Source organism: uncultured Aquimarina sp., from assembly GCF_947492405.1.
Lineage (GTDB): Bacteria > Bacteroidota > Bacteroidia > Flavobacteriales > Flavobacteriaceae > Aquimarina.
Genome location: NZ_CANLMP010000011.1, coordinates 1 through 115,343, shown reverse-complemented (window position 1 = coordinate 115,343; position 115,343 = coordinate 1). Strand labels below are relative to the sequence as shown.

Sequence of the window (115,343 nt, the reverse complement as noted above, 5' to 3'; positions counted from 1 at the left end):
GGTGATTCCCCCAAATAGTTCGCGCCATCGAAGGCCAAGGAAATTTAACACATAATCGTCCCTCTACTTGATTTCCTTCAATCTCGTTACCATTTTCATCCATTAAAGCTGGTTGTACTCCAGGCATTGGCAAGGTAGCATATGTTGGTTTAGTAGGTGTAGCAAAAGGGATAGGTGAAATCAAAATCCCTCCAGTTTCCGTTTGCCACCAAGTATCTACTATAGGGCATTTCTTTTCTCCAACATGGTCATTATACCAATGCCAGGCTTCTTCATTAATTGGTTCCCCTACAGTGCCTAATACCTTAAGACTTGATAAATCGTATTTTGTCACATAATCAAGATTTTCTTTTGCCAATGCTCTGATAGCAGTTGGCGCCGTATAGAATTGTGTTATTTTATGTTTTTGCACTATATCCCAGAAACGTCCAAAATCTGGATAGGATGGCACTCCTTCGAACATTACCGTAGTTGCTCCATTGGCCAAGGGTCCATATACAATATAAGAATGACCTGTAATCCAACCAATATCTGCGGTACACCAATAAACATCATCTTCTTTATATTGAAAAACATTCTTAAAACTATAGGCTGTATATACCATATATCCCGCTGTGGTATGCATCATACCTTTTGGTTTTCCTGTAGAACCAGAAGTATAAAGAATAAATAGTGGGTCTTCTGCGTCCATAATTTCTGGTATACATTCCTTACTTGCATTATCTAATAAAGGTTGTAACCATTCATCCCGTCCAGCCTTCATCTCTATGTTAGCATTAATTCGTTTTGCGACCAACACAGATTTAATTCCTGGACATTGCTCCAGAGCATCATCTACAATACCTTTTAGATCTATCGTTTTAGATCCACGATAAGATCCATCTGAAGTAATCACCATTTTAGCTTCGCAATCATTAATTCTTGTGGCTAATGCAGTAGCAGAAAATCCAGCAAAAATCACTGAATGTATTGCTCCAATTCTAGCGCAAGCTAGCACCGCAATTGCCAGTTCTGGAATCATAGGAAGATAAATACACACTCGATCCCCTTTCTCTATTCCTTTACTCTTAAGAACATTTGCAAATTTACAGACCCTTTCGTGTAACTGATTATAAGTAATATGTTCTGCAGTGGCTTCTGGGTCGTTGGGCTCAAACAAAATTGCAGTTTTTTCTCCGCGAACATATAAATGCCTATCTATACAATTTTCTGTAATATTCAATTTTGCTCCTTCGAACCATTTTACCTCTGGTTTTGTAAAATCCCAATCCAGAACCTTATCCCACTTTTTTCTCCATAAAAAATGTTCTTCTGCTATTTCGCTCCAAAAAAGTTCTGGATTTCTAACAGATTTCCTATATACCTGAAAATATTCTTCAAGATGTTTTATGTGATAGTTACTCATTATTTATTGTTTTGTTCTTTTACTTTAAAAGTATTCATATAATAATATCTTTTTAAATTTAATCGACAAGCAACGTGCTGTTTTTGCTAAACGACAAATTTTCATATCTGATTAAGATAATTTTTCTTAATGTGTTGCTTCACTTGCGCCACTAGGAATTCTTATATTTTCTACAATTTCCTGAACATCTTTGGGAGGTGCTGCAGTAAATTTGCATACCACCAGAGATACTGTAAAGTTAATCACCATGGCTACAGCACCAAATCCTTCTGGCGAAATGCCAAACCACCATTGATCAGAAGGTGGTAATACCTCATCAAACCAGCCTAATTTATACTTTATCATATATAACAACATACATATTATCCCGATAACCATACCTGCTATAGCACCTTCTTTATTCATGCGCTTGTAGAAAATTCCTAATACAATAGCAGGAAAGAAGGACGCTGCAGCCAATCCAAACGCCAAAGCAACCACAGCAGCTACAAATCCAGGTGGATTAATCCCGAAATACCCAGCTACACAAACTGCTGCAATGGCAGAGATTCTGGCAGCTATTAATTCTCCTTTTTCAGAAATTGTAGGTTTTATTATTTTTTTTATAAGGTCATGAGATACAGATGATGAGATAACTAATAATAATCCCGCTGCAGTAGATAAAGCTGCTGCAAGACCTCCCGCAGCAACCAGCGCAATTACCCAATTAGGTAAGTTAGCAATCTCTGGATTCGCCAAAACCATAATATCTCTATCTACAAATAATTCATTTTCATTAGCATTATTCATGTTAATAATCATACGTTCTCCGTATGTTCCTCGTTGATCTACTTCAAAAATGGGTTTATTCTTATTTCCAACTACTGCGTGTCCTTTGGTATACTGTACCCTTCCATCCCCATTTTTATCCACCCAACCTAAAAGCTCTGTATCCTCCCAGTTCTTGAACCATTTTGGTAAATCTTTATATTCCTTATTCTGAACAGATTCGATCAAGTTAGTCTTTGCAAAAACTGCTACCGCTGGAGCTGTTGTATATAATATTGCAATAAGTAATAATGCGTATCCTGCAGATTTTCGGGCATCCTTTACTCTTTTTACTGTAAAAAAACGAACAATTACATGTGGTAATCCTGCAGTACCAACCATTAGAGCTAGTGTAATTGTAAACACATCCAGTTTAGATTTAGAGCCATCTGTATATGAAGAAAATCCTAACTCCGTACTTAATCCATCTAGTTTATCTAATAAGTATATTCCAGAACCGTCTGCTACGGTATCACCAAATCCAAGTTGTGGAATCGGATTACCAGTCATCTGGATTGAAATAAATATTGCAGGAACCATAAATGCAAAAATCAAAACACAATACTGCGCCACCTGCGTATAAGTGATACCTTTCATTCCTCCTAACACTGCATAAAAAAGAACGATAATCATACCGATGAGCACTCCAGTATTAATATCTACTTCCAGAAATCTGGAAAAGACAATCCCTACTCCTCGCATCTGACCCGCCACATAGGTAAAGGATACTAATAAAGCACAAAACACAGCGACTGATCTTGCTGTTTTAGAATAATAACGATCTCCAATAAAATCAGGAACTGTAAACTTTCCGAACTTACGAAGGTATGGAGCTAATAGTAATGCCAACAAAACATAACCTCCGGTCCAGCCCATTAAATATACCGCACCATCATAACCATCAAATGCAATAATCCCTGCCATAGAAATAAAAGAAGCGGCACTCATCCAATCTGCAGCTGTAGCCATTCCGTTTGCTAACGGTGATACTCCTCCACCAGCTACATAAAACTCTTTTGTAGAATTTGCTCTAGACCATATTGCTATACCAATGTATAAGGCAAACGTAATTCCTACTAAAATATAGGTCCAAATCTGTACGCTCATTATCTATTTGTTTTTGAAGACATTTTAATTTTTATCGTACCCATATTTTTTATCTAACTTATTCATTAATCGAACATATACAAAAATTAAGATAACAAATACATAAATCGAGCCTTGTTGCGCAAACCAAAACCCAAGTTTAAAGCCTCCCAATCGGATTCCATCTAGCAAGTCTTTAAAAAGAATGCCTGCTCCGTATGACACAGCAAACCATATGATAAGTAAAATTGAAAGGTATTTTACATTTTCCTTCCAATATGCTTTGGCTTTTTTTCTTTGTTCTGACATCATTTCTGATCAAAATAAAATTAAATAGACGTACAACTATTCTTAATATGCTTTGATAAATATATTACTTTAAGAATAAAATAAATTAATCCTCAATGATTAATTATCAAGTATTGTATAATTCTAAATTTTAGTAGTATTTTTAAAAAACATCCATTAGTAATAGACATATGGCAGATGAACTTATAGATATATTAGACAGAGACGGAAAACAAACCGGTGAAGTTAGATTAAAATCTGAAGCACATCGACTGGGAATGTATCATGCTAGTGTTCATATTTGGTTTTATACCATGAATGGAAAAGTACTATTACAGAAACGAGCTAAAGATAAAGATACGTTTCCAGATCTGTGGGATATATCGGTTGCAGGTCATATTGGAACAGGAGAAACTATAGAAAACTCGGCGTTACGTGAAATTGACGAAGAAATTGGCTTATCTATAAATGAAAAACAATTAGATTTTATTGGAACATATTTATCAGAAAAACAACCATCACCAAATATGTTTGACAATGAATTCAATTACATTTTTCTTTCAGAATTAAAAGTATCAATAGAAGAACTGACACTGCAAAAAGAAGAAGTATCAGAAATCAAACTAATGCCCATAAAACTTTTAACAAATCATATTCAGGACATAAACATGCATAAAAACTATGTACCACATGATCCTCAATATTATGATTTTATTCTTAAAGAAATCACAAATAGATTGATATAATAACCAGATTGCTACTAACTATGGTAACTTTAATATAACATGTTTAATTATAGTAATTTTGTATTGAAATACAAAAAATAATAAACAAAAACTATGATTTATTCAAATAAAGGAACTGTACAAGCACTTAATGTATTATTAGCAGATTATCATATGTATTATCAAAAGCTTAGAAATTTTCACTGGAACATTACTGGTCGTAATTTCTTTGAATTGCATTTAAAATTTGAAGAGCTATATGAAGATGCTAAATTAAAAATTGACGAAATTGCGGAAAGGATATTAACACTAAGAGCTAAACCAATTAGTAATTATAGTTCGTATCTTACGACTTCTTCTATAAAAGAGGCAGATACTAAATTAGTGGATCACGAAATGGTCTCTGCAATTCTTGAAGATCACGACGCTATTTTGAAACAACTAAAACTTGTAACAGAAGAAGCTGAAGAAGCTGGTGATGATGGGACATTAGATATTACGGGCACATATATTGGAGAATTAGAAAAAACAAGCTGGATGCTAAACGCTTGGAATCAAAAAAATTAAAACTATAAATTTTGAAACTGACAACTTTCTTTCTTTTATTAATTATATCGCTATCAGTAAGTTGTCAGAAAAAAGATAGCACAGACCTAATTATAATTAATGGGTTATCTAAGAATGTTAAAGAAATATCGGGTATCACTAAATTTACTTCGGATACGCTTCTCTATGCTATAAATGATTCTGGCAATGATAATATTCTATTTTGCTTGAATCAGAAGGGGGAAATTATAAAAAAAATTAAAATCCCAAATAGTAAAAACGTAGATTGGGAAGATCTCACCTATGATCATCAAAACAATATATATATAGGTGATTTTGGAAATAATTATAATAACAGAAAAGATCTGGCCATATATAAAGTATCCGATATTTCTAAGAATGATATAGAAGTTCGTAAAATAGAATTTAGTTTAGAGGATCAAAAGAAGTTTCCTCCAGGAAAGAAGAATAAAAATTTTGACATTGAGGCTTTCGTTTATAGAAATGGAAGCTTTTATTTATTTACAAAAAATAGAAGTTCTAAGTTTAACGGAGAGACAAAACTGTATAAAGTTTCTGATACTCCAAGAAAACAAATTGCTAAACTAATTGGAAGTTATAAAACTTGCGATGATGCTAATGACTGTTTTATTAGTGGTGCTGCTATTAATGCTACCGGAGATAAAATAGCACTTCTTACTTATAATAAAATATTTATGTTATCTGACTTTAAAGGTGATGATCTATTTAATGGTACAATTAAAAAGATAAAACTTGATCATTTTTCTCAAAAAGAAGGCATTTGTTTTAAAAATGATACCACACTTTTAATTGTTGACGAAAAAAGAAAAAACAAGAAAGGACGGTTGTATGAATATCATATCAAGTAAACAGCAGTTTTAAGGCCTCCAATCTTCTTCCAGCATCGCGAATTCATAATTATCAGACCATCCAGTTTTAAGAGGTAATACCTTACGTTTATGACCTTCTCTAATCATTCCTGCTTTTTCTAATACTCTAATCGAACCTATATTGTCTATAGCGCACCCAGCTTCAATTCTATGTAATCCAACTTCTTTAAAACCAAACTGTAAAATCGCTTTTGCAGCTTCTGTAGCATATCCTCTACCCCAAAAATCCGGATGTAACTTATACCAGATGGAAGCAATGTTATATTTTGGGTTTCCTATACGTAGAGAAATTAAACCAAGAAATTCATTGTCGGACTGTAAATTGACCGTAAAAACAAATTCTTTTCTCATTCTATAATTCTCAATCCATTCATCAAGGTATACAGTGGTAACTTCTTTATTAGTTGGTATACCTAACGCATTATATTTATCTACTTCAGGAATCGAAAGTAATTCATGAGTTTTAGACAAATCTGATAACGTTACAATTCTAAGTTGTAATCGATTTGTAAGTAGTACGGAAGTTTTCAATATGATTTTTATTAATAATTGATTTTACTAGTAGTACTTTACTAGTCATTATTCATCTCAAAAATATTTTTTAAAAGTTATCAACATTTAAGCACTTAAACCAAAGGTTTAACCTTTTATCGACAAAAACAGTGATATCAATTCATTCTGCGTTAAAAAAAGTAGTACTAAACCTACTTTTAAACAATTGATAGTAAACACAACACTGTTTCTAACTGATTAATAGTAATTTACAGATTAATTTATTCTTAATTTAGACTTGAAATTTGTAGAAAATCGAATACATTTTTCTGTTTACTAACCCCAAAATACATAATTTATATATGAGAGCCGCCCCAGCTTGTCTAATGTTGATTACTTTTTTATCCTGCAATTTACTTTTTTGTCAAAAAAATGTTTCGATCGATAAAACTAGTATTACTAAAAGCACTATACAGGAATCTATAACCCATAGTCCAAAGATTCTAGAAAAAGATAAGATTGATCATTTAAATATTGTAAAGTCCTCGACTAACAAAGCTAAAACAGCCGAAGCTAGATCAAAAGTTACATTAGAAATTTCTGAAACAGTAACTACCTCTGTGCCACGAACTACTTTAGACTTTTTTTAAATAATATTTTTGTTTTGTGAACAAATTGATTGTTCCTTAACCGAGAAGCTCCTGATATTTTCGCATCTTATATTGGGAGCTTCTTTTTTTTAAAAACTCAATCCTAATCCAAAGGTAAATCTTAGACCATCATCACTACTAAACAAATTGAATTGTCCTGCTATAGTATCTACAGCATTGATCCAAAATCCTCCTCCTATAGAATCGTGCCAAATATTAGCATCTTCTCCATCAAACCATACTCTACCGACATCATAACCTCCATAAATCCCTAATTGCAACGGCAGTAAACCTGTTTTGAATTTATTAAAACTATATCTAAGATCTCCACTAAAAGCTAGTGCCTTATCACCAGTAAAACGTTCTTCTCTAAACCCTCTTAAGCTGTTAATCCCACCTAGTGTAGCTGCCTGGTAAAATTCAAAACTATCTCCTATTATAAATTCTGCTTGCACATCCGTTTTCAAAACTAATTTTCGGTTTTTTGTAATTGCATTATAGAATCCTAGTTTTGGATTTATGTAACCAAACGTTCTGTCTGTATCATCCAGATTCATTTTAGAACCTCCTTGCAGTTTAAATAACATGCCTCTGGTAGGATTTGCACTTACATCGAAACTCTTATATTCATAATCCAAGTCTATTCCGGCAAAGAATTTTCTTTCAAAAAAATCAGGATCAGAAGTAACCAAACCAAGTCCGGAAGTAATAAATCTGCCTTGTGAGTCCTGAACTTCTACCCCTTCATAAGATCCCGTAATAGAAAATCCATTTCCATACCTCCCCTTTTTAGCTACTCCAATATCTACTGACCAAATACCTGTTTTAACTCTATTATAATCTAATCCCAGAGCGTCATCAAGATTAATCGTATTGTTTCCAAAACCAAAAAAGTTCTGCGCAAAATTCTCACTTGTATATTTTCCACCTACTTGTAGATTCCAATTACCTACAGCATTGACAAATTCTCCTTTATAGGATATATCATAACCTTCTGTCGCAAAGTAGTACGCTGCTTTTATAGTATGCCTACTTTGGTATGGACTATTATTAAATCCTCTTACCGTATATACATCTGTAATATTAATATTAACCCCATCATCTGGATTAAATCCAACCAATGGTGTTAGCGTATTTGTTTTATCTATATACTTATTATAGTCATAGGTATTGTGATTATAGTTATTACTAAAGATAAACTTGGCTCCACCCTTTTTCTTAATAGTATTCGGTTTTGATTTATGGTCATACACTCTTATTTGTCTTCCATTTTCTATCGTGTATATGTCGTTATTCTGTCCACCGACAATTCTTGTACAGATTGGATTTTTTCCTTCTCCTGTAACTATAAATTGATCATCATCATCTAATCCATAAATCCATATTTCTTTAGTTTCTTTAGAAGACATAGTTCTTTCATAAAATGGTTTTTGAGGAGTACCATCTTTTATTCTTGAAATTTTTACCGTTGTTTGATTATCATCCCTTATGATTTCAAAAAGATCATCTTTATCTGTTCCTTTAATAATAACTTGTTTAGAAAGGTATTTATAGTATCGTTCTGCGATATCCTCTACATCATCTCTTCTTTTTCTAAGATATTTTTTGATTCTTTCTGCTGTCCCATCTTGTAATTCTGATGGCAAATTCCTGAATGCTTTGTCAATAGATTCATCACTAAGATTTTCTTTAATATACTTAGCTTGCTCTAACCAGATCTGTTTGCCGGAACTTTGTGCAAATGTTCTGTCTAATCGTATTCCAGCTTCATTAATCCATCGAATATTTTTTAATTTCTCATCATACACCTGAAACTTTCTTGTTATCGGAACGATAAACTTTATAACATCAAGTAGTCCTCCATCATAATTAGAAAACACCTGATCACGATCCTTAGGTATTGGCCTATACATTTTGCCTTGATCCGTATCAAAACGGGACCACCTCCATTGATCAGAATGTCTGTCCCAATCTCCTAAAATCATATCAAATAATCTGGTTCTAATATAATGAGGTTCATCCATCTGATACTCTTCATCTTTTCTTAGGTTTTTAAGCAAATCATCTGTCCCTTCAATATCATCAGATTTCCCAAAAGAAGCAACATCTTTATGTTCTTTACCTGGACGCTCTTCTAGAAAATACATTTCATCACCAAAGTCTTTATTATACATCCCTAGAGCTGGATGCTTAGGTATATAGTACACTTTTGAGTTAGCATGATATACATCAATCGCATCTGCTAAACCACCTACAACTAAAAAAGCATATGGATAACTAGAAGTGTAGAAATCTGCAAGAAATTCTTCTGTAAATGTATCGTCAAAACCATTTTCTAAATAAGTATCTACAAATACACCCTTTTGTAAAAACTGTGTAACACTCTTTCTCATAGCCCTCAAGCTATAACGTTTCCCATCTTTATCTATCAACCGTAAAGACCTAGTTACCTGCCCCCCTCCTCTTCTATCAATAGTGAATCCACCCATTAAAGTATCTAATGTAGCGACCGGGATTTTAATATCCGTACTATATACATCTCTATAGTGATCTCCCCATAATGATTGGTAAAAATTAGATTTTGTAGTTTCTTCTCTACTATATATAGATGCCGAAACTTTAGTATCAAAAGAATTATCTAATTTACCACTATCATATGCTTCTGGTTGTTTATGAACACCTTTTTGATACACTAGTTTTGCTTGTCCTTCTTCATTACCATAGAAACGCACGTTAGATGATCCGTCTTTATATACATCCAATATCGCAAAACCTTGATTGGGATATGAGAACAATCCATCTTTCCCTAAGGAAGCTGCGGAAACTTTGGAACCAGATCCAGATACTATTTGTTTTAAACCATCACTATCTATATATTGTAATGAATGTTCATGTCCAGAAGCAAAGATCACTCTTTCGCTATCTCTTGCATACGTTGACAATCTTCTCATCAACTGATTATAACTTTCATTATATCGATCTTGTGGAGATACTCCTCCTTGTGATCGAATTTGTGTGACTAGAGATCCTAAGACTGGTAAGGGTATGTTCTTTTTAGAAGGAAATATATGACTCTTAAAATTATACTTCCCACCATGAGGTCCATTAGTAAACATCGGATGATGCATTACGACGAGAACGGTCTTACTATTATGTTTTTTAAGTTCTCCGGCTACTTCATTTAGAAACTTATCTCTCGTTTTAATTTCGCAATTATCATTCATTGTTGGATTCTTGTTCCAATCTGCCAGATACCATTGCGTATCAAGAATAATCAATTGAATTTGATCACTTACTTCTATACTCTCAATAGGACAACCTTTTGACGGTAAAAAGGCTTTTTTACTATCTATCTTTTTTCTTACATATTTTTCTTGCCTTTTTACACCTTTTACTCCATCATTATACCAATCATGATTTCCAGGTATAAACACTACGTCTCCTTCAAACGAATCTGCTGCATTAACCTGAGCATCTATTCGATGCTCTGACAAGGTTCTTTCCTTGGATTCTTTATCAGGCATTCCTTTTTGATAAATATTATCTCCTAAATAGATCAGGTAATCTTCCTTTGTATCTTCTTTTTCTATAATCTGCTTTAAAGCTTCGAGTCCTAATGTACTCTCATTCAAATTAGCATTACCCGCATCACCAACTAAGTAGAAACTTTTCTCTATCTCCTTATCCGGTAATGTTTGTGAAAAATTTTCGTCTAAATACTGAGGTGTGTAAGTTGCACAAGAGTTTAATAATAAAATGAAGATTATTAAGAAGGTCTGTATATTTTTATTCATAAAAGGGTGCATTCATTTTTTTTTAATTATTTTGGTTACTGAAAAATTATAATATGGAAACCCTAGTTGAAAAAACTGATAATTTCGTTTCTAATCTTTTTGCAAAAAAGCTTCCTGAAACTTGTATCTATCATAATTATACTCATACCAAAAGAGTATTTAAAAGTACAAAAGAAATTATTGACAACACTACTATTTCTGAAGAAGATGCACAAGCATTATTATTAACAGCTTTGCTTCATGATACGGGTTACTCGGAAAGTATTGATAATCACGAGGAACATAGTGTTCGCATTTCTACAGTTTTTCTAAAAGAGCAAAATGTTTCTGAAGAAATTATTGATAAAATTTCTTCACTAATAATGGCTACCAAAATGGAACATCAGCCAACTAATTTATTAGAAGAAGTTATTAGAGATGCCGATGCTTCACATTTAGCAAAAGAATATTTCGAAGAAACCAGTGAATTCTTACGACAGGAATTTGAACTAAATTGTAATGAAAGCTACAGTAATACGGACTGGTTAAAAATTAATATCGATTTTCTACAGAATAAGCATAAGTTCTATACCGAATATGCCATTAAAAATTGGCAACCAAAAAAAGAAAAACATCTTTTGAAAATTTTAAATGAACAAGCAGCTTTAAAGAAAAAAAAGAAAAAAGAAAAACTTAAAAAATTAGTAAAAGAGGAAAGCCCTGAAAAAGGAATTCAAACTTTGTTTAGAGTTACTTTACGAAATCATTTAAAATTAAGTGACATTGCCGATACAAAAGCCAATATTCTTTTATCTGTAAATGCTATTATCATATCACTAGCGTTATCTAATTTAATTCCTAAATTAGATAATCCTTCTAACCAATATCTTATTTATCCTACTCTAATATTTATTATTTTTAGTATTGCTTCTATGCTACTATCTGTATTGGCGACAAGGCCAAATGTAACAGGTGGTGAATTTACTCGTAAGGAAATCGAAGAGAAAAAAGTTAACTTATTATTCTTTGGTAATTTTCATAAAATGCCCTTAAATGAGTATAAATGGGCTATGCATGAGCTTATGGATGATAAAGAGTATATTTATGATACTATGATAAAAGATTTGTATTTTTTAGGTAAAGTACTTCATAGAAAATATAAAATACTTCGTATTACGTACACTGTTTTTATGATTGGTTTTATTACCTCTTCTATTTCTTTTGTAATAGCCTTCAATACCTTGCAGTAAGATAAATTATTTATTTATCTCTTTCATTAGGTCATCATAGGTATAATATTCTTGGTCTTCTTTATTTTTGTTATAGAGAATATTTACTCTTAAAGCTTTAAGACCTGTAACGCCTTGTAGATCATCTAGCTCTACTATCTCTATTTCATCTTCAAGATAATTCTTAGACTGCAAGAAGTTGATATACTTTATATATTCTATTTCATCCGAACGTTGAGAATATACAACTACTAACTTTCCTTTCTCTGTAATACGCTGATCAGTTCCTTTAATTTTTGCTTTATCTACTCTTTTCTTTACTACCTCATATCGTGCATTATATGTACCATCTACATCAAATCGTTTTTCATCCATCCTAAATCTCACCGACAAGGAAGCATTAAATACTAAAACCATAGAAGCTACATCAAGTGCTACAGGAAGATCTTTTTTAAGTTGATAATACTCATTCTCCATTTCGCACATCACCTGCAATTGCCACAACCTTAGATTATATAAGTATATTTTATTAAAACTATTCTGCTTAGTAATGGATTCACCTATATATAAGTTATGTTCTACACCATCAGTCTTGAATCTTTCGAAATAGTGAGGATACATTTTTTGAGCCTCCTCTTGTTTTTTATCCAATAAAGCTGCCATCTTCTTATTAATCAACATCACTGACTCATCATAAGCTTTACGATGTTTATATAATGTTTTACTACTTTTATCTAGTGAGTTATTATATTGATTAATTAAACCTTCTAATGATACATTAGTACCTTTAAGGTGTTTAAACAATGGTTTGATTTCATTCTTAATAAAATCCAAAATCTTTTGCTCACTATCTACCTGAAGACGATCAGTAACTAAATTTATATAATTATTAATTCTAAATTTAATTTCTTCATATATAGGTAAAGGATCTAATTCTATTACCTTATTAATGACTTTCGCAATTGATTTAAGTTGTAATACTAAGTCTTTTTGCACAGAACTATTTCTCGCATCAGACGAACCTTTAATATCTATCTGTCCAAACAATGGATATACATCTTCGAATACTACTTCTCTAAAAGAAACTGGATTTTCTTCGACTTTAGCCCGCATGAAACGTTTTGCTTCCTGTCTAAATTTCCAATATACACTAGGGTGTATGGACGTACATTCTTGCTGAATTACCAATTCTAATTCATCTTCAGCTTTCGCCTTAGATCTTAATACAGAATCTACCAAATATGGCATGATATCCTGAAGCTTATTCGCATTAATACTATTTAGCTCCTGAATATTTGGTGAAACAATTTCTAAAACTCCTAACAACTTTCCATCATTCTCTATGGGAGCAATAATTGCGCTTTTTATATTTTGTTTAACCAAATTAGTATACATAAGCTCTTCGGGATAGGCTTTATGCATTTTATCTATATTCGAAATTGCAAAAGGTTCAGATTTTTCGAACATAGAGTAATAAGTACCTTTACACAAAGCTGTTTCACAACAATCTGAATACTCATCATATAAAATGTAACTATCAATAGTCTTAAACGGAACTCTTTCTAAAACACGTTCTTCTTCGTTGTAATTAGAAAAACCAACTTTGATTTCTGGAAGATTAAATACACCTCTAAATATATCCTGAAAACTACCTATAAAGTCTCCTTGCTTTTTATCATACTTTAATAAACTCGTTTTAAACTCGGATAAAGCAAAGTCTGTTGTAACATCAAAAAGATTGGCAATAACAATTCCTTTGAACATCCAACTATTGGGTGGAAACTTTTCTTTCCAAATTTCTACATTATCAAAATTATCAATCAATACTGCAACATCTTCCTCTGTAATATCTGTTGCCTTATCAGTTTTGATCACCTCAATAAAATCTCCATTGTATAAAATTCTATAATGTCGTATGATTCCAGCCGCATCAGGAATGTCATAAAAAAACGGTCTTCTGAAATCAATTTTATATCCATAATATTGACTCAAAATAATACTGCATCCCATTATAAAATAATGATCCTCATCTAAATTTTTAATCTGAGGCTCAAAATCATAACCAGCTGCTTTTATAATGTTTTTATATCGCTGAGTAGATTTTACAACTGTATTATTAAAGGGTATTGTAGCTATTTTTATTTCATTCTTCTGTAAAATCTGAGCAAAAGAATCTTCTAAAACTAATTCTATCTGAGGTAATAACTCCTGGACTCTTTCTTCTGTAGTAATTCCTTCTTCTAATTCAGGATACTCTGCCGCTATCTGTAAAATACTTTCAGCACGATCACGCAGCAATTTATTATCGCTATTCAAAAACTCTCTATATTGATCAAAGAATAAAGAGAAGCTTATCCTAATATCTAACGGAAAATCATGCTCCAATACCTTCATAACGGTTTATTTATGGTAGTTAAACAAAAATAATACAAAACTTTGACACCTAATTATAGTATTAACAATTAATTAATCTATTACGTTATAGTAATCTTTTTAGGTTGCTTATTATTAAGTCGAATATTCTAAAGGAACTAGGACAGAAAAAATCAAAAATATTGTTCTATTCTTAATAAATTCAGACAAAACCCCCATTTTGTATTCATAACACTACTAATTAGACTTAGATAGTATGGATTTCGTTACACTATAGACCATGTTAAATTCATTGTTTTTCTGTAAACAATAAAAAATTAACATTTACCTATATTTAAAAGTTAATTTTTAGTGTTTAAGGTTCTTATTATATATTTTTACGGATCAAAAAAATACAAGAATGAAAAAAATAGTACTGCTCGCACTTATATTGTTATCAGTAGCATGTGAAAAAGAAGAGAAAGGTTATTCAATTTCTGCGGAAACAAAAGGGTTTGAAGATGGAATGACGGTATATGTCAATGCTATAAATCAGTCTAACCGACCTACTATTATTGATTCTGCCACAATTAAAAACGGTAAATTTAAAATTTCATTACCTGTTGTAGAAAGTAATGACTTTAATTATCTAACCTTTAATGGAGTTCCTCAAAATGTTTTGTTTTTAGCAGAAAACAACCCTATCCAAATGACTATTTACAAAGATAGTTTGCGATCTTCTATTATTAAAGGTGGTTCAGAAAACCAATTGTTCTTTTCCTATTTAAAGAAAATGAATGCTTTTGGAAAGGAAAAACAAGAACTTAGCAATCAATTTCAAATAGCTTCTAAATTAAAGGAAACAGATAAAGCTGCGCAAATATCTGCTCAATTACAGGAGACATTAAAAAAGGAAAACAATTTCCGAAAAGAGATTGCTGAAAATAATCCTAATTCTTTAGTGGCCGTTATGGCACTTACAGATCTTTTAAATCTTAAAGCAACTCCTGCTAAACAAATAAAGAAAATATACGCAACTGTAGAAGATAGTCTTAAAACATCTCGTTTAGGTAAAAATCTTGATCGATTGATTACCGCATCGATTGGTAAAATTGATATCGGTAGTGAAGCTGAAGATTTTTCTGCTCCTAATCCAGAAGGAAAAGTAGTTTCTCTAAAAGAATCAATGGGCAAAATTACAATTATCGATTTTTGGGCATCATGGTGCAAACCTTGTAGAGCAGAAAATCCAAATGTAGTGAGAGTATATAATAAATATCATGATAAAGGCCTAAATATTATAGGTGTCTCTTTAGATAGAAATAAGGACCATTGGACAAAAGCGATCAGTCAAGATAATTTAGAGTGGAATCATGTATCGCATTTAAAATTCTGGCAAGATCCAATTGCTAAAGCATACGGTGTAAGATCAATTCCTGCTACCTTCATATTGGACGAAAAAGGAAATGTTATTGCAAAAAACTTAAGAGGACCGGCATTAGAAACTAAAATTTCAGAATTATTAGGAGAGAAATCTTTATAAATTTTATCTATAAAAAATTAAAAAAGATCCGATTATCGGGTCTTTTTTTATATCTAAAGTTTACCTAATCGTTGCATCACAAATAAAATAATGATAGGAATTGCAAGCAATCCTATCATAAGTAAATTTTCTTTAAACAGAAAAGGTGCAAATATCAGGGTTATTATATAGCCTCCAACTGCTCCACCAAAATGAGCATCGTGACCAATATTCCCTGTTTTGCTTTTCATGCCGTAAATAGAATACAACAAATACGCTACTCCAAATAAATAACCTTTAATTCCAAAGTTTTCGAAAGGCAAAAAAGCAAAATATAATTTCTTCTCAGGGAAAATTAAAATAGATGAATACAAAACTCCCGAAACGGCTCCACTAGCACCAACCGCACTATAATGGTATTCGTCTTTATGAAAGAATAAAGAAAACAAATTACCCAATAATAAACTCCCAAAATAAATAATTAGAAACTGAACATTACCTAAATTCTCAATAACATCTGGAGCAAAGAAATATAGCGTAAACATATTAAAAAACAAATGCATCATATCTACATGCAAAAAACCAGAAGCAAGCATACGTAACTGCTCTCCCCTTCTAATTCCTCCTATATTAAACTTATAGCGTTCAAAAAAAGAAAAATCATTCAACCCCTTTAATGAAATAAGAACATTTGCCAGTATAATAACAATGACAACAACATCAAGATTTAGCATATACAATTTTTTGTCGTTCAAATATAATACATATTTCAACCTAAAAAAGCGCGATTTTAACCTGAAATAAGCTTACTCTATATTTTCTTTATACTATATGAAAAAATATTACCTTTAGCCGCTTAAATAGAATTCAATGCAATTAGTAATTTATAGCCTTGTATATCCTTTACTTTGGATGATATCTAAACTACCTTGGCGATTATTTTATATGTTCTCAACCTTTACATATATATTGGTTTATCATATTATTAGGTATAGAAGAAAAACAGTGACAGAAAACTTAAACTTAGCTTTTCCTAATAAAGAAGCAAAAGAAATCAATCGTATCCGAAAAGCCTCATATAAGCATATGTGCGATATGTTTCTGGAAATGATAAAGTCTTTATCTATTAGTGAAAAAGATATCATAGAGCGTTTTCACGTAACCAACCTAGATGCTTTGGTAACGTTAGAGAACAAAAACAAAAGTTTCATTACTATGATGGGGCATTATAATAGTTATGAATGGACCAATTCTATAGATCTAATTAGTAAATTTAGATGTGTAGGTATTTACAAACCTATCAAAAACAAATATTTTGATAAATTAGTTCACCGTATCCGGGGAAGGTTTAATTCTAGATTAATACCAAGCGCTAAGGTTTTTAGAGAAATGACTATGGATCAAAGAAAAGAAAACCCAGAACTTAGTTTATATGGTTTAATCTCAGATCAGTCTCCTAAACTTAACAACGCTACATTTTGGACAGATTTTATGGGAATAAAAGTTCCTGCTTTTGTAGGAGGAGAAGTACTTTCCAGAAGGTTAGGTCTTAGCATATTTTATCTTCATGTGGAAAAGATAAAAAGAGGGTATTATCAGGCTACTTTAGTTCCTATTTCTGAAGATCCAAAAAACGAAGAAGAATATACTATAACAAAAAAGTTTACACAATTACTAGAAGCGCAAATACAACAAAAACCTGAAAACTATTTATGGACACATAAGCGTTGGAAACATCGTAATGCACAACCTCCAAAAGATGCTGTAATCGCTTAACTTTATTACTTTTTTAAGATTACACTAAGATTTTAGGCCATTAAATAATTTTATATTTGTACGCCTAAATTAATACAATGCAATTATTGATATATCGCTTGGTATATCCAATTTTGTGGATTATATCAAAATTACCCTGGCGTTTATTTTATATGTTTTCTACTTGTGTGTATGTTTTTGTATACCATTTAGTTAGGTATCGAAGAAAATCAGTGACAGAAAATCTAGTTCTTGTTTTTCCGGAGAAGTCCCGACAAGATATCAATAGGATCCGTAAAGCTTTTTATAAACATATGTGTGATATGTTTTTAGAAATGATAAAATCTATTTCCATAAGTGATGAAGACCTTTTAGACCGATTTAAAATTATTGATATTGAAACACTTAAACAATTAGAAGCTAAAAATAAGAGTATTGTAGTTTTGATGACTCATTACGCGAGTTATGAATGGTCCACCGTAACACAATTATTAATTGATTTTCCTACAGTTGGTGTTTACAAACAAATTAAAAACAAATACTTTGATCAACTCGTACATCGAATTAGACAGCGCTATAATGCACGACTTATTCCTAGCTATAAAGCCATGAAAGAGATCACCAGAGATAAAGTAAATGGTAAGCTTTGTTCATATGCCTTTTTATCAGATCAATCGCCAAGTTTGGATAAAGCTACATACTGGACAGATTTTATGGGTATAAAAGTTCCAACGCATGTTGGAGGTGCTGTATTAGCAAAAAGATTGGACATGTCTGTTGCTTATTTGCACGTAGAAAAGGTAAAAAGGGGCTATTACCAAGCGAAGTTCATTCCTATTACAGAAAATGCTAAAAATTGTGAAGATTTCTATATTATAAAAACATACTTACGTATGGTCGAAGAACAAATTCGTAAAGCACCAGAATATTATCTATGGACTCATAAACGATGGAAACATCGCCACGCAGAAATTCCTAAAGATGCTACTATAGATTAACAAAATAGAAGCTGTCCGAAAAGTAGAATATATACAATACTGTCACATTGAGCGGAGTCGAAATGTACTGAAAACCACGGGTAGTTATTTCTCGACTCCGCTCTAAATGACAGAGAAATCTACTTTTTAGACAGCCTCTATTTTTATTTTATTAGATTCCAGCTATTTCTTTTAAAGTTGTAATCGTATCATTCGCTAATTGATCTGCTTTTTCCTGACTTAAAGCTTCTGTATAAATACGAATAATCGGTTCTGTATTACTTTTTCTAAGATGAACCCAACTATCGCTGAAATCAACTTTTACACCATCTACTGTGCTGACTTCTTCTGAGGCATGTTTGTTATGAAACCCTTCTAAAATCGCATCCACATCTAATCCTGGTGTTAGCTGAATTTTATTTTTACTCATAAAATAAGATGGGTAACTATTACGTAATTCGCTAACACTACATTTTTTTTCTGCTAAATGAGTTAAGAATAGTGCTACTCCAACCAGAGAATCTCTTCCGTAATGTAATTCAGGATATATAATCCCTCCATTTCCTTCTCCTCCAATCACTGCGTTGTTAGCTTTCATCAAAGAGACTACGTTAACTTCTCCTACTGCGCTAGCCTCATATGTACCATTATGTTTTTCTGTAACATCTCTCAATGCTCTACTAGATGACAAATTAGAAACAGTATTGCCAGGCGTTTTACCAAGTACGTAATCTGCACAAGCAACCAATGTATATTCTTCTCCAAACATTTCTCCATCCTCACTCATAAAAGCAAGACGATCCACATCTGGATCGACCGTTAGCCCAAAATCAGCTTTTTCTTTCACTACCAGTTCTGATAAATCAGTTAAATGTTCTTTAAGAGGTTCTGGATTATGAGGAAAATGACCATTTGGCTCGCAATACAATTCTACTACCTCAACTCCCATTTTTTTAAGCAATTTAGGAATTGCAATCCCACCTGTAGAATTAACTGCATCCACTACCACTTTGAAACCGGCTTCCTTAACAATTTCAGAATCTACTAAGGTTAGGTTTAGTACTTCTTCGATATGCTTATCTATATAGGTATCATTGACACTGATCGAGCCCAAATCGTCAACTTCGGCAAAATCATAATCGTCGTTTTCTGCGATATCTAAAATCTTCTTACCATTTTCAGCATTCAGAAATTCGCCTTTACCATCTAATAATTTTAATGCATTCCATTGTTTTGGATTATGGCTAGCTGTTAATATAATTCCACCATCTGCTTTTTCCATAGGAACCGCTACTTCTACGGTAGGTGTAGTCGACAATCCTAAATCTACAACATGTATTCCTAATCCTACTAAACCATTCATCACAAGTTGTTGAATCATTGCTCCAGAAATACGTGCATCTCTTCCAACCACTACTGTTGGGGCATTTTTACCGGTTTCTGCTTTTAGCCAGCTTCCATAAGCGGATGCAAATTTTACAGCATCGATAGGAGTAAGATTGTCCCCTACTTTTCCGCCGATAGTTCCTCGAATACCTGAAATTGATTTGATTAGTGTCATATACTGATTGATTATTTTTTTTGTTTTGACAAATGTACAAGCTACAGGTGATTACCACAACTATGTAATTAAAGTTTATATAAAAACAATAACTACTTTCTAAAAAATTGTAAATTCACATAATGAATTTTTTAGCCCATATTTACCTTTCCGGAGATGACCAAGAACTTAAAATAGGTAACTTTATTGCTGACTCAGTCAAAGGAAAAAAATTTAATCAATTTCCAGATAGAGTCCAAAAAGGAATTACATTACATCGTAAAATCGATTCCTATACTGATAGTCATCCAACTGTTAGAGAGAGTGTTTTAAGGTTGTTTCCTAAATATGGACATTACAGTACAGTAATTGTAGATATATTGTACGACCATTATCTTGCTGCTTACTGGAGTGAATACTCTGAAATTCCATTAGAAATTTATGTTTCGAATTTTTACGATTTACTACAGGAATATTATGAAGTGTTACCAAAACGAGTTCAGGATTTCCTGCCATATATGTTACGTGACAATTGGTTATTAAGCTATGCTACCATTCCTGGTATTGGCAGAATACTCTACCAAATGAATCACAGAACCAAAAACAGATCGAAAATGAACTTTGCTGTAGTTGAACTAGAACAGTATTATGATGATTTTGAAAGAGAATTTCGTTCTTTCTTTGAAGAACTAGAATTGTTCACAAAAAACGAGACGCGAAAACTATGAAACCTCTTTACCTCTTTTTTATTTTGTATTTTTCTTTTTCCTGCAAAAAAACAGAGAATAACTATAGCGGAAATAATATCTGTAAAGAACAAATTTTGATATCATCAAAAAATGGATATACCAAAAACTATTATCCCAATTCTATCAATTTAGAAAGCATTGGGCATTATGAGAAAGGAGTCCTTCAAGGTTTTTGGAAATACTTTTATCGAAATGGAAATATAAAAGCCGAAGGACATTATGAAAAAGGACGAAAACAAGGGTATTGGAAATCATATCATAAAAATGGGAGAATCGAATCCGAAGGTCATATTAACAACTGTAAACCCTCTGGTTATTGGAAATTTTATGATAAAAAGAAGAACCTTATCAAAGAAATAAATTACTAACAAAATCCTGATTGCTATGAGATCATTTTTTCTCTTACTTTTTATTTTAGTTATCGCTTGCAAAACTACTCCTGAGCCTAAAGTTGACATCAAAACTAAACCGGTTTTTGGAGTTATAGAAAAAAATGCAATGGTAGTTTCCGCAAGAGAAGAAGCTTCTAAAATCGGTAAAGAGATTCTCCAGAAAGGTGGAAATGTATTTGATGCTATGGTAGCTACAGAAATGGCATTAGCCGTTTCTTACCCATATGCAGGAAATCTTGGTGGCGGTGGTTTTATGGTATACAGAAAGGCAAATGGAGAAACAGGAGCCATTGATTACCGAGAAAAAGCCCCTTTGACAGCATTTAAGGATATGTATTTAGATGAAAATGGAGATCCTATTCCAGAAAAAAGCCAATTGGGAGCAATGGCGGTTGGAGTTCCAGGAACAATCGCAGGGATATTCGAAGTGCATAAAAAATTTGGAACATTATCCATAAAAGAACTATTAACTCCAGTTGTTGAACTAGCAAATAATGGATATATAATTACTGAAAAGCAACAAAAACGATTAGACCATTATAGAACGTTGTTTATTGAAACGAATAAAGATACCATCCTGTATGCTAAAACTTACAAAGCACTGGATACAGTAAAAAATCCAATATTAGCTAAAACTCTTGAAAGAATTATAGAAAACGGAAGAGATGAATTTTATAAAGGAGAAACCGCTAAGAAAATGGTGAACTACATACAATCCCATGGTGGTATCATTACAATGGAAGATCTCAGTAAATATGAAGCTAAATGGCGTGAACCAGTTAAATTTACCTACAAAGATCTTAACATCATTTCTATGTCTCCACCCTCTAGTGGCGGAGTATGTCTGGCACAAATCATGAAAATGATAGAACCTTATGAACTTAGTATCTATGGACATAATTCTTTAAAATCAATTCAGGTAATAACCGAGGCAGAACGAAGAGCCTACGCAGATAGGAGTTTTTATCTTGGTGATCCTGATTTTGTAAAAATTCCGATAGACACCTTAATAAGTGAATCCTACTTATCTGAAAGAATGAAAGATTTTAATCCAGAAAAGGCTACTTTATCTTCTGATTTAAGTTATGGAAGTATTCCAGGATATGAAAGTAGTGAAACCACCCATTACTCTATTATAGATCAATTTGGTAACGCTATTTCAGTTACGACCACTTTAAACGGTGCTTATGGCTCTAAACTTTATGTTCCAAAATTAGGGTTCTTTTTAAATAATGAAATGGATGATTTTAGTGCAAAACCTGGCACACCTAATATGTTTGGGTTACTTGGTGCTGAAGCAAATGCTATTGCTCCAGAAAAAAGAATGCTCAGTTCAATGACACCTACATTGGTAGAAAAAGATGGTAAATTATGGATGTCAGTTGGAACTCCTGGAGGATCTACCATCATCACCTCAGTATTACAAACTATTTTAAATGTAAAAGAATATGGTATGACTATGCAAGATGCAGTAAACGCACCTCGTTTTCATCATCAATGGCTACCAGACGTTGTCGTTTTTGAACCTAACTCATTTGACAAAGATATACTTGATAGTTTAAGAACTAAAGGTTACAAAACAAATGAAGAAGAAAGCAGAGTCATTGGCAAAGTGGATGGCATTTTAGTATTACCTGATGGCGATTTAGAGGGTGGAGCTGATAGACGTGGAGACGATACAGCAATCGGGTTTTAAAACAAAATCTTCAGATAGTAAAGTAAAATACCAAAACTAAGATATTCCTAAACAATTACCACATACATCTTTATTTTCACAATAAAATAAGTTAAAACATTCACGTTTTCGTAAAAAAAACAACCCCAAACCCCTTTGTTTTAAGGCTATGCTACAAAATTATCATTAATTGCAACAATTCTTTCACTATAAATTTATCCTTAAGAATACATTAGTGGAAACTAAATAACATTGTTAAAACGTAAACACATTTGTAACAAAGCAATGTTTAAAATTATGTAATTATGATAAAAACATTATTTTCATTTCTACTATGCTTATGTAGTATTTATAGTATAACTGCTCAATATTCGATTAGTTATGATTCTGCCGATCCTGTTACCGTTGTCGCCGGTCAATCAATAACATTAAATTACACCTACACCGCATCTATGCAAGTAGGAGCTCAGTTTCAAATTTTTGAGACAGATAATACTGGTATTTTTGGAGGTGCTACTGCAGTAGGAACAGCTGTAGCTGAATTTCCAACTCTTGATCCAGGAACAGATGTTGCGGGAACAATTACACTGAACATACCTGCCAATTTTCCTTTGAGTTCATCGCTTTCTGGAACTGAATATCGTATTTTCGGGAAATTAAGTTCAGCCGACAATTCTGATGCTACTGAAGATGCTACTTGGGATACAGCAGGAGTATATCCATTAATTACTGTTACATCACCTCCTTATTCAATTACTTATGACTCCGCAAACCCTGTTTCGGTTTCGGCTGGAGAATCTATCACATTAAACTATACATATTCTGCATCTATGGATGTTGCTACGCAATTTCAAATTTTTGAAGCTGATGTTCCGGGAATTTTTGGAGGTGCTACCGCAAATGGGACTGGAGTTATTGTAACTCCAACTGTCACAGCTGGAACGGATATTGCAACAACAATAACGCTGGATATACCTTCAGACTTCCCTACTAGTTCATCGCTTTCGGGTACAAAATATTACATTTTTGGTAAACTATCTTCCGCTGAAAATCCAGATGCTAGTTCTGATGCAGATTGGAGTGTTGCTGGAGCATATCCGGAGATTACTATAAATGAAAGCACGCTTAGTATCAATGATTTTACCGTTTTTGATAGAGATAAATTATATTTTAATAGTACTTCAACATCTTTAGTAATCAATGACACAAATGAAATAGAATCCTTAAGTATTTATAATATAGTTGGAAAAAAAGTATTTGAAATTGAAAATGTTAACAATACAACAAATGTAGATTTATCTATTCTACCAAAAGGATTATATATTGCTAAATCTGATTCAAAATTTTTAAAGTTTATTAGATAATAACTTTATAGACCCCAGTTTATAACTTACTTAATTCTATTTAACTTATGATATAAACAGAAGGCTAATATAAGTATTGGCTTTCTGTTTATTATTGATTCAAGAATTTTGTACTATAATGGATATTTTATTTGCAAAAAAGTGAGTTATAATTGAGAATGATACGTATTAGCTACTTCTTTTCTTTTTCCAGAAGATAGTAAAGGAATCTCATCTACATATTCTATTCTTATATTAGCATCTTTTCCAAAATACTCTTTATATTCCTCCAACATTTTAATTTCATCCACTTTCTTATCGGTATTCAATTTAATAAGATAATCTTTTTCTCCATATTGCACTAATTGGAATTGCTTATAATCTCCATACTTACATAATTTATAGGAAACGTGAGAAGGTACAATCTCTCCTTTTGTATTATATATAAGATCTAACTTCCTCCCTCCTATAGATGATAGATAAGAAACACCAGTTGCATCCATTTCCATTATACCGATATCGCCGGTATCATACCGAATCATAGGCATAGCATAATTATGCAAATCGGTTACTATGATTCTTCCTATTTTTCCAGGATGAGCTGGAACATCGTTATCTATATCAAAAACCTCTACATAGTAACTTGCAGCATTAATTATAAATTTAGATGTTACACTTCTATCTTCATGTGCTATAATTCCATTTTCATTATTAGAATATCGTGAGACTGGTGCTACACCAAAATACTTTTTCACACTGCTTCTAACATAATCATTAAGCCCTTCTGACATAGCAATTATAGAAACTACATTACTACTAATTGGGCCTGAATTGATTTTATCTAAATACTTACAAATCTTTTCGAACGCCGATGTATATCCTAAAAAACTCTTTTTATTAGGATCTTCTTCTAGCTTTTTTATAAGGTTAGCAATATTGTTATCATCAAGTTTAAAAACACTCTGAGGTACTATATTCTGCCACCAAAATTTCGAAAATATAGTATACTTATAATTGTCAGGCCAAATTTTTATGTATATCAATTTCTGACCTATTTCATATCCAGATCTTTTAGAAAAATATAGATTATCCCCAGTATTTCTAAATCGCTTACTCTTGTTTTGTAAAACAGAAAAGGGAGCACCAGTAGAGCCACTGGTGGATATCAAAGTACATTTATTTACTTCATGTTTTGAAGACCTAAATTCTTCAAAATTATCCCGAATCATATTTTTATTGATTACAGGAAAATCTGAAATAGAGTTATAATTAGTATATTTTTGATAAAACCAGGTAGTACTTACGGCATGTTGCAGGATTTGTTGAAGGTAGTTATCCTTTCTATTTTTGGTAGATTGATCACCTGGGGTTTCGATTAACTCTTTAATGTCTTTATAGTGTTTCTTAATATCGTTTCCATGTAAGATATCAAAAAACCAAAATACTTTTCTTCGAAAAACTTGTAATAAACTCATTAGTATATTCCATTACTTAGATCAAACGTAGTTAGATCTGATAGCGGTTACCCATATATAAGAATAACTGTGTGTGAAATAAGGTACAATAATAATCAGGGGGTATTTTAAGCCAATATAAAAGTAAACTATTTTTATTTACACTACCTATAATAACAAAAAAAATGCACGGCTTTCACCGTGCATTTTTCATATAGAATAACAATTCTTATTTCACTTCTTCAAAATCTACATCTTCTACATCACTAGCTTCAGAATCTCCTCCTTCTGGTTGTGCTCCAGCTTCTGGTCCAGCTGCACCACCTTGTGCTTCTGCCTGTGCCTTATACATTTCCTCACTAGCTGCTTTCCATGCTTCGTTAATCTTATCTAGCGCAGGTTGTATAACAGCAAGATCCTTAGTTTCGTAAGCCTTTTTCAACTCTTCTAAAGCCTCTTCAACTGGTTTTTTATTCTCATCAGAAATTTTATCACCAAACTCCTTAAGTTGTTTTTCTGTCTGGAAAATCATTCCATCTGCTTCGTTTAACTTATCCGCAGTTTCTTTAGCCGCTTTATCTGCTTCTGCATTTGCTTCAGCTTCCTGCTTCATTTTCTCAATTTCTTCTTCTGTTAATCCAGAAGATGCTTCGATACGAATATCCTGAGATTTATTAGTAGCTTTATCTGTAGCAGAAACTTTGATAATACCATTAGCATCTATATCAAAAGTAACTTCGATCTGAGGTGTCCCTCTTTGTGCTGGTGGAATTCCATCTAAGTGAAAACGACCAATAGTCTTATTATCAGCAGCCATAGGACGTTCTCCTTGTAGTACGTGAATCTCTACAGAAGGTTGATTATCTGCTGCAGTAGAAAACACTTGTGATTTCTTAGTAGGAATTGTTGTATTTGCTTCAATAAGCTTAGTCATTACATTACCCATTGTCTCAATACCTAAAGAAAGTGGAGTAACATCTAATAACAATACATCTTTTACATCTCCTGTAAGTACTCCTCCTTGGATAGCAGCTCCAACAGCTACTACTTCATCAGGATTTACTCCTTTACTTGGTGCTTTCCCAAAGAATTTCTCTACTGCTTCCTGAACTGCAGGAATACGAGTAGATCCACCAACAAGAATGATTTCATCTATATCACTTGTAGATAATCCTGCTGCTTTAAGAGCAGTACGACAAGGTTCTACAGTACGTTTTACTAAATCATCAATTAATTGATCAAACTTAGCTTTTGTTAATGATCTTACCAAGTGTTTAGGACCACTTGCAGTAGCTGTTACATATGGTAAATTGATTTCTGTTTGTGAAGAAGAAGACAACTCAATTTTTGCTTTTTCTGCTGCTTCTTTAAGACGTTGTAGAGCCATTGGATCTTGACGTAGATCCATATTCTCTTCACTCTTAAACTCTTCTGCTAACCAATCAATAATTTTTTGATCTACATCATCTCCTCCTAAATGTGTATCTCCATCTGTTGATAAAACTTCAAATACACCATCACCTAATTCAAGGATGGATACATCATGAGTACCTCCACCAAAATCAAATACTACAATTTTCTGATCAGTACCTTTTTTATCAAGACCATATGCTAATGCAGCCGCTGTAGGCTCATTAATAATTCTTTCTACTTTAAGACCTGCTATTTCTCCAGCTTCTTTAGTAGCCTGACGTTGCGCATCATTAAAATATGCTGGTACAGTAATTACCGCTCTAGTCACATCTTGTCCTAAGTAGTCTTCTGCTGTTTTCTTCATTTTCTGAAGTGTCATTGCAGATAATTCTTGTGGTGTATATAAACGACCATCGATATCAACTCGAGGCGTATCATTATCTCCTTTAACTACTTTATAAGCAGCTCTATCTGCTTCTTTTGCGGATTCAGAGAATTTGTTTCCCATAAATCTTTTAATAGAAGAGATTGTTTTAGTAGGGTTAGTTACTGCCTGACGCTTTGCAGGATCACCCACCTTAATTTCTCCTCCTTCTACAAATGCAATTACAGACGGAGTAGTTCTCTTTCCTTCCGCATTAGGGATAACAACAGGCTCATTACCTTCCATCACAGAAACACAAGAGTTTGTTGTCCCTAAATCTATTCCTATTATCTTACTCATATTAATATATAAATGTTTTAGTGTTGTTCTAAATTATTTATTGCACATAAGTCAATGATTATGCCATGACAATTTATATGACAGGATGTCATTACTTTATAATGATTAATGGATTGTTCGAGATATTTTCTGAAAATTAAACCAAAACAACCTCCTAACTATTTAATAAAAAAAAGTATTCTTTTTTATCAATACCCTATATTTACCCACGCAATTTTATAATTAATTAAGAATTATGGAATGTATCAGTATTTTTGATATGTTAAAAATCGGTGTAGGTCCTTCTAGTTCACATACTTTTGGTCCTTGGAGAGCCGGACGGCGTTGGATTGCCGAATTGAAAGAAAACAACTTGTTTAATTCGGTAGAAACAATAACAGTAGATCTATTCGGATCTTTATCCTTAACAGGAAAAGGACATGCAACAGATATAGCTTCAATTTTGGGTTTATGTGGATATGATCCTCAAACCATTGATGTGGCATCCATTTCTACTATTGTCGAAAATATTAAATCAAATAAGATTTTGTTATTCAATAAAGAATTACAAATCAATTTTGACCCTGAAACCCACATCATATTTAATAAAGAGTTCAAAGAATTTCATCCGAATGCTATTACTTTTAACGCTACACTAAATAACAAAGAAAAAATAGCTTCTACGTTCTATTCTATCGGAGGAGGTTTTGTTGTGAAAGAGGCACGAAAAAGAGAAAAGAAAAAAATGGAGGCCTTCAGAGAATTCCCACTTCCTATTCAAAAAGCGACAGATCTTTTGGCATATTGTCAAAAAAAGGATAAAAAGATATCAGAAATTGTTTTGGAGAATGAACGTTCGCTTCAGAGTGATAAAGAAATAGATGATAGAATAGCAGATATATGGAATGTAATGCTAGAATCCATGTATCTTGGCTGTCATACAGAAGGTACACTACCCGGAGGGTTAAACGTTAGACGACGTGCTTTTGATACTCATAAAAAACTTATTGGAACCTCTACGTATTCTAACCCTACAGAATGGATAGAGTCTATTAGAGACACCGAAGTAAAATTTCGTCAGATACTAAAATGGGTGTCTTGTTTTGCACTTGCCGTAAACGAGGTAAATGCTTCCTTGGGTAGGGTTGTTACAGCACCGACAAACGGAAGTGCTGGTGTTATACCGGCAGTAATGATGTACTATATGGTCATAGAAAATCATGACGCTAATTTTGATGATATAAAACAGTTCATGCTGGTAGCTGGAGAAATTGGTAGTTTATTTAAGAAAGGAGCTACTATATCTGCAGCAATGGGTGGTTGTCAGGCAGAAATTGGTGTTTCCTCTGCTATGGCTGCCGGAGCATTGACAGAACTGATGGGTGGTACACCCGAACAAGTTGTGATGGCAAGTGAAATCGCCATGGAACATCATTTAGGTTTAACCTGTGATCCTATTGGTGGTTTAGTACAAATTCCTTGTATAGAACGTAACGCCATGGGAGCTATTAAAGCCATCAATGCCTGTGAAATGGCTTTGGATTCTGATGCTGCAAATGCCAAAGTACCATTAGACAAAGTTATCGAAACGATGTGGGAAACAGCTAAAGACATGAATACCAAGTATAAAGAAACCAGTGAAGGAGGTTTAGCTGTTAAAGTAAGCTTAAGCGATTGCTAAAAAGTTCTCATGGTTAGAGATAATTTACTTCATAAAATTAAAAACCTATTCGTCCATTACTTTCGATTATTTGGATTGTATATTCTCTTCTTTATATGTGTAGCAATACTTCAGAGTATATTTCCATATTTAGATCTACAAAAATATTCTCAGGATAGTATTTTCGAAATATTAAAGGAAAATAAGCTGAAAGCCTTTTTGGCTATGGTAGTATTTGCTCCTATCATAGAAGAACTCATGTTTAGAACCTTACTAAAACCAAAAACAAAAGAACTTTTATTATTCTTAAGTTCCTGGACTCTTTTTATTATAGGTCTATTTATAACATTAGAATTAGCTCTACAATATCGCTACTTGATTTTTATAGTTTCATTGTTTGGGATATTCTTTATATATAAACAGTTAATCTCAAAAAAACATCTCAGAAAAGCTAAATCATTTCTAGAGAATCACCAATCAATTACACTTCAGATTACCTCTATAACCTTCGGTTTTCTTCATATTTTTAATTATGTGGACTCTTTTAGAGTAGATAGTATCTTATTTCTTCTTATTGTTCCCAGAATCATTGCAGGACATATGTTCGGTAAGCTTAAAATAGAAAACAATCATATTATTTGGCCTATTCTTCTTCACGCCATTAACAATGGAGTGGTATTTTTAATAATTAGCAGTAGACCTTAGATCACTTACACCCTTTTCTTTTTCGGGTATCTGCAATTGCAATAATTTTCCAGCTAATTCCATCATTAAATAATTGAAAAATATTGACTCCACAATGACTAAACTGATCATTAACATAAAACTCATATGGAGTCCATATCTGTGCTATGCGCTCATCCGCATCAATTCTGAAATCCAAAAGTTTTTCTAACCATTTTTGATCTTCTGGCCTATTATGGATAGCTTCCATGAACTCTTTAATTTTTGTTGTATTGGTTTTTACCTTTCCTTCTTTATTTTTAAATACAGTTTGCAAAGCCATATCCATATTCAATATTGTTTTCCCGATTTGAGCGGTATCTCCTTTATGGAATCCTTCAAAAAAATCTAATACCGCTTGTTTTGCATTTTTTTGGTTTATATCTAATTCTTTTTGTGAAAAAGCGAAATTGCACGAAATAAATAAAAAGAATACTACTAGGAATTTACACATAACATTTGAACTTTAGTTTACCTAAAATTAAGGTTTTAATTGTTTTATCAAAAAAATAACTATTACTTCTATTAAATAAATTTAAATCAAAAATAACATCCTCTTGTTACGATCTTACTAATTGATTACTTTTACGACATTAAATCAACACACAGAATGTCTACAGCAAAAAAAGATTACAAGCGCGTTACGGTAAAATCTCTGGTAGAGATGAAAGCCAATAAAGAGAAAATCTCCATGCTTACTGCATACGATTATACGATGGCAAAAATTGTGGATGGTGCCGGAGTCGATGTTATCCTTGTGGGTGACTCTGCATCTAATGTGATGGCAGGTCATGAAACTACCTTACCGATCACCTTGGATCAAATGATATACCACGCATCTTCTGTAATTAGAGCTATTGACAGGGCTCTTATTGTTGTAGATTTACCTTTCGGTAGTTACCAAAGTGATCCAAAAGAGGCATTACGTTCTGCCATTAGAATCATGAAGGAATCAGGTGGACATGCGGTAAAACTTGAAGGAGGAAAAGAAGTTAAAGAATCTATTAAGAGAATTTTAAATGCTGGAATCCCAGTAATGGGTCATTTAGGACTTACTCCACAATCCATCTATAAATTTGGTACCTATACTGTTAGAGCAAAAGAAGAGGCAGAAGCTAAACAATTGAAAGAAGATGCTTTAATGTTACAAAAAGCTGGATGTTTTGCTATTGTACTAGAAAAAGTTCCTGCTAAATTGGCTAAAGAAGTAGCAGAAAGCCTTACCATACCTATTATTGGAATTGGAGCTGGAAATGGAGTTGATGGACAAGTATTGGTAACTCATGATATGTTGGGTATGACACACGAATTTAATCCCCGTTTTTTAAGACGTTACTTAGACTTATATACAGAAATGACTAATGCGTTCCAACAATATGTTTCTGATGTAAAATCTGTAGATTTCCCTAATGATAATGAACAGTATTAAGGTTATTTGGATTAGTTGGATTATTAGATTACTGGACAGTTAGAGCATTTTATTTTGGTAAGTTGATTTAAAAGTATGCATAGATTTAAAGATTTAGAAATATGGAAAAAGAGTCGTGTTTTCTGTTCTTCAGTTTACGATATTACATCCAGATTTCCGGAAACTGAAAAGTTTGGATTAACAAACCAGTTAAGAAGAGCTGCAGTATCAATTCCTTCAAATATCGCCGAGGGATCTTCGAGAAATTCGAATAAAGACTTTTCAAGATTCCTTCAAATCACTTTAGGTTCGGCTTACGAAATCGAAACGCAACTCCTTATTTCTTTAGATTTAAAATTTATTGATCAAGCTGAATTAGACGCACTTTTAAAGGATTTAGAATCCATTGTTAAGATGACTTCAAAATTCAAATCAACACTAAAATAGTTTTGACAATCGAACTTGTCTAATAATCCAAATATCTAAAATGTCCAAAATAGTCTCCAATAAATCCAATCTTCAGGTTCTTTATGAAGATAATCATCTGATTATTGTTAATAAACGAGCAGGAGATATTGTTCAGGGTGATAAGACTGGAGATAAACCGCTTAGCGATATAGTTAAAGAATATATTGCAGAAAAATATAATAAACCAGGTGCTGTTTATCTAGGTGTTGTACATCGGTTAGATCGCCCCACAAGTGGAATAGTTGTTTTTGCAAGAACAAGCAAAGCACTTCCTCGACTAAATAAGCTATTCGCTAATAAAGAAGCAAAAAAAACGTATTGGGCTGTTGTAAAAAACACTCCTCCAAAAGAAAATGATACACTCACCCATTGGTTAAAACGTAATCCAAAACAAAATAAATCATACGCTCATAAAAACGAAGTGCAAGATAGTAAAAGGGCTATTTTGGATTATCAGATTATAAAAAAACTAGATAATTATTGCATTTTAGAGGTTGATCTGCATACGGGTAGACATCATCAAATAAGATCTCAACTGTCGAGTATTGGATCTGTAATTAAAGGGGATTTAAAATATGGTGCCAACCGAAGTAATAAAGATGGTAGTATTCACTTACATGCCAGAAAACTCACCTTCATACACCCTGTAAAAAAAGAACCTTTAACCATCATTGCTCCTCCTCCATCCGATCCTATCTGGAACTGTATTTAAACATATTTTTCTAGTTAAATAAAAGACAAGTTCGGAATTACACTTTTTCATAGGTAACATTTTAACCTATCAGTATACTAATACATAGGGAAACTCATTTTTTTATCTCATAACAAACTAATAATAAATGGATTATATATCATATTCGTCAGAATTATTTAAAAATATTGATTGGGATTTTATCTGGAGTATTCTTAGAGATATCATCCTTCCTAACTCTGGCACGATGATTTTTAATATTATCATATTTCTATTTTTAGGTTTTATAATAGCCATTATATATTGCATAGTACTCTGGCGTAAGGGTATTTTTAAAAGAGCCCTTAAATATTATAATTGGGCAGTAAAATTATACATTCCATTACTGATAATCGGAATTCTTTATGTTTTTGGTCAGTGGGGTTTTATAAGAGGTATCTATAAAATACTGGATAATGAAAAAACAATGATTGTTAAAGGCATCTACAATGGTTCTGTGCAGCAAATTTTCGAATCTGAAGATGCCAAAAACAAATTTGTTCTATCTGCCCAAATGTTAGCAATAAAAGCAAAATCAGATTCTCAAGATTATGCCGTATTTTTCAAAAAACACCTTAAAAATTATGACACAGGCAGTTCTTTCCTAAATAAAACTAAAAATAAACTAGCAAAATTTATTGTCAACAATTATAGTGATGACCTGTACAAATTAACAATGTATGCTCTTATAACTTCTGCCGGTAAAGGTCATATCGATTTTTCCGAAGCGCTACCTTATGAAGAATTTAACGCGGCTATGGATTTATTATTAGAAGTTGGATATCAGGATATAGAAAAAGTAGTTTTAGAAAAATTAAGCCAATGGTTTTCGATGGGTATTACCGCTCAATATCATGGAATGGTAAAATCACTACTAATTTTGTTATTTCTAATTCTAATTGTTCCTCTATTAGAGTATTTTATATACAAAAAATGGATTGCTCCAAAATACATTCTTAAAACGACGTAGTAATAGATATTAAAAAACTATACGACTCTTAAACACCTCATAAGTAGATTATTAATTATCACATTACCTATAAGATCGCACACTTTCTATAACCACAGAAGTAAGAATCAATAGACCTCCGATAATTGTAGTCAATATAGGTATTTCTCTTAAAAAGATGATCCCAATAATAATTCCGTAAACAGGTTGTATACTACTTATAATACTAGCTGTGGTAGCAGAAAATCGCTTTAAACTAAATAAAAACAATGTATGACCTATAGCTGTAGTAAGAATTGCCAGGACTAAGGTCCAGGGCCATTGGGTAACAATACCAGAACTATCCATTATAAAGAGTGTCGGTAGCAGCATCATACTAATGATTACCAATTGATACCACATTAACATAGATCCATGGTAATTACTTACTTTCGTTTTCATGATTAAGTTCCGTAACGCATAGCATAATGCAGATATTACTCCAAATCCAACAGCTTTTGCATATGAATTATCTAAACTAAAATCAGGTACTAAAAAATAGATTCCTAATAATACTAAAGCTCCCAGAACCAAATGCATCTTCTGAAATTTTGTTTTCAGAAGTATGGGTTCTAAAAAAGAAGTGATTACTGGATACGTAAACAAAGATAACATCCCTATAGCTACATTAGACATCCTCAATGCATAGAAATAAGTAATCCAGTGTAATCCCATAAGAACGCCTCCAACTAATATTGTAAAACGATCTGCTGAAGCAATCCCAAAAGATATCTTTTTCCACTTACAAAACAAGAATAAAATGATACCGGCTAAAATAGCTCTAAAAGCAATAGTTACAGGTACGGGCATATCAATATATCTTCCCAATGCTCCAGAAGTACTAATAAAAAGCATGGCTAGATTTAATTCTAGAATATTGCGTAAGTGCTGGGTATTTTTTGGCATATATAGAATGGTTATCGAACCAATTTTTTTGATTTTTCTTTAATAATATCCGCCACTGGTCTACCTTCTATATTACTTTCTAGCCAAGATAAAATATCCAGATATAAAAAAGCTCTTTTTTCGTATGGATGATCCTCGTACTGTTTCAATCTTTTATGAAGCTTCCTAAATTCATCTTTGATCTGATGAGGAAAAATATCTCCTAAGTTTTTAAGAAATTTAATCATTTCTTTCTGTACCTCATGTAGGTCATCCATCTTTATCAAAAACCGATACGTCTCCTTCAATTGAGTTTCTAAATGATAATCCATTCCTGCCTCATAATGTGCCACCAAACTAAGTACTCTAGCAAAACACATTAAATCCTCTCTCATTTTTAGCGATTTATTATTGATGATTTTACTAAGGTATTCTATACATTTACGATGATTGGCCATACCAAAATACAAACAACCAATCTTATAATACAGTACCATAATATGATGGTCATCCAAACGATTCTTAAAATCGGTAATTCCTTTTAAAATCTCTTCTACCAAATATTCTCCTTCATCAAAAGTCCCTTCTAAAAAATGAACATTAAGCTTATTATTATATATAAATTGAAAAGAAAGTACCTCTATATTATCATCAATCGGAAAGTCATCAGATGTGATCGTCTTTTCGAATTTACTCAATGTTAGTTTTAACTGTGTTTTATCTTGAATCAAATATAACGACTCTAGTAAATAATGATTCCCTCTTAAAAAAAACACTGGATTAAGAATAATCATTTTAGGATTTTCATAAAACAGATCTACCCACTTTTTAGAGTATTTATAGCAAGATAAAAAATCCTGTACCATAAAACTATACCATAAATGCGCTTTGTATAACCATAATTTTTCCCTGAAACCAAGGATGTTCCAATCATACTTTGGTAATTTACTTTCAAAATAATTGGTGATTACACTGTGCTCCTTATCATTTCGGACATACCCACTTTTTATCATCAACCCATATAACTGAAGCGAAAGATTTGATAATCGACTAGTGAGCACATTTTTCATACTCAGCATTTTAGCCTCAATTGTTAATTCATCTGCACGACTATTAATACTACGAGTTATGTATTGGGTTTCAATAACTTTTTCTAATTCTACAATTTCATAAGCAATATTATTCTCTTCATTTTCCTTAGCTACAGTTTTTGCTTTATCCAAAATTTTCAAGCTTTGTTTATAAAGTCCTTTATGATATAAGATAGTAGCAAAATCAAGTTGTTCTCTTATTTGTGATCTTACATTTTGATGTAATGGACTTAACCTAAGACTGATCAATATCTGTTTGTATAAATGTGCCTTTAAATTAGAAAGCTGTTGTTTTTTGACAATTCCTTTGGAAACTATGAGCTCTTCGTCTAGAGATTCACTTTTATCTAAATGGTTAAAAAGCGCTAAGAATTTAGAATCAGTATTTACACCTAGTCTCCCAACGTACACCTTAAATTGTCGTTTTTCAGACTTAGAAAGTGACTTTACTAAAACAAACAAAGGATCTTTTTGATCATTAGTCATTGTAAGAAAATATATTGCAATTAATTGATTAAAAGAAGATTACACTCTTATTAAAACATTTCAGCATTGTAAAACACGTAGCCAAATCCCTTCTTTTTGAATAACCAAAATATAAATTCGTAAGAGAATACTAAAACATCCGAGAACAATATTTAAAAAAAATATTTAAAAGAGATTATCAAAAATACTAATTCACATAATTCCTATGAGCGATAATAAAGTCCAAATTTTTGACACCACCCTAAGAGATGGAGAACAGGTCCCTGGTTGTAAATTAAATACAAAACAAAAATTAGTGATTGCAGAGCGACTGGACCTTCTAGGAGTTGATGTAATAGAAGCTGGATTTCCGGTATCTAGTCCAGGAGATTTTACTTCGGTTAATGAAATTGCGAAAATTGTAAAAAATGCAACAGTTTGCGGATTAACCAGAGCAGTCGAAAATGATATTAAAGTTGCTGCTGAAGCACTTAAATATGCAAAAAAACCAAGAATCCATACAGGAATTGGGACCTCTGAGTCTCATATAAAGTATAAATTTAATTCTACCCAAGATAAAGTAATAGAACGTGGAATTGCCGCTGTAAAATATGCAAAATCTTTTGTAGAAGATGTAGAGTTTTATGCAGAAGATGCCGGACGTACAGATAACGAATTCTTAGCACGAGTATGTGAAGCTATGATTAAAGCGGGAGCAACTGTTCTTAACATACCTGATACTACCGGTTACTGTTTACCAGAGGAGTACGGAGCCAAAATCAAGTATCTAAAGGAAAACGTAAAAGGTATTGATAATGTTATTATATCGTGTCATTGTCATAATGATTTAGGATTGGCAACTGCTAATTCTATTGCTGGAGCCATCAATGGAGCACGACAGATAGAGTGTACCATTAATGGAATTGGAGAGCGTGCAGGAAATACGGCTTTAGAAGAAGTAGTAATGATTATGAAACAACATCCATATCTAAACCTTAATACAGATATTGATTCTAAACTATTATATGATACAAGTTTAATGGTTTCCGAAAGTATGGGTATGATGGTGCAACCTAACAAAGCAATTGTCGGTGCTAATGCTTTTGCTCATAGCTCAGGAATACACCAGGATGGAGTAATTAAAAATAGAGAGACATACGAAATTATAGATCCAGCTGAAGTTGGAGTAACAGAATCAGCCATCGTACTCACAGCAAGAAGTGGTAGAGCTGCTCTGGCATATAGAGCCAAGAAAATTGGGTACGAATTAACCAAACTTCAGCTGGATGAAGTTTATGAAGAATTCCTAAACTACGCGGACAGAAAGAAAGAGGTAGTTGATGAAGATATTCACCAGATAATGAAAACCGTAGAGGTCGAAATGGCAGTAGTTGCTTAAGCAATTTATCTCATCACTTCCTTTTACTAAATAATAAGTAGGAATTTAGAAAACATATGAAGAAGACATTATTTGATAAAGTTTGGGACGCACACGTCGTCAAAGAGGTTGAAAATGGTCCTCAAGTACTCTATATAGATCAACATTTAATCCACGAAGTAACAAGTCCACAAGCATTTAATGAACTTGAACAACGTGGAATTCCTGTTTTTAGACCTAATCAGATAGTAGCCACAGCTGATCATAATACTCCAACGATAGATCAACACCTACCGGTAAAAGATCTTTTATCCAGAAATCAATTAGCTCAGCTAACAGAAAACTGCGATAAGAACGATATCACTTTATATGGATTAGGCCACAAATATAATGGTATTGTACATGTAATGGCTCCAGAATTAGGTATTACTCAACCAGGTATGACAATGGTTTGTGGTGATAGCCATACCTCTACTCACGGTGCATTTGGTTCTATTGCTTTTGGCATTGGAACTAGTCAGGTAGCACAAGTTTTTGCTAGTCAATGTTTATTATTACAAAAGCCTAAAAGCCTTCGTGTAAACGTAAAGGGCAAGTTAAAACCAGGTGTTTTACCAAAAGATGTAATTCTATATGTGATTGCAAAACTAGGAACTAATGCCGGCACTGGATATTTCTGTGAATATGCTGGTAATGTGTTTGAAGAAATGTCTATGGAAGGTAGAATGACTGTCTGCAATATGAGTATCGAAATGGGAGCTCGCGGAGGTATGATTGCTCCCGATGAAACTACTTTTGAATATGTAAAAGGAAGAGAATTCGCTCCAGAAGGAGAAGCATATGATAAAAAAGTAGCCTATTGGAAAACGTTACCAACCGATGACGGTGCTATTTTTGATAAAGAATATCATTTTGATGCGGCAGATATAGCTCCTATGATTACCTATGGAACCAATCCAGGAATGGGAATCAAAGTCTCAGAAAACATTCCGACGGAAGACAATGCCTCTTTTGAAAAATCATTAGCCTATATGAATTTTGAAAAAGGACAATCCTTAATCGATCAGAAGATCAATTATGTCTTTATTGGAAGTTGTACAAACAGTAGAATCGAAGATTTTAGGGTAGCGGCAGGTTACATAAAAGGAAAGAGAAAAGCAGACAGTGTTACGGCTTGGTTAGTACCCGGATCACAGCAAGTAGCATCGCAAATAATTGACGAAGGACTGAATGAAATTTTTGAAGAAGCTGGGTTTCAACTAAGACAACCGGGATGTTCTGCTTGTCTGGCTATGAATGATGATAAAATTCCGGAAGGAGAATACTGCGTTTCTACTTCTAATAGAAATTTTGAAGGTCGACAAGGACAGGGCTCTAGAACTATTCTTGCCAGTCCACTTGTAGCAGCAGCTACTGCAATTGAAGGGAAAATTGTAGATATCACGAAACATTTGAATTAAAAAATTATGGATAAGTTTATTAAACTCACCTCCACCGCTATACCCTTACCTATAGAAAATGTAGATACGGATCAGATTATTCCGGCTCGTTTTCTAAAAGCTACTGATCGTGAGGGTTTTGGTGAAAATTTGTTTAGAGATTGGCGTTTCCATAAGGACGGAAGCAAGAACAAAGAATTTTCATTAAATAATTCCGGTTACTCAGGTAGTATTTTAGTCGCTGGAGATAATTTTGGTTGCGGTTCTAGTAGAGAACACGCTGCTTGGGCGATTCATGATTATGGATTTAAAGTAGTGGTTTCTAGTTTTTTTGCAGATATTTTTAAAGGAAATTCACTTAATAATGGATTATTACCTGTTCAAGTATCTCCAGAATATCTTCAAGAGTTATTTACCGAAATCGAAAAAGATTCAACAACCCAAATAGAAGTAGATCTAGAAGCTCAAAAAATCACAATCCATTCAACTGGATCCGAAGCAAATTTTGAAATAAATAGTTACAAAAAGATGTGCTTAATGAATGGATACGATGATATTGATTTTCTTTTAAGTAGTAAAGAAGAAATCAAAGCCTTCGAAAAAACGAGAGTATAAAATAAAGAAAGACAAAATACGGAGCTAAGAAAACACTTCGATAAGTTCTGTTTGAAATAACAAACTATTTATGAAACTAGAAATCGCTGTATTATCTGGAGACGGAATTGGACCAGAAGTAACCACTCAAGCCATAAAAGCACTAGATGCAATTGCCCATGCTTTTGATCATACCTTTATATTCAAAGAAGCATTGGTAGGTGCTATCGCTATTGATAAAACCGGCAATCCACTACCAGACAAAACTTTACAGCTTTGCGCAGATACTGATGCTGTTCTTTTTGGCGCCATTGGCGATCCTAAGTATGATAATGATCCTAGTGCAAAAGTACGTCCAGAACAAGGATTACTACGTTTGCGTAAGGAGTTAGGATTATATGCTAATATCAGACCTGTAAAAGCTTATGAAACTTTGTTAGATAAATCTCCACTAAAAAGAGAAATCATAACCGGAACGGATATCTCAATATATCGAGAACTTACTGGAGGCATCTATTTTGGAAAAAAACATTTAAACTCAGCAGGAACTGTAGCTTCAGATTTATGTGAATACTCTAAAGAAGAAATCGAACGGATATCACATCTTGCTTTTAAAGCGGCTCAAAATCGTAGAAAAAAACTAACCTTAGTGGATAAAGCGAACGTTTTAGAATCTTCACGTTTATGGAGAAAAGTAGTTACTGAAATAGCTACAGCATATGAAGATGTAACGTTAGACTTCTTATTTGTTGATAATGCTGCTATGCAAATGATTCTGAATCCAAGCCAGTTTGATGTGATCCTCACAGAAAATATGTTTGGAGATATCATTTCTGATGAAGCGAGTGTCATTGGTGGATCCATAGGGTTATTAGCTTCCGCTTCTGTTGGAGATACCTGCTGTATGTTCGAACCTATTCACGGATCCTATCCACAAGCAACCGGAAAGGGAATTGCCAATCCAATTGCTGCTATCTTATCTGCAGCGATGTTATTAGAACATTTTGATCTTATTGATGAAGCAAATTCGATCAAAAATGCTGTAGAAAAGGCATTAGAATTAAACCTTACCACTCCGGATCTTAATAGTATAAATCCATTAACTACAGAAAAAGTAGGAGATTTCATTTATGATTACATCCTTAATCCAGAAGATTCTAATATGAATTTTGAAAACATACATGTAGGACAATCTACAATTATATAGTATTACAAAGTATTAGTTATATATTTTTTATCAAAAAGCAATCAGGTTTTTATAATCTGGTTGCTTTTTTGTTGTCAGTTGTTTTAGCTTTTTAAGTTTAGAGTAATAGTATTACTATTTTCCGGGTTTCGACTACGCTCAACCCTCTTCATATTTCAACCTTCAAATCCTCATTCATTTCGAACCCTGAGCGGAGCCGAAGGGTGAGTTGTCATACTGAGACATCCAATAAAAATTTTATCCAGTGTTTAAACTAACATTCATTGTATCTGTAGCTTCTACTTCCTCCTTTGAAGGAGGATCGAGGAGGATGTTTTTAAGCAAACACCCATCTCAACCTTCCCTCAGGGGAAGAATTTTTAAATACGGAAAATACAGCTATTTATAAAATATATCAATGGTAGCGGATTCGAAGTGGGAGTCGAAGCGTGAAATTACACTGCAAAAACATAAACTTTCAAAAAAAATAAAAAAAATTGATTTTTGATAGTAACATAAGCAAGTCTTATGACACTATCTAGTATAAAATAGAACGTAATAGAAATATTAGAAGCGTTTTATTACAACTTTTAATTATATCAATTTTACAATTATGAAAAAATCATTGTTATTTCTGTGCGTGTTAGTGTCTGGTTTTAGTGTTTTTGGTCAAGATCATTATGAAAAAAAATATTCCCTAGGCCAGAATTCTGGTGGAAAATGGTATAAACTAATGAATATTGATCTTAATGGTAATGGGAATCATAATTCGGTCAATATAACTGTAGATTTTCATTATGTAAATACATGGACAAAATACAATGCCAATGCCATACTTAGATTAAGAGAAAACTCAAACTCAGATTGGCAGTTTAGTGTTACAGGGATCAATCAATCTATTCTCAAATTTAAGAAGGTATCAAATAATGTTTACGAGCTTTGGGGGTTATCCAATAGTAGCTATGGGCACATATCATTTACATCTACAGTAACCAAAGAAGCTCAATTTATAATGACAATTCCAGACTTACCTGTTGAATCCCCAGATATTAGCGCATTGGAGGATGTAGCGTCCAAAGGAGATTGGTATTTTCCATTAGGTAAAATTGAAGTAATAAATAATGGAACGATAGGTGGTGCATGGAACCCTAATGCAAGTTATTTTACAATTTCAGGAACTGATGGATCTAAAATCATAATGGACACCAATGAAATATATAGTCAAAGTTTATTACATATTGGTTCAAAAACAGGCGACATTGTCAAGTTTAGAACTGTTGGTGAAAATGGGACTAGTGATAAAATGATTATTAAAAATAATGGCAATGTAGGCATCGGCACCACAAACCCAGATGCTAAATTAGCTGTAAACGGAAATATCCACACCAAAGAAGTGAAAGTCGATTTAATCGGCTGGGCAGATTATGTGTTTAAAGAGGATTACAACCTCCCTACTCTACAACAAGTAGAAGATCACATAGCTACAAAAGGTCATCTTATCAATATCCCATCTGCTGCAGAAGTAACAGAAAACGGTATCCATTTGGGTGAGATGAATGCGAAACTTTTGGAAAAGATCGAAGAATTGACGCTTTACGCAATTGCTCAAGAGAAAGAATTAAAAGATTTTAAAAATGAAACCAAATCATCTAAAAAAGTTATTGATAATTTAAAATTAAAAAATATCAATTTAGAAGATAGGCTATCAAAATTAGAAGCTCTGTTGACAACTTTAGAAAGGTAACTTATTTATTGTCTTTTAAAAAAGCACTAAGTATTTCCATTCAATATTATTTCTTAACTAAACTGTTATATCAATGAAAAAATCATCTAGCCTATTAATTACATTAGCACTACTACTAATTAGTGGTCTATTATTTTCTCAAGATCCGAACGATATTCCCAAAATTTTTCCCGCTTCTCCCGAAGCATCTAATTTAGGTCGATTCGGTGAAATACCAGTTAATTTATCAGTAGGAATGGCTAACTTTTCTATTCCCATATATACTATTGAAGAAGTTAGCTTTCAACTGCCTGTTTCTGCAAATTATCAGCATAATGGTCTAGTTGTAGATCAAATACCCGGGCATTTAGGTATGGGATGGAATTTAAATGCTGGAGGAATGATCACTAGACAAATGAAAGGACGTCCAGATGAAGATCCTGCTGGATATATAGGGAGTCAAATGACTGGAAAAAATATAGTAATCCCCTACATCAATAATCAACTAACACCGCAAAGAAAAAGTGATGTTAATCAGCTAGCATCAGAAAACCTTATTGATTTACAACCTGATAAGTTTATTGCAAATGTTGGAAGTATGAGTGTTACCTTTTATTTTGATGAAAATAGAAAACCTGTAATAAAACCCTATAAACCATATAAAATTGAACTTATAAATAATGATTTTTCATTTAATCAAGGTATAAAAATTACAGATGATAATGGTATTCAATATTTTTTCCAGGAAAAAGAAACCACCACTCGTACGCAACCTATTTCTTTAAATGAAATTGCGGGCTCAATGCATAATGGCTATACATCAGGTTGGAAATTATCCAAAGTAATATTGATTAATAATGAAGAGTTGACATTTAATTACGATGCTACTGTACATTATCAAAGTACAAAATCACAAAGTTTTAGACAATGGGTTTCTGGAGATTCAAATTGTTCGAGTAGCCCATTAACAACTTCAACACGTAATTATCAAATAACTTCTAAGATCATAAAGAACATTGTGTTTCCGAAAGGAAAAATAGAATTTGATAATACAATTATAACCCTTTCAGATAATAATAGTAATAAAAATAAGTATTTATCACATCTTGATAGAATACGTGTTCTTAACCAAAATAACGAAGTTATAAATACATATGATTTATATTTTGATAACCTTGATAAAACCAGAAAACTTTTAACTGAGGTTAGAATTAATAACGACAATAAGAATTTTTACAGTTTTGGTTATTATACATCTCCTCCCGATGTCATACCTTTTTATGAGCAGGATTTTTGGGGCTATTATAACTCAAACCCTAATAATTTTTTAATTAATTCTTATAATACCTATGATGTATTTGGAGGCAGAAAACCAGACTTTGAGAAAACAAGAATGGGAGCTCTTAAAAAAATCACCTACCCTACAAAAGGCTCTTCAGAAATTGAATATGAGCTTAATTCGGTAGATGCTATTTCTAACCCTATTCCGTATACCTGCCAAAATACTGAATTACAATTTGTTGGGTCAAAAAATGTTAGTTTAAATTGGCAAGAACAAAATCAAGGCACCAATTATAAGACTGATAAATTGACTTTTACCGTAGAGGAAGGCCTTAAACATATTTCAGTTAATTTGAATGTAAGAAAGATTGCAGATGATGGCGGCATATTGGGGAATTCTATTCCAGGAATAGCAAGGGCTTCGTTAAGTAAGATTAATGGATCTAATGTAGGTTGTGCTGATATTGAATGTTATAGCGGTCCACCTGGTGACGATAGCGGATGCGATACAGTATATCGTTCTATTGGTGGTCCAACACATTTTTCGCCAGGACAAAAAACGTTAAATAGACGATATAAATTAAGACCAGGAACATATGAACTTAAAGTAGAAGTAGAAAATTATGGAGTTGCCTATACAACTGGAGATATTATAATTGCATCTGCTTCGGTATCTAAGGAAGTAGCACCTGCCGTAATAACAGAAACTGCAGGAATTAGAATTTCTAAAATTAAGAACTGTCCAAATAATAACAGTTCAGAATGTACAGAAAAGGAATTCATTTATGAAGATGCAAATGGCAAGAGTTATGGTAAGTTGTTTAGAAAACGTAACATTACGGAATATAGAATGTCTTCAGTAAATGGTGCGATAGGAAATGGCATTTGCAGTGCTGTTTATGATGTGTATTCTAGCAGTAGTAATGTGCCACTAGGATATTTTATGGGCTCGCATATTTTTTATGATACAGTCGTTGAAAGAATTAAAGGAAATAACAACAATTATTTAGGATATACTAAAAAAACATTTGTATGTAGTCCTGTAGAGCAAAACTTAACTTTTCCTTTTTTAGATGTGGATAATAAAGAATTTAAAAATGGAAAACCATTAACAGAAGAAGTTTATAATAATTCGTCTTCAAATCCTATTTCTTCAAAAGAATACATCTATGACTTTGATGGTAACGGAACCTCTCTTACGGGAATAAATCAACGTGTCTATGCTCTTAGTATTGGTGTTATTGCTGCTAATAATACTTCTGGTTCCAATGGATATACCAGTAACAGTAACATCTTTAGAAACAATATAGATCGTGAATGGTTAACTACCGAAAAGAACACAGAATTTTTAAACAATTCTAACCTTATCAGTATTAAAAACTATGATTATATGAACCCTCAAGGGCATATAAAAGAAAAAGAAGTAATTGATAGTAGGAATGAATCCTATATAACTAGTTATGAATACCCTTATACATTAAATAACTCTATAAATAATGATTTGACAATTAAAAACAGATTGGCTACACCATTGGAGATAACGGTTACTAAAAATGATTTTCAGTTATCTAAACAACAAACCACTTATCGTAACTGGAGCAATAATATTATAAGTACAGAATATATAAAATCTTCTAAAAATGAAGGTGGATTAGAAAACAGAATCCAATATTATAGCTATGATGATTATGGGAATCCCTTAGAAGTTTCAAAAGCTGATAACACACATATAATATATATCTGGGGATATAATGATCAATACCCAATAGCTAAAATTGAAAATGCCTCTTACGAAAATATGTTAACCGCTACAAGAAACCTTATTTCACAGATAAAGGCTGCATCTGATAATGAAAATACGGATACTGAAGAAGATGCTTTACGTGTGATGTTTGATACACTAAGACAAGATGGGTATTTTGTTCAAACTCCTATGATCACTTCTTACACCTATGATCCATTAATTGGTATCACTAGTATTACAGATCCACGAGGATATACAATGACCTATCATTATGATGCCTTTAATCGATTAGAATTCGTAAAGGATCAGGACGGTAATCTACTATCAGAAAATCAGTATAACTACAAAAACTAAGTAACGGATGAAAAATACTATAAAACAAATAGCTACAACTTTACTAGTTTTAGTAAGTATAACCACAACTGCTCAAGTAGCAAATACGGTTATCATAGAAAATGAAACCATTAATGCATCCAGCGATCCTGCATTACTTAATGTAAGCGCAGGTCAAAAAATTATCATTAAACCAACCACCTGGATACAACCGGGAACTGTATTTTCTGCAACGATTTCTGGAGATCCATATATCAGTCCAGTGTTAAGTACTGATGAAAATTATGTATTTACCAGATCCTTTCAGTCGCCGATCACCGAAACCATGTTACTAGATCCTGCTATTGGAATTAAGAACAACAGCGATGTGATAGAAAGCATTACCTATTTTGATGGACTAGGTCGCTCAAAACAACAGATTGGTATCAAATCTTCTCCAGATAAAAAAGATATAGTCACTCATATTGCTTATGATAATTACGGGAGACAGAACAAACAATACTTGCCTTTTGAACGGGAAACCGGAGCATTAGGAAGTTATAATGCAGTAGATATAACTAACAACATTAATAGTTATTATAAAAATAAATATGATGATGACTTTACAGGAATGGCATTAACTGATGTTAACGCATACTCAGAAAGTGTTTTTGAAGCTTCACCTCTAAACCGAGTTCTGGAACAAGGAGCACCAGGAAAAGATTGGAAAGCAAATAAAGATTTAGATACTGATCATACCATCAAGTTCGATTGGGGTACCAATATAGCTGATGAAGTTGTGTATTTTAAAGTGAATTTTCACGAAAACAATACTGAAGTACCAATTTTGGTGAAAGACGGATATTATAACCCTAACGAACTTTATGTAACCATTACCAAAGATGAAAATTGGCAACCTTCTGATGGTAATAATCATACGACTCGTGAGTATAAAGACAAGTTAGGACGAGTAATCCTAAAAAGAACCTATGCTTCGGCAGGCTCAGCAAACTCTGTGGTACACGATACCTTTTATGTATACGATGATTTTGGGAATCTGACTTATGTGATTCCTCCAAAAGTAACATTAAGTGCTACAGATGGAGTATCTTCAGAAGAACTTTCCGAACTGTGCTACCAATATAAATATGATTACAGAAACCGATTGGTGAATAAGAAAATACCGGGGAAAGGATGGGAATCTATTGTATATAACAAATTGGATCAAACTATTCTTACTCAAGATGCAGTACAACAGTCAAATGAAGAGTGGTTGTTTACAAAACATGATGCCTTTGGCAGAATGATTTATACTGGAAAATACACAGATGATCGAGGTAGAATAGATATGCAATTTGATATCAACTCCAATAATCAATATGATCAAAAAGGATCTGAAATAACAGTAAATGGCACCAAGTTATATTACACTAATACCGCATTCCCTAATCATAGTCAAGAAATTCTGACGATTAATTACTATGACGACTATACCTTTGATCACAACGTAAGCAATCCGGGTACTATTTTAGAGCAAACTATTGATACCGATGTAAAAGGATTAGCTACGGGATCTAAAGTACGAGTTTTAGGAACTGATGATTGGATTACAACAGTCACCTATTATGATGGGAAAGGAAGACCGATCTATATACATAGTACCAATGACTATCTTAATACGGTGGATATCGTAGAAAGTAAACTTGATTTTGCTGGAAAAGTATTAGAAACCAAAACTACCCATACCAAAGGAAGCAATGCTGCAATAGTAACCATTGATACCTTTACCTATGATCATATGGGGAGATTGTTAGATCAAAAGCAAACGATCAACAATCAAGTAGAAGAACAAATCGTATCTAATACCTATGATGAATTAGGACAATTGGAGTCTAAATTAGTTGGAGGTACTTCGGCTTCGCTAAGTGCAAGCACTATTGGGGGACTACAAAAGATAGATTACACCTATAATGTACGAGGGTGGTTAAAAGAAATCAATAAAGGTACTACCGATAATGGAGATTTATTTGGTTTTGCAATTAACTACAATATCACTAGTGAAAACTTAGGTGCTGATCCATTGTTCAATGGAAACATTAGTGAAACTATCTGGAAAACTACTAATGATAATACCAAGCGTGCTTATGGATATCAGTATGATGCATTAAATCGTATCACTGCCGGATTGGACAATACCACAGATAAAAGATACAGTTTAAGTAGTATTGGATATGATAAAAACGGAAATATTGAAACCTTACTTAGAAACGGTCATACTAATATCAATGCAAATAATTTTGGTGTGATGGACAACCTTACCTATGCATACGATGATGGTAATAAACTAAACAAAGTAACTGATAGTGGTAATAAGAACGAAGGTTTTATTGATGGAACTAATACAGATAATGATTATCTTTATGATGATAATGGAAATATGATTGCTGACAAAAATAAAGATATAAGCTCGATTACATATAATCACTTAAACTTACCAGAAAGGATTGAGTTTGTTTCTCTAATACCCAGCCAACAGAAACGTATTGATTATATATATGACGCTACTGGAGTGAAATTAAGAAAAGTAGTCACAAATTATCCATCTAGTAATACTACTGAATATGCTGGGAATTACATATACGAAAGTAATTATTCCATAGGATTACCTCCGGGACCTAATAATTCTGATGAAAAAGTATTACAATTCTTTAACCATCCAGAAGGATATATAGAACCTAATGTGAATGGTGAATTTGATTATGTATACCAATATAAAGACCATCTAGGCAATATAAGAATCTCTTTTTCTGATAAAGACAAGGATGGCAAGATCGATGTACTAAGAAATGATGCAGATGTTGACGGAGATAATGATTATGCTCATGAAATACTACAAGAGAAGAATTATTATCCATTTGGACTACAACATAAAGGGTATAATAATGTGATAGTTTCTGAGAATAAACACAAAACCTATCAAGGAAAAGAATATGAAGAAGAATTAGGAAAAGACACATACGCTTTTGGTTGGAGAGATTATGATCCAGCTACCGGTAGATTCAGTAAGATTGATAGATTTTCTGAAAAATATTATGCTGTTACACCGTATCATTTTTCTGCTAATAATCCTATTTTCTTTAAAGAGATTAATGGAGATAGTATTCAAGGAGTATCAAGAAAATCTGCCAGAAGAACAAGAAGAATAATACGAAAGACTTTTAGAAAAAACAAAAGATTAGCCAAACTATTTAAGACTAAAGGAAAGAATTTTAAGAGTATTAGTCAAGAGGATTTTGATAAGGCCACTGAAAATTCTGATCCTGATGAAAAAGCCCTTGCTCAAGGTTATTTTGATGCTGTAAACTCAGAACAAACCCATACAGTGGAAGTAGTAAAAAGGGGAGAAAAGTTAAAATCAAATTTAAGTAAAGCAGGTGGCTTTAAAAAAGGAAGAGATATTGATAAACTTAGAGGAGGAGGAAGAAACACCTATAATCATTCTAACGATGGATCTCATACAGTAGTAGTAATGAATTCAAACTCCATACCATTGGATAATATAGACAATTCTACAGGAGGTGCTCAAAACATCCCTTCTACTGCTGGAGAATTATTAGCTCACGAATTAATAGGACATGGGCTTACTAGGTTTACTGATGTAGTAGAAGGAGCTCAACATCTCTACCCAATACAGACTACAAACTTATATAGAAGACATATTAACGGAAATTCTCGCTACTATAGAAACGGAACAGATCATAGTAATGGAGCCCAGATAAGAGGTACTATGTCTTGGCAAATCCCATTATATTTAAGATAAAATAACATGAGATATTTAACTTTTTTTTTAATGCTCTTTTTTGGTGGATTTATTCATTCACAAAATCAGAATTGTTCAATTGATATAGATAAGAATTTACAAGTGCTAGAAAAACATTTTGAAATTTTAGAAACAGATGTAAATATAAAAGACATACTATTGATCCATAATTCACATAATTTAGGTTTGATTATTTGGAAAGAAAAAGGTAAAATAATGGGGGCCAAACATTTCATCAGCAGCTCTTGTATTAGAAAACGAAAAAAAATAAAATTAAATAAAAAACAAAAAGAAAATTATAGTGATGCTATAAAAAACATGAAACTGATTAATAACTTACCTGATTTTGAATGTATTGAAGATGTTCATACTATTAACGTATTAACTATAATAACTTCCTCAGGAATTAAAAAAATAATAAAGACTAATTGTGCAAATGAATATCAAAAAAATATGATTTCATCTATTCAAGATTTGCACTATTGCTTGTATTTATAATTAACCTCGCTCGGGTATAGTATGCTGCTACTGCTAGTTTGCAACTAGTAGCGGTACGAGTAAGAAATGAGTCGTCCTAAAATAGGTTGACAGTTTTTAATAATTTAAATTAGACCGGAGAAGCTAGCTTCTCCGGTTTTTTTGTTATGTACAAAATTAGGTGTTTTCATTTTAAGACTCATATGTGGTCTTTTATTATTATAAGTATTAATGGACTCAATAATTAATTGTTTGAGTTCATCTTGATCCTTGCATTGATAAATTAAGAACTCATTTTTTAATATTCCATTGATTCTTTCAGCTAATGCGTTTTGATAGCAATCATATCCATCAGTCATTGATGGGGTCACATTAGTACGTTTTAATTCTCTCTGATATACAGAAGAGCAATACTGTAGTCCTCTATCAGAATGATGTACTAATTTAGTGTTTGTTACTCTATTTTGATTTGCCATTTTCATTGCTTTAACCACATTTTCAGCTGCCATATTCTGGCTCAGATGATACCCCATTATTTTCCTACTATAGGCATCAGTAACAAGGGATAGATAGTGAGTAGCTTTTCTACTTTTGATGTAAGTAATATCGCTAACAAAAAACTCTTCGGGTCTTGAGACCTTAGTATCTTTCATCAAATTAGGGTATTTTCTAAGCCAATGCTTAGAGTTTGTGGTCTTTGTATAGTTTTTCTTTGGTTTTATCAGTAGGGATTCACTACCCAGGTAATCAAATAGCGCATCTCTTCCTATTTTGATTCCTTGACGATCAAACTCCTTTTTTAGTAAATAATATAGTTTTCGGGTGCCTAACCGAGGCATATCCATCCGCACTTGTTGTACTAGATATTTTACCTGATTAAGTTCTTTACTACGAGTTAATGACCGCTTTTGTGATTGATAGATCGCTTGTCTACTGATCCCAAACAATCGACAACAACGCGACAAACTTACTGGCCTTTGTTGTTGGATGCATCGGATTGATTGGGTGAAAACTTTTTTCTGATTCCAGTACCATACTGTTTATCCGAGATATCAATCATAGTATTGAGAATCTCATTTTTGAGTTTTTCATCTGAGAGTTCACGCTCTAATCGCTTGATCTTTTGTGCTGGAGTTTCTTTTGATTTAGGCATTTGATGTTGAACTGGTTTACTCCAATCTAAAGTACCATGTTTTCGTAACCAAACCAAACTAGATCGCTCGGATATGATAGCGCAGATTTGCAATCTGTGCGGTTAAGATAAATAAAAGCCAGTTACATTGATTTGTAGCTGGTTTTTTATTGCAATACATTTTGTAGTTTAGTCTGTTTGATAAAAGCATCAAGCATAGCAAAAACTTATTCTTTATCCTTGGGTTTCCCCACTGGGGTATAGAATGTGCTAGTTCGAGTTTGCAACTCGGACTTTCATATGTGTCTCGTCCTAAAAAAGTTTACATATTTTACATTAATCCTAAAATAGCTTTACAACTTATTCTTAGTCCTATTATTGGTTTACAATGATAGGATTTTTTGTATCATAACCCCGATCGTGCGGAAATGATAGTTCACCTCTACTTCTCTTTTTAAATATAGAAAACTATCTAATATTATCTAATATCAAAGTAAAGGCGGAAATGTTTTCGTGTTGCGTATTAGTAAGAAATAAATAAGAGTAAAGACCAGTTACATTGATTTGTGGCTGGTTTTTTATACATAATTTCAAATTTTTAAACCTAGTGCGTAACAGTATTCCTGTTTACAGGGCTTCACGGATATTAAGTTTATCAAAACACTCCATTCCTTTACTTCCGAAAAGTGAAGTATCACATTGAGCTTGTCGAAGTGCTCTCGAACCTTGAGTTTACCGGGCTTCGAGAGCCTCAACCCTCTTCATATTTCAACCCTCAAACCCTCATTCACTTCGAACCCTTAGCGGAGCCGAAGGGTGAGTACATGAAATTGGAATTCTTAAATAATCGATTTTTTGTATCTTTTAATTATGAAAAAATTAGTGTTTTTTGTATTACTATTACCAATCATATCTTTCTCTCAAGATCTTGACAAACACCTATGGAAGAATCGTTTGATTTTGGTATTAGCAGATTCGTATGAAAATTCGAAGTTCACAAAACAACTACGCGAGTTCAACACTAACACTGATGACTTACAAGATAGAAAACTGATCGTGTATCAAATAACACCTACTTCCTACCAAAAAGGAATTAAAAAAAGTGATGCGATTAAAAACAATACGCTTTTTAAAAGGTACAATTCATCCAACGAAGACTTCAAAATTATTCTTATAGGATTAGATGGAGGTATCAAATTAGAATCTAATAAATTAGTATCAGCTTCGCTTATTTTTGAGCAAATCGATCAAATGCCAATACGTAAACAAGAATTGAGAATTAAAAACTAACCCATCAATTTATTAATTGCTATAGATTCCGGATCAAGTCCTGAATGACAGATACTCCTACGCCTCAATAGTTTCTACCTTCCTAGTATCAACTAAATAGTTTTCAGATACTCTAACACATTTGCCTCTATCCTACTATCAATATCAGAAACATCTGCTTTCTCAAAAGAAGTACCGGTAATATTTTCAAATAATTCGATATATCGATCTGATACAGAATTGATATATTCCTGATTCATATCTGGGATTTGCTGCCCTTCTTTACCTTGGAAACCATTACTGATTAGCCACTGTCTTACAAATTCTTTGGATAATTGTTTCTGAGCTTCGCCTTTTTGTTGTCTCTCTTCATATCCTTCCGCGTAAAAGTAACGAGAAGAATCCGGTGTATGGATCTCATCAATCAGCACAATTTTTCCATCTTTCGTTTTCCCAAATTCGTATTTAGTATCTACCAAAATTAATCCTCGCTCTGCAGCAATCTCAGTTCCTCTCTGGAATAATTTTCTTGTGTAATCTTCTAATACCAAGTAATCCTCTTCAGAAACAATACCTTTTGTTAAAATTTCTTCTCTAGAGATATCCTCGTCATGTTCTCCATTATCAGCTTTGGTAGAAGGGGTGATAATAGGTTCTGGAAATTTATCGTTTTCCTTCATCCCTTCTGGCATTGGCACACCACATAATATTCTTTTACCAGCTTTATATTCTCTTGCCGCATGTCCGGATTGATATCCTCTGATCACCATCTCTACCTTAAAAGGATCACAAAGATGACCAACAGCAACATTCGGGTCCGGAGTGGCAATTAACCAATTAGGAACTAAATCTTCGGTGGCTTTCATCATTTGTGTAGCAATCTGATTGAGAATTTGTCCTTTAAACGGAATTCCTTTTGGCATGACCACATCAAAGGCCGATAAACGATCTGTAGCAATCATGACTAATAATTCGTCATTGATATTATATACTTCTCTTACTTTTCCTTTATAAACTGATTTCTGAGCTGGGAAATTGTAATTTGTATCTGTAATAGTATTCACTGTAGTATATTAGTTTTTGAGTGGTGAGTATTTGAGTACATCTATATTCATTATATATCACCTTTAGATTTTGATTTCAAATGTTTTTTGAACGATGTTATCATCTTTGATATTTCAGTAATATCTGCTCTGTTTCTCTCATCCTGATCTTCCTTTATAAAACCTCTTAATTTTGCTTTCGTACTACAAACAATACATTCGTGAGCACTATCCCAAGCCATTTGTAGATATCTGTTAAACTGAGCATCAGAGCTTGCAGAGCCTTCTGCAATATTAAGTGCTATAGAGTCCGCAGCTCTTATAAACTGAGAAGCTAATCTATACATTTCTTCCTTGGGGAAAGCAGAAATCTGAATATTTACAGATTCTCCAAATTCAATGGCTTTATTGTAAATAATTAAATCTTCAAATTTAAAATGATATTTACTTTTCATTTTTTTATAATACAACAATCTTCAAAAATCCTTTAATTCCTTAGAAAGCCCATATTTTCAACTACTCAAAAACTCACTTACTCAAAGACTCCCCTTCTACATTAATCATTTCTATTCTCTATCTCTTTATAGGCAGCAATCACCTTTTTCACTAGTTTATGACGGATCACATCCTTATCATCTAAGTGTATAACTCCAATTCCAGAAACTCCTTTTAATACTAATAAAGCTTCTTTTAGACCAGAGGTAACTCTTCTTGGTAGATCAATCTGTCCCGGATCACCTGTAATCATAAATTTGGCATTTTTACCCATACGTGTCAGGAACATCTTCATTTGCGCATGCGTTGTATTTTGTGCTTCATCAAGAATTACAAAGGCATTATCTAACGTACGACCCCGCATAAAAGCCATAGGCGCTATTTGTATCACTCCTTTTTCTATAAAACTTTCTAGTTTTTCGGCAGGAATCATATCGCGTAATGCATCGTATAATGGTTGCATATATGGATCCAGTTTTTCCTTTAGATCTCCAGGTAAAAATCCAAGATTCTCTCCTGCTTCTACAGCAGGACGTGTAAGAATGATTCTTCTTACTTGTTTTTCTTTTAACGCCTTTACCGCCAATGCTACTCCCGTATATGTTTTACCGGTTCCTGCGGGTCCAATAGCAAAAACCATATCATTTTTATAGGTTAGCTCTACCAATTTACGCTGATTGGCTGTCTGCGCTTTAATCGCCTTACCTCCTACTCCATGAACCAAGGTTTCTCCGCTAACTGCAGATGTTTCATAATCCGCTTTGCTATCACTAGTCAGCACACGTTCGATTACATTCTCATCTAGCTTATTATATTTTGCAAAATGCTCCAAAAGCATATTAAGACGTGTATCGAATTCTTCGAGCATATCTCCGTCACCGTACACCTTCATTTTGCTGCCTCGAGCAACAATTTTCAATTTTGGAAAGTATTTTTTTAATAATTGAATATTACTATTCTGAAGTCCGAAAAACTCCCGTGGATTGATTTCTGTTAGTTCAATAATAAGTTCGTTCAAAAGCTATAGAAATTTTAGTATGAATTGTTTTTTGGATTGACTAAGTTTGTTCTCCCAATAGCTATCGGGATTGTTTGAAGTTTTTGCCGGGGAATCAAAAATGAAAAACGTACTATACGTTGAAACTTTTTTAAGATCATAAAAGATATTAAGTGGTCAAAAATGATAAACTCGTATGTTTTTATTACAAATTCCTGGATTCAAAAAAACTTTGAATAACTTCATAGCAAATTTACATATTTTTAAGCGCTTATAATTAAAAGATATTAACAATTCTTATAGATGCCAATAATAACTTTAACTACTGATTTCGGAATCAAAGATCACTTTGTGTCTGCTGTTAAAGGTGCTATCTATACCGAACTACCAGAAGCCACTATTGTAGATATTTCTCACGAAATTTCACCATTTCATATTATAGAAGCTTCCTATATCATTCAGAATGCTTATAAAAGCTTTCCCAAAGGAAGTATACATATCATAGGAATCGACAGTGAACTTAATCCAGAGAACAAGCATATTGCCGTAAAGCTTGATGATCATTATTTTATCTGTGCGAATAATGGATTGATTTCTTTAATTGCATCAGAATTTAGACCAGAGAAAATTGTAGAAATTAATATACACGATGCTATTGGTACAAATTTCCCTGTACTTGATGTTTTTGTAACTGTAGCTTGCCACATTGCTCGTGGGGGAACACTAGAAGTCATAGGGAAATCAATTACGGATATCAAATTAATAAAAGGAATCACTCCAATTGTGAATGTTGGAGACAAGCAAATTGTAGGAAGTATTATCTATATTGATAACTACGGAAACTTGATCACGAATATTACCCGTAAACTTTTTGAAGACGTAGGAAAGGGACGAGGCTTTAAAATTACCGCCAGAAGCGCAGTTTTCAGTACTATTTATGAGCGATATAGTGATGCTATAAATTTTGATATCGAAAAAAGTAAGCGCGAAGAAGATGGAAAGAAACTGGCTGTATTCAATTCATCCGGATATTTAGAGCTAGCTATTTATAAAAGCAATCCGAAAACTGTGGGGGGCGCTTCTAGTCTATTCGGATTACATTATCGTGATACCGTGAGTATTACTTTTGAATGAATTAGTCTGGGAGTTCTTGAGTATGGGAGTAGTTGAGTTGGTGAGATTATTAGAACTTTGGACTGTTAGAGCTTTGGATAGCTAGATCTTTAGAAAAAAACTCAAATACTCCAAAGCTAACAGACTAAAAAACTTTACAGAACTTTGTTGCTTTGAAAATTTAAAACAAAAAATTGACAGAACTTTCCAAACATAATATTTTTATTAAACTTTTTCTTCCTGTAGTATTTGGAGTTATGGGAATGATAATGTCAATTGTATTTCTTAAACATCAATCAATTTGGTTAGTTACTGCAATAAGTATTATTACACTTGTTGTATACCTAATCACAATAAAGGCTGTTAGAGATTCGAAAAAATTAATGTATGATAAAAAATTTCTATACATAAACTCTAAAAGAGGAAACAGTAAAATATCATTAGAAAACATCAGAAAATTTACTATTAAAAGAACGAATATCAGGTTATTGGGTTTCAACATTATTGCATGCAATATAGAGTTCCTAATAGAGGATAAGAGAATAAAATCAACAATATTTTGGGCTTTTGAAAGTAGTTTTGAAATTAATGATTTTGAAAACCTGATAAATAATAATAAAAGTTATTAAGGAACTTTATAGCTTTGTCATCACTTAAAAAACTAAAATGATCATACGGATTGTAAAATTAGGGTTCATTCCTGAGGAAATAGATGCTTTTTTAGAGAATTTCGATCAGAATAAAGATAAAATTCGAAATTTTGAAGGATGTTCTCACCTAAAATTGATCAGAGATATCCATCAAACTAACCAATTTTTCACCTATAGTCATTGGGAATCTGAAGAGCATCTCAATAACTACAGAAACTCTTCGTTATTTAAAGGTGTTTGGGCAAATACTAAAAGTAAGTTTAACCAAAAACCAGAAGCTTGGAGCGTAACACAAGTTTGGGGTTCCGAATAAAGAGGTATGCATTTTATCTTTCTAAACTCCACAACTCATAATTCATAACTTTATAAAGAATGTTAGCAGTAATACGAAAAGAAATACATACATTTTTTGCCTCTTCTGTAGGATATTTAGTAATAGGAATATTCTTAGTACTTAATGGACTCTTTTTATGGGTGTTTAAAGGGCAATTTAATATTCTGGACAGTGGTTTTGCTGATCTTTCTCCGTTCTTTTTAATTGCACCATGGATTCTATTATTTTTGATTCCGGCAATAACCATGCGTAGCATCGCCGAAGAGAGAAAACAAGGTACTTTAGAACTTTTATTAACCAAACCCATAAAGCATTGGCAATTAGTAACAGGTAAATATATAGGAAGTCTTTTTCTTATAGTAATTGCTTTAATCCCTAGTTTGTTATATGTTATTACTATCTATCAATTAGGAAATCCTGCAGGGAATCTAGATGTAGGTAGTACAACAGGTTCTTACATTGCTCTCTTCCTTCTTAGTGCTTCTTATACGGCCATTGGTACGTTTTCATCATCAATTACAAATAATCAGATAGTAGCATTTCTTATTGGTATATTCCTTTGTTTTTTATTCTATTTTGGATTTAGTGGATTGGCCAATTATCAACTCTTAGGTGCTACAGATTATACAATAGAACAGATAGGAATACAGTTGCATTATGAACGTATCAGCCAAGGAATATTAGATACTAGAGATATCATTTATTTTGTAAGTATTATTACATTATTTGTGTTTTTAACGACCATTGTTCTAAAAAAACATTCCAGAAAAAACATTCTGAAATTTGCTTCTTTCGCTGCTATTGCTGTTATATTAGTTAATCTTGGAGGCAGTAGCTTGTACAATCGTTTTGACTTAACTGCGGATCATCGTTTCACCCTTTCTGAAGCTACAGAACACTTACTAGCTGAAGCAGAAGTTCCTATTTCTATTGATGTTTTATTAGAAGGTGATTTCCCTTCAGAGTTTAGACGATTACAAGGAGAGACGAAACAGATATTGGAAGAATTTAATGCAATTAATCCGAAGATACAATATGTTTTCACCAATCCAATTGAAGAAGAAGAATTTAGAAAAGAAACTTTAGAGGAACTACAAAGACTCGGACTTACTCCTATGGAAGTGAGTGTTCAAGAAAGCGGAAAAACCGAAATAGAAACTGTGGTTCCCTGGGCAATTATGAATTATCAGAACCGAAGTGTTAAAGTAGCTTTGGTAAAAAATACCATTGGCGCAACTACAGAAGAAAGAGTTAATAATTCTATCCAACAATTAGAATATGTTTTTGCTGATGCTTTAAAAAAATTGATTCATTCCAAAAAACATAAAGTAGCTGTATTAAAGGGGAATGGACAATTACCTGATGCTAAAATTGCAGATTTTATTAAAACATTACAAGAATATTATTTTGTTGGGGCTTTTACATTGGATTCTGTTGCTTCAAACCCGGAAAAAACATTAAAAGACTTAGAAAAATTCGATCTTGTTATTAATGCTAAACCCACACAACCTTTTTCTGAGAATGAAAAATATGTATTAGATCAGTTTATTATGGAAGGCGGTAAATCTCTTTGGTTAGTAGAATCTGTCGCTATGGAAATTGATAGTTTATTTACTCAGAAATCACAAGGAACGGCAGTAGCATTTATGCAAGATCTTAGATTAGGAGATGCACTATTTTCTTACGGAGTGCGAATAAATCCTGTTTTAGTAAATGACCTCTACTCTGCTCCATTAATGCTTGCTTCTGGTCAAGGAAATGACACACAGTTCACACCGCACCCTTGGTTTTATTCGTCATTAACGAAAAGCTCTAGTAATCACCCTATTGTTAAGAATATAGAATCTGTAAAATTCGAATTTTCGAATCAGATTGATACTTTAAAAAACGGAGTTCAAAAAACCATTTTATTAACTAGTTCTGAACGATCTAAATTAGAAGGAATTCCAGCAGAAATAAGGCTAGATAACATCATAGGACAAAAACCAGATATTGCGAGTTATATAGACGGTAATCATAATCTGGCAGTTTTATTAGAAGGAAGTTTTAAATCTGCGTATAAAGATCGTGTAAAACCTTTTAAACGCACGAATGCTAAAAATACAAGTGCGGAAACTAAAATGGTAGTAATTGCAGATGGAGATGTGATGAAAAATGGAATTAGAAAAGGAAGACCTATTACATTAGGATATGATCCTTATCTAAATCTTCAATACGGAAACAAGGAATTTTTATTGAATACGGTAAATTATCTACTAGATGATTCTGGATTGACAGAAGTAAGAGGAAAAGAAATAAACATTGCTTTTCTTAACATCGAAAAAGTAGTAGAAAAACGAACTTTCTGGCAAGTTATTAATATTATTATTCCATTATTGATTCTTGGGTTATTTGGTTTTGTATTCTCATTTATTAGAAAAAGAAAATATCAGAAACAACTTTAAAATATCCAATAATGTTTTTACCGATAAGAAAACTCTAGTAAAAGAATTTTCTTATCGATAAAAACTGGTTTTAATTAAATACAGCACTGATTATTTCTCACGGTTCCAAAACAAACAGCTCCACTAGGACTAGGAACAGCGCAATTGACTCCATCAATATCAACTAGATAAAATCGGTAACAACCTCTAACACAGTCGGACAAGCCAGGCATACCTCCTTGTATTTCCTTTTGAGAAGATTTTGATAATTTTTGAGCCCCTGGAATTGAATTAATCATTTTTTTCATAATAAAGGTTTTAAGAATTAAAATTGAATAATTTAAATTTATGATAATCAAAGAATAATTAACATAAATATTCCCTTTAAAATTACACCCAAAATATGATAAAAATGTTATGATTTGGTTATTTAACTAAATCGTAATATTAATTAACCTTATCTTTCCTCTAGGCAATCGTATTTAAATTTTTTGTTATTTTCTGGATTCCGGCCTTCGCTGGAATGATAAGTTTTTATGTTTTTTTTAAGTGCGATTTCCTTTAACGTCTTTCTTAAAGGATTCAGAATCCTAAAGAAAATCCTTATATTAAAAGCTAAATCAAAACAATGAATGTAACTACTTATTTAGAAGGAATAAAAAAGCAGTTCCTTTATTATAAATCTTTAGGAGAAAAAACAATAGATCAAATCTCTGATGATGATCGATTGTTTTGGCAATATAATGATGATAGTAACAGTATTGCAATTATTGTAAAACACCTATGGGGTAATATGAAATCTCGTTGGACAGATTTTCTTACCTCAGACGGAGAAAAAGAATGGCGTGCACGTGATGCAGAATTCGAAAATGATATCCAAACCAAAGCAGAATTACTTAATAAATGGAATGAAGGATGGCAATGTTTATTTGACGCATTGGATAGTGTAAACGAAACCAATTTTGATCAACCTATTTATATTCGAAATATTGAGCATAGTATTACGGAAGCAATTAATAGACAATTAGCGCATTACTCCTATCACATAGGACAAATTGTATTTTTAGGAAAAATGATTTGCGATCATAATTGGGATTCATTATCAATTGCTAAAGGGAAATCTAATTCCTATAATAAAAAACGTTTTGCACAACCTAAACACAAAGCTCATTATACAGATAAACTGATGAAAGATGAATAAAAGATAGGATGTTATTAGATTTACGAGCGTAAGTACTAAATAGTACTTTGTTCCTTTATTTTTTTAGCCCATGCTTTAGCAAAATCTATTGTAAACAAAACTTCACTATTATTATTTCTAATATTTTTAAACCATTTTAACTGTGAAGGACTTAAAAAATGTATTGTGGGTTTACCGTCACCCAAAGCGCTATTAATTTTTGTTTGTTGAAGCTTTGTTAATGGTATGTATTTAAATTTTGTTTGCTGTAAATAATAATGTACATCCTTTGGTGAAGATCGATACGATTGTTTATTATCAATTAAACTCATACCGTTAGACTTTGCATATACATCCAATTCTTTTTTGGTCAAACCCTTAGAATCATAGGTTACCTCTACTACTTCACTATGATCTATAAAACCTGATACTGTATTTAACACCATTGGTAATTTCCCCAACTGTTTTTCGCCAGACCAGAAACAAGACATTTTATAATAAGCTTTATCGGTTTTCTTTGCTGACAACTCTTGTTCTAATAAATTAATATATTCAGGGATTTTTTTTCCTTTTTCTGCTAAAGTTTGCTGCATGCTTTTACATAAACGTAGTGCAGCATAGTCATTCCCTATACGATTTATTACATCATTTCCGTCCTTATTAACAATACGTACTACAGGGTTATTCCAACTAGGTTCATTAAATTTACGGAGTATTTGGGCATCTTTACCACCTTTGTTGTTGAATATTGCCAATGGTATAAATGAATTTTCTATAGCCTCTACCATAAGAGGATGACTTAAAACATTATGTCCATAATTTCTGCAGGTACTGCAACCTGGAACTTCCTGAAATAAAATTAGTACATCTTTATTTTCTTCTTTGGCAAGAGATATCGCATCACCATAATCGCGAAGCCATCGTACTTTTCCTAGTTCTTCACTTTGATTATAAGGATCAGTAGTATTCTGGGCCAAAAGCAGGTTACCCGTAACCAATATGAATATTGTAAATTGAATTTTGAATGTCATAATTATCTTAACAAAATTTTACTCTAATCGTCGAGATTTATCGCAAGAACTAACAACAGTTTAGCATAAATTACATATTAAAACTTTATACTCAAATTGAAGAATGTCATAAAATTATATACTTTTCTCTTATGAACACAAACACACTTAGCAAAGACTTAATATTAATAAATGATTTATTTTGAAGAATTTTCTTATTAGATTAATCTAATACCTATATCTTATCAAACATAGTCAATAACTCCTAGCTGTTTGTTAATAACTAACGTTTTTAGCATACCGAAATCCTTGTAGATTACAATTATATTTGCGTAAGCTATTAAATGATAGCTACTGTAAAAACAGTACTAATCTAAAAAAATTAAACGGGTGAAATTCATAGTTTCCAGTTCGTATTTATTAAAACAACTTCAGGTATTGGGTGGAGTTATCAATAACAGTAATACTTTACCGATTTTAGATAACTTTTTATTCGAATTAGATAATAATTCTTTAACCGTTTCGGCTTCTGACTTAGAGACTACTATGTCAGCTAAATTAGAAGTAGAATCTTCTGATGAAGGGATCATTGCTGTACCTGCAAAGTTATTATTAGAAACATTAAAAACGTTTCCTGAACAACCTCTTACATTTGTAGCAGGAGATAATAATACTATAGAAATAAGTTCTAATCACGGTAAATATGCACTAGCGTATGCAGATGGAGAAGAATTTCCTAAAGCAGTAGAACTAGAAGATCCTAGTTCGACATCACTTTTAGGTGATATCCTAGCAACGGCGATTAGCAAAACGATTTTTGCTACAGGTAATGATGATCTTAGACCTGTAATGAGTGGTGTATTTTTTCAATTTTCTACAGAGAGCTTAACTTTTGTTGCTACGGATGCTCATAAATTAGTAAAATATTCTCGTGAAGATGTACAAGCTTCGCAAGCTGCAGAATTTATTATGCCTAAGAAGCCATTAAATCTTCTTAAAGGTATCTTAGCTGGTAGTGATACAGAAGTATTGATTGAATACAATGAATCTAATGCAAAGTTCACCTTTGATGAGACACAATTGATCTGTAGATTGATTGATGGTAAATACCCTAATTACGAAGCTGTAATTCCTAAAGAGAATCCAAATAAACTAACTATTGCACGTAATCAGTTTCTTAACTCCGTTCGTAGGGTTTCTATTTTCTCTAATAAAACAACACATCAAATCCGATTAAAAATTGCCGGAGCAGAATTGAATATATCTGCAGAAGATATCGATTATTCCAATAAAGCAGAAGAACGTCTGACTTGCGATTACCAAGGTGATGATATGCAAATTGGGTTTAACTCTCGTTTCTTAAGTGAGATGCTCAATAATCTAAATGCAGATGATGTACAATTAGAAATGTCGCTACCAAACCGAGCAGGTATCCTTACGCCTACAGATGGATTGGATGAAGGAGAAACTGTTACAATGCTGGTTATGCCAGTTATGCTTAATAATTAAAAGTATATTCTTTAATTGATAAGAATAATAGAATCCAATCACATACTGTGATTGGATTTTTTATTTATTACTACTAGTCATCACATATATTCTATAAGCCAGATTAGTAAGTAAAGGAAATTCTTTTTATACTTTTATATAACAAAATCTAGTCTTATCAACACAGTTCAAAGTTTTACACAAAACTGTTACTAAGTAATTACATTCATATGAACTTCGAAGAAATTTTTAAAGGTTTACTACTAAGCGAAGAAGAAAAAAAAATAATCAGTAGTAAGCTAAAAAAAATAAAGGTTACAAAGGGAGAAGTTTTACTATATCCAGATGACTCAGCCTACTTTCAATATTACGTGGAACAAGGATGTTTACGCTCATTTTTTACCGACAAATCTGCAAAGGAGCATACCATACAATTTGCAATTACAGATTGGTGGATAGGTGATTACACTGCATTTTTTAAAAAGGAAAAAGCGATTCTTCAGATTGAATGCATCCAAGATGCGTCTCTTTTGAGACTTTCTAGAGATGATATGAATGAAATTTTCGATGAAATCCCAAGCATAGAACGCTATTTTAGAATTAAAACCGAATCTTACATTGGTTCTTTTCAGAAAAGAATTATTGGTGACCTATCGAAAACAGCTAAAGAACAGTATGTTGATTTTGTCAATACCTATCCAAATATAGAACAGTTAGTTAAAAATTACCATATTGCTTCTTATCTAGGAATTACATCGGAAAGTCTAAGTAGAGTACGAAAAGAAATTGCCAGGAATTAATGTCTTTTCTTATCATAGATCATTTTTTCACGTTTTAAGTTGCCTTAATTTTGTTCCTGTAGATTATAAAAAGTATTAATTAGAGAACATTAAATGAAAAAAATTATAGGAATAGCCACAGCTATTATACTATTTGCTTCATGTGGAAAAAACACAGCGGTAAAAAAAACAGAAACCAAAGAAACGACTAAAAAAACAAATACCATGAAGAAAGTACTATTCGTATTAACTAGTCATAGCGATTTAGGAAATACAGGAGAAAAGACAGGGTTTTGGATAGAAGAATTTGCTTCGCCTTATTATTTTTTAAAGGATAAAGGTGTGGAGATAACTATTGCTTCTCCAAAAGGTGGGCAACCACCTATTGATCCTAAAAGTGAGTTGCCGGATTTCCAGACACCTGCTACTAAAAGGTTTAATGAAGACCAAGAAACACAAACTATTCTTGCCAATACCGCTAAACTAGCTACTATAAATGCTAATGATTATGATGCAGTTTTTTATCCTGGAGGTCACGGTCCTTTATGGGATTTAGCAGAAGATGAGGACTCTATCTCACTAATTGAAGCTTTCTATAATCAAAATAAACCTGTAGGCGCTGTATGCCACGCACCTGCCATTTTTAAGAACACTAAAGGAGCTAATGGCGAGCCTTTAGTAAAAGGTAAAAAAGTAACAGGATTTTCTAATACAGAAGAAGAAGCTGTTCAATTAACAGCTATAGTACCTTTTCTTGTAGAAGATATGTTAATAGCTAATGGAGGCACATATTCTAAAGAAGCTGACTGGAGTCCATACGCTGTAGAAGATGGATTATTAATTACCGGACAAAACCCAGCTTCATCGGAGCTCGTTGCTGAGAAATTGTTGTTACGACTGAAATAATACCTATTACAACTCTATTTTACAGTAAATTTAAAAGTATATAAGAATAACACAAACTCATATATATTATACTAAATTCAAAAGCGCAAAATTAACTAGTTTGCGCTTTTTTAATACTTTTATATTTCATATCCAATACAATCAACCCCAAAACAAAAGAGTCTCTAACTAATGACGGAAGAAGAAAAACGAAACTATTTTTGCCATACACATACTAACTTATTTTCTCAAAGTAAGTGTCATCATTGTTATAGAGGTATGTGCCATACTTGTTTACATCAAAATCCTACAATTTGTCCAGATTGCAGAAGAACACAGTTTTTGACTGGAGATCAATATAAAAATCAAAAAGAGATAAGCTATATTCTTTCTATAGGTATAGGAGTTGCTCTATCATTCCACATATATCAATGTTATACTATTTCTGATATATATACCAGTTTTAAATTCTTGGAGAGCCTTTTGTATGTTCTTATTGGTACTTTGACTGCTATTAGTGCATATTATATGTATAGTGAAGTTACTATTATCAGAGAAGTTAGCAAAATCCCTTTTATTGGAGGGAAACTTGCTCTTTTATTAATTCTTATAAGTCTGGTTATAGGAATCCCATTATTATATTTACTTTACAAAATAGCTATATTCTTAAAGTATCGGATGTTTTCTTAAAATGAATAATGTCAAATACTTACTATCACTATAAATAAAATGACCCTTCAAAATCAATACTATCATGTAGCATTGAGAAAGAAGGGTCATCTTCCACTTATCAAACCTAATCAATTTTGTTAATTCCTGTAGTTCATTAAACACTGTACTTTGTTCTCTACATGAAACTTATTGCTTTGCCAAACGGGAATATTCATTTTTCCAGATCTCACAACAGGTAACTTTTCTTTTATTTTCGAAATAGCATTTATTTTTTCTATGGCTTTAGCATATCTTTTATCTATTGATAGTGATGCACCTCGATAAACATCAACCATATTGCGCTGCAGTTCGTCCTTACGTTTTCGGATAATAGTAATATCCACATCTCCATTGTTAAGATCTTTTAATAGTGATTGCCACTCTTCTTTTATTAAAAATGTCCGTAATGCAGATTGCTTATGCTTTATTGAGATATCTCCTAAATTATATTTCTGAAAGTATAAAATGATAAGAAAGATTACTGAGGAAACCATAAATAATGCCAATCCAAGATCGAAATTCTCTGTAAATCCAATAATCAAAACTCCCGAAACAATAAGTAATGCTGTAATAAACTGAAGTCCTTTAAAGGTCATCAACCTTTGGTTTAAAATTCGGATACACTTTTTCTGCGCATTGTGCAAAGATATTGTCCTTTCGTATAGTTTGTTTATTTGCAACTTTATTCTTACCGATTCTGGAAATTTATGACCAAAAACCTCTCTCCATTTTTGTCTTGAACCCCATTTTTTTCCAGATGTTTCTAAATTTATAGCACTTTCTATTTTAAAATGCGCCACAATGGCTTTATATCTAAAGTTCTCCGGGTTATGTATTGTTTGACCATTCCCAACACCATCCCAAACTACTTTTGAAGCTTGTTGACTCATTAGGAATTTAAAAAAGTCTAAACACATAACATCAAATTGCGCATATGATTTATAATTTTTATTGGTTGATAATAAGAATTCATATGCCAATGTATCTATCAATATATCTTTGATCCTTACTTTGCAGTTTTGTTTCCAGGCTTTAACCATTTTACATAATTTCCTTAGGTTGTAATTAGTAGTTTTATCTACAACCTTCATAGCCTCTTGTAAAGATATAGGCTTATTAACATTCCAACTACCATTTAGATCTGCAAAAATATAACCTCCTCCATCTTTAATGAATCCAGGAAATACATTAAAACACATATTATCAGAAAATCTAATACTTATTGTTTGCTTTTCTTTATTAATAGTGGTTCTGGGATATATAGCTGCTATTGACCTACGCACATCTTCTAGAAATCTAGCTTGAGAATTTCCTCCACACTCATCATACTCAACCAGCAAATGAGACGGCATTTCGAAGATCATATCAATCTCTTGGATGCCGTCATTTGCGGTCTCTCTTCCATAGCAACCTGTATAAATACTGCCATAGCTAGTATCTATATTCCAAAAATCATTATTTAGTTTTTTATTTATTGAATTGTAACGTAATGAAATAATTGATTTCTTTTTATCAGAGATCTTTAGCTCATCACAAAACATATTAAAGTTTGCAGATATACCCATCCGTCCTAAATATTTTAAGATATCACTGGGCGTACAACCCAATTGATAATTATATTATTGATTTATTTCCCCACATCAGGACTGGTTGCGTGAAGTAGCGCAGTCTTGAAAGAATTATCTATGTTGATAAACAATAGTTCTCAACCGGATTTATATTAGCACCTAACTCAATATCAATGTGGGGTAAATATGAGTAACTAATAATTCCTATTAAATAATCTTAACGTGGTAAGTTTTCAAATTAATCCAAAACTATAGTTGAATTAATCGGTTTTAAGAGTGTTTGTAATTAACAAAAGATGAACTTCCAATGTGATAAGAAGTCAACTAGTAAAAAGTATTTTTTTTTCATATCAATTTTATTTTGGGATTATTTAAAAACCTAATAACAAGCGCTTTATAATTTTTCTTAGTTCCAATGTACAAACAAAAACAAAAAAACAAATACGGTAAAACCATAATAATACTACGTGTAAATAACCCATAAAAACCTGAAGTCCCGGAAAACCTATTGTTAACACAAAGAATTGTCCTACAAAATATTGTTAAAAGTTTACTTTTTTAACATTTAAACCTTTAAAAATGAGCATTTCATCGTAAAATACTAGTAATAAAAGATTGATTTCAATGGGGAATTTACCCTTAAAAGTGAATATTCTTACAGTGTTATTATTTAGATTCTACTTATAAACCGTAAATCAAAACAAAAAAACGGAAAATTCCCTATTTTTTTATCTCAATTTATCATTAAAATTCTAAAGAAACATTGAATTTAGATATAACATTTTATCCAATTTTAATCCATGTAAGTATGATTATATTTTTTAGATAGAAATGAAAAAATACGTTCATTTTGATAAATGTTATTATGCTTTCATTTCAAAACTCATGGAATGTTCTATTTAATTATTATAACAGAATTTTCAGGAAATATCCATTAATCAAAATATGAGTATATATCTTTATAATGTTAACATATACTGAATTAAAAAAAGCGCCACTTATTAAAAGTAGTGCTTTTCTGCTAAAATTTTATTCGTTTATTTTTTTACAAATTTCTTACTGATAGTTCGTTTTCCATTATCAACAGAGATAAAATACATTCCTGATGGTAATCCGTTAAGCTGAATTGGTTCTTTTATGACTTTTCCTACTTTTATAGTTTGGCCTATTTGGTTTATAATTTTATAATCTGCCTCACCTGCATTTTCTAGTTGTATTCTTACTTCTTCTATGACAGGGTTAGGATAAAAACTAAAATCAAATACTATAGACATATTTTCTTTTACAATATCTTCAGAAAAATTCCTTGATGTAGAATCTACACAAAAATTATTGCTGTCTTGTGCTCCAAAAGAACCTCCAGAAACCAATAGTGCTCCATTAGAAGAATCTGTTAAAGCATAAGAACCATTACCATAATTACAACAAATACCATCACCATAAGCATCTTTTATAATCAGTGTATAGCACCCTATATCCAAAGTCCTGGATATATTAAGAGTAGAGCCATCTGCTTGAGTACCATAAGTACCGCCAGAATATACTACTTGATTACTATCATTTCTTATTTCCCAACTTGTTTCTTCTGGATAGTTATCAAAAGTAATTCTTAAATTAACATCACTCGTCGTTGATCCACCACCTGTATTCCCAGAAGTAGAAAAATTAATTGCATCCACAGCCATATCTCCTTGCCAGGTAGTTCCTGTTACACCATTAAAACGCAACTGTACTTTTTCACCTATATAAGAGGCTAAATCAATAGAAGCTGTCTTCCAGGAATTTCCTTGATTTCCAGATGCACTCCAGACTGATGTCCAAGTGGTTCCATTAAGACTTGCCTCCAAGGCCAAACTTCCCATCGCCGAAGCACCATACATATGATATTTAAATGAAAAGGTAGCTTGACTTACATTCGTAATATCATAACAAGGAGAATATAGTATTGCTCTTTTGTTAGAATAATTAGGAGTGGAAGATTCCATATAAATATAATAAGAGCCTGCATTTGCAGAACTTGGGCCAGTATTAGAAGATGGTGTGTTACCAGAACGAGTTGCCCAATTAAAATCATCTCCGGATGTAGCTTGATTCCAAGCACCAAAGGTATTTTCAAAACTTTCGGCATAAGGAAAAGAAGTTATTGTCGAACTACAGAGTGTATTTCCACCTCCAGATGTATTCTGAGTTGTAACGTTAATAGAATTGCTAAATCCCGAGACATTACCCGCAGCATCCTTAGCTCGTACAGAAAAACTGTACGTTGTAGCAGCAGATAATCCTGTAACCGAATAATTTGTTGTAGTAGTTGAATTTAAAAATGATCCATTACGATATACATCATATCCTGTAACTCCAATATTATCTGTAGATATATTCCAAGATAACTGAGTAGATGCTGTAGTTGTACCAGATGCTATTAAAGATGAAGGCGTGCTTGGTGCTTGTGTATCACCTCCAGTAGTTCCAAAACGATCCTCTGCTTGTGGACCTCCCCAAATCTGAGTTGCAAATGCAGGATTATCGATAAAAGGGTTTCTATTCCCCTGTAAATTTTCGATGATTGGATTTCGTTGTAATTCTAATTGAGAAACAGGGTCTTCGGCATTCCATTCCAGAAACAACTGAATCATATTAGTATCATTAGCTACTGTGCTTCCTATTCCAACATTAGACGGTAAACATCGGTTACCATATCTTATGTACATAAACATCATCATTCGAGCTACATCGCCTTTAAATTCATCTCCCGGATACCAATGCCCTTGTGAAGTCGTTCCGGAATTTCCAGAACCATCCGCAAACTTACGACTTCCTCTGCTGGAATTTCTTTGCACATCTGATGGTCTTAAGTTGTGGGCGTCTGCTCCTGCTCCTGTAGTTCCCAAATTAGGGTTCGCTAAAGATTTTGGATAAGTATGCTCTCTATTCCAGTCCGTTGAGCCTCCTCCATTATTATTTATTCCTCTGGTTCTATCTGTCGTAGAATTTCCATCGGTATCACTAAATCCATAAATAAGAACAACTCTGGAAGAGTTTGTCGGATCAAGATCTGTTTGTTTTAAGGCATCCCAAACTCCAGGAGTATAGGACAATGTATTTGTTTGTGTATTTGTAACTTTAGTAGCTAATTCGCTTTTTAAAGACTGACCAGATAAAGAAAGATTCACATCATTATAATATGACGGTATCTGACCAAAACTAGTAAGAGCGTACCCCATTACTAGTAATAGTAATAATTTTTTCATTGTGTGTTGTGAGTTAATTTAGTAAATTTTAACGTTTCCGAAGCTAAAACTATTTTGTTAAATTAACTAGAGGTCTATGTTATCAAATCATTACCCAATATGTTGATAATGTAACAATTAGCTTGTTAAAAAAACACAAGCACCTGATTTTAAACAGATTACACAAAAACAAACTTGTTAATAAGTTGTTTCTTACAAAGCTGTATAGGAATTATACTTCAATATTATCATGCAAAACCTATAAGTAGTGAAAAGAATATCATATACTTTAGTAGAATATATAATTAATCCTCAATTCTTTAGGGTTTTTAACGTACTGTAATTAGGGAATTTTCACTTACATTTAAGGAATTAACTTAAATATCTTACACGATGAAAAAAATCTTAGATTTACAAGGAATCCAAAAATTAAGTAAAGGAGAACAAAGATCGATTAAAGGAGCTTGGGGTAATGTTTCTTGCTGCCCATCCGGAAGAGGTTGTCAAATTAGTTTTCCTGGTGGTAGTTTCTGCGAACCTGGATACTGTAATGGATGGAGAGGATGCATCCTTGCATAATAGTACAGAATTTAAAACCTATAAAGGAAGGCAATCTTAACTAGTTTGCCTTTTTACCTTTAAAAATAACATCTTTATTAACTTAAATATTTTACACAATGAAAAAAATCTTAGAATTAAAAGGAGTTCAAGAACTTAGTAAAGGACAACAAAGGTCAATTAAAGGAGCTAATACCTATATTTCTTGTTGTAATCCAAATCCTATTAATGGTAGCGGTAATAGATGTCGTATTAGTTTTCCGGGAGGAAGTTTCTGTGAACCAGGAAGATGTACTGGATGGGGTGGATGTATTATCTACTAAATCTATAAAAATTAGAGAGAAATTAATAGAGAGACTGTCTAAAAAGACAGTCTTTTTTATTTTCGGGCTCTAGATAATAGTAAACTACCTCAGGACAAGCCCATGAGGCATTAGATAGAAAATAATTTTAGATTTCGAGGCAAGCCTCGGAGCATTTAAATCTCGATTATCGAGTAAACACAAGTTGTTGAAATTTATAAATATCAAGTCATTGAATTTGTATTTCAATTGGATTAACAAGTATCTTGTTAGTATATATTAACTTTTAAAATACTTACACAATGAAAAAAATCTTAAACCTTAAAGGAATTCAGAAATTATCTAAAAAAGACCAACAACAAATCAAAGGTGCTTGGGGACGTCCTTTTGTATATTGTGGACCACCAAGAAAATGTTGTCAAATGTTTAATGGAATGGAATTTTGTGATTTTGGATACTGCCAGCCTAATGGAAGCTGTATCTGGGCGTAATAAATTCTAAAATCATTTTATAATACAAAAAGACTACCTAAAATTCAGGTAGTCTTTTTTAATGGCTTTTTACTGCATCTACATCAAATCAATTTAAAGATAGTTATAGATTACAATAAAGAAACTTATAATTAAAGATCTATTTTTTCGTATAGATTTGTAATATCATTGAATACAACAGTTAGAGCATCGCTTAACTCATATACCTCTTCTTTTTTTAAGGTTTTATTAATCAACTTTTCTTTTTGAGTCTTAACGTTATCCCATTTGGTTAATGCTAATCCAATCTTTTCGTCTATTTCAGGATTATTAAACTGGCAAATCATTAATTTAGTTAATGCTCCTTCTAATTCATTATATGTATTGTTTAATATTCTTGTAACATTCTTATCATTTACTGCTATAGTATTAGCATAATAGTAAAGAGCTAGTCTTTGAGAAAGCATCCTTTGTCGACCTGCTACATTAATAATTGTTTGCAACTCTAATCGATCCGCTATGCTAACATTATCACCTAAAACCTCTGCATCCGTCGCAGAATTTACCAATTTAGAATTATTTATAATAGAAACTACGGTTTGATTAGATGCCATCAGTAGATCAGTATTCAAATCTGTTATCTTTTTAGCATTTTCGTAGCCCGGTGTTGTTTCTAATGCTTTTTTAAACTCTACAAATAATTGATCAACCTTTTGAATATTAGTTGTAGTCAGTTTATTCCTGGAGTTTTCCAATAAAAACGAATTCTGTCTTTCAAATAAAATTTTAGACGTTAATAAATCCTTTTTCGCTTTCATATCGCTAGGATTAGAAACTAAATACAAATATGCTTTAGACATTTTTTGTGTAAGCATTCTTTGCTTTCCTGCTACATTAATAGCATTGTTAAAGGTGACCTTTCCAAATTTAATGTTTTGCTGTGCCTGTAAAGAAGTACTTAATACCATAAGAAGTAGTACAACAATACTACTTACCAACTTGTTGTTTGAAGTCATAATATAATAGATTTAGGTTTTATTTTCTTCAGTACATATGTTAGAAGAAAAATTAAAAAAATAGAGCAAAAATGTAAGAAAGGTACGTTAAGTAGGTTATGTGTTTTCTTACAAACACAAGTCCAAAGTATGTTATTTTTTAGAGAATAAAAAGAAATAAATGTTAAAATTTCCCCGTTTTAAAAAACAAAAAAGCTTTATATCAAGGTTTTATAAGCAAAAATATATGTAAAAAAAACAAAGCTGCATTACTCCAACAACATCAATGATTGTTTAGCAATCTCTAATTCTTCATTTGTAGGAATCACTAATATTTTAACCTTAGAAGTAGCCTGGCTAATATCTCTAATTTCTTTAGATCTAATACTATTTTTTTCAGCATCAAGTTCAATCCCTAAATACTCTAAATTGGTGCTAACCAATTTTCTTACTACATCAGAATTTTCTCCAATTCCGGCTGTAAATACAATGGCATCTAAACCGTTCATTACGGCTGTATATGAACCAATAAACTTTTTAATACGATATGCATTCATTTCTAAAGCTTTCTGGCAATTCACATCTCCATTTTCTGCATTAGATTCTATATCTCGCAAATCACTATATCCTGTTAAACCAAGCATACCACTTTCTTTTTGAAGTAATGAGTTAACTTCATCCAAAGAATATCCTAATGATTTTACCAAATAAAAGATGACAGCGGGATCAATATCTCCAGATCGTGTCCCCATAATCAATCCATTCATTGGGGCGAATCCTAAAGTATGATCTATACTTTTACCATTTTCTATAGCGGTCATACTGCATCCATTACCTAAATGAATTGTGATAATCTTAGTGTTTTGTTTTCCTAAAAACTCATTTGCTTTTTCTGATACATACTTATGACTAGTGCCATGAAAACCATACACTCTAATATCGTGTTTATCCAGAAAAACATTAGGAATCGCATATTTATAGGCTTCGACAGGCATTGTTTGATGAAAAGCGGTATCAAATACTGCAACCTGTTTTGCATCTTTAAAAATCTCTTCTGCAACTAAAATTCCTTGTAAATTTGCTGGATTATGAAGCGGTGCTAATGCAGAAAGTTTTTCTATTTTTTGCTTTACCTCACCATTAATTTCTACAGTTCTAGCAAAAGTACTTCCTCCATGAACCACTCTATGCCCTACTACTTCAATTTCCGAAGTAGAAGTAATTACTCCTATTTCTGAATCTAACACATAGGAAGCAATTAATTGCAGTCCTATTTTATGATCGGGAATAGCAACTTCTTTTTCAATATCCTGAGTCTCGGTTTTATAATTGATTTTAGCATTTTCTAATCCGATACGTTCCACCAACCCTGAGCAAAGAACTTCTGCTGATGGCATATTGAATAATTGAAATTTAATTGATGAACTCCCTGAATTTAATACTAGTATTCGCATAGTGTAAGTTTCCTCTTTTTATAATCCTATAATCCTTGTGCCTGAATTGCGGTAATAATTACTGTATTGTAGACATCATCTACTGTACAACCTCTACTTAAGTCATTTACTGGTTTATTTAGTCCCTGAAGCATTGGACCAATCGCCAGAGCTCCAGTTTCTCGCTGTACAGCCTTATATGTATTGTTACCGGTATTGAGATCAGGAAATATCAAAACACTGGCTTGTCCTGCTACTTCAGAATCCGGAAGTTTACTTTGTCCAACCCTCATATCCACGGCAGCGTCATACTGTATCGGACCTTCAATTTTAAGTTCTGGGTGGTTTTCTTTCACTATTCTAGTAGCTTCTCTTACTATTTCTACATCTTCTCCTTTTCCGGATGTACCAGAAGAATATGATAACATTGCTACTTTTGGCTCTATACCAAAGGCGGCAGCTGACTGCGCAGAAGAAATTGCAATCTCTGCCAATTGCTCAGCATTTGGGTTTGGATTGATAGCACAATCTCCAAACACAGAAACCCTATCGTCTAAACACATAAAAAACACGGAAGACACTACTTTTACGCCAGGTTTGGTTTTGATAAACTGTAATGCAGGTCTTATAGTATGTTGGGTGGTATGAACAGCTCCGGATACCATTCCATCTGCATGCCCCTTATAAATCATCATGGTTCCAAAATAAGATACATCAGCCATCATATCCCTAGCCATATCCATATTTACATTCTTATGTTTTCGTAATTCATAGAATGTTTTTGCATACTCATCAAAATGTGGAGATTTTGTTGGAGATACAATATTTATCTTAGTAAAATCGATAGGGATATCTAGCTTGACAGCCTTACTTTTTATTTTCTTTTCTTCACCAATTAAGGTAATATCGACTACGTTAGAAGCTTGTAATCTAAATGTCGCTCTTAGAATTCTCTCATCAGATCCTTCAGGTAAAACAATGTGTTTTTTATGTTTAAGCGCTCGTTTCAGGAGGTTATACTGAAACATACTTGGGGTCAAACTATCGGACTCAAAGGTAATCAATGGATCCACTAAACGATCAGCATCCACATACTGTTCGAATGTGCTAATCGAAGTATTTATTTTTTGCAGATTGTCTGCATATATTTTTGATCTTATAGCACCTATCTTATTTGTTATCGAAAAAGTCCCTTGTGGCACTGATATAATTGGTACTGAAAGAGATACTCCTTCTATTAACTTAAGGATTGGTTCTTCTGGCACAATACCACCGGTAAGAATAATACCAGAGATTTTCGGATAGTTATCCGATATATTAGCTTGCAAAACACCTAAAATAATATCAGCACGATCACCGGGAGTAATTACGAGACTATTATCCTTTAGATGTGTTAAATAATTACGCAATTGCATCGCTCCCACACCAAAACTTCCTGCTTGATTGTTCAGAAATTCTTTACCAAAGAGAATGTTTCCATCTAATTCTTTTACAATCTCTCTAATTGTTGGATTAATTAAAGAACCTATTTTTGGTATAATAATTTGCTCTACTCCTTCCTTAAACTCCTCTTCTAGTTTTTCTTTTAGTTCTTTTTCGCAACCATTAACAACCTTGTTAGCGACTATTGCGACCACCTCTGCATCTTTACTTGTAAACGTATCGTATGCTAATTTTAGATTTCCTACTATTTCTTCTTTTGTCTTATCTACACCACTAGCCACAATAATAGATGGAATCCCTAAGTTTTTAGCAATGATGATATTAATATCGAATTCAATGATACTTCCTTCATCAGAAAAATCTGTTCCTTCTACCAGAATAAAATCAAATTTTTCTTCTAGATTTTTATATTTCTCAATTATGCCATCTATAATCGCTCCAGATCTGCCTTGATTGTATTTTTGAAGCACTTCACTTCTCGTGAAAGCATAGGTGTTTTTAAAATTGATATCTAACTCAAAATGTGATATTACTGTATTAATATGATTATCTATTACTCCTTCTTTGGGATCATCAATAATTGGCCTGAAGTACCCTACTCTAGCTACTTTTCCCAGTAACATTCTCATTAACCCTAAAACAACAATAGATTTACCACTATTAGGTTCAATAGTAGCAATATAAACGGCTTTACTCATGTATATAAATTTGGTAATGCAAAGATATGGTAATCGCATTAAAATAGTACATTGTAATATAACAAGAAATAGTTATCCTATTGAGGTTAAAAAACATTAACTTTTTTATTCAGAACTCAATAAAAAAAGGATCAGTGTTTTACTGATCCTTTTATAAACAATTGGTATTTTTAGAAACTCAAAAGATCTTGTTTTAAAACAAGTTTTTTTAATTGAAATTATATCTTACATAGATCCCGCTCTACAGCTGGATAAGTTCAACCTCCTATTTTTAATACGCTTACAGCTTTATTAAAAATAGAATTTCACTTACCTAATTTATATCTTCTCCTTTTTTAAGTTTTTCTAACTCACCAGACAATCTTCCTTTAAACCTATCAGGAGCTTTTCCTAAGGCTACATTAATAGATTTAATTGCACTTTTATAGTCTCCGGTTGCGGAGTACGCTCTTGCTAAACCATAATTAGAAGGCCAGGCACCATTATTATTCTTTACATTATTTTTTAGAACCTCTAGTGCTTTATCTTTTTGTCCTTGACCGATAAGACCATTCCCCAATTGAAATACCTGAGTAGCATTACCCATATTTGCAGCCTTATCTACTATTACCATTGCTTCCTGAGTCTTACCCTGCTTTGCTAAGATCCTAGATTTTAGAGAAAGATTACTAAATGTTTCTTTACTAAAGAAGTTACCACTTATTGATCCATTTACCCATGCTAAAGCCTGATCCAGATCTCCTGCATTAAATGCATAGTTAGCTGCATTATCCCAGTTTGTTTGGGTAAATCCTGCATTACCTCTAAGATCATCTTTTATTTCTTTCATTACTATACTTTCTACATCTACTTCTATTTTAAAAGGAATTTCTTTTCTCTCCCATCGTAAGGCGGCAACTGTATTATTCGCTTCAAAAGAAGGGAATAAAAACATTAGCGTTTCAGTATGAGGTATTTCTGTAGTTTTAACATCTACACGCAATGCATCCTCTTTTTCATCATAAAAATAACTCCCCCAAGAGGTTGAATTTTTAGAAAATATTACTGTAGCTCCTCCTTCCTCATTTAATGCAACATGTAGTCCATAAAGTCCTGCTTTTATATCTTTTCCTTCTACCTTTACATCATGCGAAAATTCTATTGTTGTATTCTGGTTGGCTCCTGCTCTCCATGGTGCGGCAGTAGATGTTCCGAATCCTAGATTATTATATCCGTAAGGAACTAGTTTTCCCCAAACTTCGCGTTCTTTTACGCTTGGTCTACCGTAATCTATAGTAATATCTGTAATTCCGATTCTTTGTGTAACCTGTGCACGCTGACTAGCTTCAGGTGTTTTGAGTTGAGCTTTTAACTGGATTGTAAACAACATCATTGCCCCAGCAATACATGTCATCATTAAGGTGGATTGTTTCATAACTGAATTGTTTGAATTTTTATTGGATTTTGTACGAAAGAAAAATCATACATTTCAAACAATATTAAGATGATATCCTCAACCCTAATGTTACCGTAGTGTTAAAGTAAAAAAGTAAGTCCTAATAATTGTTAAATCGTTTATTCTTTTAACAGCTGATTAACAAAACTTTCGAACTCCTTCTTGTAATCTACATACTTTTGACCTGTTGCCGGACCATTAAAACCAGTATGAATCTTACGTACTTTTCCCTTTTTATCAATAAAAATCGTTGTTGGATATGACAATACATGATTTAGCATCGGTAGTTTCTCTTGAGCTTTTTCTTTATTTGATGTTCCATATTGAGCCAATAGAATAGGATATTCTACCTTTAATTTAGAACGTAATCTCTCAATAGATTTAAATGCTTTTTCTGAAGTTTTAGCATATTCAAACGCCAACGCTACAAATTCAATATCTTTCTCTTTATTTTTATTATAATAGTCTACATAATATTTGGTTTCATCCATACAATTAGGGCACCAGGTTCCCATAATCTGAACCATGGTTACTTTTCCCTTAAAACGATCATCTTCGAGAGAAACCTGATTTCCTTCAGCATCAGGAAAACTAAATTCTAATTTATCATACCCTTCCTTAATAAAAGTAAGAGAGTCTTCAGACGGTAATTCATATAATTCGTTACGTTTTGCTGTAAATGGTTCTTTCCAATGGTTACCAGAATAGAAATGACCATTCATCGTGCTATCAGTAACTTGTGCAGTAAAAAGAAAAGCATGCGCCCCATCAAAAGTCGACAATTCAAGTTTATTATTATTGAGTACTCCTTCCAAGTAACGATAATCACCCGTTGTTGTTCTGAAGGTTCCAGTAACAATGTTACCATTTTGCTTAAAAATCCCTTTAGCAATATACCGATCTTCTGGACTATCTTGACTAAAAACTGATTCCCAATTCCCTTGAACATTAGCAATTGGTTTTGAAATAATTTCGAATCTATCTTTTACTCCAAATGTTCCTTTAAAAGGAACAATTCTATCAAGACTTTCTTTAATAAAGTTTCCAGAAAGCGTCATAGAATCTTGGAACTTTGCTGCTATATATCCTTCAAAAACTGGAAACTTAATAAATACAGAATCTCCTTCAATTCTTACTTCATCTACATCTATTGTTTCTTCTGCATTAAAAATCTTTAAAGTTTGATCTTCAAAAACTTCAAATAGAAAAGGTAATTCCTTTCCATCTTGTACATCAAAAGAAGCTTTCCAAAGACCGCTCTTAAGATATAGTTTATCTTCATTATTTGATTTCTCTTTTTTACAAGAAAATAATACGAATGTAGCTACAAGTAATACTATGTATTTTTTCATAAATATGTGTGAATATAAAAACTGTCTAGTAAGATTGTTAAATCTCAATAGACAGTTTTTATTAATTTTCATTTACTTCAAAAATAAAAAATATTATTGGCAAACAGCTTATTATCCAAGTTAAATTCTTATCACAAGAAAGAACACTATTTATAATAACAAAACAAAAAACATAATTGAAATTTAGTTTATAACCTATATAACCTAAAGTTCTTGTTTGTCAACTTTACCCAAAGTAGTATCTTTACCCCCTAATTTCAGAATCATCATTAATGAAAATTTCATATAACTGGCTAAAGCAATTTATAAAGCTAGATTGGGAGGCAGAAAAAGCAGGAGAGTTACTTACTGATTTAGGGCTTGAAGTAGAAGGAATCGAAACCTATCAAAGTGTAAAAGGAGGTTTAGAAGGCGTAATTGTTGGGCAAGTAATTAGCTGCGCACAGCATAGCAATGCAGATAAGTTAAAGGTTACAAAAGTAGATTTAGGCAATGGCGAGCCCGTGCAAATAGTTTGTGGTGCTCCTAACGTAGCTGAAGGTCAAAAAGTTCCTGTTGCTACTATTGGAACAAAATTGTATGATGAGAATGGTGAGGAATGGAAAATTAAGAAAGGTAAAATACGTGGAGAGGAAAGCCATGGAATGATCTGTGCCGAAGATGAATTAGGGCTTGGTAAAAGTCATGATGGGATTATGGTTCTTGATAAGGATATTGCCGTAGGTACTCCTGCAGCTGATATTTTTGATATTGAAAATGATCACGTATTCGAAATAGGGTTAACTCCTAATCGAGCAGATGCTATGAGTCATTGGGGTACTGCTCGTGATCTAAAAGCTGGTTTACAACAAAAAGATCTAAACCTAGAACTGATTACCCCATCGGTTAGTAATTTTAAAGTAGAAAATAGATTACATAAATTCGATATAGAGGTAATGAATCCTGAATTAGCACCAAGATATTGCGGTGTTACAATTTCTGGATTGAAAGTAACAGAATCTCCTTCTTGGTTGCAGCACCGACTAAAAGCTATAGGAATTACTCCAAAAAACAATGTAGTAGATGTTACCAATTATGTTTTACACGAACTTGGGCAACCTTTACATGCATTTGACGCTCATTATATCGAAGGAAATAAAATTGAAGTAAAAACCTTAAAATCAGGCACTAAATTTACTACGTTAGATGAGGTAGAACGAGAATTACACGAAGAAGACTTAATGATTTGTGATGCTAAAAAACCACTTTGTATCGCAGGTGTTTTTGGAGGAATCAACTCTGGAGTTACAGAAAACACTACTTCTGTTTTCTTAGAAAGTGCATATTTTAATCCTGTAAGTATTCGTAAGACTGCAAAACGTCACGGACTAAATACAGATGCTTCATTTAGATTCGAAAGAGGTATTGACCCTAATATCACTGAATATGCTTTAAAAAGAGCAGCTTTGCTTATACAAGAATTAGCTGGCGGAGATATTACTAGCGATATTATGGATCTCTATCCTAAAAAAACAGAGGATTTTCAAGTGTTTTTATCTTTTGAAAATACTGCAAAATTAATCGGAGAAGAACTTCCTCAGGAGACAATTAAAAGTATTTTGAGTTCTTTAGAGATCAAGGTAAATAATATAACTGAAAGTGGTCTTGGATTAACCATTCCTGCATATCGCAATGATGTTCAAAGAGAAGCAGACGTAATTGAAGAAATTCTTCGTGTGTATGGATATAACAATATTCAATTTACACAGAAGTTAAACGCATCTATTTCGAATATTGATAAATTTTCCGATCATAACGTACAAAATACGATTTCTAATCAGTTGGTTGGACAGGGTTTTAATGAAATGTTGGCTAACTCATTAACATCTCCTGATTACATTTCATTATCGGAACAATTAAAAGAAGAGAATAATGTAGAAATGCTTAATCCACTAAGTAATGATTTAGCAGTTATGCGACAATCTTTATTGTTTTCTGGTTTAGAGGCTGTTTCTTATAACATTAATAGAAGACGTTCTGATCTTTCCTTTTTCGAATTTGGAAAAACGTACCATAATTACGAAAGTGGGAGAATAGAAAACAAACATTTAAGTTTATTAATTACAGGAAGCAAGACTAAAGAGAACTGGAAAGTAGCTAAGGAAACTAGTGATTTCTTTTATTTAAAGGGTGTTGTAGAAACCGTACTAAATCGTTTGGGAATCAAAATATCTAAAACATCTCCAATAAAGAATGATCTTTTTGCTGAAGGTGTTACTTATAGTTTAGGTAAATCAAAGTTGGTAGAATTCGGAATCGTTAGAAAATCTGTCTTAAAACATTTTTCTATTTCTCAAGAAGTATTGTATGCTGATTTTAATTGGGATACTATACTGGAATTTGCAAGACGAACTAAGATTAAATTCACTGACATTCCAAAGTTTCCTGAAGTACGAAGAGATTTTGCTTTACTATTAGACAATACTGTTACTTTTGAAGAAATTCATACCATTGCAAAACAAACAGAAAAGCAATTATTAAAAAGCATCAACTTATTTGATGTATACGAAGGTAAAAACTTACCCGAAGGTAAGAAATCGTACGCGGTAAGTTTTACATTACAAGATGATCATAAAACACTAACAGATAAACAAATTGATAAAATCATGAATAAGCTTCAGTATAATTTTGAAAACAAATTAGGAGCTGAACTACGATAAAAAAGTGATCTCATCTATAAATCTTTTAAAAATGCCTTTGAAATTTTCAAAGGCATTTTTTATGAAAGAAAGTATATCTTTAACCTCGAAACCCCTATAAAAATTACAAATGACAGATAGGTGACACCTAAATGACGTAACAAAGACCGAGCGCTATCCATAGCTTTGTCCTGTATAAAAAAAACAAAACATGGAACATCAATCAATTTCAAAAAATCTATTGTATCAACGTAAACTAAAAGGATACACACAAGAAGAATTATCAGATAAAACAACCGTTGGTATACGAACCATCCAACGCATAGAGAAAGGAGAAGTAAACCCACATCTACAAACGGTAAAACTATTAGCTACTGCATTAGATATCGAAGTAGATGATCTTCTTCCGTTAGAAAACCCCAAAGAAGAAACAATACAACAAAAATGGTTATTGCTATTACATGCTACTCCTATACTTGGATTCGTAATACCACTATGTAATATTTTGTTACCAATATTTCTTTGGATACATAAAAGAGAGGATAATAAAATCTATGATAGTCATGGGAGGTTGATTATCAATTTTCAAATCACCATGACGATTTTATTTATTCTTTCATTTATCGCGTTAGTAACATTACCGGGTCTTGGTTTTTTTCTTTTCATAGCTGTTATTCCATATAGTATTATTGTTATGATGATAAACATTATTTCTGTACTAAACTCCAAAAAATGTTATTACCCTTTATCCATTCCTTTTCTAAGGAAAAACAAAATCGCTAAGCATATAGGCGTTCTTATTACAATAATTTCGCTTAGCTGTATTAGTTGTTCCAATAACGCATCAGAACATATTATTAGATTGGACAACTCCACCATCACCAAAGATTCTTTAACATCAAAAATAGAACGATTAGTTACTGAGGCAAATGTACATGGTATTGCCGTTACTGTTTTTAATAAGAATAAAGCTATTTACAAGAAAGAATTTGGATACAAAAACTATAAACAAAAAACCCTATTAACTGACTCTACAAACTTCTATGGAGCATCTTTCAGTAAAGCAGTTTTTTCTGTTCTGGTAATGAAATTAGTAGAAGAAGGAGTTATTGATCTGGATACTCCATTAGAATCTTATCTGCCTAAAAAAATATATGAATACGAACCAAAAACCAGATGGCACGATGATTTTTCTGCTCTAAAAACGGATTCATTATACCACAAAATAACCGCTCGAATGTGCCTAGCACACACTACAGGCTTTCATAACTATAGATGGTATGAAGCTGATCAAAAATTAAGAGTTCATTTTGAACCAGGTAGTCGCTATAGCTATTCTGGAGAAGGTTTTATATATCTGCAAGTGATTCTTGAAAAATTATTAGGTAAAGGACTTGAAGAAATCGCACAGGAAAAATTATTTAAACCATTAGCCATGAATCACTCGAGTTATCAGTGGAATAAAACATTTGAAAATGATTTTGCTCATGGTCATACCACCGAAGGAAAACTTTTTAAAAAGGATAAAGATAATGAGCCTAGAGGTGGTGGCACTCTGGAGACGACTTCTGGAGATTACACTAAATTTATCACAGCTGTTTTGCAAAATAAGATAATTTCTGAAAATTCCTGGAAAGAAGTTTCCAAGCCACAAATAAGAATCAGAACATTAGCACAATTTGGTCCATTATCTCATAAAGAAGGATCGTTTAATGATAATATTCAGCTTAGTTATGGATTAGGATGGGGAATATTAAAATCTCCTTATGGAATTGGAGCTTTTAAAGAAGGTCACGGCGATGGTTTTCAGCACTACTCTATTATATTTCCTGAGGCGGAAAAAGGAATCATGATTATGACGAATAGTGATAATGGAGAAAGTATTTTTAAGGAATTACTAGAGGTTGCATTAGGAGATAAATACACTCCTTGGAAGTGGCAAAATTACATTCCTTATAATGAGCTTTTACCAAAGAGTTAAAAAACAATAACTCTTTTTAAACAAATACTGAATAAACGGGATAAACAAGACAAAAAACACATGCAACTTGTTCATATTCAACAGTTGTTAAAAACATATAAATCTTGTAATACCGATCGTAAATACTTAATTTAGTGATGCTAAAGAAAGAAAAATGATGATCCCTAAGACCAATATCGAAAAAAAGCTTATTCAATTACGTGATAAACAATTTGATCCGATGCGTTGGGAATTACAAGTTCAGGCTATTTTTAAAGAAGAAAATAAAAGGAATGATCGTATTATTAACACATTGGAAAACGGTGCGTCTGTGGTGGGCAATGATTTCGTTTTTGAACACTTAAAAAGCGCTAATATTTATCATATTGATCAAATCAAAAAGATCTGTATAGACTACAGATTACGTTTTTTAGATTCTAAATACTTTAAAGGAAAACTTCCTCAGGAAGCGGTATCAAAAATTAAAGATCTAGAGAAAATCCATGAAATAGAATTAAAAGGCTTTAAGATTATTGCTCCATCCAAACTATTTAAGCTGGCTAATGCAGATGATCCTTTACTTTTTGCTCCAATGGGAAATGACTACTATTATTTAATTCATAAATGGGGGGATGATCTCCATCCATTTCGTAAATTGATGATGTGGTTTTTTAAGAGTTTTGAAAACTTATTAATTCTCACCTTTTTAGTGAGTCTTTTAATTACCTTTATGGTCCCGCAAGGATTGTTTAGTAAAGAAAGTAATACCTCAGAATTTATAATGATATTTCTTTTTATGTTTAAATCTGTAGCTGCAGTTGTGTTGTTCTATGGGTTTGCTTTAGGTAAAAACTTTAATACTGCTATCTGGGATAGTAAATATTTTAACGCTTAATAATAATATATGTTTCCTGAAAGTGAATACGAAAGAGTATATACCGGTAGCCTGATTAATATCCAATTTTTACAAAATCTGCTTCAGGATAGTGGCATCAATTCTATAACCAGAGATGATATGAAATCAGGTATGGCAGCTGGTTTTGGTGGTGGAATCCCAGATCACATTCAGCTTTTTGTAAAAAAGTCAGATATTGAAGAAGCAATTCCCATCATAGAAAAGAGCTTATCATAATTTAGTATGGAAGAAGAAGATCAATTACCTAGAAAGAAATGGGATTTTATGATTGGTATCGCCCTAGTCCTATTTGGAAGTTTTAGACTATACCAACGAACTCGTACAGAAGCTGCGTGGGATTACAGAGCTATTCTTACAATTTTATTTATTGCCTATGGTGGTTTTTTAATCTATAGGCATTTTCAGAATCAAGATTCTAACAAAAATTAAAGGTTTTTATCGGGTATATTATCCATTGCTCTTTCGGTTATAGCTGTGATAGACAATGATGGATTCACTCCTGGATTGGCGGATATCATAGATCCGTCACAGATATACATATTTTTATATCCAAATACCATATTGTTTTTATCAATCACTCCTTCTTCTATATTAGCTGCCATTACAGCACCCCCTAAAATGTGAGCTGTAGAAGGAATTCCTGCTAGTGGTTCTAAGCCAAAAACAGTTTCTTTTCCTCCTGTCAATTCTGCATATTTTTTTGCTAAACTGATAGATTGTGGTATAAAAGCACTTGGTTTTTTACCGCCTGAAACCTTAGTATTCATAAGTCCAAAAGAGTTTATTTTGAACTTTAACGTACTATCTAATGTTTGCATAAATAAAAGGATAGCGGTGCTTTTACCCCAATCTTTTGTTGTATACAATTTCAGGTATGGTAATGGGTGTTTAATAAAACTAGTAATCATTTTTGTGATCCGAACTATTGTGTTTTTCCCATAGGTTAATGGTAAATGTGATAATCTCCAAAATCCAGAACCCTTGGCATATCGTACAATCTCTAGATGACTATTATTATCAGTATTCAAAATAGAACCTATGGCAACACCTTTTGACATATCTTTTTTACCATCCAAGTTTGTAACACTAATCAAACTTTCATTATTCGTTCTGATATCAGATCCTAAACGATTGGACAATCTTGGGAGCGATTTTTGTTTTAACTTAAGTAATAATTTTACTGTCCCTAAAACACCTCCGGAAAAAACGATCCCTTTTGCTTTTACGGTTTTTTTTGACTTAAAAAACTGTGTTGATGATCTAAATTTTACTTCATACCCTTCTGAAGAAGGCACTACATCAAAAACCTCATTTTCTGCCAGAACATCAGCTCCAAGTTGTTGGGCCAGATATAAATAATTTTTATCCAATGTGTTTTTTGCTCCAATCCTGCACCCTGTCATACAACCTCCACAATAATTACACCCTGTTCGGTCAGGACCTTTTCCATCAAAATAAGGGTCTGGAACTGTTTTATTAGGAGTTCCGAAAAACACGGCAACATCGGTAGCAGAAAAATCATCTTTTATATTCATTCCGTCCGCTAACTCCCGTAGTGCTTTATCTCCATCAAAAAGTTGAGGATTTTTCTGAGCTCCTAACATTTTCAATGCAGTTGTATAAAATGGTGCTAATTCTGATTGCCAATCAGCCAGATTTTTCCAACTACCGGAGGTAAAAAATTCTGTTTTCGGAACAGGAAGTGTATTTGCATATACTAGAGAACCTCCACCTACTCCAGTTCCAGAAATTACGACTACATGCTTAAAAAAGGACATCTTCATAATGCCAAACCACCTAAAAAAAGGAACCCAAAGCCATTTCCTGAGATTCCAGTTTGATTTAGGAAAATCCTTGGGTTTATACCATTTCCCTTTTTCAATGACTAAAACTTTATATCCTTTTTCTGAAAGACGTAGCGCACTTACGGATCCTCCAAAACCACTGCCAATAATTACGTAATCATATGTTGATTCAATTTTCATATTTCTATAGTTATATTGGTTTTTGGTGAACACATACAAGTTAAAACATATCCCTGATCTATTTCATTATCCAGAAGAACTATATCCTCTTTAGAACTCCAGATAACATCTCCATCGATAAGTTTTGCTTTACAGGTACCGCAATCTCCCATCATACATGCATGCGGAATTTTATTATCTGTTTTCAAAACTGCTTCCAATATTGTTTCAGAAGTATCAACCGTATAAGAAAATTTTGTGTTATTTATTTTTATCGCTACTTGATGTTCAATACCTGTAAGTTTTTTTGATTCTCTAGAAAATTCCTCCGTTCTAACTAAATTATCAGGAACACCTATCTTATTTAATACTATTTTAGAAGCTTCCATCATAGGTAATGGACCACAGATATAACAATAAGTATCTCTATTAATTTCCTTTATAGAATGATATTGTCGATCTACATCTAAAATTTCAAAACTTAATAGATACGTAAATCGTTTAGGATACATATTAGCAAGCTCCGTCAGTTCGTTAGAAAAAATCACGTTTGCTTTACTCCTACATCCGTATAATAATGTAACATTTTTATCAGAAGTTCTAAGAACAAACTTAATCATAGAAAGTATGGGAGTAATACCACTTCCACCAGCAATAAAAAGAAAGGGTTTGTCAATAGTATTAGGTAATATAAATTTTCCGAAAGGACCAGAAACTCGTAATGTGTCTTTTTCTTTGAGTCTTGTCACTAAATGACCAGATAGTTTACCTCCTTGGACACTTTTTACAACAATTCCAAGTTTTCCCGTTATGGGGTCTTCACAAATGGAATAACACCTACTTACCAAACTATCAGCTACATAGTCCGCAACCACAACATACTGGCCAGGTTTAAATAAAAAACGATTGCCTTCTAAATTTTTAAAAACAATCTTAACCGCATCTAATGTTTCCTGAAAAACGTTTTCTACTTCGAGAATATAGCTCCAAGTCTTACCAGATTTTATATCAGCATATGTATTTTGCTTATCGAACAACTTAAGATCTTGGTTTCTAAACCCTTCAATAGGTGATTGTTTTTCAAAAAGTTCAGATTCTATATCTAAAAAACAACTACGGTATTTATAAAATGGAACTCTGGGATACAAGTGATGTATAAGATGGTAACTTTGGTATAAGGATAAAAATTCTAGTCCAGGAATAGTTACTACACGAGTATTATGATATTTACTTAAGTTATTATGTGGGTAATGCGGTAACCAATCAAAAGAAAAAGCTAGAATCGGTGCCGCTATAAGTGCAGATAATATAAATACAAAGAACAAAGCATCTCCATATCCTGATGCTATTACAGTACTTAGAATAGATATCAAAATAAATAAAAAGACAATGGATTGGTTTCTAATGGACTTCATTGCAGTATTCTTTTTACTATGAGATCCTAAGGTTAACCCAAAATAATGACCAATCAGTGTTACACACCTGAAAAATATAGATAAAGGATTACTACCATTCACATAATGATCAGGATCATTAACTGGGTCATTCGTATGCGCATGATGTCTAAGATGAATAACTACAAATGCGGAGAAAGGAAACAAAAGAAAAAAACTTGATAACCATCCTAAAATGCGTTCTACTATCAGAAGCTGCCTTACTCCTCCAGAAATGTTTCCATGACTAGCTTCATGAGCAATTGTAAACATACCATACGCTAATGCAGCACCAATGAGCGAAGTCCATATTCCTGAGAATCCTTTTGAATAAAACTCCCATAATAATATGTATCCAATACATAAAAACACAAATAGTAGTATAGTGGGCCAAGCCACTTTTCCTGAATATTTTTGCCAAACTGCTTGATTTTTCACGAGTCAAATGGTTATGTTTGAAAAAAGATATGTATTATTTCGAACTATTTTATCAAATATAGTTCGATTTTAGTAAATTACCAAGTATGGGAAGAAAATCTATCAGTAGAGAGCGAAAAGACAAAAACAAAAAAGTGGAGCAATGGACACAAGCCCTACTTTCTAAATTGAGAACTACAGAACTTGGAGATCTAACTATGGATGATCTGGCTCGGTTAATGAATAAGAGCAAATCTACCATTTATCAATACTTTGTAACTAAAGAAGAGATTTTTGAATATATAACGCAGGTAAGAGTTGATTATCTTAAAGCGTACAAAAACGAAATATCTGGAGAATTATCCGGGTTAAATTATCAATATGAAGCATTGGCCAAAATTCTGGCCGAAGGTGTCAAAGACATTTCTCCTTTCTATCTAAAACAATTACAAATTCACTATCCTGTAGCGTGGAGCATCGTTGAAAGGTTTCTACAAGGCTTGTTAAAAGACCTCAAAGATTTTTACGTTTTCGGGATCGAAAACAATATGTTCAAATCAGTATCTCCCGAATTATTAATCAAGTTAGATGAGTATTTCATTATGCAACTCATCACGGATCACACTTTTTTTGATAACAATCAGCAAACATTAGAATCTGCCATTCGGGAATATATGTATATTAAGTTTGAAGGACTCGTTATAAAACATCACTAAAATTCTACTTGCTTTTCATAAAGTCTAAAACCTCCAAAAACACCATAGCCACCTTCTCCTTCTATGTTATTAGGGGGAATAATTGGTTCAAAAAATGGATTCTCATCCTGATCTGAATTATTAACAAAAACTGCTCTTAATAACTTATAAATATTTTCATCAGTATTTGCTACCTGCGCTATTACTTCTATAGGTCCATCTAATCCCGAAATACTTCCTTTTGCAAAAAGCGATACCCCATCTTCGTTTACATCAGAAATAAAACGTTCCTCTCTAAAATCTGAGTTAAAAGATCTATTATCACTTAAACGAAGGTATTTTGCTCCTACAATATAGAAATTAGGCTCTCCTATAATATCCTCAAACTCCAAATTAAGACTTCCAGTAAAAAAATCACTATCTAAAAGTGTTGTATCTACTATTATATCCTCAATAATTTTCATAGGTATTGTACATTCTGCCAAAAACTCTTTTTCTTCAGTTTTTACAATCAACCTATACTTTTTACCCGGTACAATAGGGTATTCAGTAGCCAACACCTCATACGCAAAACTATCTTCTGAATATTCTAAATCAATTTCATTCTGATCTTCATCGATAATGGTTACCGTTGCCTCTCGGATAGTAAGAAGTTCTCGTATATCTTCTCGCTGATCATCTAAAAGAATCGGTTGTTCGAAATAAGACACCGCTTTAGAAACTCTAACTCTAATGATTGAACCTTCTGGTGACAAAAAACCTTGTATCAAAACTAATTCACCAACTCTGTTAGGTATTGCATCTACCTCTTCTTTAAAACTATCACAGCCTAAGAAAGCATAACTTATCATTACAATATAAAACAATCTCATATTTAAAATTTTAAAGTATAGTTAAATGAAGGAACGAACTGAAAAAAATGTCTTTTAGACAATACGAATCGACTTTCTTCATCTGATTGCCTAGACGAAATTTCATAATAAAAAGGGTTTTTTCTACCGTATGCATTATACATAGAAAAGCCCCAGGTTCTCTCCCGGTTACGTTTTGTTACTTTATGAAATTGTATTCCTAAATCCAACTTATGAAAACTTTCTCCCCTAAAGTTATTTTTTTCAATATTAAAAAGAATATCATCTTGATTAAAGAATTGACCAGAATCTATAGGGAAATCATTTTCAGGATTTACTCCAGTAATATTTTTAACATTATAATTAGCTCCTGATGAAAATGTCCAGCTAGCCGATAATGTACATTTTTTATTAGGTTTATAAATACCAACAATTGAAATATCATGTCTACGATCAAATTGGTCATTAAACTTATTCCCATTATTTAATAGATCAAATTGTCTTTGAGACCAGGATAATGTATACCCTAGCCATCCTGTTAACTTTCCTGCTTTTTTTCTCAATAAAAACTCAGAACCATATGCCCATCCTTGACCAGAAGTTATCCCATTAACAAAATCTACATTTCTTATCGATTCATCCACACCCTCCAAACCACTGCCTCTTAAAAAAGAAACACCTTCTTTAAAGGAGATTATATTATTCATTTTTTTATAGTATCCTTCTATTGTCAATGTATACTTATTATTATCGAAATTTTTCACTAACCCTAATGCAACTTGTTCAGAAATCTGAGGTTTTAGTCTATCCGTTGAGGATATCCACAAATCAGTGGGCAGTCCTAATCCTGTATTAGATAATCTATGTATATACTGATTCATTTTAGCATAAGAAGCTTTAAATGTAAGTGATGATCTCATTCGGTATGCTGCAGAAAATCTAACTTCTGGTTTAAGACTTGTAGAAGACCTATGCTTAAAATGACTAATTCTTAATCCTGGATATAAGCTTAGACGTTCACTGACCTTCCAATCATCTTCAACATACAACCCACTTTCTAATGTTTCTATTTTTTGTTCACTGGTCACTCCATCATTTGGGTTTTCTGCATTTGTTTTTCTTGGAGTAAAATCATGGAATGTAGAGACTAAACCTAACTTAATTTTATGTTCTGGAATAGGATAATAATCGAGATCGAATTTAATGCCATAATCATTTATACCTGAAGAGGTCTCAAAAAAAGTAGCAGCTGGATTATCTTTTTTACTAACGATAAATTTATAATTACTAAAGATTAAAGAAGTATTAGAAAATAGTTTATTACTAAATTCATGATTCCACCGAAGAGTAGATGTCAAATTATTCCATATAATTCTTTGATCAATGTTATCATCCTCTTCTACAAACTTATCTTGTCCAAAATATGTACTCCAGTATAATTTGTCTTTATCACTAAAGACATGATGATATTTAGCATTTACATCTGTAAAATAATAAGTTACTCTATCTGTTTGAAATGGCCTGACAATTAAATCCAAATACGTTCTTCGTCCACTAACCATAAATGAAGATTTTCCCTGTTTTACTGGCCCTTCTAAAAGTAAGGTTGAAGATATCAACCCTATATTAACCTTACCTTTAATTTTTTCTTTATTCCCGTTCTTGGTATCCATTTTAACAACAGATGATAATCTACCTCCAAATCTGGCAGGAAATCCTCCTTTATAAATTTCTGCAGATTTAATTGCGTCTCCATTGAATACTGAAAAGAAACCAAACAAGTGATTAGAATTATATACAATGGCTTCATCCAATACTATAAGATTTTGATCAGGCGCTCCTCCTCTTACATAAAAACCGGCAAATCCTTCATTCCCCGATTGAACTCCTGGCAGTAATTGAAGTGTTTTAAGTGCGTCCTTTTCTCCAAGAATCATGGGCACATCCTCAAAAACAGCCGGATTAAATCTTTCTGTACTCATCTGAGTACTGTTGATCTTTTCTGCTACATTATTAGATGTTATAATAACTTCATCTAAAAATTGTGTTTCAATTTCTAATTCGAAATTTATTACCATATCATCTTTAAGTACAATTTCTTTTGTTATATTCTTATAACCTTCAAAAGATACTAAAACACTATAACTACCTTCCTCTATAGTAATTGAATAAAACCCATAATCATTAGTAATTGTTCCTGTCTTTAATTGAGGAATATAAATAGAAGTGTTTGACAAATATTCTGAACTTATTTGCTCTGATACATATCCACTGATAGTGTATTTAGGACGTCTTTTATAAATAAGGATTTTTTGATTTAAGGTTTTAAACTTATAAAGGTTAGAAGGAAAAAGAGTTCTTAATACTTCTCTAAGAGAAGTATTCACTAATTTTACAGAAACTATTCTGGAAGCATCAACAGCATCATCAGAATACCCTATCTGAATTTTAAGTTTATTTTCTAGAATTGAAAAAACCGATTTTATCGAAATCTTTTCTTGATGAATATTAATTTTCTTTTCAAGAACTGTTTCCTGAGAATAACCATTCCATTGATTTACGAAAAACGCTATCAATACTAAATAAATAATTCTTAATCTCACAGTTTAGTTTATCCGGACAAGTATTATAATTGTTATTAGATTCTATAAATTACCTACAACTTCCACCTTTAATAATGACGCTATTTGAATTTATCGATTCTATAGTAATATCAAATACAATTTTCAAGGTTTCTAGAACTTCTTCAAACGATTCGTTATTAAAATTATTTGTCAAAGTACAATCTAAAAGCTGTGCATTTTCTATTTGAATTTCCTTATCATAAAACTTTCCGATATCATAAAACACCTGGGATAATAGATCTTTTTCAAAATTTAAAACACCTGTTTTCCAAGAATCAAAATTAACATCCTGATTTTTATTTTTGACAATCTCACCATTAGATAAAGTTATCACTTTATCACCAGGTAATAATATTATTTTCTGATTTCTTGATGAAAACTCTACTTTACCGGTTACTAAAACAACTTCTATTTGCTGTTGTTCTTTCAATGATTTTATATTGAAAGAGGTACCCAAAACCTTTGTTTCTGTATGTTGCGCTTTTACAATAAAAGGTTTGTTTATATTTTTTCTTACTTCAAAAAAACCTTCTCCAATGAGTTCTACCTGCCGTACTTTTCCTTTAAAATCTTTTTTATAAAGTAACTCACTTCCTTCATTAAGCCATACCATAGAGTTATCTGGTAGTATGAATTTATTTTCTTTCCCCAGTTCGGCAATTATATGAACCTCACTATTAAATATTAAATTAGCATAGAACCCCGTCCCCAAAAGAATCACTAAAGATGCTGCTATTTTAAACCATTGATTTTTTGAAAAACCTTTTTTAGCATCCTTTATGCCTGTTTCTTTTTTAAAGGTATCCCACTCTTTATTTATATCAATTTCTTCAAAAACACTTTTGTTCTTAGAACTTTCCCAAATAGTTTTATATTCTTCAAAGTATTTCTTGTTGGATGTTGATTCCTGAATCCAATCATCAATAAGCTGTCTCTCTTCAGGATCGGCCTCATTCTGAAGATAAAGAATGATACTATGCGTAATATGATCTTTTGATTTTTGATCCATAAAAACTATTCTTGAAGTCCAAAATTAGCAAATAATTTAGGATAATGTATTCATATTATTCTTTTAGAAAACAACTTCCTCTTATAAAACCCCGTTTACGCATTAGAACATTCAATACGTAAACAGGATTAAATATAGTTAATTTATTGTTTTACATATTCATCAACTGACATAATGTCGAAGTTATTACCGGTAAAAACTGCTTTAGTATCCATAAAGCTGACTGAATAATTAAGAAAAACATCGTCTTCCATAATACCATCAGTAATTGCATTTGTTGTATACATTGAATCTGATAACTTTTTCCATCTTGTATTAACTCTGTCAGCGACACATACTCCATTGCTTTCGAATATAGTCATAACTAATGTTCCATCCTCTAAAAAAGCCCAAGTACTATTCAGAGCACACGCATTTAAGGATTGATCTATTCCATTAATTGTTGATTTGGTAATTTTCCAGGTTCCGATAATAGGGTCTGATACAACCACAGGATCACTAGTATCATCATCTGATGAACAGGATGAAAAAATTACTAAGAAAACAACTAGGGTACTTACAAAAAGATTTTTCATATTTTTTTAAATTTATTTTGTTTTATACCTGTATGACGAATAGAAATACTAGTACACGTATCATATTTAAAAAAAAATGGAAAAAACGGATATCAATAATAAAATCATCTCTTTTATTTTTTTTAAAGCATTAGAAATATGGGTCTCCACAGTTCTTTTACTTAAATTTAGCTCATCAGCTATCTCTTGATTGGTTAATCCATCAATGCGATTTAATCTAAATATTTCTCTATTGCGATCAGGAAGAGATGCGATCGCTACATTTATTTTAGCCTGTAATTCTGACTGCATTACCTCTGTAGATTCCTCTTCTACATTTTCAGAAATACTATTATATATTTGAATTTTATGTAACTCTCTTATTTTATGTAGTTTGATATGATCAAGGCAACGATTTCTTACTGATGTATACAGATATGATTTTAATGAAGTGTGAATTTGTAAAATTTGACGTTTCTCATAAAGCTTTATAAAAACATCTTGAGTTATATCCTTAGCTATATCTACATCATTAACATAACTACTTGCATAAAGAGTCAGTGGCTTGAAATATTCCTTGAATACCGACTCAAAAAATTTTGTATTACCGCTTGTAATTTCCTGTATGGTTAGTTGATCCTTCAGAGTGTAACAAATTCACTTTAGTTGTTAGATATTAATCTAAGATAAGATTATAAAATTAAAAACGGTAAACTAATATGAATGTTACATAAAAAAAACTCTTACACATTAACTGCATACATTTTCTCGCGTAATTCTTTGATCTTACCATCACTCATATACTCATCAAAAGTCGTATAACGATCAATCACTCCATTTGGTGTTAATTCGATAACACGGTTGGCAACAGTCTGTGCAAATTCGTGATCATGGGTTGTAAAAAGAATGGTTCCTTTAAAATTCTTCAAAGAATTATTAAATGCGGTAATGGATTCCAGATCTAAGTGGTTTGTTGGTTCATCTAACATTAGTACGTTTGCTCTGGTCATCATCATTTTAGACAACATACAACGTACTTTTTCTCCTCCTGACAATACGTTTGATTTTTTTAAAGCTTCTTCTCCACTAAAGATCATTTTACCCAGAAAACCTCTAATAAATACTTCTTCTCGTTCTTCTTCGGTAGTTGCCCATTGACGTAACCAATCAACTAAGGTCAAATCATTCTGAAAATACTCACTGTTATCTGCTGGCAGATAAGACTGAGTAGTTGTAATACCCCAAGCAAATTTTCCAGTATCTGCTTTTTGTTTTTCATTAAGAATCTGGTAAAAAGCAGTAGTAGCTCTAGAATCTTTTGAAAACACTACAACTTTATCTCCTTTTGCCAAATTAATATCTACACTTTTAAACAGTGTTTCTCCTTCTATACTTGCGGCTAATCCATCTACATTAAGAATCTGATCTCCTGCTTCTCTATCTCTTTCAAAAATGATAGCAGGATATCGACGACTCGATGGTTTTATATCTTCGATATTAAGTTTCTCTATCATCTTTTTACGAGAAGTAGCTTGTTTTGACTTTGCCACGTTTGCACTAAAACGAGCGATAAATTCTTGTAATTCTTTCTTTTTCTCTTCTGCTTTTTTGTTCTGCTGCGCTCTTTGTCTTGCTGCTAGCTGAGAAGATTCATACCAAAATGTGTAGTTTCCACTATAATTATTAATTTTTCCAAAATCAATATCTGAAATATGCGTACAAACAGAGTCTAAAAAGTGACGGTCGTGAGAAACTACAATTACTGTATTATCATAATTAGCAAGAAAATGTTCTAACCAGGAAATTGTTTCATAATCCAGGTCATTTGTTGGCTCATCCATTATCAATACATCTGGAGTACCAAATAAACATTGCGCTAACAATACACGTACACGTTGTTTTGTATCAAGATCTGCCATACTGGTATAATGCAAATCTTCTTTAATACCTAAATTAGAAAGCATGGTAGCGGCATCACTATCCGCATTCCATCCATTCATTTCTTCAAACTGTACCTGAAGCTCTCCTATTTTTTCTGCGTTTTCGTCTGTATAATCCGTATACAAAGCATCAATTTCTGTTTTGATTTTATACAAATCCTTATTTCCCATGATCACTGTTTCTAAAACAGTATACTCATCATACGCATAATGATTTTGTTCCAAAACAGACATGCGTTTTCCAGGCTCCAAATGCACATGACCTGAAGTTGGTTCAGAAACTCCAGAAAGGATCTTTAAAAATGTAGATTTTCCTGCTCCGTTTGCTCCGATAATACCATAACAATTACCTTGTGAAAAGGTAGTATTCACTTCATCAAACAAAATGCGCTTACCGAATTGAACTGAAAGATTAGAAACTGATAACATAGTAATAAATTGTATTTTCGGCAAAAGTAGAAAAATGGATTCAAAACCTGAAAGAATATAGTAGTATTTTAAATTGAATCTAATAATCCGCAAATGTTTAGAATGCCAATTCTAAACTCCATAAAGTTGTGAACTTGCTTATACATTGTCTAATAATAACACAATTAACGTATTCTTAACAAGCTGTAGAGGTCATTCCATTTATTTTTGAATGTTTGTCAGTATAAATAATAGCGCCCAAAATGTATTTCATTAGGATTAAATATTTTGTTTATATCTCTATAGTAAGTTTTTGTTTGTATAGTTGTGATTCTACTACAAAAATGACTAATGACTATATTTACTTTGGCGGAGAAATTGTAAATCCCAATACAGACTACATTGTTCTTTTTAAAGACAAAAAACATCCTGATACCATCTATTTGGATAAAAACAATCGATTCTTTCATAAAATTGAAGACATTAAAGAAGGTTTATACTCTTTTAGACATAATCCTGAATATCAGCTAGTACTATTAGAAAAAGGAGATAGTATCTTAATACGATTAAATACTTTGGAATTTGATGAGTCTTTAGTTTTCACAGGAAGAGGTTCCAGAAAGAATAACTTTCTAATCGATATGTTTCTAGAAAATGAAATAGAAAGAGAATTTCTTGAAAAAAGAAGAATAAGGCAAACTCCCAGACAGTTTAAAAAAGAACAAGATTCTTTATTTGAATTAAGAGAAAAGAGATTTGAATCTCTTACCAGCAAATATGAATTAAGTGATCTTTCTAAAAAGATTTGTAGATCTAGTTTTGAATATGATTTCTTTTCCAGATATGAAATGTTTTTATATAAGCAACAATATTCTAGAATGAAGAATATTAATGTTGTTGAGGAATACCCTAAAGATTTTTTTGATTACAGAGACCAAGGGGATTTTAATGATGATGATTTAATGAGATTATACTCTTACAATAGATTTCTGAATCATTATTTCACGAACTCTTCGTACACAAAATACATGAATCAAAAGTCTTTTTCCAAGAGTAAGGTAGAATACACCATGTACAAACTAGATCTTGTGGATAGTATGATTCATCAATCTTATATTAAAAACAATCTACTGCGCGGGATTACAACGAATTTTATTTTGGATAACAAAAATGATTATACTTCTCAAAAAGTATTGAATCATTATTTATCCATCAGTAGTAATAAGAAGTTTCAGTCCGAACTAATAAAAATGGCAAAAGCTACAGCCAGGCTGAAACCTAATAATATTATTCCTGATCAGGATCTTATCTCCTCAAACGGAGAAATGACCAAATTATCAGCTCTTTTTGAAAAGCCTGTTACTGCATTATATTTTTGGTCTATAGAAAGAAAAGATCACTACATTAAGGCTCATAAAAAAACTGATTACCTAAGTAACATATATCCAGAGATTGATTTTATTGGGATTAACACAGACGATGATCAAACGGATAACTGGCTAAAAACTATAAAAAGGCATCAATATAATTTAGATCGAGAGTATGAATTTAAATTTCCTAAATGCTCTTCTGATGAATTAGTAATTCATTATACTAATAAGGTAATCCTTGTTGACCGTGATGGTAAAATCATAAATCCAAATGCGGATCTATTTTCTTCTTTTTTCGAAAAACAATTAATGAGTTATAGTAGACTGGCTGCCTTAGAAAAGCAAAAAACTGTTCTAGATTAAAGAACAGTTTTTTAAAATTTTATGTTTAAGGATATTTAGTTCCCTTTTTTATAATCTGCTAGGAATTTAGCTAAACCGATATCTGTTAATGGATGTTTAAGCAATCCTTCTATAGAAGAAAGAGGTCCTGTCATAACATCTGCACCAATTTTCGCACAATCAATAACGTGCATTGTATGCCTTACAGAAGCTGCTAAGATTTCTGTATCAAAACCATAGTTATCATACACTAGTCTAATCTCTGCGATCAAGTTTAACCCATCTGTAGAAATATCATCTAATCTACCTATAAAAGGAGAAACATAGGTTGCTCCGGCTTTTGCTGCTAATAGTGCTTGTCCAACAGAAAAAACTAATGTACAATTGGTTTTTATACCTTTATCACTAAAGTACTTTATCGCTTTTACACCTTCTTTGATCATAGGAACTTTTACTATAATCTGATCATGAAGTTTGGCCAGCTCTTCTCCTTCTTTAATAATCCCTTCGAAATCTGTAGAAATTACTTCGGCACTTACATCTCCAGTTACTATATCGCATATTTTCTTATAATGCTCTATAATATTTTCTTTCCCTGTGATACCTTCTTTAGCCATTAATGATGGATTTGTAGTAACACCATCAAGTACACCTAGATCTTGTGCTTCTTTAATCTGATCAAGGTTAGCAGTATCAATAAAAAACTTCATATTGTTGTGTTTAAATTTATGATTTATTTTTCAGATTGCGAATATAAAAATTATTGTTGTCGCTATGAATAATCTTTCTACTTTCGTAAATACATAATTTTATATATTTCACAAGGTTTTCCCTTTATCTAATAAGTACATTTCATAGGATCCCCTCCTTCGAGGAGATAAAATTACAACTTATAATGATTCATTAGCAATTTCTCATATACTTTATCCGGCAAAATTCTTTTTAAAGCAATAGAGAATTTTTGCATAAACGCTCCTACTTTATAATGCACTTTAGGCTGAGTACTTTTTATGACTCTGTAAACAGCTTTAGCCATCTTATCAGGATCCATACCCTCATCTACATGTTCATCCATTAATTGCAAAGATTTACCATAGGATGCCTCATAAGGAGAGCCTTCTATAACAGGGGCGTGATATCTACCGGCTGCAATATTAGTAGCAAAATCTCCAGGAGCTATATTGGTCATATTTATATTAAATGACTTCAACTCCATTCTCCACGCTTCAGTAGTCATTTCTAAAGCTGCTTTAGAAGCGCTATAAATTCCTCTGTACGGCAACCCCATATATCCCGCTATCGAAGTAATGTTAATAATCAAACCGCTTCTGTGTTTTCTCATTAATGGCAAAACAGCTTTAGCTACATTAATAGGTCCAAAATAATTAGTTGTAAAATTTCGGATAATCTCCTCTTCAGGGATCTCTTCTAATGGTCCAGTAATTCCCGCTCCCGCATTATTAATCAAAACATCTAATCTTCCGTGTTTTTCTTCAATAATATTCACAGTAGACGCTATACTATTTTTATCAGCAACATCTAATTGTAATAAGGTAAACGCATCAAAATCTGAAAAACGCGAAGGGTTTCTACTAGTTCCGTATACAACATACCCTTTATTCGCAAGAAATATTCCTATAGACTTACCTATACCAGAGGAACCTCCGGTTATTAAAACAATTTTAGAATTTTGTTCTGTTTCCATATCCGCAAATATACATTCGGAATTTAGAATTATGAATTTAGAATTACGAAATCAACTTAAAAACTAAGAAAACAGGAAACTAAAAGGCACAAAAAAAGGCAAGCTACCTACATCACACTGCTACAACCGTCTACCTTTGCTGCGTTCCCGCCCTGGAGGATTCAACAGGAGCTAGTTGTGTAGGACTTGCCGCTGCAAAGATACAATCTTTAGTATATAAAACAATGATTTTTTAAACCCAATTAAAATAAATATCTTGCTCTAAATTTGACCAACATCATGAACAAACGTAACCTCTTCGTCATCATAACTTTATGCAGTCTAATTTTTTCTTGTGGTAGTAATGCCGATACGAAAAAAAAGTATTTTTCGATAAAAACGGATGATAATAAAACCAAATTTCAGTTAGGAGAAACGGTAAAAGCGAGTATCGTTAACAACAAAAAAATCGAAATTGACTCTGTAACATTCTTTTTAGGAACTATAAAATTAAAATCTGCTAGCAATAATACCTTAGAAGAAAAAATTGATACAGAAAAATTAGGTAAACACTTACTTAAAGCTATCGTATACTATGATGGTAAAGAAGAAGATGTTTATAAAAAACTTACATTCCTAAATAACGTATCGCCTAAATTATATAAATATAAAATTATAGCAGAATACCCTCACGATCAAAATGCTTTTACACAAGGCTTAGAGTTTAATGGAGATACGCTGTATGAAAGTACTGGAAAAAACGGTTTATCGTCTTTAAGAAAAGTGAATTATAAAACCGGTGACGTAATCGCTAAAACAGCTATTGACAAAAAATATTTTGCCGAAGGGATTACCATCGTTAAAGACAAAATAATTCAATTAACCTGGCAATCTAAAGAAGGGTTTATTTATAACCTGAATACTTTGGAAAAAACTGGAAACTTTTCCTATAATAAAAGTAAAGAAGGTTGGGGGTTATGTAATGATGGCAAACATATTTATAAGAGTGATGGAACTGAAAAAATCTGGATATTAGATCCGGATACATTAACAGAAAAGTCTTACATAGAAGTCACTACCCATAAGAAGATAAAGTCAAAATTTAACGAGTTAGAATGGATAGAGGGAAAAATTTATGCTAATACTTGGCAAAAGGATGGAATTGCTGTTATTAATCCTAAAAATGGAGGACTAGAAGCCGTTATCGATTTGTCTGGTCTAAGAGAAAAAGTAACCCAACATTCGGACCTAGATGTTTTAAACGGTATTGCCTATAAAAAAGATACCAAACAGTTATTTGTTACAGGCAAGAATTGGGACAAACTTTTTGAAATTGAGATCATTAAGTAGTTTTTATTGTTGTTTTGTCCGCTATTAATACTAATTGTTTTGTAACATCAGAATAACTACTTCGTTATTATTATAGACAGATAATAAACCGTACCTTTGCGGCTTATTTTTATTTATATGAACAAATTTGAAGCATTAGGCCTCAGCGAAGCCATTATTAAGGCTGTGAATGAAATGGGGTTCGAAACCCCTAGTGAAGTACAGGAAAAGGCGATCCCTATTTTGCTTGATAAAGAGACGGATATTGTTGCACTTGCACAAACCGGAACCGGAAAAACTGCTGCGTTTGGTTTTCCGCTAATAGAAAAAGTAGATAACGAAAGTAGAATAACACAAGGATTAATATTATCCCCTACACGTGAACTATGTCTGCAGATTACCAACGAATTAAAAAATTACTCCAAGTTTAGTAAAGGATTACGTACGGTAGCAATCTATGGAGGTGCCAGTATTCATGACCAGGCTAAAGAAATTAAGCGTGGTGCTCAGATTATTGTAGCTACACCAGGACGTATGCAGGATATGATTAACCGTAAGATGGTAGACATCTCTAATATTGGTTATTGTGTTCTTGATGAAGCTGATGAAATGTTAAACATGGGATTCTATGAAGATATCACCTCTATCTTATCCCATACGCCAGAAGACAAAAGCACCTGGTTATTCTCTGCAACAATGCCAAGAGAAGTTTCTACCATTGCTAAACGTTTTATGCATGACCCAGTCGAGATAACTGTAGGTCATAAAAACACAGGTTCTAAGAATGTATCCCACGAATATTATGTGGTTAACTCTAGAGATCGTTATGCTGCCTTAAAACGACTAGCTGATGCTAATCCAGATATTTTTTCTGTAATATTTTGTCGTACAAAAAGAGACACACAAAAAGTTGCGGAAAGCCTTATCGAAGATGGGTATAATGCAGCCGCTTTACACGGTGATCTTAGTCAGAATCAGAGAGATCTGGTTATGAAAAGTTTTAGAAATCGCCAGATACAGATGTTAGTCGCTACTGATGTGGCTGCGCGTGGTATTGATGTAGATAATATTACTCATGTAATTAACTATCAATTACCTGACGAGATCGAAACCTATACACACAGAAGTGGAAGAACCGGACGTGCTGGGAAAAATGGTGTTTCGATGGTGATTGTTTCTAAAAGTGAACTTAGGAAGATTAAGTCCGTAGAGCGAATTATCAAAAAGAAATTTGAAGAAAAAGAAATCCCGAGTGGCGAAGAAATCTGCCAAGTGCAGTTGTTTCATTTAGCCAATGATATTGCAAAAGCAGAAATTAATCACGAAATTGATAGTTATTTACCATCTATTAACGAAGTACTAGAAGATTTCACCAAAGAAGAGCTTATTAAAAAGTTCTTTTCTGTAGAGTTTTCTCGTTTTCATAATTACTATAAGAAAGCTAAGGATCTAAATGCCTCTAGAGATAGCGGAGATGGTTCCAGAGGAAGAGATGGCAGCACTCGTTATTTTATTAATGTAGGTGAAAAAGATGGATTTGACTGGATGACTTTAAAAGATTTTCTGAAAGAAACTTTAGGTCTGGGTAGAGATGGAGTAAGCCGTGTAGATGTAAAAGAAAGTTTTTCATTCTTTAATACGGATTCAGAACATCAAGACAATATCCTAGCTGTTTTTGAAGAATTTACAATAGAAGGAAGAAAGGTAAACGTTGAAGTCTCTAAAGACTCTGGCCGCAGCAGAGGTGGCGGTAGACGCAGAAGAGATAATAATGGAGGTGGTTTTAAAGGAAAACGTAGAAGCGAAGGTTTTAAACCAAGAGGAAAAGGCCGTCGTGATAATGATAATGGTGGTGACCGCGGTGGTAGCGGAAGAAGGGACCGAAGAAAACGTAGTGATCGTAGATAATTTTTTCTGAATTAACTAAACTATATGATTTTTGGTTCGATTTTTATGTTATGTTCGTATAAATTGGTCGTCTTATATAATAGTTAATATAGAATTACTACTAAAAATAAACTTTTGAGAAGAATATTAATTTACATACTAATTGTTATAGGCATTGGTACATATGCTCAGGAAACTGAATCAGAAACAGTATCCGGAAAAGTACTTAATGCCTCTACCGATATCAAATTGCAAAATGTTCACGTCGTTAACCTAAGTCAGGTAATAGGTACTATTACCAACAAAGAAGGTGATTTTGAAATTAAAGCCAAAGTAAACGATACTCTTTATTTTACGTATATAGGATATAAACCTCTTAGAGTAAGAGTTACCAATGACTGGAAAAAATTTGGGGACGTAAAAATCAAAATGACAGAACTTGGTATAGCACTAGAGGAAGTTGTCGTAGCAGATATACAACTGACGGGATACCTAGAAATTGATGCCAAAAAAATTCCAGTATATAACAATTATAGATACAGTATTTCTGGATTAAATTCAGGATATGAAGGTGGTAGCAGACAACCTGGAGCTGTTAATAAAGTACTCGGAGCCATATTTAATCCTGCAGATTTTCTCTATAATATGTTTAGTAAACGTTCTAATGAGTTACGGAAACTGAGAAAGATGAAGAAGGATGACGAAATTAGAAATCTTTTGGAAACGAAGTTTGACAGAGCCACGTTAATGGCACTATTACAAGTAGAACGGCTTGATATTGACGAAATACTTAGAAATTGTAATTACTCGGTTGATTTTATAAAGTTTGCTAATGACCTACAAATTCTAGATGCTATTAGTGATTGCTATGAAGAATATAAAGTGCTAGATAGAAAATAGTATCAAAACCCCTTTCCGACTTAAAATTACCCTCTAGAATTTATTATTTTTAATTTAGACTTCAGAATAAAATTCAATCTTGGTTTAAGGCTGCTATGATCAGATTGTCTTTTTTGCCCAAAAAAAAGCACCTATATGTTATTTGAGTATTTTTAAGTCAGACCTGCTATACTTCTTATTTCTGGGAATGTAATGCTATTCTATTACCTTCTGTATCTATAAAATATCCCATATATCCACTCTCTGGTGATATTTGTTTCTTATCAGATACTACTTTTCCTCCTGCAGCTTCTACTCTACCTATTTCATTAGCAACATCATCACAAGAAAAATAAACCAACACACCATCTTTACTAGGTGTATAATGTTCTCCGGCATCAATTAAAGATCCTGTAGCTAGACCAGATTCATTTTTATTAGGAAACCACCCCATTTGTAGTCCGTCCATTTTATGAATACCAATTTCTATATCAAAAACCTTTTCATAAAAAGCTTTCGCACGATCCATATTTGTAACCGGAATTTCGAACCAAACAACCATAATTCACTTATTTAAAAATTAGACCTTCTAATGTACAATTTACTTAGATACTTTAATAAACATTGAGATAAATTTAGCTCTGATGTTGACCTCGAAGGTTCGTTTTACACTAATAGGCGTAATTTAATTAATACAAACCATGAAAATATTAAAACTATTTAGCTTATTTATTATTTCTCTATCTTTTATTAATTGTTCTAACGAAGATGATGGATTATTTATTGATGACACTGCTCTACTCGAAAAAAACAGTCTTCATTCTAATATCGACTGGACCGGAACCTGGAACTCTACCTATGGTGCTTTACGGCTTGTAGAACGCGGAGAGCTTATTTATGGAGATTATTCTAATATTGGTGTAATCTATGGGTATCGCCATTATATCAATGGTAAGGAATATTTTGAGGGGACTTTTGAAAATTATCGATTGAACAGAAAAGGTGTTATTCGTTTTGAAATGAACAACCCTAATTACAACAATTCTTTTACGGGAAAATGGATTTGGAATAACACTACTACCTGGTACAACTGGAATGGTTCTAAAACATCAAAAAGAGAACCGGTATTGCAAAGTTTTTACAATGTAAAGGGTCAAGTTTTAGATAACAGTACTTTTCAACAAATTCAGAACCCCATATCAGTTGAAGTATTTCAAGATGGGATCAGACATTTTTCTACACTATCAGAAAATGGGTTATATGCTTTACAGTTACCAAAAGGATTCTGGGAGTTAAGAGTCACTGATTCGAATTATAAAAACTTTTCTAGAGTTATAGAAGTAAAAGAAAATTATTACTATAACAATTATTTTACCCAAAACATATTCTTAAACAAGAAATAGATAGTCTTAATATAGGATTAGGATACAAGAATTTAAGGTATATTTAAGAAAGGTTAACTCTTTTTTAAATATACTTTTATCAATTTTCTAGCTTAGAATTAAGAGGTGCTTGTTCTTTTTTGAAAAATATCATGAACAACTTCCGTTGGATAGTTCATTACTGTTTTATTGGATTTAAAGCCTGTTTTTACCTGCTTTAAAAGCATTTTTACTTTGTTGGTAGGTGACTGTTTTTTGCTCATGACAAAGGTGTTTTTTAGGGAGTTAAAACGTTTAGTCTTTATCAAATATAGGGAATTAATTTTTAAACCCTTTGATTTAAGCACATTAACCTTTTACGTGTAAACCATTGTTAACCAAAAAATTAATAAAAAAAAACTTATAAAACACACTATTTTCGGCATACCAAGCTTATTAAAATCAAAACTTGTAAATTAGAGGCATTCCTAAAAACATTTAACCAAAAAATAAGGTCTAGCGTTCTAATGAAAAGAAAATTTTACATTTTAATTATTGTTATTCTTTGTACCTCATTTAATCATACTTTTTCACAAAATAGATCACCGGAATTTATTAGAGACTCATCGGCTATAAGAAAAGAACTTAACAAAGTAAGAAGTTATATCCATAAAACTAAATTAGATAAAGCATTACCCATTATTGACTCTCTCTTTCTAGTAACAGAAGAAAAAAAAATGCCTAATCTATGGGTGATGTGTGCCATGAATAGATATCAGGTTCAGAGAAGACAATTTAAATACACTTTTAATGAGTTAGCGGAAAATTTTGAAATGATAATTGAGCGAGAACAAGAATCTCCTTTTATGACTGAAGGCATAAAGGCTTATTTTTATCATAGCTATGGAAATCTTTATCAAAATTTTGGTAAGTATGAAGATGCTTTAGAGCACTTCTTAAGAGTTTTGGAAATCAATACAAAGCGAGGCAAATATATTACACCATCACATAAGCCAATAGGGATAATATATTTAAGGATGAATATGTTTGAAAAAGCTTTAGCTTATTTTCAAAAGACACTTACATTATTTAAAAAGGAAGAAAAAGAAGGGCTGATTACTAAAAAAAGACTTTTACAAGAAAGTATAACGCTTAACAAGAATATTGCAGAAGTATATCTCAAGCTTCAACGTCCAGAAGAAGCAAAACCCTATCTAGATACCTCTTTAGACTTATACCAAAAAGGAGTCTTAGATAAGCTATTCAAAATACCTGTATTAACTTCTATTTATCATTATTATTTTATCTATTATAAACAGACGAAACAATATGATCAGGCCAAAAAAATGGTAGATACTATTGCCGATATAACAAAAGAAGCGGTGATTTATAGGCCATCAAAAACATTGCAAACCTTAAACGATTATGCATCCATTAGTGTGCTCCAAAAAGATATAAAGCAAGCAACATCCTATTATGAACAGGTGGTTCAATTTATGGACAGTCTTGATTTTCCAAAAGAACACGTGCATATGTTGGCACCGCCGACTTCTTTTTACTTGCAAAATCGGGACTATGAAAAAGCATCTTATGTTCTGGATCGAATTTTACCTCAAGAAGTTATAGAGAACAAAAAAACTACTCAATTTTTGAATTCTGAAATCAAACATTATGTACAGCTTCTTGCCTGTAAAACGGCATTACTTTATGAAACTTATAAAACTAATGGAGATACTAGCACTTTAAAAAATGCATTGAAATGGTCAGAATATAGTTATGACTTTATTGATAAAGCTTCTAGAATTACTGGAAAAGGTATAAATTCAGTTTTCGATCTGGAATACCTTAACAGCTATTCCATACAAATTGCTCTGGATCTATATAACCGTTCTCAAAAACCTGAATATTTTGCCAAAGCAATAGCTTTTATGGAGTTTAATAAAGCGTACAATTTAAATCTACACTTGGTAAAAAACAGAGCAAAATTGGATTTTCGGATTCCCAGTGAAATACAAAAAAAAGAACAAACACTGATTGAGAACATTGAACTAGCGCAAAATTATCTTACAAAAAATAAAATTAATGACTCAATAAGCAATAGTATTTATAACAATTTTCAGCAACTAGATTCTCTATCTGTCTACTATCAAAAAAATCATCCTGAATATGCCAATCTACAACTTTCTATGCCATCCATACAGATCGAGGAAATTAGAAAAAAACTATCTAATAACGAAGAAACTTTCATATCCTATTATTATGATAAATCCAATCTATTCATTTGCATAATTTCTCCAGAAGGATATTTTTATAACCAAATAAGTATTGAAGGGAAACTAGAACAAGAAATACTTGGTTTCATTAATTCTCTAAAAAACAGAAATATTGACAACTATAAAGAACAATCAAAAGGACTAGCAAAAATTTTATATGATCCTATTGCTTCTATAATTAAAACTAAAAAAATCATCATTTCGCCATATGATAGGATCAATTTTATTCCTTTTGAAATATTACTTCATAATGATTCCTTTTTATTAATGGATAAAAGTATATCCTATAACTTTTCGATTCAGCAATTGTTACATTCTAAAACAAGGAAAGCTAAAAATGATGTATTAGTATTCGCTCCTGTATTTGAAATTAAGAATAAAACCAGGGAGTCTGGAATTAAAAGAGATAAAATTTCACCATTATTATTTTCTAGAGAAGAAGTTGATGAAATTAGCGAAAGTTATAATAGCGAGGTGTATATGGAAGAAAAAGCAACTCGAAACAATTTTTTAACCCACGCAAATAATGCCCGTATCATACATTTAGCGACTCATGTAAATATGGATACCGATAATCCCTTGTATACCCAAATAATCTTTGCTAAAGATCAACAAGATGTAAATAACCGTTTATTTCTTTATGAAATATTTAATCTGGATCTCTCTTCGGAAATGGTAGTTCTCAGTGCTTGTGAAACAGGAACTGGAAGTATTAAAAAAGGGGATGGAGTACAAAGTTTGGCTAGGAGCTTTGCCTATGCTGGTGCTCAAAGTACGGTAATGAGTTTGTGGCAAGTAGATGATGCTTCTACCAGCGAACTGATGAAATATTTTTATCAACATTTAAAATCAGGGGAAGATAAAGACCTTGCTTTACGCAATGCAAAATTGGATTACTTAGAAAATAGCCCAGATGTACTTCTTAAACACCCATATTACTGGGCAGGCTTTGTCATCAGTGGCGAAACAACCGCTATAACCACAAACAACTATTTATACTTATGGATTTTCCTTATTTCTATATTACTTCTAAGTGTTTTTGTATTTAAGAAAAAACTAATCAAATAATTTTTGTTTTATTACTATTACAGTATTTACGTTCACCTCTTTTTATTAAGATTTCTCATTTGATGTTCTATCCTTATTTTCCTCAAAATACCTTTTAATAATTTTTTCGTGACTTTTAATCACTTTTTTAGACCAATCTAATCTTTTTTCTAGTTTTTCTTCTTCGGATAACTGCCAGTCAATATCTGAATTTCTAAGTAGTGAGGTAATATGCTGTAAAATAATAGCAGCTGAAACAGAAATATTCAGACTTTCTGTAAATCCAACCATAGGAATATGCAATTTTACATCTGCTGCATCTAGAACAGCATCGCTTAATCCTTCTTGTTCTTGTCCAAAGAAAAATGCTGAAGGTTTACTAATGTCAAAGTCCTTTAGCTCCACTGAATTATCATGTGGTGTTGTTGCCACGATCTGATATCCTTCATTTTTTAGAGAAGCAATACATTCTCTGGTAGTTGTATATCTATTAATATCTACCCATTTCTGAGCTCCCATAGCTATTTCGCGATCAATACGCTTCGCATTAATTTCTTCTATTACATGTACATTCTGAATACCAAAAATATCACAACTTCTTATGACTGCACTGGTATTATGCAATTGATATACATCTTCTACAGCTACAGTAAAATAATTGGTGCGCTGCTCAATTACTTTTTTATATAAACTCTGTCGTCTAGGTGTAAGAAAAGATTCTAAATATGCTAATAATTTATGATCTATCATAGACTGCTAAAATAGTAAACATTGGTAATTTAGAAAGGAAAAAAGCTATTTTGACACCGCACAAATATGAAAATTTTCAGGCATATTAAAATCTAGATTTTAAAAAGTATTTATAATACTTATTAGCCAATTAAATTGCTAAGAATTCTATTTATAATAAAAAAATATAAAACTTCTGTAAAATAAGGAAGACCTCTCTTTCGTTACCCATACGCTTAGAGAGGTCTATACTAAAATAAGGTCGAAAATTATTGTAAGAATTTGTTGCTTAACGTTTTTATTCCCATCGTCATATAAAAATAAAAAACACATTTCATTTTCGAAATTAAATCAGCTCCTATTAACAAATCATATTTAATTACTTTTTAGTTCATTTCTCAATAGGTTTTACCTAAGTATTTTTATAAACTCATTGATAAGAGAGTTTGATTTTGATTACAAATTATTCTAATAAAATAAATTCACTTCTTCTATTTTGTTGATGTTCTTGTTCATTACAGTTTACATCATTTTTACATTGATTTACTAAAGAAGATTCTCCATAACCCCTTCCTGAAAGTCTAGATCTATCGATACCTCCTTTTTCTATAATATATTTTATAGTACTTTGAGCACGTCTCTCACTTAAATACATATTATAGTCATCAGAAGAACGACTATCTGTATGAGAACGTATGTCTATTTTCATTTGCGGATACTCTTTCATCACTGCTATGATCTTTTGTAATTCTACCTCTGCATCTGATCTGATAAAAGATTTATCCAGGTCAAAATAAATGATCTGTAAGTTTAACACTTTTGCCAGATCATCTCCTGGTTTTACCTCTTGCCCACTTAACCCACCTTTTCCTAATTGCAATGGTAGTTGATGTGTATATTCTAATGCCGTGTTTGTTTCCAAAGGCGCCTCTGTAGGACTATAACTTGTTTTTGTTCCTCTTACTATATATGATGCTTCACAGGATACAGGGAACTTATATTTTCCTTGAGTATCCGTCATGGTTCTCCCTAATTCTTGATTATTACTATCTAATAATAACACTTCTGTACCTGAAAGAATTTCTCTGGTATAAGCATCGGTTACGGTACCTTCTACATATTGACTACAAGTGGTAATCAGATCATCTGTTTGATTAAAACTATATATATCGTCATTTCCTTTTCCTCCATAACGATTACTAGAAAAATACCCCAATCTAGTATCTTCATTCAATACAAAAGAAAAATCATCTTCTGAACTATTTACTGGTTTCCCCACGTTAAAGGGTTGTGAAAAACCTATTACATCAGGTACAGCAACAAATATATCAAGTCCTCCTAGACCTACGTGACCATCACTTGCAAAATATAGCCTTCCTGAATCACTTATATAAGGGAACGTTTCTCTACCTTCTGTATTGATTTTATCCCCAAGATTTGTGGGTTCTCCAAAACTACCATCTTCATATACATCTACAACATATAAATCTGACAATCCTCTACTACCTTCCATATCACTAGCAAAATACAATCTTCTACCATCCGGACTCAAAGCTGGATGTGCTACAGAGTATTCTTCACTATTAAATGGTAATTCTTCTATATCCTTCCATTTTTCTCCATCCAATGTTGCTCGATATAATTTTAACAGAATTGTACCATTAGTATCGGAACCCAGTTTCTTTTTTGTAAAATTATTTCTTGTAAAATATACTGTTTGTCCATCTTTACTAAAAGAAGTTGATGATTCGTGAAATCGTGTATTTATCTTTCCTTTTAGTTTTTTAGGTTCTGTTAGCGCACTTCTTCTTCCGATAATATCCGCTGAATACAAATCTAAAAATGGCATTTCGTTCCATTCGTGTACAGTTTTTATAATGGAACTTCCCCCTCCTCTGGAAGAGGCAAAAATCATTTGTCCTTGATGATTAAAGCTCGGTGCATAATCAGAAAATTTAGAATTGATGTATAATCTTTTAAGCGTATATTTTCCTGATTGCATTTCTATAAATCGAAGATAGTCGCGAGTACTTACAAAATATTCTGCTCGTTGATCATTTCCGGTAACGGTATTAAATTTTTCCATCACCTTATCTGATTCTTTATAACGCTTTACACTTTTTAAACTCTGAGAATACCTAAATAAATATTCAGATTCTATTTCTTCTGAATAAGTACTCACCAGTTCCTCATACCATTTCACGGATTCTTCTAATTCTGCATTAAAATAATAAGAATCCCCAAGTTTTTTGAATAAATCTGCCGAAGCATATCCACTTTTTGCTACATCCAAATATATTTTACGAGCATCTACAAAAGCATATTTATCAAAATTTTCATCTGCTTTTTCTAAACGTTTTTCTTGCGCAATAGCACCACCGCAAATGAGGATGCCTAAAGATATATTTACAAAGTATTTTTTTAATTTCATAATTAATCTTTTTATTTTTTTTAGATTCCCGTCTTCACGGGAATGACAGTCTTTGAAACCTCAATTTTAAAACTTGAGGAATGTTCTTTAGAAGAACCTAGGTGTTAGCATTCTGTTATATTTTCTAAACAATTCAAATCGAAGCATTACTTCATAACTTCCATCATTAAACTGAGTCCTTCCTAATCCTGTCGTTTCTCTATCATACGCAAATCCTATCATTAAGGAATCGGAGATCTGAAAACCTGCCATAGCACTAAAAGCAGCACTCCATCTATACCCAACACCTAATGTTAATTTATCATATAACAGGAAGTTAGCGGAAATATCTACTTGTAATGGTGCTCCAAACACTAATTTGCTTAATACCGCTGGTTTAAATTTTAGGTTGTCATTAAGATCAAAAACATGACCCGCGATCAGATAATAGTTTACACGCTCTTCTGCAATAAAGGTTGAGGAGTTATTACTATTTACTGTCGCCTCTTCATCAAAATGATCTGTTTCTAATAAGTTAGGAGCACTTAATCCAAAATAAAACTTATTTGTATGGTAATAAATACCTATTCCGACATTGGGACTAAATTTATTGTCGATATTATTTTCAAAATTAGGGTCATCAATATCGAACTGACTTAAGCGCTGAAAGTCTACATTGAGCAGATGCCCTCCTGCTTTCAATCCGAAACTTAATTTTCCATTATCCGAAGTAGGGATTGTGTATGAAAAATCAATATCAAAATAAGTTTCATCTGTTGGTCCAATTTCGTCATTAACAATGGATACTCCTAGACCTACTCTATTGTTTTCTCCAATTGGAGTATTAATTGATAAAGTCTGTGTACGTGGCGCTCCATCTAATCCTACCCATTGACTTCTATGCAAACCTGTAATACTCATAACTCCTCTGCTACCTGCATACGCAGGATTTACACTGATTGTATTATACATGTACTGGGTATATTGAGCATCCTGTTGTGCCTGCATATTATGCTGGAAAGCGAAACTGAATAGTACTGTAATAATTAGTCTGTATGCTTTTTTCATCAGCTTTGGTTTAATATTTTTATTTATACCCGTTAGTGAAAGCCTAACGGGTATCTTACTTTGATCGATTATTTGTTGATATATAAGTATCCTGCTCTATTTTTACGTTCTCCGGTTTCTAGAGTATATTCAAGAACGTAGTAATATGTGCCAACTGGTAACTCATCTTTTGCCTCTACTGTGGTTCTTCCATTAGAAATACCTCTAAAGAAATTGTCGTCTCTACCATAGTTATCTGTACTGTATACTTTCACTCCCCATCTATTATAGATTTCTACAGTATTCTCGAAGTTTTCTATACCTCTAATTACAAATACATCATTAATACCATCTCCATTTGGTGAGATACCTGTAAAGATTTCAATTCCATCTTCGGCATCAGGATCAATTGGAGCATTTGTATCAAGATAATCGGGATCTCCATCTCCATCGGTATCAATAGCATCATCAGGATTTCCATCTCCATTTGGATCTGGATTTTCATCTACCGTATCTATACCATCTCCATCATCATCGGTATCTACATAATCAGGAATACCATCTCCATCGGTATCTGTATCAGAAGGATCTTCATCTCCATCATAGTTTTCTTCTACTGTATCTACACCATCTCCATCATCATCAGTATCACGATAATCAGGTTCTCCTTCTTCATCAGTATTATTTAAATCTGTATCAGGATCTGCATCTACTATATCTCCATTAGGATCTCCATACCCGGTTGTATCTCCATCGTAAGCATCATCTAACCCATCATTATCTACATCTTCTCCTATTGGTAGGATATCTGGGACTCCATCATTATCATAATCAAATCCTTCCACTTCATCCGGAATACCGTCGCCATCACTATCTTCATCCAAATAATCTGGTGTTCCATCGCCATCGGTATCCTCTGGAGTTACTCCTTCATCTCCCGTTCCTTCATAAGCATCATCCAATCCATCACCATCACTATCATTTCCAGTAGGAGAGATATATCCATCTGTAGTTTGTCCTTCTACATTATCTGGGATTCCATCATTATCACTATCCTGATCAAATGAATCTATAATACCATCACCATCCATATCTACTGTTCCTTCTACAACATCCAGAATTCCATCATTATCATCGTCTATATCAACACTATCTGATATTCCATCATTATCATTATCTCCATCTATAACGATGGTTTCATCTAAATCATCCTCTACAATATTAAGATCGACTTGATCAAGTGTTACATCAGTGATTAAATTTGTGATATTCTGATTTGCAGTTCCTGGATCAACAGAGAAACTAATCGTTAACATTCGAAGATCATCTGCTGGAATTGTTCCAATTGTCCAAATTCCTGTAGTATTATCATAAATGCCTTGATCTGGTGTATCTGACACATATGTAATACCAGCTGGTAACTGATCGGTTATTGTCACATTAGTAGCCTGTGCAGGGCCTGAATTAGCAACTATAATACTGTATGTATAAATACCTCCTAACACATAAGGTCCAGGTTCTACAATTGACTTAGAAACTACAAGATCTATTTCTCCAACTACATTGATTTCTTCTTCTAGATCATTGTTAGAGCTATCAGGATCTGTTTGATCCATAGTAAAAGTTATCACATTATTAATTGCAGTACCACTAGTTCCTGTATCTACAGTTACTGTAATTGTTAATATAGCGGTAACTCCAGCATCTAATGTTCCTATTACCCAATCCCCTGTTACATTATCATAACTACCTATTGTTGGTGTGTTTGATACATAAGTGATTCCTGTTGGCAATAGATCGTTCACAGTCAATTGTGTAGCTTGCTCTGTACCATCATTTCTTACGATGATTGAATAATTAATCGTATCTCCTTCATTAGGATTATCATTATCCACTATCTTGCTAATTACAAGATCTGCCACATTAGTAACGGTAATTGTTTCTTCTAAATCATTATTGGTTATATCTGGATCATCCTGATCTAAAGTGACAACAATGATATTTGTAATACTATCACCACTAGTTCCCGCATCAACACTTACTTGTATATCCAATGTTGCAGTAGTACCATTATCAAGTACACCTACATTCCAATTCCCTGATGCTGGTGCATAATTACCTTGCGATGGAATATCATTGATATATGTCACTCCTGCAGGGAGTTGATCATTTACCATTAGATTTGTTGCCTGAGCCACTCCATTATTAGTAACTGTGATTGTATAGGTAATAACTTCTCCTTCGCTAGGGCTATTATTATTTACAGTCTTACTTACAATTAAATCAGCATCATTATTTACTACGATATCCTCACTTGGATCATCTGGAGTAGTATTAGTATCTGTTTGATCTAAAGTAACTCCGGTAACTGTATTAGTAATCGTATC

General features: G+C 32.5%; 92 protein-coding genes, 1 other RNA gene and 1 pseudogene (1 of these 94 running past the window's edge). 51 read left to right on the top strand and 43 right to left on the bottom strand.

What is annotated here, in order from left to right:
• From acs to Q0829_RS26735, 3 genes are all read right to left on the bottom strand, one after another.
• Positions 1-1,405 carry the 5' portion of an acetate--CoA ligase gene (gene acs / locus Q0829_RS26745; protein ID WP_298549011.1) on the bottom strand. The gene continues 533 nt to the left of window position 1, outside the view, so only the first 1,405 of its 1,938 coding nucleotides appear in the window; the start codon lies at positions 1,403-1,405; its stop codon lies beyond the left edge, outside the window.
• A 126-nt stretch (positions 1,406-1,531) separates the two neighbouring features.
• A complete protein-coding gene (locus Q0829_RS26740) occupies positions 1,532-3,319 on the bottom strand; it encodes a sodium:solute symporter family protein (protein WP_298549009.1) in 1,788 nt (595 codons plus the stop codon).
• A gap of 24 nt (positions 3,320-3,343) precedes the next feature.
• Positions 3,344-3,607 carry a DUF4212 domain-containing protein gene (locus tag Q0829_RS26735; RefSeq protein ID WP_298549007.1) on the bottom strand — a complete coding sequence of 88 codons (264 nt, stop codon included), beginning with the start codon at positions 3,605-3,607 and terminating at the stop codon, positions 3,344-3,346.
• A gap of 170 nt (positions 3,608-3,777) precedes the next feature.
• Here Q0829_RS26735 and Q0829_RS26730 point away from each other — a divergent pair, with 170 nt between their 5' ends.
• The 3 genes from Q0829_RS26730 to Q0829_RS26720 all read left to right on the top strand — a co-directional run bounded on the left by Q0829_RS26730 (position 3,778) and on the right by Q0829_RS26720 (position 5,747).
• On the top strand, positions 3,778-4,332 hold the full coding sequence (locus Q0829_RS26730; RefSeq protein WP_298549005.1) for an NUDIX domain-containing protein: 555 nt from the start codon (positions 3,778-3,780) through the stop codon (positions 4,330-4,332).
• A gap of 93 nt (positions 4,333-4,425) precedes the next feature.
• Positions 4,426-4,878: a DNA starvation/stationary phase protection protein gene (locus tag Q0829_RS26725; RefSeq protein WP_298549003.1), complete on the top strand. Its 453-nt coding sequence runs from the start codon at positions 4,426-4,428 to the stop codon at positions 4,876-4,878.
• Positions 4,879-4,889: 11 nt separating this feature from the next.
• On the top strand, positions 4,890-5,747 hold the full coding sequence (locus Q0829_RS26720; RefSeq protein WP_298549001.1) for an SdiA-regulated domain-containing protein: 858 nt from the start codon (positions 4,890-4,892) through the stop codon (positions 5,745-5,747).
• A 9-nt stretch (positions 5,748-5,756) separates the two neighbouring features.
• On the opposite strand, the gene Q0829_RS26715 is transcribed toward Q0829_RS26720, so the two are convergent.
• A complete protein-coding gene (locus Q0829_RS26715) occupies positions 5,757-6,299 on the bottom strand; it encodes a GNAT family N-acetyltransferase (RefSeq protein WP_298548999.1) in 543 nt (180 codons plus the stop codon).
• A 323-nt stretch (positions 6,300-6,622) separates the two neighbouring features.
• Here Q0829_RS26715 and Q0829_RS26710 point away from each other — a divergent pair, with 323 nt between their 5' ends.
• The gene (locus Q0829_RS26710; RefSeq protein ID WP_298548996.1) at positions 6,623-6,910 is read left to right on the top strand and encodes a hypothetical protein; all 288 of its coding nucleotides are present in this window, start codon (positions 6,623-6,625) and stop codon (positions 6,908-6,910) included.
• Between the two features lie 89 nt (positions 6,911-6,999).
• Here Q0829_RS26710 and Q0829_RS26705 read toward each other — a convergent pair whose 3' ends face one another.
• Positions 7,000-10,704, bottom strand: coding sequence for a metallophosphoesterase (locus tag Q0829_RS26705; protein ID WP_298548994.1), 3,705 nt, complete (start codon positions 10,702-10,704; stop codon positions 7,000-7,002).
• Positions 10,705-10,757: 53 nt separating this feature from the next.
• On the opposite strand from Q0829_RS26705, the gene Q0829_RS26700 reads away from it, so the two are divergent.
• On the top strand, positions 10,758-11,933 hold the full coding sequence (locus Q0829_RS26700) for a Pycsar system effector family protein (protein ID WP_298548992.1): 1,176 nt from the start codon (positions 10,758-10,760) through the stop codon (positions 11,931-11,933).
• Between the two features lie 6 nt (positions 11,934-11,939).
• On the opposite strand, the gene Q0829_RS26695 is transcribed toward Q0829_RS26700, so the two are convergent.
• The gene (locus Q0829_RS26695) at positions 11,940-14,306 is read right to left on the bottom strand and encodes a GAF domain-containing protein (protein ID WP_298548990.1); all 2,367 of its coding nucleotides are present in this window, start codon (positions 14,304-14,306) and stop codon (positions 11,940-11,942) included.
• Between the two features lie 379 nt (positions 14,307-14,685).
• On the opposite strand from Q0829_RS26695, the gene Q0829_RS26690 reads away from it, so the two are divergent.
• Positions 14,686-15,807 carry a TlpA disulfide reductase family protein gene (locus Q0829_RS26690; RefSeq protein WP_298548988.1) on the top strand — a complete coding sequence of 374 codons (1,122 nt, stop codon included), beginning with the start codon at positions 14,686-14,688 and terminating at the stop codon, positions 15,805-15,807.
• Between the two features lie 53 nt (positions 15,808-15,860).
• Here Q0829_RS26690 and Q0829_RS26685 read toward each other — a convergent pair whose 3' ends face one another.
• Positions 15,861-16,520 carry a rhomboid family intramembrane serine protease gene (locus Q0829_RS26685; protein WP_298548985.1) on the bottom strand — a complete coding sequence of 220 codons (660 nt, stop codon included), beginning with the start codon at positions 16,518-16,520 and terminating at the stop codon, positions 15,861-15,863.
• Positions 16,521-16,656: 136 nt separating this feature from the next.
• Between Q0829_RS26685 and Q0829_RS26680 the strand changes: the two genes are divergently transcribed.
• Both Q0829_RS26680 and Q0829_RS26675 read left to right on the top strand, forming a co-directional pair.
• Complete coding sequence (locus tag Q0829_RS26680; protein WP_298548981.1) at positions 16,657-17,562, top strand: lysophospholipid acyltransferase family protein; 906 nt, start codon at positions 16,657-16,659, stop codon at positions 17,560-17,562.
• 77 nt (positions 17,563-17,639) lie between these two features.
• Positions 17,640-18,539: a lysophospholipid acyltransferase family protein gene (locus tag Q0829_RS26675; protein ID WP_298548975.1), complete on the top strand. Its 900-nt coding sequence runs from the start codon at positions 17,640-17,642 to the stop codon at positions 18,537-18,539.
• A 151-nt stretch (positions 18,540-18,690) separates the two neighbouring features.
• On the opposite strand, the gene glmM is transcribed toward Q0829_RS26675, so the two are convergent.
• Positions 18,691-20,079, bottom strand: a complete 1,389-nt coding sequence (glmM, locus tag Q0829_RS26670) for a phosphoglucosamine mutase (protein WP_298548973.1) — start codon at positions 20,077-20,079, stop codon at positions 18,691-18,693.
• A 122-nt stretch (positions 20,080-20,201) separates the two neighbouring features.
• Here glmM and Q0829_RS26665 point away from each other — a divergent pair, with 122 nt between their 5' ends.
• The 4 genes from Q0829_RS26665 to Q0829_RS26650 all read left to right on the top strand — a co-directional run bounded on the left by Q0829_RS26665 (position 20,202) and on the right by Q0829_RS26650 (position 24,238).
• On the top strand, positions 20,202-20,786 hold the full coding sequence (locus Q0829_RS26665; RefSeq protein WP_298548970.1) for an acyl carrier protein phosphodiesterase: 585 nt from the start codon (positions 20,202-20,204) through the stop codon (positions 20,784-20,786).
• Positions 20,783-21,175, top strand: coding sequence for a hypothetical protein (locus Q0829_RS26660; RefSeq protein ID WP_298548968.1), 393 nt, complete (start codon positions 20,783-20,785; stop codon positions 21,173-21,175). Before Q0829_RS26665 ends, Q0829_RS26660 begins: the two co-directional genes overlap by 4 nt.
• Before the next feature lie 16 nt (positions 21,176-21,191).
• Complete coding sequence (ggt, locus tag Q0829_RS26655) at positions 21,192-22,895, top strand: gamma-glutamyltransferase (protein WP_298548966.1); 1,704 nt, start codon at positions 21,192-21,194, stop codon at positions 22,893-22,895.
• A gap of 284 nt (positions 22,896-23,179) precedes the next feature.
• Complete coding sequence (locus Q0829_RS26650) at positions 23,180-24,238, top strand: T9SS type A sorting domain-containing protein (protein ID WP_298548963.1); 1,059 nt, start codon at positions 23,180-23,182, stop codon at positions 24,236-24,238.
• Between the two features lie 146 nt (positions 24,239-24,384).
• Here the strand turns inward: Q0829_RS26650 and Q0829_RS26645 are convergent, their stop codons facing one another.
• Together Q0829_RS26645 and dnaK are read right to left on the bottom strand one after the other, a co-directional pair.
• Entirely contained in the window at positions 24,385-25,692 is a 1,308-nt protein-coding gene (locus Q0829_RS26645; protein WP_298548960.1) for a CoF synthetase, read from the bottom strand.
• 208 nt (positions 25,693-25,900) lie between these two features.
• On the bottom strand, positions 25,901-27,808 hold the full coding sequence (gene dnaK, locus Q0829_RS26640; protein WP_298548958.1) for a molecular chaperone DnaK: 1,908 nt from the start codon (positions 27,806-27,808) through the stop codon (positions 25,901-25,903).
• A gap of 235 nt (positions 27,809-28,043) precedes the next feature.
• On the opposite strand from dnaK, the gene Q0829_RS26635 reads away from it, so the two are divergent.
• Together Q0829_RS26635 and Q0829_RS26630 are read left to right on the top strand one after the other, a co-directional pair.
• On the top strand, positions 28,044-29,468 hold the full coding sequence (locus Q0829_RS26635; RefSeq protein WP_298548955.1) for an L-serine ammonia-lyase: 1,425 nt from the start codon (positions 28,044-28,046) through the stop codon (positions 29,466-29,468).
• Positions 29,469-29,477: 9 nt separating this feature from the next.
• Positions 29,478-30,152: a CPBP family glutamic-type intramembrane protease gene (locus Q0829_RS26630; protein WP_298548952.1), complete on the top strand. Its 675-nt coding sequence runs from the start codon at positions 29,478-29,480 to the stop codon at positions 30,150-30,152.
• Position 30,153: 1 nt separating this feature from the next.
• Here Q0829_RS26630 and Q0829_RS26625 read toward each other — a convergent pair whose 3' ends face one another.
• The gene (locus tag Q0829_RS26625) at positions 30,154-30,624 is read right to left on the bottom strand and encodes a nuclear transport factor 2 family protein (RefSeq protein WP_298548950.1); all 471 of its coding nucleotides are present in this window, start codon (positions 30,622-30,624) and stop codon (positions 30,154-30,156) included.
• 156 nt (positions 30,625-30,780) lie between these two features.
• Between Q0829_RS26625 and panB the strand changes: the two genes are divergently transcribed.
• The 4 genes from panB (at position 30,781) to Q0829_RS26605 (ending at position 33,746) form a co-directional block, all read left to right on the top strand.
• Positions 30,781-31,599: a 3-methyl-2-oxobutanoate hydroxymethyltransferase gene (gene panB, locus Q0829_RS26620; protein WP_298548947.1), complete on the top strand. Its 819-nt coding sequence runs from the start codon at positions 30,781-30,783 to the stop codon at positions 31,597-31,599.
• Between the two features lie 75 nt (positions 31,600-31,674).
• Positions 31,675-32,025, top strand: a complete 351-nt coding sequence (locus Q0829_RS26615) for a four helix bundle protein (RefSeq protein ID WP_298320480.1) — start codon at positions 31,675-31,677, stop codon at positions 32,023-32,025.
• 40 nt (positions 32,026-32,065) lie between these two features.
• Positions 32,066-32,758, top strand: a complete 693-nt coding sequence (locus tag Q0829_RS26610) for an RluA family pseudouridine synthase (protein ID WP_298548945.1) — start codon at positions 32,066-32,068, stop codon at positions 32,756-32,758.
• 127 nt (positions 32,759-32,885) lie between these two features.
• The gene (locus Q0829_RS26605; protein ID WP_298548943.1) at positions 32,886-33,746 is read left to right on the top strand and encodes a hypothetical protein; all 861 of its coding nucleotides are present in this window, start codon (positions 32,886-32,888) and stop codon (positions 33,744-33,746) included.
• A 63-nt stretch (positions 33,747-33,809) separates the two neighbouring features.
• On the opposite strand, the gene Q0829_RS26600 is transcribed toward Q0829_RS26605, so the two are convergent.
• Together Q0829_RS26600 and Q0829_RS26595 are read right to left on the bottom strand one after the other, a co-directional pair.
• Positions 33,810-34,670 (bottom strand): EamA family transporter, encoded by an 861-nt coding sequence (locus tag Q0829_RS26600; RefSeq protein ID WP_298548941.1) that lies wholly within the window; start codon positions 34,668-34,670, stop codon positions 33,810-33,812.
• 11 nt (positions 34,671-34,681) lie between these two features.
• The gene (locus Q0829_RS26595) at positions 34,682-36,226 is read right to left on the bottom strand and encodes a hypothetical protein (protein ID WP_298548939.1); all 1,545 of its coding nucleotides are present in this window, start codon (positions 36,224-36,226) and stop codon (positions 34,682-34,684) included.
• A 205-nt stretch (positions 36,227-36,431) separates the two neighbouring features.
• Here Q0829_RS26595 and Q0829_RS26590 point away from each other — a divergent pair, with 205 nt between their 5' ends.
• The 8 genes from Q0829_RS26590 (at position 36,432) to Q0829_RS26555 (ending at position 50,180) form a co-directional block, all read left to right on the top strand.
• The gene (locus tag Q0829_RS26590; RefSeq protein WP_298548937.1) at positions 36,432-37,604 is read left to right on the top strand and encodes a 2-isopropylmalate synthase; all 1,173 of its coding nucleotides are present in this window, start codon (positions 36,432-36,434) and stop codon (positions 37,602-37,604) included.
• A 56-nt stretch (positions 37,605-37,660) separates the two neighbouring features.
• Positions 37,661-39,043: a 3-isopropylmalate dehydratase large subunit gene (leuC, locus tag Q0829_RS26585; protein ID WP_298548933.1), complete on the top strand. Its 1,383-nt coding sequence runs from the start codon at positions 37,661-37,663 to the stop codon at positions 39,041-39,043.
• A 6-nt stretch (positions 39,044-39,049) separates the two neighbouring features.
• Positions 39,050-39,637: a 3-isopropylmalate dehydratase small subunit gene (gene leuD / locus Q0829_RS26580; RefSeq protein ID WP_298548931.1), complete on the top strand. Its 588-nt coding sequence runs from the start codon at positions 39,050-39,052 to the stop codon at positions 39,635-39,637.
• Positions 39,638-39,707: 70 nt separating this feature from the next.
• Positions 39,708-40,823, top strand: coding sequence for a 3-isopropylmalate dehydrogenase (gene leuB, locus Q0829_RS26575; RefSeq protein ID WP_298548929.1), 1,116 nt, complete (start codon positions 39,708-39,710; stop codon positions 40,821-40,823).
• Positions 40,824-41,415: 592 nt separating this feature from the next.
• Complete coding sequence (locus tag Q0829_RS26570; RefSeq protein WP_298548927.1) at positions 41,416-42,546, top strand: hypothetical protein; 1,131 nt, start codon at positions 41,416-41,418, stop codon at positions 42,544-42,546.
• Positions 42,547-42,619: 73 nt separating this feature from the next.
• Entirely contained in the window at positions 42,620-45,904 is a 3,285-nt protein-coding gene (locus Q0829_RS26565) for an RHS repeat domain-containing protein (RefSeq protein ID WP_298548925.1), read from the top strand.
• A gap of 7 nt (positions 45,905-45,911) precedes the next feature.
• Positions 45,912-49,682: a DUF6443 domain-containing protein gene (locus Q0829_RS26560; protein WP_298548923.1), complete on the top strand. Its 3,771-nt coding sequence runs from the start codon at positions 45,912-45,914 to the stop codon at positions 49,680-49,682.
• Between the two features lie 6 nt (positions 49,683-49,688).
• The gene (locus Q0829_RS26555) at positions 49,689-50,180 is read left to right on the top strand and encodes a hypothetical protein (protein ID WP_298548921.1); all 492 of its coding nucleotides are present in this window, start codon (positions 49,689-49,691) and stop codon (positions 50,178-50,180) included.
• Between the two features lie 104 nt (positions 50,181-50,284).
• Here the strand turns inward: Q0829_RS26555 and Q0829_RS26550 are convergent.
• Positions 50,285-51,375 (bottom strand): annotated as a pseudogene (locus Q0829_RS26550) (IS3 family transposase); the annotation flags it as partial.
• Between the two features lie 786 nt (positions 51,376-52,161).
• On the opposite strand from Q0829_RS26550, the gene Q0829_RS26545 reads away from it, so the two are divergent.
• Complete coding sequence (locus Q0829_RS26545; RefSeq protein WP_298548920.1) at positions 52,162-52,581, top strand: DUF4174 domain-containing protein; 420 nt, start codon at positions 52,162-52,164, stop codon at positions 52,579-52,581.
• A gap of 92 nt (positions 52,582-52,673) precedes the next feature.
• Here Q0829_RS26545 and Q0829_RS26540 read toward each other — a convergent pair whose 3' ends face one another.
• From Q0829_RS26540 to Q0829_RS26530, 3 genes are all read right to left on the bottom strand, one after another.
• A complete protein-coding gene (locus Q0829_RS26540) occupies positions 52,674-53,624 on the bottom strand; it encodes a phosphoribosylaminoimidazolesuccinocarboxamide synthase (RefSeq protein WP_298548917.1) in 951 nt (316 codons plus the stop codon).
• 50 nt (positions 53,625-53,674) lie between these two features.
• Positions 53,675-54,058 carry a four helix bundle protein gene (locus tag Q0829_RS26535; RefSeq protein ID WP_298548915.1) on the bottom strand — a complete coding sequence of 128 codons (384 nt, stop codon included), beginning with the start codon at positions 54,056-54,058 and terminating at the stop codon, positions 53,675-53,677.
• A 101-nt stretch (positions 54,059-54,159) separates the two neighbouring features.
• Positions 54,160-55,116 carry a PhoH family protein gene (locus Q0829_RS26530; protein WP_298548913.1) on the bottom strand — a complete coding sequence of 319 codons (957 nt, stop codon included), beginning with the start codon at positions 55,114-55,116 and terminating at the stop codon, positions 54,160-54,162.
• A gap of 282 nt (positions 55,117-55,398) precedes the next feature.
• Between Q0829_RS26530 and Q0829_RS26525 the strand changes: the two genes are divergently transcribed.
• From Q0829_RS26525 to gldG, 4 genes are all read left to right on the top strand, one after another.
• On the top strand, positions 55,399-56,229 hold the full coding sequence (locus Q0829_RS26525; RefSeq protein ID WP_298548911.1) for an SAM-dependent chlorinase/fluorinase: 831 nt from the start codon (positions 55,399-55,401) through the stop codon (positions 56,227-56,229).
• Positions 56,230-56,402: 173 nt separating this feature from the next.
• Positions 56,403-56,837 carry a hypothetical protein gene (locus Q0829_RS26520; RefSeq protein WP_298548908.1) on the top strand — a complete coding sequence of 145 codons (435 nt, stop codon included), beginning with the start codon at positions 56,403-56,405 and terminating at the stop codon, positions 56,835-56,837.
• Positions 56,838-56,874: 37 nt separating this feature from the next.
• On the top strand, positions 56,875-57,171 hold the full coding sequence (locus Q0829_RS26515) for an antibiotic biosynthesis monooxygenase family protein (RefSeq protein WP_298548906.1): 297 nt from the start codon (positions 56,875-56,877) through the stop codon (positions 57,169-57,171).
• Between the two features lie 59 nt (positions 57,172-57,230).
• Complete coding sequence (gene gldG / locus Q0829_RS26510) at positions 57,231-59,636, top strand: gliding motility-associated ABC transporter substrate-binding protein GldG (protein ID WP_298548903.1); 2,406 nt, start codon at positions 57,231-57,233, stop codon at positions 59,634-59,636.
• Between the two features lie 74 nt (positions 59,637-59,710).
• Here gldG and Q0829_RS26505 read toward each other — a convergent pair whose 3' ends face one another.
• Complete coding sequence (locus tag Q0829_RS26505) at positions 59,711-59,923, bottom strand: hypothetical protein (RefSeq protein WP_298548901.1); 213 nt, start codon at positions 59,921-59,923, stop codon at positions 59,711-59,713.
• 320 nt (positions 59,924-60,243) lie between these two features.
• Here Q0829_RS26505 and Q0829_RS26500 point away from each other — a divergent pair, with 320 nt between their 5' ends.
• Positions 60,244-60,816: a DUF1572 family protein gene (locus Q0829_RS26500; protein ID WP_298548899.1), complete on the top strand. Its 573-nt coding sequence runs from the start codon at positions 60,244-60,246 to the stop codon at positions 60,814-60,816.
• A gap of 35 nt (positions 60,817-60,851) precedes the next feature.
• Here the strand turns inward: Q0829_RS26500 and Q0829_RS26495 are convergent, their stop codons facing one another.
• Positions 60,852-61,826 carry a VPGUxxT family thioredoxin-like (seleno)protein, type 2 gene (locus Q0829_RS26495; RefSeq protein ID WP_298548897.1) on the bottom strand — a complete coding sequence of 325 codons (975 nt, stop codon included), beginning with the start codon at positions 61,824-61,826 and terminating at the stop codon, positions 60,852-60,854.
• Positions 61,827-62,195: 369 nt separating this feature from the next.
• Here Q0829_RS26495 and dnaN point away from each other — a divergent pair, with 369 nt between their 5' ends.
• The 4 genes from dnaN (at position 62,196) to Q0829_RS26475 (ending at position 65,647) form a co-directional block, all read left to right on the top strand.
• Positions 62,196-63,314 (top strand): DNA polymerase III subunit beta, encoded by a 1,119-nt coding sequence (gene dnaN, locus Q0829_RS26490; RefSeq protein ID WP_298548894.1) that lies wholly within the window; start codon positions 62,196-62,198, stop codon positions 63,312-63,314.
• Between the two features lie 209 nt (positions 63,315-63,523).
• A complete protein-coding gene (locus Q0829_RS26485) occupies positions 63,524-64,093 on the top strand; it encodes a Crp/Fnr family transcriptional regulator (RefSeq protein WP_298548893.1) in 570 nt (189 codons plus the stop codon).
• A gap of 93 nt (positions 64,094-64,186) precedes the next feature.
• A complete protein-coding gene (locus tag Q0829_RS26480; protein WP_298548891.1) occupies positions 64,187-64,978 on the top strand; it encodes a type 1 glutamine amidotransferase domain-containing protein in 792 nt (263 codons plus the stop codon).
• Positions 64,979-65,149: 171 nt separating this feature from the next.
• Positions 65,150-65,647 (top strand): hypothetical protein, encoded by a 498-nt coding sequence (locus Q0829_RS26475; protein WP_298548889.1) that lies wholly within the window; start codon positions 65,150-65,152, stop codon positions 65,645-65,647.
• Positions 65,648-65,766: 119 nt separating this feature from the next.
• Here the strand turns inward: Q0829_RS26475 and Q0829_RS26470 are convergent, their stop codons facing one another.
• Together Q0829_RS26470 and Q0829_RS26465 are read right to left on the bottom strand one after the other, a co-directional pair.
• Entirely contained in the window at positions 65,767-67,233 is a 1,467-nt protein-coding gene (locus Q0829_RS26470; protein ID WP_298548886.1) for a hypothetical protein, read from the bottom strand.
• A gap of 1,040 nt (positions 67,234-68,273) precedes the next feature.
• Positions 68,274-70,484, bottom strand: a complete 2,211-nt coding sequence (locus Q0829_RS26465) for an endonuclease (protein ID WP_298548884.1) — start codon at positions 70,482-70,484, stop codon at positions 68,274-68,276.
• Between the two features lie 372 nt (positions 70,485-70,856).
• On the opposite strand from Q0829_RS26465, the gene Q0829_RS26460 reads away from it, so the two are divergent.
• The 3 genes from Q0829_RS26460 to Q0829_RS26450 all read left to right on the top strand — a co-directional run bounded on the left by Q0829_RS26460 (position 70,857) and on the right by Q0829_RS26450 (position 71,814).
• Positions 70,857-71,042, top strand: coding sequence for a hypothetical protein (locus Q0829_RS26460; RefSeq protein WP_298548881.1), 186 nt, complete (start codon positions 70,857-70,859; stop codon positions 71,040-71,042).
• Positions 71,043-71,140: 98 nt separating this feature from the next.
• Positions 71,141-71,344 (top strand): hypothetical protein, encoded by a 204-nt coding sequence (locus Q0829_RS26455; protein WP_298548878.1) that lies wholly within the window; start codon positions 71,141-71,143, stop codon positions 71,342-71,344.
• 281 nt (positions 71,345-71,625) lie between these two features.
• Positions 71,626-71,814, top strand: coding sequence for a hypothetical protein (locus tag Q0829_RS26450; protein WP_298548875.1), 189 nt, complete (start codon positions 71,626-71,628; stop codon positions 71,812-71,814).
• 131 nt (positions 71,815-71,945) lie between these two features.
• Here the strand turns inward: Q0829_RS26450 and Q0829_RS26445 are convergent, their stop codons facing one another.
• The 5 genes from Q0829_RS26445 to Q0829_RS26425 all read right to left on the bottom strand — a co-directional run bounded on the left by Q0829_RS26445 (position 71,946) and on the right by Q0829_RS26425 (position 79,149).
• Positions 71,946-72,809 carry a type IV pili methyl-accepting chemotaxis transducer N-terminal domain-containing protein gene (locus tag Q0829_RS26445; RefSeq protein ID WP_298548872.1) on the bottom strand — a complete coding sequence of 288 codons (864 nt, stop codon included), beginning with the start codon at positions 72,807-72,809 and terminating at the stop codon, positions 71,946-71,948.
• Positions 72,810-73,057: 248 nt separating this feature from the next.
• On the bottom strand, positions 73,058-74,242 hold the full coding sequence (locus tag Q0829_RS26440; protein WP_298548869.1) for an acetate kinase: 1,185 nt from the start codon (positions 74,240-74,242) through the stop codon (positions 73,058-73,060).
• Between the two features lie 26 nt (positions 74,243-74,268).
• Positions 74,269-76,362, bottom strand: a complete 2,094-nt coding sequence (pta, locus tag Q0829_RS26435; protein ID WP_298548866.1) for a phosphate acetyltransferase — start codon at positions 76,360-76,362, stop codon at positions 74,269-74,271.
• Between the two features lie 313 nt (positions 76,363-76,675).
• Entirely contained in the window at positions 76,676-77,776 is a 1,101-nt protein-coding gene (locus Q0829_RS26430) for a DUF2911 domain-containing protein (protein WP_298548864.1), read from the bottom strand.
• A gap of 140 nt (positions 77,777-77,916) precedes the next feature.
• Positions 77,917-79,149 (bottom strand): TlpA disulfide reductase family protein, encoded by a 1,233-nt coding sequence (locus Q0829_RS26425; RefSeq protein WP_298548860.1) that lies wholly within the window; start codon positions 79,147-79,149, stop codon positions 77,917-77,919.
• A 272-nt stretch (positions 79,150-79,421) separates the two neighbouring features.
• On the opposite strand from Q0829_RS26425, the gene pheT reads away from it, so the two are divergent.
• The 5 genes from pheT (at position 79,422) to Q0829_RS26400 (ending at position 85,132) form a co-directional block, all read left to right on the top strand.
• Positions 79,422-81,848: a phenylalanine--tRNA ligase subunit beta gene (pheT, locus tag Q0829_RS26420; protein ID WP_298548859.1), complete on the top strand. Its 2,427-nt coding sequence runs from the start codon at positions 79,422-79,424 to the stop codon at positions 81,846-81,848.
• A 190-nt stretch (positions 81,849-82,038) separates the two neighbouring features.
• Complete coding sequence (locus tag Q0829_RS26415; RefSeq protein WP_298548857.1) at positions 82,039-83,808, top strand: serine hydrolase; 1,770 nt, start codon at positions 82,039-82,041, stop codon at positions 83,806-83,808.
• 154 nt (positions 83,809-83,962) lie between these two features.
• Complete coding sequence (locus Q0829_RS26410; protein WP_298548855.1) at positions 83,963-84,682, top strand: hypothetical protein; 720 nt, start codon at positions 83,963-83,965, stop codon at positions 84,680-84,682.
• Between the two features lie 9 nt (positions 84,683-84,691).
• Entirely contained in the window at positions 84,692-84,919 is a 228-nt protein-coding gene (locus Q0829_RS26405) for a DUF2007 domain-containing protein (RefSeq protein ID WP_298548854.1), read from the top strand.
• Positions 84,920-84,925: 6 nt separating this feature from the next.
• Positions 84,926-85,132: a hypothetical protein gene (locus tag Q0829_RS26400; RefSeq protein WP_298548853.1), complete on the top strand. Its 207-nt coding sequence runs from the start codon at positions 84,926-84,928 to the stop codon at positions 85,130-85,132.
• Here the strand turns inward: Q0829_RS26400 and Q0829_RS26395 are convergent.
• Positions 85,129-86,688 (bottom strand): GMC oxidoreductase, encoded by a 1,560-nt coding sequence (locus tag Q0829_RS26395; RefSeq protein WP_298548851.1) that lies wholly within the window; start codon positions 86,686-86,688, stop codon positions 85,129-85,131. The two genes, Q0829_RS26400 and Q0829_RS26395, sit on opposite strands and share 4 nt — an antisense overlap.
• The gene (locus Q0829_RS26390) at positions 86,685-88,538 is read right to left on the bottom strand and encodes a fatty acid desaturase (RefSeq protein WP_298548850.1); all 1,854 of its coding nucleotides are present in this window, start codon (positions 88,536-88,538) and stop codon (positions 86,685-86,687) included. Before Q0829_RS26390 ends, Q0829_RS26395 begins: the two co-directional genes overlap by 4 nt.
• Positions 88,539-88,624: 86 nt before the next feature.
• Between Q0829_RS26390 and Q0829_RS26385 the strand changes: the two genes are divergently transcribed.
• A complete protein-coding gene (locus tag Q0829_RS26385) occupies positions 88,625-89,233 on the top strand; it encodes a TetR/AcrR family transcriptional regulator (RefSeq protein WP_298548846.1) in 609 nt (202 codons plus the stop codon).
• On the opposite strand, the gene Q0829_RS26380 is transcribed toward Q0829_RS26385, so the two are convergent.
• The 6 genes from Q0829_RS26380 to Q0829_RS26355 all read right to left on the bottom strand — a co-directional run bounded on the left by Q0829_RS26380 (position 89,230) and on the right by Q0829_RS26355 (position 96,619).
• The gene (locus Q0829_RS26380; protein WP_298548844.1) at positions 89,230-90,084 is read right to left on the bottom strand and encodes a DUF4249 family protein; all 855 of its coding nucleotides are present in this window, start codon (positions 90,082-90,084) and stop codon (positions 89,230-89,232) included. The two genes, Q0829_RS26385 and Q0829_RS26380, sit on opposite strands and share 4 nt — an antisense overlap.
• A 2-nt stretch (positions 90,085-90,086) precedes the next feature.
• Entirely contained in the window at positions 90,087-92,666 is a 2,580-nt protein-coding gene (locus Q0829_RS26375) for a TonB-dependent receptor (protein WP_298548842.1), read from the bottom strand.
• Positions 92,667-92,715: 49 nt separating this feature from the next.
• Positions 92,716-93,696 carry a FecR family protein gene (locus Q0829_RS26370; RefSeq protein WP_298548840.1) on the bottom strand — a complete coding sequence of 327 codons (981 nt, stop codon included), beginning with the start codon at positions 93,694-93,696 and terminating at the stop codon, positions 92,716-92,718.
• 143 nt (positions 93,697-93,839) lie between these two features.
• On the bottom strand, positions 93,840-94,271 hold the full coding sequence (locus Q0829_RS26365; RefSeq protein ID WP_298548838.1) for a lipocalin family protein: 432 nt from the start codon (positions 94,269-94,271) through the stop codon (positions 93,840-93,842).
• Between the two features lie 66 nt (positions 94,272-94,337).
• Positions 94,338-94,868 (bottom strand): RNA polymerase sigma-70 factor, encoded by a 531-nt coding sequence (locus Q0829_RS26360; protein ID WP_298549022.1) that lies wholly within the window; start codon positions 94,866-94,868, stop codon positions 94,338-94,340.
• A gap of 125 nt (positions 94,869-94,993) precedes the next feature.
• A complete protein-coding gene (locus tag Q0829_RS26355; RefSeq protein WP_298548836.1) occupies positions 94,994-96,619 on the bottom strand; it encodes an ATP-binding cassette domain-containing protein in 1,626 nt (541 codons plus the stop codon).
• Positions 96,620-96,942: 323 nt separating this feature from the next.
• Between Q0829_RS26355 and Q0829_RS26350 the strand changes: the two genes are divergently transcribed.
• Positions 96,943-98,331 carry a hypothetical protein gene (locus Q0829_RS26350; RefSeq protein WP_298548833.1) on the top strand — a complete coding sequence of 463 codons (1,389 nt, stop codon included), beginning with the start codon at positions 96,943-96,945 and terminating at the stop codon, positions 98,329-98,331.
• A gap of 35 nt (positions 98,332-98,366) precedes the next feature.
• Here Q0829_RS26350 and fsa read toward each other — a convergent pair whose 3' ends face one another.
• The 3 genes from fsa to ffs form a co-directional block, all read right to left on the bottom strand.
• Entirely contained in the window at positions 98,367-99,020 is a 654-nt protein-coding gene (gene fsa, locus Q0829_RS26345; protein WP_280929353.1) for a fructose-6-phosphate aldolase, read from the bottom strand.
• Between the two features lie 173 nt (positions 99,021-99,193).
• Entirely contained in the window at positions 99,194-100,015 is an 822-nt protein-coding gene (locus Q0829_RS26340) for an SDR family oxidoreductase (RefSeq protein ID WP_298548824.1), read from the bottom strand.
• 93 nt (positions 100,016-100,108) lie between these two features.
• Positions 100,109-100,207, bottom strand: an RNA gene (gene ffs / locus Q0829_RS26335) — signal recognition particle sRNA small type.
• Positions 100,208-100,294: 87 nt separating this feature from the next.
• Here ffs and Q0829_RS26330 point away from each other — a divergent pair.
• From Q0829_RS26330 to Q0829_RS26320, 3 genes are all read left to right on the top strand, one after another.
• Positions 100,295-101,344: a glutaminyl-peptide cyclotransferase gene (locus tag Q0829_RS26330; protein WP_298548821.1), complete on the top strand. Its 1,050-nt coding sequence runs from the start codon at positions 100,295-100,297 to the stop codon at positions 101,342-101,344.
• A 117-nt stretch (positions 101,345-101,461) separates the two neighbouring features.
• Positions 101,462-103,231, top strand: a complete 1,770-nt coding sequence (locus Q0829_RS26325; RefSeq protein ID WP_298548819.1) for a DEAD/DEAH box helicase — start codon at positions 101,462-101,464, stop codon at positions 103,229-103,231.
• A 114-nt stretch (positions 103,232-103,345) separates the two neighbouring features.
• Entirely contained in the window at positions 103,346-104,110 is a 765-nt protein-coding gene (locus Q0829_RS26320; protein ID WP_298548817.1) for a carboxypeptidase-like regulatory domain-containing protein, read from the top strand.
• Positions 104,111-104,285: 175 nt separating this feature from the next.
• Here the strand turns inward: Q0829_RS26320 and Q0829_RS26315 are convergent, their stop codons facing one another.
• Positions 104,286-104,651, bottom strand: coding sequence for a VOC family protein (locus Q0829_RS26315; RefSeq protein ID WP_298548814.1), 366 nt, complete (start codon positions 104,649-104,651; stop codon positions 104,286-104,288).
• Between the two features lie 139 nt (positions 104,652-104,790).
• Here Q0829_RS26315 and Q0829_RS26310 point away from each other — a divergent pair, with 139 nt between their 5' ends.
• Positions 104,791-105,492, top strand: a complete 702-nt coding sequence (locus Q0829_RS26310; RefSeq protein WP_298548811.1) for a hypothetical protein — start codon at positions 104,791-104,793, stop codon at positions 105,490-105,492.
• A gap of 98 nt (positions 105,493-105,590) precedes the next feature.
• Here Q0829_RS26310 and Q0829_RS26305 read toward each other — a convergent pair whose 3' ends face one another.
• The gene (locus Q0829_RS26305) at positions 105,591-105,734 is read right to left on the bottom strand and encodes a hypothetical protein (protein WP_298548809.1); all 144 of its coding nucleotides are present in this window, start codon (positions 105,732-105,734) and stop codon (positions 105,591-105,593) included.
• Between the two features lie 243 nt (positions 105,735-105,977).
• Between Q0829_RS26305 and Q0829_RS26300 the strand changes: the two genes are divergently transcribed.
• A complete protein-coding gene (locus Q0829_RS26300; protein ID WP_298548807.1) occupies positions 105,978-108,791 on the top strand; it encodes a CHAT domain-containing tetratricopeptide repeat protein in 2,814 nt (937 codons plus the stop codon).
• Between the two features lie 45 nt (positions 108,792-108,836).
• On the opposite strand, the gene Q0829_RS26295 is transcribed toward Q0829_RS26300, so the two are convergent.
• From Q0829_RS26295 to Q0829_RS26280, 4 genes are all read right to left on the bottom strand, one after another.
• Positions 108,837-109,520: an RNA methyltransferase gene (locus Q0829_RS26295; protein WP_298548805.1), complete on the bottom strand. Its 684-nt coding sequence runs from the start codon at positions 109,518-109,520 to the stop codon at positions 108,837-108,839.
• A gap of 442 nt (positions 109,521-109,962) precedes the next feature.
• A complete protein-coding gene (locus tag Q0829_RS26290) occupies positions 109,963-111,930 on the bottom strand; it encodes an OmpA family protein (protein WP_298548802.1) in 1,968 nt (655 codons plus the stop codon).
• An 87-nt stretch (positions 111,931-112,017) separates the two neighbouring features.
• A complete protein-coding gene (locus tag Q0829_RS26285; RefSeq protein WP_298548800.1) occupies positions 112,018-112,977 on the bottom strand; it encodes a type IX secretion system membrane protein PorP/SprF in 960 nt (319 codons plus the stop codon).
• Positions 112,978-113,045: 68 nt separating this feature from the next.
• A partial coding sequence (locus Q0829_RS26280; RefSeq protein WP_298548797.1) for a gliding motility-associated C-terminal domain-containing protein occupies positions 113,046-115,343 on the bottom strand: 2,298 nt, incomplete at its 5' end.

Excerpts from the sequence above, each read along its gene's own strand:
- Q0829_RS26740 (WP_298549009.1), bottom strand. The coding sequence starts at position 3,319 with ATGAGCGTACAGATTTGGACCTATATTTTAGTAGGAATTACGTTTGCC.
- Q0829_RS26735 (WP_298549007.1), bottom strand. The coding sequence starts at position 3,607 with ATGTCAGAACAAAGAAAAAAAGCCAAAGCATATTGGAAGGAAAATGTA.
- Q0829_RS26730 (WP_298549005.1), top strand. The coding sequence starts at position 3,778 with ATGGCAGATGAACTTATAGATATATTAGACAGAGACGGAAAACAAACC.
- Q0829_RS26725 (WP_298549003.1), top strand. The coding sequence starts at position 4,426 with ATGATTTATTCAAATAAAGGAACTGTACAAGCACTTAATGTATTATTA.
- Q0829_RS26710 (WP_298548996.1), top strand. The coding sequence starts at position 6,623 with ATGAGAGCCGCCCCAGCTTGTCTAATGTTGATTACTTTTTTATCCTGC.
- Q0829_RS26705 (WP_298548994.1), bottom strand. The coding sequence starts at position 10,704 with ATGAATAAAAATATACAGACCTTCTTAATAATCTTCATTTTATTATTA.
- Q0829_RS26700 (WP_298548992.1), top strand. The coding sequence starts at position 10,758 with ATGGAAACCCTAGTTGAAAAAACTGATAATTTCGTTTCTAATCTTTTT.
- Q0829_RS26695 (WP_298548990.1), bottom strand. The coding sequence starts at position 14,306 with ATGAAGGTATTGGAGCATGATTTTCCGTTAGATATTAGGATAAGCTTC.
- Q0829_RS26690 (WP_298548988.1), top strand. The coding sequence starts at position 14,686 with ATGAAAAAAATAGTACTGCTCGCACTTATATTGTTATCAGTAGCATGT.
- Q0829_RS26685 (WP_298548985.1), bottom strand. The coding sequence starts at position 16,520 with ATGCTAAATCTTGATGTTGTTGTCATTGTTATTATACTGGCAAATGTT.
- Q0829_RS26680 (WP_298548981.1), top strand. The coding sequence starts at position 16,657 with ATGCAATTAGTAATTTATAGCCTTGTATATCCTTTACTTTGGATGATA.
- Q0829_RS26675 (WP_298548975.1), top strand. The coding sequence starts at position 17,640 with ATGCAATTATTGATATATCGCTTGGTATATCCAATTTTGTGGATTATA.
- glmM (WP_298548973.1), bottom strand. The coding sequence starts at position 20,079 with ATGACACTAATCAAATCAATTTCAGGTATTCGAGGAACTATCGGCGGA.
- Q0829_RS26665 (WP_298548970.1), top strand. The coding sequence starts at position 20,202 with ATGAATTTTTTAGCCCATATTTACCTTTCCGGAGATGACCAAGAACTT.
- Q0829_RS26660 (WP_298548968.1), top strand. The coding sequence starts at position 20,783 with ATGAAACCTCTTTACCTCTTTTTTATTTTGTATTTTTCTTTTTCCTGC.
- ggt (WP_298548966.1), top strand. The coding sequence starts at position 21,192 with ATGAGATCATTTTTTCTCTTACTTTTTATTTTAGTTATCGCTTGCAAA.
- Q0829_RS26650 (WP_298548963.1), top strand. The coding sequence starts at position 23,180 with ATGATAAAAACATTATTTTCATTTCTACTATGCTTATGTAGTATTTAT.
- Q0829_RS26645 (WP_298548960.1), bottom strand. The coding sequence starts at position 25,692 with ATGAGTTTATTACAAGTTTTTCGAAGAAAAGTATTTTGGTTTTTTGAT.
- dnaK (WP_298548958.1), bottom strand. The coding sequence starts at position 27,808 with ATGAGTAAGATAATAGGAATAGATTTAGGGACAACAAACTCTTGTGTT.
- Q0829_RS26635 (WP_298548955.1), top strand. The coding sequence starts at position 28,044 with ATGGAATGTATCAGTATTTTTGATATGTTAAAAATCGGTGTAGGTCCT.
- Q0829_RS26630 (WP_298548952.1), top strand. The coding sequence starts at position 29,478 with ATGGTTAGAGATAATTTACTTCATAAAATTAAAAACCTATTCGTCCAT.
- Q0829_RS26625 (WP_298548950.1), bottom strand. The coding sequence starts at position 30,624 with ATGTGTAAATTCCTAGTAGTATTCTTTTTATTTATTTCGTGCAATTTC.
- panB (WP_298548947.1), top strand. The coding sequence starts at position 30,781 with ATGTCTACAGCAAAAAAAGATTACAAGCGCGTTACGGTAAAATCTCTG.
- Q0829_RS26615 (WP_298320480.1), top strand. The coding sequence starts at position 31,675 with ATGCATAGATTTAAAGATTTAGAAATATGGAAAAAGAGTCGTGTTTTC.
- Q0829_RS26610 (WP_298548945.1), top strand. The coding sequence starts at position 32,066 with ATGTCCAAAATAGTCTCCAATAAATCCAATCTTCAGGTTCTTTATGAA.
- Q0829_RS26605 (WP_298548943.1), top strand. The coding sequence starts at position 32,886 with ATGGATTATATATCATATTCGTCAGAATTATTTAAAAATATTGATTGG.
- Q0829_RS26600 (WP_298548941.1), bottom strand. The coding sequence starts at position 34,670 with ATGCCAAAAAATACCCAGCACTTACGCAATATTCTAGAATTAAATCTA.
- Q0829_RS26595 (WP_298548939.1), bottom strand. The coding sequence starts at position 36,226 with ATGACTAATGATCAAAAAGATCCTTTGTTTGTTTTAGTAAAGTCACTT.
- Q0829_RS26590 (WP_298548937.1), top strand. The coding sequence starts at position 36,432 with ATGAGCGATAATAAAGTCCAAATTTTTGACACCACCCTAAGAGATGGA.
- leuC (WP_298548933.1), top strand. The coding sequence starts at position 37,661 with ATGAAGAAGACATTATTTGATAAAGTTTGGGACGCACACGTCGTCAAA.
- leuD (WP_298548931.1), top strand. The coding sequence starts at position 39,050 with ATGGATAAGTTTATTAAACTCACCTCCACCGCTATACCCTTACCTATA.
- leuB (WP_298548929.1), top strand. The coding sequence starts at position 39,708 with ATGAAACTAGAAATCGCTGTATTATCTGGAGACGGAATTGGACCAGAA.
- Q0829_RS26570 (WP_298548927.1), top strand. The coding sequence starts at position 41,416 with ATGAAAAAATCATTGTTATTTCTGTGCGTGTTAGTGTCTGGTTTTAGT.
- Q0829_RS26565 (WP_298548925.1), top strand. The coding sequence starts at position 42,620 with ATGAAAAAATCATCTAGCCTATTAATTACATTAGCACTACTACTAATT.
- Q0829_RS26560 (WP_298548923.1), top strand. The coding sequence starts at position 45,912 with ATGAAAAATACTATAAAACAAATAGCTACAACTTTACTAGTTTTAGTA.
- Q0829_RS26555 (WP_298548921.1), top strand. The coding sequence starts at position 49,689 with ATGAGATATTTAACTTTTTTTTTAATGCTCTTTTTTGGTGGATTTATT.
- Q0829_RS26545 (WP_298548920.1), top strand. The coding sequence starts at position 52,162 with ATGAAAAAATTAGTGTTTTTTGTATTACTATTACCAATCATATCTTTC.
- Q0829_RS26535 (WP_298548915.1), bottom strand. The coding sequence starts at position 54,058 with ATGAAAAGTAAATATCATTTTAAATTTGAAGATTTAATTATTTACAAT.
- Q0829_RS26525 (WP_298548911.1), top strand. The coding sequence starts at position 55,399 with ATGCCAATAATAACTTTAACTACTGATTTCGGAATCAAAGATCACTTT.
- Q0829_RS26515 (WP_298548906.1), top strand. The coding sequence starts at position 56,875 with ATGATCATACGGATTGTAAAATTAGGGTTCATTCCTGAGGAAATAGAT.
- gldG (WP_298548903.1), top strand. The coding sequence starts at position 57,231 with ATGTTAGCAGTAATACGAAAAGAAATACATACATTTTTTGCCTCTTCT.
- Q0829_RS26505 (WP_298548901.1), bottom strand. The coding sequence starts at position 59,923 with ATGAAAAAAATGATTAATTCAATTCCAGGGGCTCAAAAATTATCAAAA.
- Q0829_RS26500 (WP_298548899.1), top strand. The coding sequence starts at position 60,244 with ATGAATGTAACTACTTATTTAGAAGGAATAAAAAAGCAGTTCCTTTAT.
- Q0829_RS26495 (WP_298548897.1), bottom strand. The coding sequence starts at position 61,826 with ATGACATTCAAAATTCAATTTACAATATTCATATTGGTTACGGGTAAC.
- Q0829_RS26485 (WP_298548893.1), top strand. The coding sequence starts at position 63,524 with ATGAACTTCGAAGAAATTTTTAAAGGTTTACTACTAAGCGAAGAAGAA.
- Q0829_RS26480 (WP_298548891.1), top strand. The coding sequence starts at position 64,187 with ATGAAAAAAATTATAGGAATAGCCACAGCTATTATACTATTTGCTTCA.
- Q0829_RS26475 (WP_298548889.1), top strand. The coding sequence starts at position 65,150 with ATGACGGAAGAAGAAAAACGAAACTATTTTTGCCATACACATACTAAC.
- Q0829_RS26470 (WP_298548886.1), bottom strand. The coding sequence starts at position 67,233 with ATGGGTATATCTGCAAACTTTAATATGTTTTGTGATGAGCTAAAGATC.
- Q0829_RS26465 (WP_298548884.1), bottom strand. The coding sequence starts at position 70,484 with ATGAAAAAATTATTACTATTACTAGTAATGGGGTACGCTCTTACTAGT.
- Q0829_RS26460 (WP_298548881.1), top strand. The coding sequence starts at position 70,857 with ATGAAAAAAATCTTAGATTTACAAGGAATCCAAAAATTAAGTAAAGGA.
- Q0829_RS26455 (WP_298548878.1), top strand. The coding sequence starts at position 71,141 with ATGAAAAAAATCTTAGAATTAAAAGGAGTTCAAGAACTTAGTAAAGGA.
- Q0829_RS26450 (WP_298548875.1), top strand. The coding sequence starts at position 71,626 with ATGAAAAAAATCTTAAACCTTAAAGGAATTCAGAAATTATCTAAAAAA.
- Q0829_RS26445 (WP_298548872.1), bottom strand. The coding sequence starts at position 72,809 with ATGACTTCAAACAACAAGTTGGTAAGTAGTATTGTTGTACTACTTCTT.
- Q0829_RS26440 (WP_298548869.1), bottom strand. The coding sequence starts at position 74,242 with ATGCGAATACTAGTATTAAATTCAGGGAGTTCATCAATTAAATTTCAA.
- pta (WP_298548866.1), bottom strand. The coding sequence starts at position 76,362 with ATGAGTAAAGCCGTTTATATTGCTACTATTGAACCTAATAGTGGTAAA.
- Q0829_RS26430 (WP_298548864.1), bottom strand. The coding sequence starts at position 77,776 with ATGAAACAATCCACCTTAATGATGACATGTATTGCTGGGGCAATGATG.
- Q0829_RS26425 (WP_298548860.1), bottom strand. The coding sequence starts at position 79,149 with ATGAAAAAATACATAGTATTACTTGTAGCTACATTCGTATTATTTTCT.
- pheT (WP_298548859.1), top strand. The coding sequence starts at position 79,422 with ATGAAAATTTCATATAACTGGCTAAAGCAATTTATAAAGCTAGATTGG.
- Q0829_RS26415 (WP_298548857.1), top strand. The coding sequence starts at position 82,039 with ATGGAACATCAATCAATTTCAAAAAATCTATTGTATCAACGTAAACTA.
- Q0829_RS26410 (WP_298548855.1), top strand. The coding sequence starts at position 83,963 with ATGATGATCCCTAAGACCAATATCGAAAAAAAGCTTATTCAATTACGT.
- Q0829_RS26405 (WP_298548854.1), top strand. The coding sequence starts at position 84,692 with ATGTTTCCTGAAAGTGAATACGAAAGAGTATATACCGGTAGCCTGATT.
- Q0829_RS26400 (WP_298548853.1), top strand. The coding sequence starts at position 84,926 with ATGGAAGAAGAAGATCAATTACCTAGAAAGAAATGGGATTTTATGATT.
- Q0829_RS26395 (WP_298548851.1), bottom strand. The coding sequence starts at position 86,688 with ATGAAAATTGAATCAACATATGATTACGTAATTATTGGCAGTGGTTTT.
- Q0829_RS26385 (WP_298548846.1), top strand. The coding sequence starts at position 88,625 with ATGGGAAGAAAATCTATCAGTAGAGAGCGAAAAGACAAAAACAAAAAA.
- Q0829_RS26380 (WP_298548844.1), bottom strand. The coding sequence starts at position 90,084 with ATGAGATTGTTTTATATTGTAATGATAAGTTATGCTTTCTTAGGCTGT.
- Q0829_RS26370 (WP_298548840.1), bottom strand. The coding sequence starts at position 93,696 with ATGGATCAAAAATCAAAAGATCATATTACGCATAGTATCATTCTTTAT.
- Q0829_RS26365 (WP_298548838.1), bottom strand. The coding sequence starts at position 94,271 with ATGAAAAATCTTTTTGTAAGTACCCTAGTTGTTTTCTTAGTAATTTTT.
- Q0829_RS26355 (WP_298548836.1), bottom strand. The coding sequence starts at position 96,619 with ATGTTATCAGTTTCTAATCTTTCAGTTCAATTCGGTAAGCGCATTTTG.
- Q0829_RS26350 (WP_298548833.1), top strand. The coding sequence starts at position 96,943 with ATGACTAATGACTATATTTACTTTGGCGGAGAAATTGTAAATCCCAAT.
- fsa (WP_280929353.1), bottom strand. The coding sequence starts at position 99,020 with ATGAAGTTTTTTATTGATACTGCTAACCTTGATCAGATTAAAGAAGCA.
- Q0829_RS26340 (WP_298548824.1), bottom strand. The coding sequence starts at position 100,015 with ATGGAAACAGAACAAAATTCTAAAATTGTTTTAATAACCGGAGGTTCC.
- Q0829_RS26330 (WP_298548821.1), top strand. The coding sequence starts at position 100,295 with ATGAACAAACGTAACCTCTTCGTCATCATAACTTTATGCAGTCTAATT.
- Q0829_RS26325 (WP_298548819.1), top strand. The coding sequence starts at position 101,462 with ATGAACAAATTTGAAGCATTAGGCCTCAGCGAAGCCATTATTAAGGCT.
- Q0829_RS26315 (WP_298548814.1), bottom strand. The coding sequence starts at position 104,651 with ATGGTTGTTTGGTTCGAAATTCCGGTTACAAATATGGATCGTGCGAAA.
- Q0829_RS26310 (WP_298548811.1), top strand. The coding sequence starts at position 104,791 with ATGAAAATATTAAAACTATTTAGCTTATTTATTATTTCTCTATCTTTT.
- Q0829_RS26305 (WP_298548809.1), bottom strand. The coding sequence starts at position 105,734 with ATGAGCAAAAAACAGTCACCTACCAACAAAGTAAAAATGCTTTTAAAG.
- Q0829_RS26300 (WP_298548807.1), top strand. The coding sequence starts at position 105,978 with ATGAAAAGAAAATTTTACATTTTAATTATTGTTATTCTTTGTACCTCA.
- Q0829_RS26295 (WP_298548805.1), bottom strand. The coding sequence starts at position 109,520 with ATGATAGATCATAAATTATTAGCATATTTAGAATCTTTTCTTACACCT.
- Q0829_RS26290 (WP_298548802.1), bottom strand. The coding sequence starts at position 111,930 with ATGAAATTAAAAAAATACTTTGTAAATATATCTTTAGGCATCCTCATT.
- Q0829_RS26285 (WP_298548800.1), bottom strand. The coding sequence starts at position 112,977 with ATGAAAAAAGCATACAGACTAATTATTACAGTACTATTCAGTTTCGCT.